At 48.3% G+C, this 111392-nt stretch carries 109 protein-coding genes, 1 riboswitch and 1 other annotated feature (1 of these 111 running past the window's edge); of the genes, 30 read left to right on the top strand and 79 right to left on the bottom strand.

Translation table 11 applies throughout. The features are described 5' to 3' along the window. Positions 1–91: 91 nt before the first annotated feature. From DW720_RS04340 to DW720_RS04305, 9 genes are all read right to left on the bottom strand, one after another. The gene (locus DW720_RS04340; RefSeq protein WP_107000974.1) at positions 92–559 is read right to left on the bottom strand and encodes a VanZ family protein; all 468 of its coding nucleotides are present in this window, start codon (positions 557–559) and stop codon (positions 92–94) included. Between the two features lie 106 nt (positions 560–665). After that, positions 666–815 carry a hypothetical protein gene (locus DW720_RS15690; RefSeq protein WP_022359365.1) on the bottom strand — a complete coding sequence of 50 codons (150 nt, stop codon included), beginning with the start codon at positions 813–815 and terminating at the stop codon, positions 666–668. Between the two features lie 74 nt (positions 816–889). Further along, entirely contained in the window at positions 890–1564 is a 675-nt protein-coding gene (gene pyrE / locus DW720_RS04335) for an orotate phosphoribosyltransferase (protein WP_107000484.1), read from the bottom strand. A gap of 14 nt (positions 1565–1578) precedes the next feature. Beyond that, the gene (locus DW720_RS04330; protein WP_022359363.1) at positions 1579–2484 is read right to left on the bottom strand and encodes a dihydroorotate dehydrogenase; all 906 of its coding nucleotides are present in this window, start codon (positions 2482–2484) and stop codon (positions 1579–1581) included. Next, the gene (locus tag DW720_RS04325; RefSeq protein ID WP_118491581.1) at positions 2481–3245 is read right to left on the bottom strand and encodes a dihydroorotate dehydrogenase electron transfer subunit; all 765 of its coding nucleotides are present in this window, start codon (positions 3243–3245) and stop codon (positions 2481–2483) included. Before DW720_RS04325 ends, DW720_RS04330 begins: the two co-directional genes overlap by 4 nt. Positions 3246–3255: 10 nt before the next feature. Next, positions 3256–4173, bottom strand: a complete 918-nt coding sequence (gene pyrF, locus DW720_RS04320; RefSeq protein WP_118491583.1) for an orotidine-5'-phosphate decarboxylase — start codon at positions 4171–4173, stop codon at positions 3256–3258. Positions 4174–4449: 276 nt separating this feature from the next. After that, a complete protein-coding gene (locus DW720_RS04315; RefSeq protein ID WP_333489839.1) occupies positions 4450–5214 on the bottom strand; it encodes a nitroreductase family protein in 765 nt (254 codons plus the stop codon). A gap of 121 nt (positions 5215–5335) precedes the next feature. After that, positions 5336–6028: an LrgB family protein gene (locus tag DW720_RS04310; RefSeq protein ID WP_107000487.1), complete on the bottom strand. Its 693-nt coding sequence runs from the start codon at positions 6026–6028 to the stop codon at positions 5336–5338. After that, positions 6025–6390 (bottom strand): CidA/LrgA family protein, encoded by a 366-nt coding sequence (locus tag DW720_RS04305; RefSeq protein ID WP_107000488.1) that lies wholly within the window; start codon positions 6388–6390, stop codon positions 6025–6027. The genes DW720_RS04310 and DW720_RS04305 overlap by 4 nt, the downstream gene beginning before the upstream one ends. Positions 6391–6670: 280 nt before the next feature. Between DW720_RS04305 and DW720_RS04300 the strand changes: the two genes are divergently transcribed. After that, positions 6671–7552 carry a GNAT family N-acetyltransferase gene (locus DW720_RS04300; protein WP_182436512.1) on the top strand — a complete coding sequence of 294 codons (882 nt, stop codon included), beginning with the start codon at positions 6671–6673 and terminating at the stop codon, positions 7550–7552. Between the two features lie 65 nt (positions 7553–7617). Here the strand turns inward: DW720_RS04300 and DW720_RS04295 are convergent, their stop codons facing one another. The 10 genes from DW720_RS04295 to DW720_RS04250 all read right to left on the bottom strand — a co-directional run bounded on the left by DW720_RS04295 (position 7618) and on the right by DW720_RS04250 (position 16645). Continuing rightward, positions 7618–8331: a GTP pyrophosphokinase family protein gene (locus tag DW720_RS04295; protein ID WP_107000490.1), complete on the bottom strand. Its 714-nt coding sequence runs from the start codon at positions 8329–8331 to the stop codon at positions 7618–7620. 37 nt (positions 8332–8368) lie between these two features. Continuing rightward, positions 8369–9196: an Mrp/NBP35 family ATP-binding protein gene (locus DW720_RS04290; protein ID WP_022359355.1), complete on the bottom strand. Its 828-nt coding sequence runs from the start codon at positions 9194–9196 to the stop codon at positions 8369–8371. Between the two features lie 312 nt (positions 9197–9508). Then, positions 9509–10093: a biotin transporter BioY gene (locus DW720_RS04285; protein WP_022359354.1), complete on the bottom strand. Its 585-nt coding sequence runs from the start codon at positions 10091–10093 to the stop codon at positions 9509–9511. A 127-nt stretch (positions 10094–10220) separates the two neighbouring features. After that, positions 10221–10784 (bottom strand): folate family ECF transporter S component, encoded by a 564-nt coding sequence (locus DW720_RS04280; RefSeq protein WP_022359353.1) that lies wholly within the window; start codon positions 10782–10784, stop codon positions 10221–10223. 63 nt (positions 10785–10847) lie between these two features. Beyond that, positions 10848–10952, bottom strand: a riboswitch (THF riboswitch). A gap of 120 nt (positions 10953–11072) precedes the next feature. After that, positions 11073–11507, bottom strand: coding sequence for an acyl-CoA thioesterase (locus tag DW720_RS04275; RefSeq protein ID WP_107000491.1), 435 nt, complete (start codon positions 11505–11507; stop codon positions 11073–11075). 128 nt (positions 11508–11635) lie between these two features. Further along, entirely contained in the window at positions 11636–11911 is a 276-nt protein-coding gene (locus DW720_RS04270) for an HPr family phosphocarrier protein (RefSeq protein ID WP_022359351.1), read from the bottom strand. Positions 11912–11985: 74 nt separating this feature from the next. Then, positions 11986–14463 carry a homocysteine S-methyltransferase family protein gene (locus DW720_RS04265; protein ID WP_118749286.1) on the bottom strand — a complete coding sequence of 826 codons (2478 nt, stop codon included), beginning with the start codon at positions 14461–14463 and terminating at the stop codon, positions 11986–11988. A gap of 31 nt (positions 14464–14494) precedes the next feature. After that, positions 14495–15148 carry a vitamin B12 dependent-methionine synthase activation domain-containing protein gene (locus DW720_RS04260; RefSeq protein WP_118749285.1) on the bottom strand — a complete coding sequence of 218 codons (654 nt, stop codon included), beginning with the start codon at positions 15146–15148 and terminating at the stop codon, positions 14495–14497. Beyond that, the gene (gene metF, locus DW720_RS04255; RefSeq protein WP_022359348.1) at positions 15148–16008 is read right to left on the bottom strand and encodes a methylenetetrahydrofolate reductase [NAD(P)H]; all 861 of its coding nucleotides are present in this window, start codon (positions 16006–16008) and stop codon (positions 15148–15150) included. The genes DW720_RS04260 and metF overlap by 1 nt, the downstream gene beginning before the upstream one ends. Before the next feature lie 166 nt (positions 16009–16174). Further along, positions 16175–16645, bottom strand: a complete 471-nt coding sequence (locus tag DW720_RS04250; protein WP_117796165.1) for a hypothetical protein — start codon at positions 16643–16645, stop codon at positions 16175–16177. A gap of 236 nt (positions 16646–16881) precedes the next feature. On the opposite strand from DW720_RS04250, the gene DW720_RS04245 reads away from it, so the two are divergent. Continuing rightward, the gene (locus DW720_RS04245) at positions 16882–17904 is read left to right on the top strand and encodes a PTS sugar transporter subunit IIC (protein WP_022359346.1); all 1023 of its coding nucleotides are present in this window, start codon (positions 16882–16884) and stop codon (positions 17902–17904) included. Between the two features lie 105 nt (positions 17905–18009). Here the strand turns inward: DW720_RS04245 and DW720_RS04240 are convergent, their stop codons facing one another. From DW720_RS04240 to DW720_RS04230, 3 genes are all read right to left on the bottom strand, one after another. Further along, positions 18010–18864 (bottom strand): RelA/SpoT domain-containing protein, encoded by an 855-nt coding sequence (locus DW720_RS04240; protein WP_347560700.1) that lies wholly within the window; start codon positions 18862–18864, stop codon positions 18010–18012. Between the two features lie 10 nt (positions 18865–18874). Next, positions 18875–20380, bottom strand: coding sequence for a UDP-glucose--hexose-1-phosphate uridylyltransferase (galT, locus tag DW720_RS04235; RefSeq protein WP_118749284.1), 1506 nt, complete (start codon positions 20378–20380; stop codon positions 18875–18877). 313 nt (positions 20381–20693) lie between these two features. Beyond that, entirely contained in the window at positions 20694–21227 is a 534-nt protein-coding gene (locus DW720_RS04230; protein ID WP_118491593.1) for a Gx transporter family protein, read from the bottom strand. Positions 21228–21514: 287 nt separating this feature from the next. On the opposite strand from DW720_RS04230, the gene DW720_RS04225 reads away from it, so the two are divergent. Further along, the gene (locus tag DW720_RS04225) at positions 21515–22540 is read left to right on the top strand and encodes an FAD:protein FMN transferase (protein ID WP_118749283.1); all 1026 of its coding nucleotides are present in this window, start codon (positions 21515–21517) and stop codon (positions 22538–22540) included. Then, the gene (locus DW720_RS04220; protein ID WP_181357182.1) at positions 22521–22865 is read left to right on the top strand and encodes a NusG domain II-containing protein; all 345 of its coding nucleotides are present in this window, start codon (positions 22521–22523) and stop codon (positions 22863–22865) included. The genes DW720_RS04225 and DW720_RS04220 overlap by 20 nt, the downstream gene beginning before the upstream one ends. Positions 22866–22934: 69 nt before the next feature. Here DW720_RS04220 and DW720_RS04215 read toward each other — a convergent pair whose 3' ends face one another. The 21 genes from DW720_RS04215 to DW720_RS04115 all read right to left on the bottom strand — a co-directional run bounded on the left by DW720_RS04215 (position 22935) and on the right by DW720_RS04115 (position 48013). After that, positions 22935–23930 (bottom strand): aldo/keto reductase, encoded by a 996-nt coding sequence (locus DW720_RS04215; RefSeq protein WP_107000500.1) that lies wholly within the window; start codon positions 23928–23930, stop codon positions 22935–22937. 15 nt (positions 23931–23945) lie between these two features. Further along, on the bottom strand, positions 23946–24806 hold the full coding sequence (locus tag DW720_RS04210) for an SseB family protein (protein WP_022359338.1): 861 nt from the start codon (positions 24804–24806) through the stop codon (positions 23946–23948). 16 nt (positions 24807–24822) lie between these two features. Continuing rightward, positions 24823–25452 carry a DUF3877 family protein gene (locus DW720_RS04205; RefSeq protein WP_182427961.1) on the bottom strand — a complete coding sequence of 210 codons (630 nt, stop codon included), beginning with the start codon at positions 25450–25452 and terminating at the stop codon, positions 24823–24825. Between the two features lie 134 nt (positions 25453–25586). After that, entirely contained in the window at positions 25587–26084 is a 498-nt protein-coding gene (locus tag DW720_RS04200; RefSeq protein WP_118742891.1) for a metallophosphoesterase, read from the bottom strand. Further along, on the bottom strand, positions 26081–26683 hold the full coding sequence (gene rdgB / locus DW720_RS04195; protein WP_107000503.1) for an RdgB/HAM1 family non-canonical purine NTP pyrophosphatase: 603 nt from the start codon (positions 26681–26683) through the stop codon (positions 26081–26083). The genes DW720_RS04200 and rdgB overlap by 4 nt, the downstream gene beginning before the upstream one ends. A gap of 109 nt (positions 26684–26792) precedes the next feature. Further along, positions 26793–28508 carry a lectin like domain-containing protein gene (locus DW720_RS04190; RefSeq protein WP_118742892.1) on the bottom strand — a complete coding sequence of 572 codons (1716 nt, stop codon included), beginning with the start codon at positions 28506–28508 and terminating at the stop codon, positions 26793–26795. Beyond that, positions 28498–29664, bottom strand: coding sequence for a class I SAM-dependent RNA methyltransferase (locus DW720_RS04185; protein ID WP_118742893.1), 1167 nt, complete (start codon positions 29662–29664; stop codon positions 28498–28500). Before DW720_RS04185 ends, DW720_RS04190 begins: the two co-directional genes overlap by 11 nt. 141 nt (positions 29665–29805) lie before the next feature. Continuing rightward, positions 29806–30117: a rhodanese-like domain-containing protein gene (locus tag DW720_RS04180; RefSeq protein ID WP_022359332.1), complete on the bottom strand. Its 312-nt coding sequence runs from the start codon at positions 30115–30117 to the stop codon at positions 29806–29808. A 217-nt stretch (positions 30118–30334) separates the two neighbouring features. Beyond that, a complete protein-coding gene (locus DW720_RS04175) occupies positions 30335–30535 on the bottom strand; it encodes a hypothetical protein (RefSeq protein ID WP_107000506.1) in 201 nt (66 codons plus the stop codon). A gap of 264 nt (positions 30536–30799) precedes the next feature. Beyond that, complete coding sequence (locus DW720_RS04170; RefSeq protein ID WP_118742894.1) at positions 30800–31519, bottom strand: C40 family peptidase; 720 nt, start codon at positions 31517–31519, stop codon at positions 30800–30802. Between the two features lie 384 nt (positions 31520–31903). Then, positions 31904–33661 carry a HAMP domain-containing sensor histidine kinase gene (locus DW720_RS04165; RefSeq protein ID WP_118749282.1) on the bottom strand — a complete coding sequence of 586 codons (1758 nt, stop codon included), beginning with the start codon at positions 33659–33661 and terminating at the stop codon, positions 31904–31906. Beyond that, entirely contained in the window at positions 33658–34335 is a 678-nt protein-coding gene (locus DW720_RS04160) for a response regulator transcription factor (protein WP_022359328.1), read from the bottom strand. The genes DW720_RS04165 and DW720_RS04160 overlap by 4 nt, the downstream gene beginning before the upstream one ends. A 358-nt stretch (positions 34336–34693) precedes the next feature. After that, positions 34694–36502 carry an aspartate--tRNA ligase gene (gene aspS, locus DW720_RS04155; protein ID WP_107000508.1) on the bottom strand — a complete coding sequence of 603 codons (1809 nt, stop codon included), beginning with the start codon at positions 36500–36502 and terminating at the stop codon, positions 34694–34696. A gap of 53 nt (positions 36503–36555) precedes the next feature. After that, entirely contained in the window at positions 36556–37818 is a 1263-nt protein-coding gene (gene hisS, locus DW720_RS04150; RefSeq protein WP_107000509.1) for a histidine--tRNA ligase, read from the bottom strand. Positions 37819–37966: 148 nt separating this feature from the next. Beyond that, the gene (hemZ, locus tag DW720_RS04145) at positions 37967–39418 is read right to left on the bottom strand and encodes a coproporphyrinogen dehydrogenase HemZ (RefSeq protein ID WP_022359325.1); all 1452 of its coding nucleotides are present in this window, start codon (positions 39416–39418) and stop codon (positions 37967–37969) included. After that, a complete protein-coding gene (locus tag DW720_RS04140) occupies positions 39415–40059 on the bottom strand; it encodes an MBL fold metallo-hydrolase (protein WP_022359324.1) in 645 nt (214 codons plus the stop codon). Before DW720_RS04140 ends, hemZ begins: the two co-directional genes overlap by 4 nt. 68 nt (positions 40060–40127) lie before the next feature. Beyond that, positions 40128–42413, bottom strand: a complete 2286-nt coding sequence (locus tag DW720_RS04135) for a bifunctional (p)ppGpp synthetase/guanosine-3',5'-bis(diphosphate) 3'-pyrophosphohydrolase (RefSeq protein WP_022359323.1) — start codon at positions 42411–42413, stop codon at positions 40128–40130. A 277-nt stretch (positions 42414–42690) separates the two neighbouring features. Further along, positions 42691–43215, bottom strand: a complete 525-nt coding sequence (locus DW720_RS04130; protein WP_107000977.1) for an adenine phosphoribosyltransferase — start codon at positions 43213–43215, stop codon at positions 42691–42693. Between the two features lie 82 nt (positions 43216–43297). Next, on the bottom strand, positions 43298–46102 hold the full coding sequence (locus DW720_RS04125; RefSeq protein ID WP_107000511.1) for a YfhO family protein: 2805 nt from the start codon (positions 46100–46102) through the stop codon (positions 43298–43300). A gap of 105 nt (positions 46103–46207) precedes the next feature. Then, on the bottom strand, positions 46208–46645 hold the full coding sequence (locus tag DW720_RS04120) for a GtrA family protein (protein ID WP_107000978.1): 438 nt from the start codon (positions 46643–46645) through the stop codon (positions 46208–46210). Positions 46646–46726: 81 nt separating this feature from the next. After that, positions 46727–48013 carry an aminotransferase class I/II-fold pyridoxal phosphate-dependent enzyme gene (locus tag DW720_RS04115; protein ID WP_107000512.1) on the bottom strand — a complete coding sequence of 429 codons (1287 nt, stop codon included), beginning with the start codon at positions 48011–48013 and terminating at the stop codon, positions 46727–46729. A 296-nt stretch (positions 48014–48309) separates the two neighbouring features. On the opposite strand from DW720_RS04115, the gene DW720_RS04110 reads away from it, so the two are divergent. Next, positions 48310–49203: a polysaccharide deacetylase family protein gene (locus DW720_RS04110; protein ID WP_243023752.1), complete on the top strand. Its 894-nt coding sequence runs from the start codon at positions 48310–48312 to the stop codon at positions 49201–49203. 2 nt (positions 49204–49205) lie between these two features. Here the strand turns inward: DW720_RS04110 and DW720_RS04105 are convergent, their stop codons facing one another. From DW720_RS04105 to DW720_RS04060, 10 genes are all read right to left on the bottom strand, one after another. Continuing rightward, positions 49206–50306, bottom strand: coding sequence for a zinc ribbon domain-containing protein (locus DW720_RS04105; RefSeq protein ID WP_107000513.1), 1101 nt, complete (start codon positions 50304–50306; stop codon positions 49206–49208). A gap of 107 nt (positions 50307–50413) precedes the next feature. Next, entirely contained in the window at positions 50414–51247 is an 834-nt protein-coding gene (locus tag DW720_RS04100; RefSeq protein ID WP_118749281.1) for an RNA methyltransferase, read from the bottom strand. A 533-nt stretch (positions 51248–51780) separates the two neighbouring features. Next, entirely contained in the window at positions 51781–52740 is a 960-nt protein-coding gene (locus DW720_RS04095) for a LysR family transcriptional regulator (protein ID WP_107000515.1), read from the bottom strand. Between the two features lie 116 nt (positions 52741–52856). Next, positions 52857–53270, bottom strand: a complete 414-nt coding sequence (gene atpC, locus DW720_RS04090; protein ID WP_118749280.1) for an ATP synthase F1 subunit epsilon — start codon at positions 53268–53270, stop codon at positions 52857–52859. Positions 53271–53276: 6 nt separating this feature from the next. Next, positions 53277–54677: a F0F1 ATP synthase subunit beta gene (gene atpD / locus DW720_RS04085; RefSeq protein ID WP_118749298.1), complete on the bottom strand. Its 1401-nt coding sequence runs from the start codon at positions 54675–54677 to the stop codon at positions 53277–53279. 41 nt (positions 54678–54718) lie between these two features. Beyond that, the gene (gene atpG, locus DW720_RS04080; protein ID WP_118742898.1) at positions 54719–55621 is read right to left on the bottom strand and encodes an ATP synthase F1 subunit gamma; all 903 of its coding nucleotides are present in this window, start codon (positions 55619–55621) and stop codon (positions 54719–54721) included. A gap of 14 nt (positions 55622–55635) precedes the next feature. Beyond that, positions 55636–57705, bottom strand: a complete 2070-nt coding sequence (atpA, locus tag DW720_RS04075; RefSeq protein WP_118742899.1) for a F0F1 ATP synthase subunit alpha — start codon at positions 57703–57705, stop codon at positions 55636–55638. Beyond that, a complete protein-coding gene (locus DW720_RS04070; RefSeq protein WP_117796183.1) occupies positions 57692–58180 on the bottom strand; it encodes an ATP synthase F0 subunit B in 489 nt (162 codons plus the stop codon). The genes atpA and DW720_RS04070 overlap by 14 nt, the downstream gene beginning before the upstream one ends. 31 nt (positions 58181–58211) lie before the next feature. Then, the gene (gene atpE, locus DW720_RS04065) at positions 58212–58436 is read right to left on the bottom strand and encodes an ATP synthase F0 subunit C (protein WP_022359062.1); all 225 of its coding nucleotides are present in this window, start codon (positions 58434–58436) and stop codon (positions 58212–58214) included. A gap of 39 nt (positions 58437–58475) precedes the next feature. Further along, the gene (locus DW720_RS04060; protein ID WP_107000520.1) at positions 58476–59153 is read right to left on the bottom strand and encodes a F0F1 ATP synthase subunit A; all 678 of its coding nucleotides are present in this window, start codon (positions 59151–59153) and stop codon (positions 58476–58478) included. Positions 59154–59536: 383 nt separating this feature from the next. Here DW720_RS04060 and DW720_RS04055 point away from each other — a divergent pair, with 383 nt between their 5' ends. After that, a complete protein-coding gene (locus DW720_RS04055; RefSeq protein ID WP_118491623.1) occupies positions 59537–60481 on the top strand; it encodes a LysR family transcriptional regulator in 945 nt (314 codons plus the stop codon). A 68-nt stretch (positions 60482–60549) separates the two neighbouring features. Here the strand turns inward: DW720_RS04055 and DW720_RS04050 are convergent, their stop codons facing one another. Further along, positions 60550–61215: a Crp/Fnr family transcriptional regulator gene (locus tag DW720_RS04050; protein ID WP_181357208.1), complete on the bottom strand. Its 666-nt coding sequence runs from the start codon at positions 61213–61215 to the stop codon at positions 60550–60552. A gap of 244 nt (positions 61216–61459) precedes the next feature. Between DW720_RS04050 and DW720_RS04045 the strand changes: the two genes are divergently transcribed. After that, positions 61460–63406: a DEAD/DEAH box helicase gene (locus DW720_RS04045; RefSeq protein WP_118742900.1), complete on the top strand. Its 1947-nt coding sequence runs from the start codon at positions 61460–61462 to the stop codon at positions 63404–63406. A 9-nt stretch (positions 63407–63415) separates the two neighbouring features. Here the strand turns inward: DW720_RS04045 and DW720_RS04040 are convergent, their stop codons facing one another. Beyond that, on the bottom strand, positions 63416–63733 hold the full coding sequence (locus DW720_RS04040) for an EamA family transporter (RefSeq protein ID WP_182427962.1): 318 nt from the start codon (positions 63731–63733) through the stop codon (positions 63416–63418). 165 nt (positions 63734–63898) lie between these two features. Here DW720_RS04040 and DW720_RS04035 point away from each other — a divergent pair, with 165 nt between their 5' ends. Beyond that, positions 63899–65266, top strand: a complete 1368-nt coding sequence (locus DW720_RS04035) for an NAD(P)/FAD-dependent oxidoreductase (RefSeq protein WP_022359067.1) — start codon at positions 63899–63901, stop codon at positions 65264–65266. 130 nt (positions 65267–65396) lie between these two features. Here the strand turns inward: DW720_RS04035 and DW720_RS04030 are convergent, their stop codons facing one another. Together DW720_RS04030 and DW720_RS04025 are read right to left on the bottom strand one after the other, a co-directional pair. Next, positions 65397–65759, bottom strand: a complete 363-nt coding sequence (locus DW720_RS04030) for an MGMT family protein (protein WP_022359068.1) — start codon at positions 65757–65759, stop codon at positions 65397–65399. A gap of 2 nt (positions 65760–65761) precedes the next feature. Continuing rightward, positions 65762–67519, bottom strand: coding sequence for a SulP family inorganic anion transporter (locus DW720_RS04025; RefSeq protein WP_117796187.1), 1758 nt, complete (start codon positions 67517–67519; stop codon positions 65762–65764). Positions 67520–67832: 313 nt separating this feature from the next. Beyond that, positions 67833–68087, top strand: a binding site (T-box leader). A 113-nt stretch (positions 68088–68200) separates the two neighbouring features. On the opposite strand from DW720_RS04025, the gene DW720_RS04020 reads away from it, so the two are divergent. Continuing rightward, positions 68201–69937 carry a carbon starvation CstA family protein gene (locus DW720_RS04020; RefSeq protein WP_118742901.1) on the top strand — a complete coding sequence of 579 codons (1737 nt, stop codon included), beginning with the start codon at positions 68201–68203 and terminating at the stop codon, positions 69935–69937. Positions 69938–70273: 336 nt separating this feature from the next. Beyond that, complete coding sequence (thrH, locus tag DW720_RS04015; RefSeq protein ID WP_022359071.1) at positions 70274–70876, top strand: bifunctional phosphoserine phosphatase/homoserine phosphotransferase ThrH; 603 nt, start codon at positions 70274–70276, stop codon at positions 70874–70876. 105 nt (positions 70877–70981) lie between these two features. Here thrH and DW720_RS04010 read toward each other — a convergent pair whose 3' ends face one another. The 5 genes from DW720_RS04010 to DW720_RS03985 form a co-directional block, all read right to left on the bottom strand. Beyond that, positions 70982–72007, bottom strand: coding sequence for an NrtA/SsuA/CpmA family ABC transporter substrate-binding protein (locus DW720_RS04010; protein ID WP_347560698.1), 1026 nt, complete (start codon positions 72005–72007; stop codon positions 70982–70984). A gap of 163 nt (positions 72008–72170) precedes the next feature. After that, positions 72171–72875 (bottom strand): ABC transporter ATP-binding protein, encoded by a 705-nt coding sequence (locus DW720_RS04005; RefSeq protein WP_118523920.1) that lies wholly within the window; start codon positions 72873–72875, stop codon positions 72171–72173. Beyond that, a complete protein-coding gene (locus tag DW720_RS04000; protein WP_118742937.1) occupies positions 72862–73650 on the bottom strand; it encodes an ABC transporter permease in 789 nt (262 codons plus the stop codon). The genes DW720_RS04005 and DW720_RS04000 overlap by 14 nt, the downstream gene beginning before the upstream one ends. A gap of 73 nt (positions 73651–73723) precedes the next feature. After that, on the bottom strand, positions 73724–74368 hold the full coding sequence (locus tag DW720_RS03995; RefSeq protein WP_118293482.1) for a hypothetical protein: 645 nt from the start codon (positions 74366–74368) through the stop codon (positions 73724–73726). A 475-nt stretch (positions 74369–74843) separates the two neighbouring features. Beyond that, positions 74844–76241 (bottom strand): sodium-dependent transporter, encoded by a 1398-nt coding sequence (locus tag DW720_RS03985; protein ID WP_118749278.1) that lies wholly within the window; start codon positions 76239–76241, stop codon positions 74844–74846. A 312-nt stretch (positions 76242–76553) separates the two neighbouring features. Here DW720_RS03985 and DW720_RS03980 point away from each other — a divergent pair, with 312 nt between their 5' ends. Together DW720_RS03980 and DW720_RS03975 are read left to right on the top strand one after the other, a co-directional pair. Then, the gene (locus tag DW720_RS03980; protein ID WP_022359077.1) at positions 76554–76823 is read left to right on the top strand and encodes a hypothetical protein; all 270 of its coding nucleotides are present in this window, start codon (positions 76554–76556) and stop codon (positions 76821–76823) included. Between the two features lie 29 nt (positions 76824–76852). Then, the gene (locus DW720_RS03975) at positions 76853–77902 is read left to right on the top strand and encodes a transglutaminase domain-containing protein (protein WP_118749277.1); all 1050 of its coding nucleotides are present in this window, start codon (positions 76853–76855) and stop codon (positions 77900–77902) included. A 234-nt stretch (positions 77903–78136) separates the two neighbouring features. Here DW720_RS03975 and yqeB read toward each other — a convergent pair whose 3' ends face one another. The 7 genes from yqeB to DW720_RS03940 form a co-directional block, all read right to left on the bottom strand. Then, positions 78137–78952, bottom strand: a complete 816-nt coding sequence (gene yqeB / locus DW720_RS03970) for a selenium-dependent molybdenum cofactor biosynthesis protein YqeB (RefSeq protein WP_118749276.1) — start codon at positions 78950–78952, stop codon at positions 78137–78139. A 113-nt stretch (positions 78953–79065) separates the two neighbouring features. Next, positions 79066–79296: a DUF3343 domain-containing protein gene (locus DW720_RS03965; protein ID WP_117796196.1), complete on the bottom strand. Its 231-nt coding sequence runs from the start codon at positions 79294–79296 to the stop codon at positions 79066–79068. A gap of 16 nt (positions 79297–79312) precedes the next feature. Continuing rightward, the gene (locus DW720_RS03960) at positions 79313–80452 is read right to left on the bottom strand and encodes an aminotransferase class V-fold PLP-dependent enzyme (protein ID WP_118749275.1); all 1140 of its coding nucleotides are present in this window, start codon (positions 80450–80452) and stop codon (positions 79313–79315) included. Next, a complete protein-coding gene (yedF, locus tag DW720_RS03955) occupies positions 80449–81066 on the bottom strand; it encodes a sulfurtransferase-like selenium metabolism protein YedF (protein ID WP_118749274.1) in 618 nt (205 codons plus the stop codon). The genes DW720_RS03960 and yedF overlap by 4 nt, the downstream gene beginning before the upstream one ends. Before the next feature lie 12 nt (positions 81067–81078). Then, positions 81079–82125: a selenide, water dikinase SelD gene (gene selD / locus DW720_RS03950; RefSeq protein WP_118749273.1), complete on the bottom strand. Its 1047-nt coding sequence runs from the start codon at positions 82123–82125 to the stop codon at positions 81079–81081. Between the two features lie 5 nt (positions 82126–82130). Next, on the bottom strand, positions 82131–82967 hold the full coding sequence (gene yqeC, locus DW720_RS03945) for a selenium cofactor biosynthesis protein YqeC (RefSeq protein ID WP_243099695.1): 837 nt from the start codon (positions 82965–82967) through the stop codon (positions 82131–82133). Then, positions 82946–83296 (bottom strand): arsenate reductase family protein, encoded by a 351-nt coding sequence (locus tag DW720_RS03940; protein ID WP_022359085.1) that lies wholly within the window; start codon positions 83294–83296, stop codon positions 82946–82948. Before DW720_RS03940 ends, yqeC begins: the two co-directional genes overlap by 22 nt. 417 nt (positions 83297–83713) lie before the next feature. Between DW720_RS03940 and DW720_RS03935 the strand changes: the two genes are divergently transcribed. Continuing rightward, positions 83714–84655, top strand: coding sequence for an ion transporter (locus tag DW720_RS03935; RefSeq protein WP_022359086.1), 942 nt, complete (start codon positions 83714–83716; stop codon positions 84653–84655). A 231-nt stretch (positions 84656–84886) separates the two neighbouring features. Here DW720_RS03935 and pheT read toward each other — a convergent pair whose 3' ends face one another. From pheT to tnpB, 10 genes are all read right to left on the bottom strand, one after another. After that, on the bottom strand, positions 84887–87307 hold the full coding sequence (gene pheT / locus DW720_RS03930) for a phenylalanine--tRNA ligase subunit beta (RefSeq protein ID WP_118742906.1): 2421 nt from the start codon (positions 87305–87307) through the stop codon (positions 84887–84889). A 20-nt stretch (positions 87308–87327) separates the two neighbouring features. Next, the gene (gene pheS / locus DW720_RS03925; protein ID WP_022359088.1) at positions 87328–88371 is read right to left on the bottom strand and encodes a phenylalanine--tRNA ligase subunit alpha; all 1044 of its coding nucleotides are present in this window, start codon (positions 88369–88371) and stop codon (positions 87328–87330) included. Between the two features lie 1155 nt (positions 88372–89526). Further along, a complete protein-coding gene (gene iadA, locus DW720_RS03915) occupies positions 89527–90675 on the bottom strand; it encodes a beta-aspartyl-peptidase (protein WP_118742907.1) in 1149 nt (382 codons plus the stop codon). Between the two features lie 86 nt (positions 90676–90761). Beyond that, the gene (gene yfcC / locus DW720_RS03910; RefSeq protein ID WP_118468203.1) at positions 90762–92282 is read right to left on the bottom strand and encodes a putative basic amino acid antiporter YfcC; all 1521 of its coding nucleotides are present in this window, start codon (positions 92280–92282) and stop codon (positions 90762–90764) included. A 167-nt stretch (positions 92283–92449) separates the two neighbouring features. After that, positions 92450–92572, bottom strand: a complete 123-nt coding sequence (locus DW720_RS16120; RefSeq protein WP_270707184.1) for a hypothetical protein — start codon at positions 92570–92572, stop codon at positions 92450–92452. A gap of 19 nt (positions 92573–92591) precedes the next feature. Beyond that, positions 92592–92855, bottom strand: coding sequence for an acylphosphatase (locus DW720_RS03905; RefSeq protein ID WP_182427964.1), 264 nt, complete (start codon positions 92853–92855; stop codon positions 92592–92594). A 3-nt stretch (positions 92856–92858) separates the two neighbouring features. Then, positions 92859–93833, bottom strand: a complete 975-nt coding sequence (locus DW720_RS03900; protein WP_118742909.1) for a Gfo/Idh/MocA family oxidoreductase — start codon at positions 93831–93833, stop codon at positions 92859–92861. Positions 93834–93858: 25 nt separating this feature from the next. Beyond that, a complete protein-coding gene (locus tag DW720_RS03895) occupies positions 93859–94893 on the bottom strand; it encodes an alcohol dehydrogenase (RefSeq protein ID WP_118673109.1) in 1035 nt (344 codons plus the stop codon). Positions 94894–94914: 21 nt separating this feature from the next. Continuing rightward, positions 94915–95271, bottom strand: coding sequence for a hypothetical protein (locus DW720_RS03890; RefSeq protein WP_118673108.1), 357 nt, complete (start codon positions 95269–95271; stop codon positions 94915–94917). A 295-nt stretch (positions 95272–95566) separates the two neighbouring features. Next, positions 95567–95830, bottom strand: a complete 264-nt coding sequence (tnpB, locus tag DW720_RS03885) for an IS66 family insertion sequence element accessory protein TnpB (RefSeq protein ID WP_279221041.1) — start codon at positions 95828–95830, stop codon at positions 95567–95569. A 944-nt stretch (positions 95831–96774) separates the two neighbouring features. Here tnpB and DW720_RS03880 point away from each other — a divergent pair. The 17 genes from DW720_RS03880 to DW720_RS03795 form a co-directional block, all read left to right on the top strand. Beyond that, positions 96775–97890: a DUF262 domain-containing protein gene (locus tag DW720_RS03880; protein WP_207665577.1), complete on the top strand. Its 1116-nt coding sequence runs from the start codon at positions 96775–96777 to the stop codon at positions 97888–97890. Then, on the top strand, positions 97890–98414 hold the full coding sequence (locus DW720_RS03875; protein ID WP_118749272.1) for a hypothetical protein: 525 nt from the start codon (positions 97890–97892) through the stop codon (positions 98412–98414). The genes DW720_RS03880 and DW720_RS03875 overlap by 1 nt, the downstream gene beginning before the upstream one ends. A 264-nt stretch (positions 98415–98678) precedes the next feature. Further along, complete coding sequence (locus tag DW720_RS03870; protein WP_117971070.1) at positions 98679–101714, top strand: SrtB-anchored collagen-binding adhesin; 3036 nt, start codon at positions 98679–98681, stop codon at positions 101712–101714. Positions 101715–101948: 234 nt separating this feature from the next. After that, positions 101949–102275: a YdcP family protein gene (locus DW720_RS03860; protein WP_005339720.1), complete on the top strand. Its 327-nt coding sequence runs from the start codon at positions 101949–101951 to the stop codon at positions 102273–102275. A 15-nt stretch (positions 102276–102290) separates the two neighbouring features. Next, positions 102291–102674 (top strand): YdcP family protein, encoded by a 384-nt coding sequence (locus tag DW720_RS03855; protein ID WP_077707058.1) that lies wholly within the window; start codon positions 102291–102293, stop codon positions 102672–102674. A gap of 86 nt (positions 102675–102760) precedes the next feature. Beyond that, a complete protein-coding gene (locus DW720_RS03850; RefSeq protein WP_004843350.1) occupies positions 102761–103246 on the top strand; it encodes a DUF6560 family protein in 486 nt (161 codons plus the stop codon). A gap of 91 nt (positions 103247–103337) precedes the next feature. Next, complete coding sequence (locus DW720_RS03845) at positions 103338–104720, top strand: FtsK/SpoIIIE domain-containing protein (RefSeq protein WP_118749271.1); 1383 nt, start codon at positions 103338–103340, stop codon at positions 104718–104720. A 3-nt stretch (positions 104721–104723) separates the two neighbouring features. After that, the gene (locus DW720_RS03840) at positions 104724–105140 is read left to right on the top strand and encodes a hypothetical protein (RefSeq protein ID WP_009290089.1); all 417 of its coding nucleotides are present in this window, start codon (positions 104724–104726) and stop codon (positions 105138–105140) included. A gap of 244 nt (positions 105141–105384) precedes the next feature. Beyond that, complete coding sequence (gene mobT, locus DW720_RS03835) at positions 105385–106581, top strand: MobT family relaxase (RefSeq protein WP_003062030.1); 1197 nt, start codon at positions 105385–105387, stop codon at positions 106579–106581. A 13-nt stretch (positions 106582–106594) separates the two neighbouring features. Beyond that, the gene (locus tag DW720_RS03830) at positions 106595–106729 is read left to right on the top strand and encodes a DUF3789 domain-containing protein (RefSeq protein ID WP_003061156.1); all 135 of its coding nucleotides are present in this window, start codon (positions 106595–106597) and stop codon (positions 106727–106729) included. Position 106730: 1 nt separating this feature from the next. Continuing rightward, positions 106731–106952: a hypothetical protein gene (locus DW720_RS03825; protein WP_003060793.1), complete on the top strand. Its 222-nt coding sequence runs from the start codon at positions 106731–106733 to the stop codon at positions 106950–106952. A gap of 67 nt (positions 106953–107019) precedes the next feature. Beyond that, the gene (locus tag DW720_RS03820; RefSeq protein WP_003060053.1) at positions 107020–107439 is read left to right on the top strand and encodes a nuclear transport factor 2 family protein; all 420 of its coding nucleotides are present in this window, start codon (positions 107020–107022) and stop codon (positions 107437–107439) included. Positions 107440–107529: 90 nt separating this feature from the next. Beyond that, positions 107530–107826, top strand: a complete 297-nt coding sequence (locus tag DW720_RS03815) for a hypothetical protein (RefSeq protein WP_008687105.1) — start codon at positions 107530–107532, stop codon at positions 107824–107826. Then, complete coding sequence (locus DW720_RS03810) at positions 107745–108248, top strand: antirestriction protein ArdA (RefSeq protein ID WP_003062492.1); 504 nt, start codon at positions 107745–107747, stop codon at positions 108246–108248. Before DW720_RS03815 ends, DW720_RS03810 begins: the two co-directional genes overlap by 82 nt. A 17-nt stretch (positions 108249–108265) precedes the next feature. Then, positions 108266–108769: an antirestriction protein ArdA gene (locus tag DW720_RS03805; protein ID WP_002323345.1), complete on the top strand. Its 504-nt coding sequence runs from the start codon at positions 108266–108268 to the stop codon at positions 108767–108769. Positions 108770–108876: 107 nt separating this feature from the next. Further along, positions 108877–109275, top strand: a complete 399-nt coding sequence (locus DW720_RS03800; RefSeq protein ID WP_003061368.1) for a conjugal transfer protein — start codon at positions 108877–108879, stop codon at positions 109273–109275. Next, positions 109253–111392: the 5' portion of an ATP-binding protein gene (locus tag DW720_RS03795; RefSeq protein WP_003060327.1), read on the top strand. Its footprint extends 311 nt past the window's final position; 2140 of the gene's 2451 nt are visible here — the first part of the coding sequence; the start codon lies at positions 109253–109255; the stop codon falls past the right edge of the window. Before DW720_RS03800 ends, DW720_RS03795 begins: the two co-directional genes overlap by 23 nt.

Raw genomic sequence — 111392 nt, 5'->3', positions numbered from 1 at the left:
CCCTGCCACGCACAGCAGCAGCCCGCCCCCCGCCAGTCCCAGACAGAGATAGCCGTGTTCTGCCATCGGCTTGCGGATATAAGAAATCCGGTTATCTGTTTGACGTCCCATGCAGACACCTCCCAATTGCACGTGTAATCCACTGGCAGAGGTAGCCAGCAATTCCACCTAACGTATTTAAAAACATATCATCCACATCAAAACTTCCCACCTTGAATACGAGCTGAATCGTCTCGATGCTCAAAGTCAGAAGGAAGCTCAGAATCAACATCAGGTACCATTTTCCAAATCTCGGACTGATGATCGGCAGGAAAAATCCAAACGGCATGAAGCACACCACGTTGCCAGCCGTATTTAACAGGAACGCTTCCGTTCCCACTATATCACGATAAATATAAAACCGTTTGATTTCCTTAAATAAAACGAGATTATAGGCATACTCCACATGCGGCGCGCGCCCGAATCCGTCCGAAAAAAACATAAAATATATAAGAAGCACCAGGTATGCGACAAAGAATATCCAGCACACCTTCTGATGCGTTTTTGTCCGTTTCCACATAATTCCCCACATAAACTGCCAGAAATGAGAAAAACCGTACACCGTCCCCGGTCATACGGTTTTTCTCTTTCGACTGGGCATATCTGCCCTGTTTCAAATCCAATTTTTAGAATGTAATATCTGATTTGCGTTTCAGTAAAAACGCACCGCTGACGATCGCCATCACACCGGCTGCCAGCCCTACCGTGATGATCACGCTTCCAATCACGATATTAATCACACCGGTTCCCTGCATCGTTTTGTAGATCTTTTCCATATCGATCCGCTCCTTCTTACACTCCGTCGCATGGCATTTCCCATTTCAAGCATGCCGCTCCGTGAACCAAATCTCTATTTTGCACCGTACTGCTCATAGTATGCGTCGATCGCTGCTTTCAGTGTATCATCGATCACGACCTTGCCCTGGCACTCCTTGTTGTACAGGCACTCTACGACATCTGACATCGATACGATCGCTGCGGTCGGGAAGCCGTACAGTTCCTTGATCTCATCCAGCGCACACTTTTCTCCCTTGCCGCGCTCCATACGGTTTAAAGATACCATCAGGCCTTTGATCTCCACATCTGCCTGGGATTTGAGGATCGGGAAGGTCTCCTCGATGGATTTACCGGAAGTGGTTACATCCTCGATGATAACGACGCGGTCGCCGTCCTTTAACTTGCTTCCCAGAAGGATGCCGGTATCGCCGTGATCCTTGACCTCTTTCCGGTTGGAGCAGTAACGTACTTCTTTGCCGTACAGCTCACTGATCGCCATCGAGGTGGCAACTGCCAGCGGGATTCCCTTGTAAGCCGGTCCAAACAGGACATCGAAATCCAGACCATAGTTGTCATGAATCGCCTTTGCGTAATACTCGCCCAGACGGCGCAGCTGCGTACCGGTTACATATGCACCCGCGTTCATGAAGAACGGAGATTTACGTCCGCTCTTTAAGGTAAATTCGCCAAACTTGAGCACTTCGCTCTCTACCATGAAATTGATAAATTCCTGCTTATACTGTTCCATCATACTCTCCTATCTTACCGAACCGCACCAATCAGTTCATGTATATCTTCAATGCCATATTTTTCCATGTAGGCGTCGATGCCCTTCACGATCTCCTCCGTCGCATACGGATTATGGAAATTCGCCGTACCGACTGCCACCGCGCTTGCGCCTGCCAGAATAAATTCGATCGCATCGTCCGCATTCATGATACCGCCCATGCCGATGATCGGAAGCTTGACCGCCTGCGCCACCTGGTAAACCATGCGGACTGCCACTGGTTTCACTGCCGGACCGGACAGACCGCCGGTACGGTTGGCTACCGCAAAGGTTCTCCGGTTAATATCGATCTTCATGCCAGTCAGTGTGTTGATCAGGGACAGCACATCCGCACCGCCTGCCTCGGCTGCCTTAGCCATCTCCGTGATGTCGGTAACATTCGGGCTGAGCTTCATGATAATCGGCTGTTTCGCATGGCGTTTTACCTCGCGGGTGATCGCCTCCACTGCTTTCGGATCCTGTCCAAATGCGATGCCGCCCTCCTTGACGTTCGGGCAGGAAATGTTGATCTCCAGCATATCGACCGGTTGGCTCGCCAGTTTTTCCACTACATCGACGTAATCTTCCGTCGTTTTTCCACATACATTGACGATAATCTTCGTATCATACTGACGTAAAAACGGGATATCCCTCGATGCAAATAAATCATACCCCGGATTCTGTAAGCCGATCGCGTTGATCATGCCGCCGTACACCTCCGCAATACGCGGGGTCGGATTGCCTGGCCACGGCACATTTGCCACACCCTTGGTCACAACCGCGCCGAGCTTGTTCAGATCGACCATCTCGCCGTACTCTGCCCCTGAACCAAAGGTTCCGGATGCCGTCATGACCGGGTTTTTAAGCTCTACACCCGCAAGATTGACTGCCATCTGTCTCATAATTCTACCTCCTCGGCTAAAAATACGGGACCATCCTTGCAGATCCGCTTGTTGTGTACATTGCTGTGGTGGTCTACATCCTTCGACTGGCAGACACATGCCAGACAGGCGCCGATTCCACATGCCATCTTCTCCTCCAGGGAAATATAGCACTTGATTCCCTTTTCTGCCGCATACTCCTTGATGGCGCGCAGCATCGGGGTCGGTCCGCAGGCGTAGATCACATCCGCCGTCAGGTTCTGCTCCCGGATCGCGTCCAGGACATTGCCCTTCGTGCCGACGCTTCCGTCCTCGGTCGCCACAAAGACTTCTCCATATGCCTCAAATTCATCCCGGAGGAAGAGATTTTCATCCCGGTATCCTAAAATGATCTGTTTTTCGCAGTTTAACTGTTTCGCCATCTCAAGCATCGGCGGAACACCGATACCGCCGCCGATCAGAAATACATTTTCGCCCTCCTGCGGGAAACCATTTCCCAGAGGTCCCATGATGTCGATCGAGTCTCCGGAAACATATTTGGAAAATTCATCTGTTCCTTTACCGGCAATCCGGTATACGATCCGCAGGCGTCCTTCATCCGGATCTGCCTCGCAGATACTGATCGGGCGCGGAAGAAGTCTGGAACCGTCCTGGCTGTAGACCGAGATAAACTGTCCCGGTCTTGCCTCGTCCGCTATGTCCGTCACGATCCACATACTGAAAATGCCAGGTGCCAGTTCTTCCTGACTATATACAACTGCTGTCTCTTTCTTCTGTGCCATGAGCTCCTCCTTACAGTACGCGTCCAATGTCCGCAATCATATCGATGACAGCCTGTCTCGATGCGTCCGCAAAATGCTCCGGACCGAATTTGGCGTATGCGTCTTTCTTGTATGCTGCGATGATACCGCGGGAAGAATTGACGATCGCGCCCAGTCCATCCTCGTTGAAGCAGTATTTTAAGTCTTCTGCCGTACCGCCCTGTGCGCCATAACCCGGAACCAGAAAGTAAGTCTTCGGCATCAGCTTACGCAGAATCTTGCTCATCTCCGGGTAAGTTGCGCCCACAACTGCACCTACATTACTGTAGTCGCCATCCATGGAAGCCTCCCCCCACTCAACGACCTTCTCCGCTACCAGCTCATAAAGCGGGCGGCCGTCCACCAGACGATCCTGGAACTCGCCGCTGGATGGGTTAGAAGTCTTTACCAGTACAAAGATACCGCGGTCGGATGCGTTGCACTCGTCCACAAATGGTTTCACGCCGTCGGTTCCCAGATACGGATTGACCGTGACATACTCGGTATTGAACGCAAAACAGGTCGTATTTCCAACCTTCACGCTGCCGAGATGACCGGTTGCGTAGGCAGCCGATGTGGAACCGATGTCGCCGCGCTTGATGTCTCCGATGACAACTAAGCCCTTCTGCTGGCAGTATTTGACAGTCCGGTCATACGCTTTCAGGCCTTCGATGCCAAACTGCTCATACATCGCAATCTGCGGTTTGACCGCCGGAATCAGATCAGCCGTCGCATCCACGATCGCACAGTTAAACTGCCAGATCGCCTCTGCCGCTCCTTCCAGGGTCTCTCCGAACTCCGCAAATGCTTTTTCCTTCACGTGCTCCGGAATATATCCAAGCATCGGATCCAGTCCTACACAGATCGGTGCCTTTGTCTTCTGAATCTTCTCAATCAATTTACTAACCATCACGTTCTCCTCCAGAGTATCTCTCATAAATAATCAACTTATTTTATCATAAGTGGAGGGCGCTTTCAAGGGCACAGAGCAAGGAAAAAAGGGTTTTTGCTTATGCCCTTTTGATTGCCCCGAAAGAAGCGCGCCAGCTGTCACGGCATCGGACGGCTGGCGCGCTTCTTTCTTGAGTGTATCGTTTCTTTGAATAATTGGTTTTAAAATTGCAAAATTAGTTTTTCTTGCTCAAATATAAACTATTTCAACATTTAATACAATGAATCAATGCATCTAATGCAGCGTCAACGTCGCCACATAATCTCCATTTTTGTAACTTTTAGCCGCAAAATGTTCCTCCGTCTCCGTCTGAAGTTCCATCCAGAGTTCTTCGGCGGCGAGCATAATGTGGGAGAGCATAATGCCGATGCTGAATTCGCGCATCGCATGGAAGCTCTTGCCCGGAAAGCGGGTTTTTAGGGCGAACACATAGATTCGGTCGGAATAGACGATGAAGCGCCACGGCTGGGTGTTCATCGCGGACGGTGCGAGACGCGCCGCACGGAGAATCGTCTTCATCTGCTCTCCGGCTTCTTCCTTGAAAATACAGAGTTCATTGAGCGGGAGGCGCTTTGCCAGCGGGCTTTCACGGTAGAGCTTGCCCTCCGGGTAGCCGAATGCGACCATCATCAGGCAGCGTTTGCCGCCGCGCACCTTCTGCGCCGGCTGCACGCTGCCCAAATAGCAGGTTCCAAGCCCTTTTGCCGTCATATAGAGCACCATCTGCTCCATCAGATAACCGGCATTGCGCTCGCAGCCTTCCTCCTGGTCCGAATAGATCGCCAGATAGTAGGGAGCATCCACCTTCCAGAGTCCGTGGACATCGGCTTTTTTCTTTGTATTGTCGAATATCACTGCCTCAACCCGGATCCGGTCATTTAACCGGGAGGTCTTATCAAAATAGGACAGGATCTGCCCACGCAGCTTCTCCGTGACCTCCCGATCGGTGTATTTTCGAACTGAATGGCGACATCCTATCGCCTCATACAAATTCATCATACCTGCTCCCCTCCTATCTTTTTGCTGCCGTTATCATGCGTATGACCCGCAGTATCTTTTTCTCTGCCTCTCTATGTGCATTCCAATTTCTATACAAATTCTGACCGTTTCAGCACCACCTTTAAATCAGTCCCGACATCAGTGGTACTACCACTACGGTCAAAAGACCAGCGACCGCAATTGACAAGCTGCTCATCGCACCCTCGATCTCGCCTAATTCCAGCGCCTTTGCCGTTCCAATCGCATGGGCTGCTGTTCCAAGTGCCAGACCCTTCGCGATTGGCTCTTCAATTTTAAATATCTGAAACAGCCAGTCGGCTATAATATTTCCCAAAATTCCTGTAATTATAATGCTGATAACCGTCAGCGTCACGATACCTCCCGCTTCCTCGCTGACGCCCATGCCAATCGCCGTCGTAATGGACTTCGGAAGCAATGTCACATAGTGCGTATGCTCCAGTTGAAAGAAACGGCACATCACATAGATACTGCCGACACTTCCCGCTACCCCTGCCACAATTGCAGAAGCAACCGCAATCAGGTGCTGGCGCAAAAGCTCCAGCTGCTTATACAGCGGAATCGCCAGACAGACCGTTGCCGGTGTCAAGAAATAGCCCAGATACACCGCACCGCGGTTATACTCCTTATATTCTATATGAAAAACAGATAAAAATGCAATCACAACTATAATTGCAACCAGCAGCGGATTTAAAATCGCCCAGCCGGTCTTCTTTTTCAGCCAGACGCCCAACATATACGCGCCAACGCTGACCAGCATTCCAAAATAAAGAGAAGAATGAATCAGTCCATTCATGCTTTCGCACCTCCTTTATTCTTTCTGCGGATGATGCTCTGCGCCACGCACCCGGTCGCAACCATAACAAATACCGTCGAAATCACGGTAATCACTGTCAGCGGCACCAGGATGGACTCCGCCTCCTGCACGCTGTCAAGCAGACCTACACCTGCCGGTATAAACATAATCGGCATCGTATCCAGGAAGAAATCTCCCACTTCCGCCACATCTTCTGTATGTAATGCACCTGTGCAAAGCAGAAGCAGAAGAATGAACAATCCGTATACGCCGGACGGAACCGGAAACGGAAGCAGATAGTTCAAAAACTCTCCCAGCATTGTGATGCCAAAAATAATTGTCACTTCTTTCAAGTACTTCATGATGTCTTTACCTTTCGTATTTAATGCCTCTATTCTATCACTCCCAAATTTATAGGACAATATGAAAATTAGCATAAATTCTGTCAATTTCCTTGAATTTTTTGCGTCTTTTTTATACGATACAGGTAAGCTTTTCCGATTCGTAAAATCCAGACATTTTCGATCCAAAAAACGTGAAGTTTTTATCCGCAAATACGTTTATCTTTATGAAAGACTTATCTTCTCAGCTGCTTTTGTAGCTGGTACACTTTGTATTGCAAGAAAGAAAGGATTAGAAGTTATGAATTTAATTCAGACAAACTCTCTCTCTGCCAGACAGGCAGAACAGATCCTGGCACTGTTGAATGAATGCCAGAAGACGCAGCCGATCCACATTTCTTTTCCATTTGAAGACGGAAATTGTTTCCTGCTTCTTCTGGATGAATCAGAGACACTTGCAGCCATCATGGGAATGATCCTTCCACCGGATGGCTCTTCGGACGAGGAACCCGTCGAATGCATCGCCTTCACCCGCCCTTCTCTGCGCCGACGCGGATATTTTGCCGCACTCTTAGAAAAAGCCTGCGACATCTCCGGTGAGCACGATATTCTATTTCCGGTTGACCCAGAATCCGCTGATACGGCTGCCACGATGAAAGCCATTCACGCTGACCGCGTCGATCAGGAATATCAGATGAAATGGGACTTTGACCCGGCGGCCGAACGCTTTGACTCTCCCATGATTGAAAAACGCCCGCTTACCTTTACCTGCACTTCTGCACCGGAAGGTGACGTCAACGAAAGTGTTGATCCCGACAGTTGCTGGGACTGCTTCCACAGCGCCGATGATCCAGATCCGGCCGTTACAATTCTGACCTATGAATTTTTAGAGACTCCGCCGGATCCGATGTGCTCTCCGGCTGCCGTGTGCATGGCGCGTATGCAGCCCGTCCCGGACGTTCCCGGCACATTTCATGCCTGTTTCTACGGCTTCCGGGTCCATGACCTCTGCCGCGGACTGGGAATCGGTGAAGCTGCTTTCTGTCTGGTCTTAAACGATCTGATCACGCGCGGCTGCACCCGAATTGTTCTTCACGTCAGCAGTGACAATTATCCGGCACTCTCGATCTATAAAAAAGCAGGGTTCCGAATTACCGAAACCCTGTCCTATTTTATGTATTAAAGATATGGCAGGCGCTTCAGCCGCCAAAAGCACCCCGATACATGAGCTATTCGTTTACATCACGACTATTCTTCCTGCGTCGGATGTTTTTCCTCAATCTTCTGACGGATGCTTAACATCTTGCAATCTGTCTCCGCGATGACATCCGCGCACTTTTTCAGCTCCGCACCGATCTCTGCGGCTTCCTGGGCATCCAGCTGCTTTTTATACTTGAGCTGGTGATCCAGACTCGCCCAGAAATCCATGGCGATCGTGCGGATCTGGACTTCCACACGGATATTTTTCTTACTGCTTGAAAAGAATACCGGTACTTCCACGATCATGTGGTAGCTGCGGTAGCCGTTTTCCTTCGGCGCCTTGATATAATCCTTGATCGCAATGATGGTCACATCATCCTGGCGTTCCAGCATCCGGCTGATCTCGTAAATATCGTCCACAAACGAACATATCACACGGACACCCGCTATATCATCCAGGTTGGACTCCATCGATTCGATCGAAAGCGGAAGTCCGCGCCGCTGCAGTTTTTCTACAATACTCTTCGGCTTCTTCACTCTCGCCTTGATCATCTCGATCGGGTTTCTTGCATTCCGCATGGAAAGCTCATCGTTGAGCACTTCCAGCTTCGTCTTAAACTCTCGAATCGCGCAGCTGTACTGCATCATCGCTTCCTGAAACTGCCTTGCCGTCTCCCGGAATGTCTCAGGAATCTCAAACACCTGAGGCGTATTGACCGCGAAATGGCTCAGCTCGCTGTTGGGATTCTGAGCAATATTCATTTGTATTCTTCCACCTCTTCTATATATCTATATTCTTTTATGCCTTCTCCACTGCGTCAGCCGCCGCATCCAGCCATGGGGATTCCACATACTCAACCAGCCCCTCGTCCACCTTGGACGCAATCGACGGATCGATCGGAATCTTCGCAAGCACCGGAATCTCATACTCGTCTGCCGTCTCCTCGATATGGCTTTCACCGAACACAGAAATCTTCTTTCCGCAGTCCGGACATTCCAGATAACTCATGTTTTCAACCAGTCCCAGAATCGGAATATCCATCTTCTTCGCCATGTTGACCGCTTTTGCCACGATCATCGAAACCAGCTCCTGCGGGGAAGTCACAATGATAATGCCTGCCAGCGGCAGGGACTGAAATACAGTCAGCGGCACATCGCCGGTTCCCGGAGGCATATCGACAAACATATAATCAATGTCCTTCCAGAGTGCCTCGCTCCAGAACTGCTTAATCACGCCGCCCACAACCGGTCCACGCCAAATTACCGGATCCGTCTCATGCTCCAGAATCAGGTTCGAAGAAAGAATCTCTATCCCCGTCGAGGTCGTGCGCGGCAACATCAGCTGATCCGCTGTCACACCTACCATGCCGTGAATGCCAAATGCCTTCGGGATCGACGGTCCTGTAATATCTGCATCAAGAATGCCAACGCGGTTGTTTCTCGCACGCATCTTACATGCCATCAGGGATGTCACCAGGGATTTTCCGACGCCGCCCTTGCCGCTGACTACACCAATTACTTTTTTAACTGAACTCTGTGGATTTAACGGCACCCGGAAACTCTCCATCGTCCGGCTGGCACACGTTTCGCCGCAGCTTGAACAATTATGACTGCAATTCTCACTCATACATACTTCTCCTTTTTATCAGGTTGGATTCTGATCGTTCGCTGGTTTTCGTTTTTGCATCCTCTTCAGACGTTTTCCAAGACCAAAAACCTGTAACGCCCAAATCCTCCCCTGTCGTAATCTCCGTACATTTTACCATATTTTCTGCAAAAATGATAGGGGGCAAACACAACTGGCAGCGTTACAAAAGAATGTGCCGTTACTGGGCACGTATGCGTGAACAGTAACGTTTTCTATGAGACAAAAACAGACAGCCCGTTTGCTGCACTGCATTCAGACTGTCTGTCTTTTTTATATCCTATTCATTTTTCTCTACAGATACGCCTGTACCATCGGGCGCAGCCGTCTTGCCATGATCGCCGCCAGAATGCAGAGAATATAATCCGCCGGCATCTCCGGCAGGCAGTAAACCAGCACAATCGCTTTCCAGCCGATCGGCTGCAGGGTTACGAGATGGGTAATCAGATAGAAATAAACCATTCCCATTCCATAATATACCACATATCCAGCCGTCGCCGCCGTCATCAGCGCTCCCATTTTCCAGGAATTCAAACATTCACAGACCTTTCCCATGACCCACGCCGCAAGGAGAAATCCCAGCAGAAAACCAAAGGTCGGGCGCAGCAGATACGCCGGACCGCCGCCGCGTGCAAAGATCGGGACGCCCGCAAGTCCAATCAGCAAATAGACACCCACACTGGTAAATGCCCGTCTGGAGCCCAGCAGAAATGCTGCCAGCATCACGAAAAACCACTGCAAGGTGAAGTTCATGGTATCTGCGCCGGTCGGAATGACAACCTTGATAAATGCCCCCACGGCGACCAGCGCCGCAAACAGACCGCAAAGCGCCACATCCTTCGAATGTTCCCGGCTCCGCGAAACTGCTTTTTCTCTCATCTGTTTTCCTCCATCATGCATGATGCATTTTTTCATAAACGGTTCCTTTCATGGCATGCAGCCACCGTGCCCGCAGACTTTCGCTGTCCATGTATGTTTCCTTTTGCTCAAAACGAATCCTCCGGCATCACTCCGCCTGGAATTTACGGATCATCCGCACAAGCCCAAGACTCTCCATCCGTTTTGCAATCAGATAAAAGAGTGCTGCATCCACCGGCCACTTGATGAGATTCTTAAGCACACGCATCGGCAGAAGCACCATCATTGCTTTTCCAGACATCATGCTAAGCCAGAGTGTGTTCAAAAATATGTTGCAGATCAGCGCCACCACCAGATCCGCCCAGAGCGCCCGGCGGAAAGTAAGCGGTTTCCGATACAGAATTGTGCCATATAGCACGCCGCCCAGCATCGCATTCAGCGTAAATCCCGGAAAAAATGCCCCCGTCGGCTTTACGACATATTTGACCAGGTCCAAGACTCCGCCATAGACCGCTCCAGCCACCGGACCGAAGAGGTAGTAGACAAACTGGTTGACCACACCGCCGAATCCGATTTTCAAATACGGACCAGCCTCAATCGTGAAGTATCCCAGAACAACGGAGACAGCCATCAGCATGGCGGCAGTCGTGAGTGTTTTCACGTGTTTCAGTTCCTGAAAAGATGCCTGATAACATACTGCAAATTTTTTCATAAAAAAATACCTCCTTTTCTGCAGATCTCTCGAACCACATCAGGAGATATATTGTATCAACGATGCAGCGGGATGCGGAATACTGACCGCGAAACCCCGGAGGGTCTCTTCGTCCGGCTGACAACTCCCTGTTCAACCAGCACTTAACGCCTGTATTCCTACTCTGCGTTTCTTTTTTTATCTTTTACATCATACCACAATTTTCCCGCTTTTCAAGCACTTTATAAGCGCATCTGTCATTTCCGCACCAGAGCGCCTCTGGCAGTCCATGTTCGAACCAGTCAGCATTTACTCTTCTTTTTGGCTCTGTTCGCTGTATTCCCTAAACGCACGATCCATCTCGATATAGTTGCGTTTCAGGGAAACCGGCTTTCCGTCGCGGGTCAGGAAACAATGGCGGCTCTCGCCCACGCAGCGGATTGCGCCCGTTTCCTTGTCAAAAACCGTGTATTCCAGCGTCATGCGGATGCCGTTGTATTCCTTCATCTGAACCAGCACCTGCACCGTCTCGCCAAACCGCGCCATGCTCTTATAATCGCAGTGAACCGACAGCACCGGGCTTATGATCCCCTGTTTTTCCATGATGTCATATCCCATTCCCATCTGCTCCATCATGTCGATCCGCGCTTCCTCAAACCAGTGTAGGTAATTTGCATGGTGAATGATTCCCATCTGGTCGGTTTCATAATACTGCGCTTTGTGTTCGTAAATTTTCAGTTCCATAAAAACCCCTCTTTTCCATCTAAAAAGGGATACCTGCACAACTGCAATTTCTGCCGTTCTGCAATATCCCCCTCTGGTTCTGATATGTGTGTCACCGTCCGCACACTGTGCAGGCAATGGCTGATACCTTACTGTTCCAGTTCTTCTCCGAGTCCGCTCTCGATCGCCTCGGTAATCGTCTTCAGCGCTTCTTCCTCATCCGGTCCGTCGCAGGCAACCGTGATCTCGGTGCCGCACTTGATACCCGCTGCCATCACGTTCAGCACGCTCTTTGCCACAATATGTTTCTCCCCGCACTCAATCAGAGTCCGGCTCTTAAATTTCATCGCGGTCTGCGAAAGCACGCCAGCCGGCCGCAGGTGAAGTCCCGATGGATTAACCACTTTCACTTTCTTCGATACCATAGCTGTCCCTCCCTCGTCAATTCTTAGTTTTTAATTACTCTAATTTTAGTCTAAGTAGGGCAGACTGTCAAGCGTTAGACCAGCACCTGCTGCGCGTAATTAACAGACGCCATCGCATCGCGGCAATACGCATCCGCTCCGATCATATCCGCGTATTCCTGAGTCAGAACCGCGCCGCCGACCATGACTTTCGCCCACGGTGCTTCCTTGCGGAGCTGCTTGATCGTCTCCTCCATGCTCGGCACGGTGGTCGTCATCAGGGCGGACAGACCGACCAGTCTTACATGGTTCTTGATCGTCTCTTCCACGATCGCCTCCGGGGCTACGTCCTTACCTAAATCCAGCACATCATAGCTGTAATTCTCCAATAATACTTTTACGATATTTTTTCCAATGTCATGAATATCGCCCTTGACGGTCGCCAGCACGATCTTGTCCTTCTTCTCTCCTGCTTCCCCGGAGGACTCCATCTGGTTTTTGATGACCTCAAACGCCGATTTTGCCGCCTCCGCACTCATCAGAAGCTGCGGCAGAAAGACGGTGCCTGCCTCAAACCCCTTTCCGACCTTATCGAGTGCCGGGATCATGCAGGAATTGATGACGGTCAGGGAATCCATGGTCTTTAAGAGTTCCCCGGCTGCCGATGCCGCCTGCTCTTTTAAACCTCTCTCCACACTGACCGTAAGCTGATGCTCCGGACCGGATGCCTGGCTGCCAGTGTCCGCACTGCCGGAAGCTCCAGCTGCACCTGCCGCCGGGGCACCCGAACCTGCGCTGCCTGCTGCACCTGCGCCGGAAGCTCCGCCCGCACCTGCCTTTGGAATCGCCAGCCGCGCTGCCTGCTCAATATAATCGCCGCAGTGTTCATCCAGTGCTGCCAGGGCCCGGTAGCTATAATAAGAACGCATCATTGCCGCCGAATTTGGATTGATGATCGCCGCGGTCAGACCGCTCTGCATCGCCATCGTAAAGAAATTGGAGTTGACAATCTCACGCTGCGGTAATCCGAAGGAAATATTTGAAACGCCGAGAATCGTATTGCAGCCAAGTTCCTGGCGGACACGGCGCACCGTCTCCAGTGTCACCAGCGCACCGGTCGGCTCGGAGCTGATCGTCATACAGAGCGCATCGATCACGATGTCTTTTTTCTGGATGCCATACTTTTCCGCCTCCGCACAGATTTTCCGCGCGATCGCCATACGTCCGTCCGCCGTCGCCGGAATGCCTTCCTCGTCGATCGTCAGCGCAACCACCGTGCCGCCGTAATGTTTTACCAGCGGAAATACAGCGTCCATGACCTCCTGTTTGCCATTGACAGAGTTAATCAGTGCCTTTCCATTATAAATACGCAGCGCCTGTTCCATCGCCTCTGTGTCAGTCGTATCAATCTGCAGCGGAAGCTCGGTCACCGCCTGCAATTCCTGTACGACCTCGCGCATCATCGCCACTTCATCGATCTCCGGTAGTCCCACGTTGACGTCAAGCACCGCAGCGCCATTCTCCTGCTGGGTGATCGCCTCGCGCAGGATATATTCCAGGTTGTGATCGCGCAGCGCCTGTTTGAATTTTGATTTTCCGGTCGGATTGATGCGCTCGCCAATAATGACCGGATCGGTTCCCATCTCAACTACCGACGCGTAGGAAGTGATGAGAGTGTCATTTTTCGGCTCGATCGGCTTTCTCGTTCTGCCCTTACACATCTCTGCCAGCAGACGGATGTGCTCCGGGGTCGTACCACAGCAGCCCCCGACTGCCGAAACGCCCATCTCCAGCATTCCTTTCATTTCCTCGACAAATTCTGGCGGATCAATATCATATACGGTCTTTCCTCCCTCGCTTCGCGGAAGTCCCGCATTTGGATTGACAACCACCGGGATCGACGCATACCGAAGCAGTTCTTCCACAATCGGCTTCATCTGAACCGGACCTAATCCACAATTGATTCCGAGCGCATCCACGCCCAGACCTTCCAAAAGTGCCACAACGGACTTCGGTGTTCCGCCGGTTAAAAGTTTGCCTTTTCCATCGAAAATTGTGGTTGCAAAGATTGGAAGATCGGAATTTTCCTTTGCCGCCAGAACCGCTGCCTTGAGTTCATACGTGTCGCTCATCGTCTCGATCAGAATCAGATCCGCGCCGCCGCGCACGCCTGCCTTTACCACCTCGGTATAGATGGAGACCGCCTCCTCAAAGTCCAGATCGCCCATTGGCTTTAAAAGGCGTCCGGTCGGTCCCAGATCCAGCGCTACATAACCACGGCCGCAGTGTTCTACCGCTGTCCGGGCATTTTTCATCGCCGCATCCACGATCTCATCCAGATTAAACTCGGCTGTCTCATTGTATTTCAGGCGGTTCGCGCCGAATGTATTCGATAAAATAATATTTGCGCCCGCGTTCAGATAATCCTCATGGATCTTTACCAGAACCTCCGGATGCTTGATATTCCAGGTTTCCGGCAGTTCGCCCGGTTTCAGCCCGGCTCCCTGCAAAAGACTTCCCATTCCTCCGTCAAATATCAGTATTTTATCGTTCCAATCTTCCCGTATACCCATGTCAGCTTCCTCTCTGTTTTTTGTTTCTTACTTATTTATCTCTCCGGTACAGGCAGTTTTTGTTTGAACAGACCTCACAGCCCTCTTTCACACAGCCCGCCGCTATCTTCGATACTCCGATGACCGCCGTCACCGACTTGGACGGCATCATCAAAAAACTTTCCGTCAATGTAATCCCCACCGTCTTTTCCGCTTCCAGTACCCGGCAGAAATCCGGCTGGCACGAAAGCGGCAGATCTCCATAACCTGGCGAAAAGCGGGGACGCAGATAGAATCCTTCTTCTGCTGCCTCCGCTTTTAATTTGTCATTGATTTCATTGCAGTAACTCTCAATCCGTGCCGCCGCGCACGCCTGCAGGACAACCGCCCGGCTCATCGAAAGACGGCTGTATCGGCGCAGAAGCAGATCCACACCAGCACCCAGCGTCGCCGCAAAAAGGATAACCTCCTGGCAGTCCTTTAAATTGCGGCTGAGCGCCCGGCTTTTTACTTTAAAACACGTAAAATCAAGTTCTGAATCTGGCAGCAGCGTCAGCGGATATCGTCTGTAAAAGCTCCGGCAGTTGACGGACCGCTCTAATTCTTCCAGACAGTCCTCCACCAGATCTTTCGTCTGCAGATCCGGCTCCTGCTGCCCTTTAATTCCTAAATACCGATATATTTCTCTTCGATTGACTTCCGCCATTACAGAATCTCCGACAGGTTGTTCTTAATCTGCGCCGCTACATCCGGTTTATTCATCGAATATACATGGATTCCATTTACATGGTTCGCAATCAGATCGATGATCTGCTCAGTTGCATAGGCGATACCTGCCTGCTTCATCGCTGCCGGGTTATCACCAAAACGATCTACGATCGCCTTGAAGCGTGCCGGAAGGTAGGTGCCGGACATGCTGCAGATGCGCTTGATCTGACTTATGTTTGTCACCGGCATGATGCCTGCGACAACCGGAACCGTGATTCCTTTTTCTCGGATACGGTACAGGTAATTATAAAGGATATTATTGTCAAAGAACATCTGGGTCGTCACAAAATCACAGCCCGCTTCCACTTTTTCTTTCAGATGCCCGATATCCACCGTCTTGTTGACCGATTCCACATGTCCCTCCGGATAACAGGCTGCGCCGATGCACAGATCCGGGCAGGTCTCACGGATCTCGCGGATCAGCTGGGATGCATACTGATAATCTTTTTCTACCTTGCCGTCTTTCGGAATATCGCCGCGAAGTGCCAGGACATTCTCAATTCCGTGTGCCTGAATCTCGCGCAGGACACTGTGCACCTTCTCACGGGTCGAGGAGACGCAGGTCAGATGTGACAGCGCCGGCACCTGGCAGGTGCTCTGGATATCCGATGCGATCTGGACCGTATACTGGCTTGTGCCGCCGCCTGCTCCGTAGGTCACGCTCATAAATGACGGATTTAACTTTGCAATCTCAAGCGCCGCTTTCTCAACGGAAGCGAAGTTGCTCTCCTCCTTCGGCGGGAACACTTCAAACGAAAGCGTCGGCTGTCCTTTGGCTAAAATATCCTTAATCTTCATCGTATTTATCTCCTGTTCTCATCATTTCGTCCGGTTCTGCCCCGGACCTCTATTGCCTATGTATTCTATATGATTTTTGCTCAGTATACCATATTTCCCCAATGAACGCCAGACTTCCGGCAGCTATCTTCTGGATTGATTTTCTATATCTTGCCATAGGTAAAATCTATAGGAACCAAATAAAATACATAAACATACGATACAGATAATTAATTCCAGACAAAGCAAACAAAATCAGCAAAATCACCAGCACAAGGCTCATTTTCCCCTTCTTTTTCTGATTTTTTCCTTGCTGCACCGCGCTTCGTCTCTGCGTTGTCTGATACGACATACTGTTCTGGTTCTGTGTCCGGACGGATGCCTGTCTGCCTGCGCCTGCTGCTTTCTGCGTCTGGGAATATACCTTCGCCCGGTCCGCAAGCGTGCGGATGGCATCTGTTCCTGCCCTTGCACTCGTTTCCCACGAGGCAGATCCCGCATTGTGATACTCACAGTCCGTCTCATGCGCCGGGTGACGCTCATTCAGATAATAAGTTGCATTGACATAGTTAGGATTCCGGATCCACTGTTTACAAAAAGAACAATAATGACCATACTTGATCGGATGGTCGCAAATCGGACAAATTCGTCTCTGCATGAAATACCTCCCCTCGAATCGAACATACTTTTTCGAAAACACCTCGTCAATTATTTTTTATTGTATCATAACTTTTTTACTTTTTTCTATATTTTCTCTTGTATTTTCTCCATTTCGTGTTAAAATACAAACGTCCATTACACCTGTCAAGACAGGTGTAAGCCATTTATTTGACCGGAATGGCTGAAACGATTCATTCCGTTCACAATTATTTTACTCTGGGAGGTTCTATCAATATGGAACGTGTGAAAGCTTTTCTGAAACGGAAGCAGGTTGTCATCTCCGTTCAGACGTATCTCATCGATGCGCTGGGCGCGATGGCATTTGGTCTGTTTGCTTCTCTTCTGATCGGTACCATTTTCGGCACGCTGGGGGAAAAAACAGGCGTTGTAATTTTTACTACGATCGCAGGCTACGCCAAGAGCGCGACCGGTGCGGCGCTCGGCGTCTCGATTGCCTACGCCTTAAAGGCACCGACGCTCGTCCTTTTCTCCGCCGCTACCGTCGGCATCGCGGGCAATGAACTCGGCGGTCCGGTCGGCGCGCTCGTTGCCACCATCATCGCAGCCGAGCTTGGAAAAATCGTCTCCAAAGAGACACCAGTTGATATTCTCGTCACCCCAGGCGTCACCATCATCTCCGGTATCCTGGCCGCACAGTTTGTCGGTCCGGGCGTCTCTGCATTCATGACCGCTTTCGGAAATCTGGTGAAGACAGCGACCGTTATGCAGCCGCTTTTCATGGGTATTCTGGTTTCTGCCCTGATCGGCATCGCCCTGACGCTTCCGATCAGCAGTGCGGCAATCTGCATCATGTTAAGCCTCGACGGTCTGGCAGGCGGTGCCGCCACCGCAGGCTGCTGCGCGCAGATGGTCGGATTTGCCGTTTTAAGCTTCTGTGAAAATAAATGGGGTGGTCTTCTGGCACAGGGACTCGGAACCTCGATGCTCCAGATGGGAAATATCGTCCGGAACCCGAAAATCTGGATTCCACCGACACTCGCCTCGATGGTCACCGGTCCGCTCTCCACGATGGTCTTTCATCTGGAAAATATTCCAGCCGGTTCCGGTATGGGAACCTGCGGTCTCGTCGGACCGATCGGCATCTACACCGCCATGCAGGGAAGTGGAAATTCGATGATGTGGCCGGGCATCCTGCTCATCTGCTTCGTGCTTCCGGCTGTTTTGACCCTGTTCTTCGGCGCACTTTGCCGGAAAGCTGGATGGATCAAGGAAGGCGATTTGAAGCTGGATCTATAATTATAGCTCCATAAAACAGGCATTGAAATGCTCTTCATCCACCACTGTGTGGATAGCAAGCATTCCAATGCCTGTTTTTTGATCCAGTTATCTTTTCCCTATTCCTTATCGTTCTTCTTTCCCCAGCAGCTCCCGCATACTTGCGAGCAGCTTCGCCTCTTTGTCTTCCTTATATTCTCCGAGCAGGACCTCTTCAAACTCCTTCTCCACCTTCATCCGGCGGAAATACGAGCTCATTTCATCCGCCATGCCGGAGAGCCGGTTTAACAGGCGGGAGAAATCGCACAGCATCACGTCGTCCTTGTGGTACGGATAAACAATGTCGTGGTCAACCTCACTCCATCCCTCCTCGAACAGCGTTCTCGCCTGAATCTCGACGTAGTAACCGCGGTATTTGATGATGTAGTGAAGGGAACGGTAGATACCGCCTGACTTGATTTCGATCACATTTTCATCGTAGATCCGGCTGTCCCCGTTTCGGCGGTATACCTTCGGACGCTCTGCAATGTAGCAGTGTGTCTCATCGTTGTCAAAATCGCGCTCACGGTCTTTTACATACTGCTCCGGGGCATTTTCAAACGCCGATGTGATGTATTCATGGAAATGACGCCAATCCTCACGGTACAGGAAGAATACACGGATACCGATAAGGTCCGTCACATATTTCCAGTAATTATCAACTCCCAGCTGGGCAAATTTCTCCGGCTGCTCTTTTTTCTTGCGGATGATCTTCTCCAGAAGATGCCCCGGTGCCTTGGTACGGTAACGGTAGGAATGGATCCCCGCTTTTTCAATATCATACAGATACTTATCTACAAAATCCTTGCCAATCTCCCGCAGCTTTCCCTCGATCGTCGCATAATGATCCGCGATCGCAGTCAATTCCTCCCAGGAAACGCCCGCCGCGTCAAAGTCTTCCTGTTCGATCCGATATTTTCTTAAAAATAAATCTCTCTCCATTATCTCCTCTTTATCGGAAGCCCACTGAGCGCAGGAACCGGGCAAATGCCTCCCTGCCTTCCGGCGTACACTTATATACGCCCGCGTCTTCCAGTACCTGCTCAAAGACAAGACCTACCTCTTTTTGCAGGATTTCGTTTATATTTTCACTTGTTATATGCTCATACTTCGGCAGGAACTCATCCACCCAGTCCGCATGCTTTTCAAGCTCCGGATTGGAACGGATATCGCCTCCGGAAAGGATCGCCTCCGCCAGATCGGCAAGCTCCTGTTTCAATCTGGACGGGAGCACCGCCAGACCCATGACCTCGATCAGACCGATATTTTCTTTCTTGATGTGATGCAGCTTCGCGTGCGGATGGTAAACACCAAGCGGATACTCATCCGTCGTGATGTTATTGCGGAGCACCAGATCCAGCTCATAGAAATCGCCATTCTTTCTGGCAATCGGCGTGATCGTGTTGTGCGGTTCTCCGTCCGTCTCGGCATAAATAAAGGCATCCTCATCCGTATAGCTGCGCCATGCACACAGCACTTTTTCGCCAAGATCAATCAGGCGGTCCGGATTCTTGGAACGGGTCCGCAGAACTGACATCGGCCATTTAACGATTCCGGCTTCCACATCCTCGAAGCCTTCCATCTCAAATTTCTGTTCAATCGGCGCTTTTGCCATCGCAAACGTGTAATGTCCGCCCTGGAAATGGTCGTGACTTAAAATCGAACCGCCGACGATCGGCAGATCCGCATTGGACCCCAGGAAATAGTGCGGGAACAATTTCACAAAATCAAACAATTTGACAAACGTTGCCCGTTCGATCTTCATCGGTGTGTGCACACCGTTGAACACGATACAGTGCTCATTGTAATACACATACGGCGAATACTGGAAACCCCACTGGCTGTCATTGACCGTGATCGGGATAATGCGGTGGTTATTGCGCGCCGGATGGTTGACACGTCCGGCATAGCCTTCATTTTCCTTGCATAAGAGGCATTTCGGATAACCGCTCTGCTTTGCCAGTTTGGCTGCCGCGATTGCCTTCGGATCTTTCTCCGGCTTGGATAAATTAACCGTGATGTCCAGCTCCCCGTATTTTGTATCCGTTTTCCATTTCATATCCTTGGAAACACGGTAACGGCGGATGTAATTGGAATCCTGGCTCAATTTGTAATAATAATTGGTTGCCGCCTCCGGCGATTCCTCATACAATTTCCAGAAATGTCCAATCACCTCGCTCGGGCGCGGCATCAGGCAGTTCATCAGCTTCGTGTCGAACAGATCGCGGTACACCACGCCGTCCTCCTTCAAAACGCCCGTCTCATGTGCATAATCAAGCAGGGCATCCAACGTCTCTTCCAGTGAAATCTCCCTGCATGCGCCCTGTGGTTCTTCATATTCATCCAGTCCCAGAACCTTGAGAATCTGGTTCGTCGCGTAAATGCGATCCGACTCCTGAAGAAGCCCCGTATTGACTCCGTACTGTACTAAATTTCTGATTGCTTCATATACTGCCATACCCTATCCTCCTGACTGAAAAACAACCTTGCTGTTTCATTCTTATCCTTTTATCATTATAACTTTATCGTTACTGTTCACGCATACGTGCCCAGTAACGGAATTTGCCGTGGCTTCGCATTTAAATACGGCAAATTCCTGCTGCCACCACGTTTTCTTACGGCACTTTCGGTTCCAAAAGTGCCTACCTGTGAACAGTAACACTTTATCTGCCCATCTACCATTGCGCCACCTTATCTCATGGCATTTTCGGTTCCAAAAATGCCCGCATATGAACAGTCACTGTACATCCTCTTACTCTTGTGGCTTCCATTTACATAAATTTTGTCAAATCCAGACATTTTAAGCGGTTTACCAGGATTCCTCCGAGAAGCCCAATCAGCGCCCCCGCTGCCGTTCCGGCTGCCAGAAGCACCGGAAGATAGTAGAACAGACTCGCATTTTCCACCACCAGCGCCGCCACGATAAGCTGCCCGATGTTGTGTCCCGCACCACCCAGGATGCTGACACCGGTCACGCCGAACCAGTCCAACCGGCGGAACACCACCATCAGAAGAAGGCTGACCGCAGCACCTGCCAGACTATACAGCATCATCGACAGGTTTCCAAACGTAAATCCTACCAGCACGATACGCACCAATGCAATCGCCGCTGCCGCACCGGCTCCCAGCAGATACAGGCTCACGATCGACGCCAGATTCGCCAATCCCAGCTTGACCCCCGGAACGCCCAGGTTGAGCGGTATCAGGGTCTCGACATAGCTCAGCAGAAATGCCAGCGCTGTCATCATTCCATATAAAGCGATTTTTCCGGCTCTGGATGTGCCTGCTCGTCCTTTTTTCTGCATTTCTTCCTCCTCTGTATACCTCTATGAATATATTAGTAAAAATTTTTAGTTTTGTAAAGCGCGTAACTGTTCACAGATAGGAATTTTCTGAACTAAAAATTCCGTACGATACAGTTCTGGCGTTACTGTTCACGCATACGTGCCCAGTAACGTTCTGGCTGCCGATGCGTTTAGTTTCTGGGCCGTAATCTTGACTTTCCTATCAACCTTTGTTAGAGTAGTTGCAGACATTTTTGCAAACATAGTTTCAAACCGAATTTTCGATATTTTTAAGAATGGAGCTCTTTATGAAAAAAAAGGATTTATCCGCGCTTCTGACACTTCTTGCCGTCGTATTTTTTGGCTGCGGCGCGGCGCTTCTTTTCAGCAAATCCCGCCGGGAGCCGATCAGCCGTTCCGCGTTTCTGCTGAATACATTTGTCAACATCACACTCTATGATTCGCAGGATGAAGCGATCCTTGACCACTGTGTGGACATGTGCCAGGAGTACGAAAACCGTTTCAGCAAGACGATCGAGGGCAGCGAGCTTTACAAGTTAAACCACCGCAGCGCCGACGAGACGACTTTTACCGTCTCCGACGATATGGCGGCGATGATTTCTGAAGGACTGCATTACAGTGAGGTTTCCCATGGTGCCTACGACCTGACGATCGAACCGCTCAGTTCTCTCTGGAATTTTACCAGCGACGAGCACGTGATCCCAGCGGAGGATGACATAACAGCGGCGGCAGAACGCGTCAACTGGAAAAATGTGAAACTTGACGGAAATACTTTAACCTTCCTCTCCCCGGACACGACGATTGACCTCGGCTCCATCGCCAAGGGCTACATTGCCGACCGCATGAAAGACTATCTGACCGAATCCGGCGTCGAAGGCGCCATCATCAACCTGGGCGGCAACGTACTCTGTGTCGGTGAGCGCACAAACCACCAGCCGTTCCGCATCGGGCTGCAGAAACCGTTTGCCGACTATGCAACGGTTTTTGCCGATCTGAATATTGATGACATGTCCGTTGTCTCCTCCGGCGTCTATGAGCGCCATTTTGAGAAAAACGGTGTCAATTACCATCACCTGTTAAACCCGAAAACAGGCTATCCGTACCAGAACGGACTGGTTTCCGTGACGATCGTCTCCCCGCGTTCGGTGGATGGCGATGTACTCAGCACGACCTGTTTCTCGATGGGACTGGATAAGGGCCTGGAACTCATCAATTCAATGGATGGCATTTATGCTTATTTTATCACGGATGATTATAAACTGATTTACTCGGATGGAGCGGAGGCATTTATTGATGAAATCAAAGAAAAATAGAAATGATTTTGTTTTGATTCTGGTTCTTCTTGCCGTCATACTCATCGGTTTTCTGGTTGTGCGCTTGCAGCGCCAGAAGGATGCTTTTACCGTTGATGTCAGTGTCAATGGAACAACCGTCGCCACCTACCGGCTGGATGAGGAGATAGACACCTGGATCGACGGGTATCAGGGGGGACAAAATCATCTGGTGATTCAAGATGGATGTGCCCGGATCGAAGAGGCAGACTGCCCGGACAAGCTCTGTGTGAAGCAGGGAACCGTTTCAGAGAGTGGGGAATCGCTGGTTTGCCTGCCGAATAGGGTGGTTGTGGCGGTTAAATAGATATGGTTTGCCAACACGGACGGAAACGCCCAGCGGGTACGCATAATTGCGCCGCTGGGCGTTTTCTGTTTATTTTATTCCACAAATTTGATCGATTTTAAGCAGCTCTTCCTCGCTCAACGGTGCCCCATCCAACATTTTCAGATTATCTAATATCTGCTCCGGTTTGGACGCACCGATGAGAACGCTGGTTACCACAGGATCCTTCATGACCCATTTGAGCGCCATCTGGGAGAGTTTTTCGCCTCTCTGTCCGGCCATCTCGTTGAGGGCGCGGATCTGGCTGATTTTTTCTTCGGTGAGCTGGTCTTTTTTGAGAAATCTGCCGTCGGTCATGACGCGGCTGTCGGCTGGGATGCCGTACAGATAACGGTCGGTTAAGGTTCCCTGTGCAAGCGGGCTGAATGCAATCAGACCTTTCTTTTCTTTGACAGCAGCTTCTTTTAAGCCGTTGTTTTCGATCGTGCGGTCAAAGATGCTGTAGCGGTTCTGATTGATGACGAACGGGCATTTCAGATCACGCAGGATCGCAGCGGCTTCCTGCATTTTTTGTCCATTGTAGTTGGAAAGTCCTGCATAGAGAGCTTTTCCGCTCTTAACTGCCTGATCGAGTGCTCCCATCGTCTCCTCAAGCGGCGTCTCCGGGTCCATCCGGTGATGGTAGAAAATGTCTACATACGGAAGTCCCAGGCGTGTAAGGCTCTGATCGAGGCTTGCAAGCAGGTATTTACGGCTGCCCCAGTTTCCATAAGGGCCGTTCCACATCTCGTATCCGGCTTTCGTGCTGATGATCAGCTCGTCTCGATATGGCATGAAATTTTCCTTTACAATCCGTCCCAGATTTTCCTCAGCACTTCCCGGCTCCGGTCCATAATTGTTGGCAAGGTCAAAGTGCGTGACGCCATTGTCAAAAGCGGTAAAACACAGCTTCCGCATTGTCTCATAGACGCCAGTGCTGCCAAAATTATGCCAGAATCCCAGCGAAACTGCCGGGAGTCTGAGTCCGCTGCTGCCGCAGCGGTTGTAGGTCATTCCATCATATCTTGCGTCTGCTGCCTGATACATATACTCTTTCCTTTCCTACTCCCGTCCAGCCTCTGCCTGAACCTCGCGGATAGCTGCGTCGATCTGTGCCTCTACGGATACCGGCTTCTGGACCGGTGCTTCCGGCTGCTTCTTTACTTTCTGTACGGTCAGCGGCATATTAACGCCCAGCGGATTGAGAACGATGCCCTTTGCCTCCTCCGGGAGTACCTGAGCCAGCTTGAGCGCATCTACGACAACCGGGCGGAATTTCTTCTCACGGTTGAAACGCTGGAACTCGATCACATCCGTAAAGATCGGCTGGAAAATATCTCCGCTCTTTAATTTAACCAGCGGAATGCCATTTCCTTCCTCTGGAAGCGGCACGATATAGCGGCCCTTCGTGAAGTGCGCGCCGATCTCCTCCTGTAAATCGTTTAATTCCGGCGTAATCTCCTGATTTGGCTGACGGCGCAGATCCTGCATATAGTAAAGCATCGTCAGGTGCAGCTCCGGGTTCTCCACCCAGACTTTTCCATTCTTACTCTCCTCCGGGTCTTTGCGTCTTACAAACTCGGTCAGCTGAATCATCTTCTGCTCCTCGCCCACGTGTACCTGGATAGCATTGACACCCATCGTGTAAAGGCTGGTATAGAAAAGCAGAAGGCTCTTTCTGTCTACCTTCGCGATTCCTACCGGAATCTGCTGCTCTGCCAGCTTCTGTGCGCCTGCCTTTGCGCCCTCTTCGTCCGTAAACAGCAGGATGGCATCATCCATTGTTTCCGGATCACAGTATACATACGGCTCTTTCGTACATCCGGAAAGAATGGCATATAAGGAATCTGCCTCTCTTAACTTCTGTGCGAAGATATCCGGCTCCTGTTCATTCGTATTTGTCTGCTTTGTCTCGTTTTCCATCCGTCTAATCTCCTTTTTATTGAATCGTCATCAATGCCTCAAAATCAGCCCGTGCAAATCGGTGGTAAATCGTGTGCCCCATCTCCTCACGGATGCAGTAATCATATGCATCGATGCTGCTGTCTGTAAAATAAATGACATAATCAAAATCCATGCCGTCCGGCATCTGCCGACACTCATACGCACCGAATTTTTCAAACACAGCGGTAATCTCTTCCTTTGTGCAGGCGTGCTTTTCCCGAAACAACTGGATCAGCTCCTTTAAAAACGGCGGTTCCGGAACCTGCTCATGGACATACTCCACAAAATCCGGCGGGATCGTAAAGACGATCCGATCGGCGTGGATCCGAATCTGGGTATCTCCCATTTTCTCCTTCTTCGCCTCCAGCTCATGCCGTATCTTCTTCGCCAGCTCCCGGATATCCGTCTCCTGCATCTCCAGCATCGCATTCAGGGAAGAAAGCGGATAATAAAGGCGCATCGTCTCCCTGGCATAACCAAGTTTTAGCTGCGCCTCTTTGATCTGATCCGTCATATTTTGAATTAAAGCTTCCAGTTTCATGTCATACTCCTGCCTCGGAAACGAAACCTCCGTCCCCGGCATCTTTATTGGGTCGATTGAATCATTGATAAGTACCTTTTTCACAATCTCTCTCATTATAACAATTTACCGAAAATGCGTCAATATGCGGATATTTGCTTTTTCGGTTTCTGTACACGCATAGTTACTGGGCACGTATGCGTGTACAGTGACACACATATGTGCCCAGTAACAGACCTCTACAAATAGCAGGTCGTAAAATGCGCCTCGCCCTCGTCATCCAGATCCATGAGCATGTAGCTCGGGCGTCTGCCCTCCTGGCGCGGAAACGAAAGACTGCCCGGATTCAACACAGTCAGATCCCCGCGCAGCTCCAGATACGGCTTGTGGGTATGTCCAAACATCGCAATCTGCACGCCGCGATCCTGTGCCTCATCGATCAGGCGCTCCGTCCCAACCGATACGCTATAAAAATGACCGTGGGTTAGAAATGTGCGGTATTTTCCAATCGAAATCTCCTTCTCACGGTCCAGATGGGAGAAAAAATCATTATTTCCCAGCACCATATAGACCTCGCAGTCCGGGTTCTGCTCCTTACACCACGATGTAATCATGTCCTCACTTCCCTCGGCGTCACCCAGATGAATGAACATGTCAAACGGTGCTTCATTCTGGATGACTTCCAGCAGATTACCATCCCGACGGTGGGTGTCGCTTGTAATTAATATCTTTTTCATCTCTCGCCAAGCGCCTCCTTCAGCGCATCTTTCATCCGCTCCAGCGCCTTGCCCCGGTGGCTGATACGGTTTTTCTCCTCCATCGTGAGCTCTGCTGACGTTTTGCCGTACTCCGGCAGCCAGAGAATCGGATCATATCCAAATCCGCCGTTTCCAGCCGCTTCCTTTGCAATCTCGCCCTCCATCGCCGCTTCTGTGTGAAGCACTCTGCCATCCGGCAGCACTGCCGCGATATTGCACATAAAACGGGCGCTCCGCTCTTTTCCTTTTGCATCCTTCACGCGCTCAATCAAAATCCGGTTCTTTTCCTCATACGGTGTGTCCCCTAAATACCGCGCTGAATAAACGCCCGGCTCGCCGTTTAAATAATCTATCACCAGTCCGGAATCATCTGCCAGCACGATGCCGCCCGTCTTCTCCCAGACTGCCTTCGCCTTGATCTCTGCATTCTCGCGGAAGGTGGTTCCATTTTCCTCGATCTCGCCTTCAAATCCAGCCTCGCGCATCGTAACAATCTCACGGTTTAAATCCTTTAAAATCTCACGGATCTCTTTCAGCTTTCCCGCATTCCCCGTCGCAAATATAATTTTCTCGCTCACTTTTCCTCGCTCCTTTATCCTCAAACAGCATGGCTTTTCATATCCCGACATTCCGAATCACCGTTCTTCAAAAACAGCTTCCGCCATACCTTCACATCCGTACCAGCAATCAATTCCAGGAATCCACATTCCTCGTATACGCTTTCAAACACACATTGCAGTTTTGCTCCGTCTCCACGCGCTCCCAGGAGGAACCGCGGTAACTGATATAGCCTTCACCGTCGCTTAAATCGACCGTCAGTCCCTTATCCGGCGAACTGTACTCGATCGCCACCGGATGAATCGCTCCCGGCGTCGTGATCTCGACAATCACGGCAAACCGTTCGCCTGCCTCCAGCGTCACCGTCTTATCCAGCAAAACCGTATAATATCCGGCGTTCGCAACCTCCCCGGAAGCCACCTTTCTGCGCCGCCCGAACTGGGAGCTGCCCTCGGCGTCCGTCACGGTATATACCTGATACGATGTATTTTCCCCGGTTGCATAGAAGCCGACTGCCTCCAGCTCTTCTTTCTCCTCTGCCGTATAAATATTGGCAAAAAATGCCGATTCTTTTCCGTAACCGAGCTGCCCGACCCAGCCGCACAGATCTGTCTGGTAAATGTGGTCGTAATTATCTGCCGACTCGATTCCGGAATAGAGAATGTTGTGGATCCCAATATTTGTATCATAGTAGGACACGTAAAAATACCCATCGTCCCCAAATTCGCCGCCCCAGCTGTTGGCGCAGATAAACGCGCCATCCCCCTCCGGCGGCTGATTAAAATTGTCTCTCGAATAGTGGTCATCCCAGCCGATGATCACAACGTCATGATTTGGCTTCTCATCGCCATTATACCAGTACGCCCCTGTCTCTTTCCGGTAATAATGCGTGTCGTCGCGGTCACTGACCATCGCCGTATACAGGGAGCTCTGAACGCCTCCGTACAGATAAACCGCCCGTTTAACCGCCTCATAATCCTTCTCCGGCAACACCTGTATCTCCTGCACATGACAAGCAGGGCTTAAACCGTCAGGCGAATAGCCGTCGCCGTATGGATCCTCTTCTTCCAGCACCGGCCCCTGCCACGCCAGCAGATACGCCATCGACATCGTATACTCGCCCCCGGCATTCTGTGAAAAATGGAAGCTGTTCCGGAGGGACATATGATCCTCCGAAAAGCTGACATTCCACTCCGGCCGGACACGACTTTCCAGCGCCATCACCGATGCAAACGCCCAGCACGTTCCGAGACTCCCCTGGTTTTTAACCGCCGGTGCCCGGCCAGCCTTCCGGTAATCATAGGATTCCGGCAAAAACGTGGCTGGATCCTCTGACCCGGTCAGTTCCATTTTCCGGTTCTCTGCATCCCAATTTTCTTCATAGGAAAATACCTCCGTCACCGCCTCAAGCGGCACATACAGGATTCCATTTTCCCACTCTGGGGGTGCTGCAATCGTCTGGCTCTCCTCCCCAAGCAAAAGTTCCGGGCTTCCGACCGTCATCTCCGCATGAGTATTGCCGCGCTCCATCACAAGCCGGTTTCCATCGTAGAGAAGCGCCGCACAGGAAAGCGCGTCCGGCAGCATCCCATACGGTATCATAAACTGCCCGTCCTGCGACATTCTCAAGCTTCCAAGCTGCGGATCGACCATTGTTCCATCGACTTCCAGCGTGATCGGGCTGTCATTAATCTCCTCGGCCATCTGCTCATACCACTCCGGCTGCCACTCGGCGCTCTCCTCCGTCTTTTCCACCTGCTTCGGAATATGAATCAGACGGTTCTCGCGTACCAGAAATCCCAGCAGAAGCACCAGAAGCGCCCCATAGAAAACATTACGCTTCAACCTGATCCCCCGTTTTTCTTCTCGGCGGCTTCGGACCCATAAACTGATAATAATACGTCTTCATCATACCATTGTAGATTTTCCGGTTCTTGTCCGCTTTCCTGCCAATATAGCGCTCTGCGTCCTCATACGCGGTAATCAGGTACATCGACCAGGAATCCAGCGCCTTAAACCGTTCACCGATCGTCTTATAGAGCGCTGGAAGGTTCTTTTTCTCCTCGATACGCTCGCCGTAAGGCGGGTTTGTGATAATAAAGCCATATTTCTTCGGATGGCTCAGCTGCGCCACCGGGCGCTCCTGGAAATGAATCATGTGATCCACTCCGGCTCTCTCCGCATTTTCCCGCGCCGCCTTGATTACCTCTCCGTCAATATCGTAGCCCTGAATGTCTACCTTTACGGTATCATCCACCATCTCGGTCGCTTCATCGATCGCGTCGTACCAGCATTTCTTCGGAATCAGGTTTGTCCAGCTCTCCGACAGGAAGGAACGGTTCATGCCCGGTGCCATATTTGCCGCGATCATCGCCGCCTCGATTGGGAAAGTACCGCTTCCGCAGAACGGATCGACCAGAATCCGGTCCGCTTTCCACGGAGTCAGAAGAATCAGCGCCGCTGCCAGTGTTTCCGTGATCGGCGCCTTACTCGTCATCTGACGGTAACCGCGCTTGTGCAGCGACTCGCCGCTCGTATCGATACCGACTGTCACCTGATCCTTATAGAAAAAGACGCGCAGCGGATATTCATTGCCCGTCTCCGGCATCCGGTCCAGATCGTAATATTCCTGCATATGACGGGCAATCGCCTTTTTCATAATTCTCTGGATATCTGACGGGCTGAACAGCTTACTCGAAATAGACGACGCCTTTTTAACCCAGCATTTACCGTCCTTCGGAAGATATTTCTCCCACGGAATCGCACGGGTCGCCTCAAACAGCTCGTCAAAGGTCACTGCCTTGAAGCTTCCCACTTTTAAAAGGACGCGCTCCGCCGTCCGCAGAAAAATATTCGCACGGCAGATCGCCTCCGCATCGCCGATAAAGGTTACGCGACCATTTTCCACCTCGGTAACCTCATAGCCCAGATCCACTACCTCTTTTTTTAACACTGCTTCCAGTCCAAAATGGCAGGAAGCAATCAGTTCATATCGTTTCAATCTTTTTTCCTCTTATCTCTCTGTGGATTCATTGCCAAATCATTTCATGCAAAGAATCCTTTTATTTTCATTACAGTCTTCACCATTTTTATTCTAGTTGACTGGTCTGCATCTGTCAATGAAAAGCCGCGGCAAAAGTGTCTATCTCAGGCTGCACTGATACTTCCCCTGATAAAAGCGGTAACCGCCGCCCAGATTATAAACCTCATATCCCATCCGGTCATACCAGCCGCACACCAGAAGGCTTTCACTCCCCCGCGCACAGTAAAACAGAAGCGGACGTTCACCTGTAAGTGTCTGCCGGTTATCCTGAAGCCATAAAAATGGAATATTTTCCGCCTCGCAGAGGTGAGATACATTATATTCTTCCGGCGTCCGAAGGTCAATCAGCCGTCCCGTGTACCCTTGCTCCAGCCACGCGTCCAGATACCGCACCGGTATGGTCTGATACATCCGTCATCCCTCCTCATTTTATACAAAAACGGTTTCTGACAGAACCCGATTTCTTTTTTAACTCTATGTAATATTAATATATGCTTTGTCCGTCGGACAGGTGTCGGAGGAGATGCGGCAGCCTCTTCCATTGGCTAGAAAACGAACAAATGCCGGGAAACGGTGGATATTCCGCATTCCCGGCATTCACTATTTTTTCTCTTATCTGCCTGTCTCATCAGTCACAATCGCTGTAATCATCCTCTGTCTTGTCCTGATACTGGTTTTTAGAGCTATTCCTGGAACGGTTCTGGCTCTGGTTCTGCATGCGGTTCTGGCTCTGGTTGGAACCATAATTAGAGCTGTTCTTGGATGCATTTTTGGTGCTGTTTTTCTCAGCACTGTTATCATAGTTGCTGTAACTGTTTTTGCTTGACATAAGTCATTCCTCCTAAATTCCTGCCCTGTCAGGTTTTCTACGTGTCGGTTCCGGCTTCCTGTGAACAGCCGCTTAACCGTCACTTTCTTGTTACAGGTCTTAGTATGGAATTTTACTGCGAAAGTATGCAGGGTAATTCTTACTTTTTATGCCAGTAATATTTTTTTGTTTCATCGGACGCAATTTCCTATGAAATCAAAAAACATCTGCATCCAACCCTTTTTTCATGAAAAGGTTCAATGCAGATGTTTCGTAAATTCATTCTTAACCCAGCACGTTCACAATCTTAACCGGTGTGCGGTAGTTCCATGGGGAAGTCTTGATGCCGGTCCTTTCAGTTGAAGCATGTACCACTTTGCCGTCGCCGATATACATCGCTACATGGTTGATACCTCTTCCGCTTCCGTAGAAAATCAGGTCGCCCGGCTGCATCTGGTCAGCGCTGATTGCTGTACCCTGCCTGGACTGGGAAGTTGAAGAACGGTTCAGGCTCACACCGGCACCGTGCTGCATCACATATTTCGTAAAACCAGAACAGTCAACCCCTGTGTGCGGGTCGCTGCCGCCAAATTTATAACGTCCACCTACAAACTGCAGTGCATAATTGACTAACTGCTCTCTGGTCGAGAGATTGCTCTGCTCTGCGACAAATGCATCTGCGACTGCAGCTGCTTCCTCTGCCTTGCTGAGCATAACGCTACTCTGAACCTTCAAATAGCCTTCCATCTCACCGGCTGCTACCTTGATCCAGCTGTCGTCTGCCTTTCCAACTACGTCATAGGACTCGCCCTTTTCAGCCATCGCTACTACTTCTGAGTTTTCATCCTCATCCGCATAGATCGAAAGGTCTGCTGCCACGGTTGCCACCATGTCGCTCTCATAACCTGTAGACGGCCCCGCAAAAGCTGCCTGCGCGCTGCCAATGGTCAGCATTGAGCACACGCATACCATACTGAAAAGTTTCTTTGTTCTATTTAAATTCATGCTTCAAAACTCCTTAATTAGATTTTGTGATTCCCGCAGATATTGCTGAAACAAAAGAATCGAGTCCCAATCGCTGTGGTGTTATCTATCGTTCGAAATGTTACATAATTATTAAATCTTGTTACATTGTTATTATATTTTCTTTTCTTTTCGTTGTCAAGGAAATGACGGATCTTTTATATTTATTTAAGATTTTAATTTCCGACAAAAAAGCGCAAAAATACAGGGAATTTCAACCATATTGGGACAAAATATTTTTGCCCCAGGCTGCCGAAATGCCCTGTATTTTCAAGTGTTTTTTATATCATCTCATATATAATGCAAATCACGATTCTGAAACATATTTCATAATTCTAAGATTCTGTCTCTGGCAAAATTTTATTTTCATTTTTCACCAGCCGTGTCCAGCGTAAACCAGAACTCCACACCGTTCTCATGGTTCTTCACACCGCACGCCTTATGGTGCATCTCCATGATCGCCTTGACGATCGAAAGCCCGATGCCGCTGCCGCCATATTCCCGCGTTCTCGCTTTATCTACCTTGTAAAACTTCGTCCAGAGGTTCGGAAGCGCTTCGTCCGGGATCGGATTTCCCGTGTTAAACACTTCCACGCAGACCTCTTTTCCATCGCGCCGGTGGTCAATCCGGATCTGAATCTTCTTCTCCCCGCCGCCCACATGATGAATCGCGTTCGTCAGATAATTGGTGATGACTTCCTCTATTTTAAATTCATCGCCCATGACGTAGACCGGTTCCTTCCCGTCAAAATCCACAGTCAGCTCATTCTGCTTAAGCAGCACACCGGAAGAAGAAATCACACTGGCAATCAGCTCCGTCAGGTCAAACCGCTCCACAGACAGCCGTTCTCCGCCAAATTCCAGCGCCGTCAAGGTCAGAAGCTGGCGCACCATCCGATTCATTTTCCCAGCCTCGTCCATGATAACGCCGCAGTAATAATCGCGGTTCTCCTTGTCCTCCGCCATGCCCTCGACGAGTCCTTCCGCATAGCCCTGAATCAGCGCGATCGGCGTCTTTAACTCATGCGACACATTCGCGATGAACTCCTTACGCATCTCATCGATCTGCACTTTCTCGTCAATATCCTTTTTAAGCTGTGCATTCGCCTCTTTCAGTTCCCCGATCGTTGTCTTGAGGCGCTCCGAAAGCACATTCATGCTGTTTCCAAGCGTATCAATTTCCTCCGTCGAGCGGCAGCTTGTCTCATAACGGGCATCAAAATCCAGGTTCGACATCTTTTCCGACAGCTCCGACAGCCGTTTGATCGGCATCGTAATGTGCCGGGTAATAAAATAAATCAGAATACTTCCCGCCAGAATTACCACGATTCCAACAAACATCAGAAACCGGTTTGAGATAGCCGCGCTCTCATGGATGCTCTCCATCGGCATCGTCATGATGAAAATGGTCGCATTATCCGAGAAAAACCCCCAGCTTTCCAGATAAAACTTCTTGCTGAGCGGGTCAAACGTCTTCTGAATCATGTAGTTGTCATATTCCCGCAATACATCCCGCTTCGCCCCCGCATGACCGACGATATAGCGCCGCACCCGCTCACGCATGACTTCCACATCCCGCGCCGAGGAGACGAGTGTCTGGTCACTCTCGCTGTCATATAAAAGCAGGGAAATATTCGACCGGTCACGCAGCTCGCGGATCACATTTGCCAGCCGGACACCGCCGCTCGAAGCTTCCTCCCCATCCAGTGCATCCGCCGATGCATCCTCCGAGTCATCCTCCAGCACCACCGTGTCACCTTCCGCATATTCACCCAGCGCATCCTGTGTCTCAGCGCCAGCCCTATCACCAGTTCCATTTTTACCAAACTGAGCCGAACCGCCATCCGCACTGTCCACATCAGAACTTCCATCTTTCGATTTCTGGTACTCTTTCCAGCCCGAATTCAGCTCCGCCTGTGCGTCCTCCAGCGAACTCTCGCCATTCCGGACCTCATTCTGGATAATCGCGTCAATCGCCCGATATCCCTTTTCCAGCGTATGAATCTTATAATTCTGGTAATATCCGGACAGAAACCAGTTATTGATACACCAGATAAGCGCGATTGCAACCGTCATCAACCCGGCAAATATGATTGTAAATTTCCATCGGACCGAACGTTTCATTCGCTTACCTCAAATTTGTAGCCCATGCCCCAGATCGTCTTGATGTACTCGCCTTTCTCGCCCAGCTTACTCCGAAGCTTCTTCACATGCGTATCGATCGTCCGCGCATCGCCGAAATAATCATAATTCCATACATTATTCAGAATTTTTTCTCTCGAAAGCGCAATTCCCTGATTCTCTGCAAAATACGTCATCAGCTCAAATTCCTTGTAGCTTAAATCCACCGGTTTTCCATCCACGCTGACCTGATGTGCCGTCTTATCAATGTGGATGCCGCCCACATCGATCACATCCTGGCTGCCGCCGTTACTGCGGCGCAGGATCGCCTCCACACGTGCGACCAGGATCTTCGGACTGAACGGTTTGGAAATATACTCATCCACGCCCAGATTAAAGCCCTGCAGCTCGTCGCTCTCCTCGCCTCTCGCCGTCAGCATGATGATCGGCACCTGCGAATACTTGCGGATCGTCTTCACAACCTCCCAGCCGTCCATCTTCGGCATCATCACATCCAGAAGAATCAGCGCAATGTCCTTCTGCTGGAAAAACAGATCCACCGCCTCCTCGCCGTCCCCGGCTTCCAGCACCTGATACCCTTTAATCGAAAGGAAGTCCTTCACCAGCTTCCGCATCCTCGCCTCATCGTCCACGACCAGTATTTTAATCTTATCCATAAAATCTTCACCTCATTTATTTTACTCTGCCGTGTATGACAGAACCTTTTTCCACGCTGTCATATCCTGATTACATTCTCAATCTGTCTGTATTTTAGCAGATTCGGGTGGGAGATTCCATAGGTTCACAAAAGATTCATAGTTTCTGCCACATATAGAAAAGAGAGTCCTTTTCCATCCTCCTGAGTTCCCCAATGCAAGCAATTTATATATTCAGTTGCCAAGGACAAATGGAACTTTTTCATCTCACACGCAAAACAGGACTGTCCGACAAAATCCAGTATTTCTCTGCATTTCTCATCCAGCCCTGTTTGCTTTCTATTTCACAGTCTTCCCAGGCTGTTCCATATCTTATATTTTATTCTTCGGTCTTCTCCGCTTCATCGCTCTCGACCACACCAATGGAAAGATCTTCAAGCTGTTTCGGATCAACCTGAGACGGTGCTTCCATCATCAGGCAGGAAGCATCTTTTACCTTCGGGAATGCGATGACGTCGCGGATGCTGTCTGCGCCGACCATCAGCATAACCATACGGTCCATACCGTAAGCCAGACCAGCGTGCGGCGGTACTCCGTATTTGAATGCGTCTAACAGGAAGCCGAACTGCTCCTGTGCTTTCTCCTTCGTGAATCCAAGAACCTCAAACATCTTCTCCTGGATGTCTGCCTGATGGATACGGACAGAACCGCCGCCCATCTCGGTACCGTTCAGGACGATATCGTATGCTTTTGCACGTACCTTGCCCGGATCAGTATCGATCAGCGGAAGATCCTCTTCCATCGGCATGGTAAATGGATGGTGCATAGCTACGTAGCGATCCTCTTCCTCTGAATATTCAAGCAGCGGGAACTCGGTTACCCACAGGAACTTGAAATCATCCTTCTTTAAGAGGTCAAGCTGTCTAGCGATCTCCAGACGTAAGTTTCCAAGTACATCAAATACAACTTTATCCTTGTCAGCTGCGAACAGAAGCAGATCGCCCGGCTTACCGCCCATAGCAGCCACCAGTGCATCCAGCTCTTCCGGCTTCATGAACTTGGAGAAGGAGCACTTGTAGGTACCGTCCTCATGGATTGCCAGATATGCAAGACCTTTTGCACCAAAGCCTTTTGCGTACTCAACCAGCGCATCGATCTTCTTTCTCGGCATAGCGCCCTGTCCTTCTGCGTTGATACCGCGGACAGAGCCGCCATTTTCCAGTGCACTCTTAAATACAACGAACTCGCAGTCTTTTACTACATCCGATACGTTTTTCAACTCCATGCCGAAACGCAGATCCGGCTTATCGGAACCGAAACGATCCATTGCCTCGCGCCAGGTCATACGCTGGATCGGAAGCTGCAGATCGTAATTGCAGATCTCCTTGAAGAGCTTCTTTAACAGACGCTCATTGACATCCAGAACGTCCTCAACGTCAACGAAGGAAAGCTCCATATCGATCTGGGTAAACTCAGGCTGACGATCGGCTCTTAAGTCCTCGTCACGATAGCAGCGTGCCAGCTGGAAGTAGCGGTCATATCCAGAACACATCAGAAGCTGTTTTAACAGCTGCGGAGACTGCGGCAGTGCATAGAAGCTGCCCGGATGTACACGGCTCGGTACCAGGTAGTCTCTCGCGCCCTCCGGAGTACTTTTAATCAGAGTCGGAGTCTCAATCTCAAGGAAGCCTTCCTCTGCTAAGAATGCACGGGTCAGGATAGCCACGCGGCTTCTTGTCATCAGGTTTCTCTGGATATCCGGACGTCTCAGATCCAGGTAACGGTATTTCAGGCGAAGATCCTCTTTGGTTTTGGAGTTCTCCTCGATCGGGAACGGCGGTGTCTCAGACTCTGCCAAAATGCGGAGGTAATCCGCGCGGATCTCAATCGCACCTGTCTTTAAGTTTTCATTTACTGCACCGGAACGTGCCTCTACGCGTCCGGTTACAGCGATAACGAACTCGCTTCTCAGCTTTTCTGCCTTTGCAAAGCTCTCAGCGCCGCAGTCAGCTTCCTCGAAGATCAGCTGCAGGATACCGGAACGATCCCGCAGATCCACGAAAATAATGCCGCCTTTATTTCTGCTCTTCTGAACCCAGCCCATAACGGTTACTTTCTCACCGATATTGGCAGTTCCCAGCTCGGTACAGCGATGGGAACGTTTCAGTCCTGCCATAGATTCTGCCATGATAGTATTTCCTCCGTTTATTATAGTTTTATCTGAAAAATTCAAAAACTGAATCACTTCAAACTGTCTTTGTAAAATTCCACGATCTCCTCGTAGCCGTCCTTCGCCAGCTGCTCCTTCTGGAATTTCTTGTTCTTGTTCATCTGTGCGACTGCCACGCGGGTGCCGTTAGCGCGCTCTTCCTGTGCTTTCTTTAAGACGGCACGGAACTGCTCGCCGCTTAAACCTTTCTCATACAGGAATGCTTTCTTGCCGGCTGCCTCCGGTACTTTGAAACCGGAATCCATCAGGATCGTGATGATACGCTCAAAACCGATGGAAAATCCGCACGCCGGTGTATCGACGCCGGTAAATTTGCCGATCAGCTTGTCGTAACGTCCGCCGCCTGCAACGGAGCCGCCGAAGCCTTCCATGGAAACCTCAAAAATCGTTCCGGTATAGTAGCCCATGCCGCGCACCAGCGTCGGGTCAAATTCAAGACCGAATTCGATGTCTGCAACCGCTTTAACAGTCTCCATGATCGTTGCCAGATTCTCTGCCTTTGCCGGATCCATCACGCCGGAGAGCTTCTCGCCCAGCGCGCGGACGCCTGCCGCATCGTTCTGAATCTCTGCCAGAAGTCCGGTGTATTTCTCAACCGCCTCTGGCGCATAACCTTCTGCAAGCAGCTCTTCGCGGACACCGTCCAGACCGATCTTATCCATCTTATCGAGAATGATAAATACCTTATCGGTCTCATTTTCCGGAAATCCGCTGTAATCTGCCATGCCCTTTAAGATCGCACGGTCATTGACGCGGACAGTGTATGCCTTGTCCGGGCAGATGCGCTTCAGCGCCTTGGTAAGCGCCAGAATCTCCTCGATCTCAGCCAGGTTTGTCGCATCACCTAAAATATCGATATCACACTGTACAAACTGACGGAAACGCCCCTTCTGCGGACGATCGGCACGCCATACGCTTCCGACCTGCAGCGCCTTGAACGGCGCTGATAAATTAGCAGAATTGTTTGCATAATAACGGCTGAGCGGCAGAGTTAAGTCATAGCGGAGACCACCGTCTACGACATCTGCCTCTGTCTGTGCTGCCTCGACGTTCAGCTTCTCGCCTCTCTTTAAAATCTTGAAGATCAGCTTCTCATTGTCGCCGCCCTGCTTGCTGGTCAGGTTCTCAATGTGCTCCACGCACGGAGTCTCGATCGCTGAGAAGCCGTATCCGCGGTAGGTATCTTTGATGATATTCAGCACATAATCCCGGATCTCCATCTCGCCCGGAAGAATGTCCTTCATGCCTGTAACTGGTTTTTTCTTTAAAGCCATGTGTCAAACTCCTTCTATGTCTTTCTGCGACCATATTTCCCGCGCAAAGAAAACTTCACTTTTCCATGCTGGAAACTGGATTTTTATGTTTCTCTGTTACAAAGTGTTTTTCTGCATCTGACACCCTGTATCTGTGAATTTTTCGTTTTTACTCTCTTCGTCCAAGCAGCTTCTCTTTCCGCCCGATCATCTCATCGATCCGGTCGATATACTGCTCAACTTCCTTGACGTTCTCCGCCCTCTCAATCCGGTTTTCTGCCGGGAAATAAACCTTGGTAGTCGTTCCCGCACCGCAGGCGGCGATCGTCTGTTTTTCTTCCATAATCAATATATTATAGAGACATTCCTTGCCCGGAACCGCATAACCGACATTTTCAAAATTGCCCGCCATATTTTTCTGGCGGTAGAGATAGTACGGTTTCAGTCCCATCTCCTCGGCATACTGCGCGGTCAGGTCAATCATCTCCTGTGTATTGACAATCTTCAGATTTCCGTAGCGCTCCTTATAGATATTCAGGCGCGCCGCGCGCTTGATCGCCAGCGAATGCACCGTCACGCTGTCCGGTCTGAGTGCCTTGATCTCCTCCATTGTCTGGCGGACATCGTCGATCGTCTCCTCCGGCAGACCCACGATCAGGTCCATATTGATATTGTCAAATCCCAACTCCCGCGCCAGCAGGAATTTTTCCTTCACATCCTCCACCGTATGACGGCGTCCGATGAGGTCAAGCGTCGCCTGCTTCATCGTCTGCGGATTGATGGAAATACGGGAAATGCCGTGATTCCGGAGCACCTGCAGCTTTTCGCGCGTGATGCTGTCCGGACGTCCCGACTCAACGGTAAATTCAACTGCCTGTTCCACCGGGAATAATTCTTCCACCTTTGTCAGGATCTCATCCAGATCCTGCGGATTTAACGAGGTCGGTGTGCCGCCTCCAAAATAGATGGTCGAAAGCGGGCGATCCTTCATCTGCTCCGCCACATATTCCATTTCCTTAAAAAGCGCCTCTTTGTAGAGGTCCATCCGTTTTTCCCATTTCACAATCGGAAACGACGTAAACGAACAGTACAGGCAGGTCGTCGGACAGAACGGGATTCCCACATACAGGCTGTACCCATTCTCATAATCGATCGTGGACAGCAGGCGTCTCTCGCGCTCCGCCACGTCGATGCTCAGATCGATCTTTTCCTTGCTGGTGAAATACGTCTCGCGCATATAGGTCTCGATCTGCTCGTCCGTCCAGCCATCATACAGCTTCGTGAGCGCAATCTTCGTCGGACGGATGCCGGTAAGCGTCCCCCACGGAAGCTCTCTGCCGGTCTGGGCACTCAAAAGACGGTATAACGTCTGTTTGATCTCATTTTTCGTCTCAAAACGGTTGGAAAAATCCGGATAAATCAAAGCAAAGTGAACAGCTTCTTTCTTCACCGGCGTCACATCCAGTGAAAACGAGTTTCCGTCCCGGACTCCCCGTACAATCAGCTCCGCCTCCCCGGCTTCCTCTTCCTTGTGCGTAAATGTCTCGCCCGGATAAAATGCCATCAGGAGCTCACGGATATCCTGTTCAAAGGACGCGTCATTTAACAAAATCGCTATCATGCTTCGCGCCCCCTGTATCCCGCCAGCGGATTGTACTGTTTTTCGTCGGCGATCGTCGTATATCCCATATGTCCCGGATATACATTCGTATCATCCGGCAGGTTCAGAAGGATATCTGCCACCGAATGAATCATCTGACGTCCGCTTCCAGTCGGGAAATCGATGCGTCCGTAAGAACCTTCAAATAAGGTATCTCCCGAAAACAGCACCTTCTCTGATTTTACATAATAACAACAGGAACCTTCCGTATGTCCCGGTGTATGAAGCATCTGGAACGTGTAGCCCGCTGCCTCGAACGTCTCTCCATCCTTCAAAAGCATATCCGCTTTCAGATGCAGACCGCCGCCCTGAAACTGGACGGACAGGTTCTTATCCGGATCCGCCAAGACCGCCTGCTCCTGCTCACAGGCATAGACCGGCACGCCCAGATCCCGTCTCAGCTCTTCCATCGCCGTCACATGGTCAAAATGTCCATGAGTCAGCAGAATCGCCTTTGCCTTCGCTCCGGTCTGCGCCAGTGCATCCTCGATCCGCGCCGCCTCATCGCCCGGATCGACAATCACAGCTTCTTTCGTCTCCGGATGCACCGCAATATAACAGTTCGTCTGGACCATTCCCACGATCAGCCGTTTTATCTCCATCTTTTCCTCCTAATAATATGTGAAACTTTCACAGGGTGTAAGTACCTGTGAAATATAGAGAGAACCGCTTATCCGGCAGTTCTCTCTATATCTAATACTCCTTCAATCTGTCTGAGTTTATCAGATAATTTATTTAATTCCTCAATTCCGTGAATATCGAACGTCATGACGATCGTCGCCTTGCCCTGCTTGCTTGTACGCACATTCATCGAGGTAATGTCGATCTGGCGCTCGGTAAATACCTTGGAAATATCCACAAACATGCCGATACGGTTGTTCGCATAGATCTTGATTTCGGTGGAGTATTTTTCCGTGCCCGTCTGTGCTTCCGGCTGCTGCCACTCGGCTTCAATCAGGCGCTCACGCTCTTCCTGCGGCAGATTCATCACATTGATGCAGTCCGTCCGGTGGATCGAGATACCGCGTCCCCTTGTGACAAATCCGACGATCTCATCGCCCGGAACCGGGCTGCAGCACTTCGAAAAACGAACCGCCAGATCGTGGATTCCCTTGACAACGATACCGCTCTTCGACTTCCCGGCTGCGATCACCGGAACCTTGTTTCCATCCGACGCCATGTTATCGAGGATCGTCGTGTCGGTTACTTCTTTCTTTAATTTCTTGTTGCGCTCATCCAGCATCTTGTTGATGACCTGTCCCTCTTTGAGGGCGCCATGTCCGATCGATGCCAGAACAGAATCCCAGTCACGGTACGCATAGCGCTTCATGACCTTTTCCATATATTCCGGTTTATTTAACTCTGAATAATTGATGTCCTTCGCCTTACAATATTTATCCAGAAGCGCACGGCCGCGCAGAATATTGTCCTCTTTCAGCTCGCTCTTGAACCACTGGTTGATCTTATTCTTCGCCTGTGTGCTCTTAACCAGTTTCAGCCAGTCGCGGCTCGGTCCCTTGGAATTCTGGGAGGTAATAATCTCGACACGGTCACCATTTTTAATGACATAATCGATGTTGACCAGTTTTCCGTTGACACGGGCACCAACCATCTTGTTGCCGACCGCACTGTGGATCGAATACGCAAAATCGATCGGGGTGGAACCGCTCGGCAGGTTCTTGACATCGCCCGTCGGGGTAAAGCAGTATACATCATCCGTAAAGAGGTCCAAGTCGCTCTTTAAGAGACTTAAGAACTCTTTATTATCGGACATATCCCGCTGCCATTCCAGGATCTCACGCAGCCAGGAAAGCTTTGCCTCGGCGCTGTCGATCGCCGCCTTGCTGCTGCCGCTCTCCTTATATTTCCAGTGTGCCGCGATACCATACTCAGCGGTACGGTGCATCTCATAGGTGCGGATCTGAATCTCAAACGGCTGTCCGCTGCTGCCAATCAGAGTCGTATGCAGCGACTGGTACATATTCGGTTTCGGCATGGCAATATAATCTTTAAAACGTCCCGGAATCGGTTTGTACATCTCATGGATGACACCAAGCGCCGCATAACAGTCTTTCACACTCTCCACGATAATCCGGACCGCAAAAATATCATAGATCTGATCCAGCGTCTTGTCCTGGTTTACCATCTTTTTATAGATGCTGAAGAAATGTTTCACACGGCCGTCTACCTTGGCTTCGATGCCCGCATCGTCCATATGTTTCTTGACTTCATCCATAATCTTATGGATAAACGCCTCCCTGGTGTCCTTACGGAGCGCCAGTTTTTCGGACAATTCTTTGTAAACCTCCGGCTGGAGATATTTGAGAGACAAATCATCCAGCTCGGTCTTGATCTTGGAAATACCGAGACGATCAGCAATAGGCGCGTAGATATCCATCGTTTCACGCGCCTTTTCTTTCTGTTTTTCCGGCTTCATATATTGAAGCGTCCGCATATTGTGCAGACGGTCTGCCAGCTTAATCAGAATAACCCGGATGTCCTTCGCCATCGCTAAGAACATCTTACGCAGGTTTTCCGCCTGAATCTCTACTTTATCGATCGTCCACGAGATCTGGGTCAGCTTGGTAACACCGTCTACTAAAAGCGCTACCTCCTCGCCAAAGATCGCCGTGATCTCCTCCTCTGTCATGACCGTATCTTCCACGACATCGTGCAGGATACCCGCCACCAGAGTCTCTTTATCCAGCTCCAGATCCGCCAGAATGATCGCCACACAAAGCGGATGAATGATATACGGTTCACCTGATTTACGCCTCTGGTCCTTGTGTGCGTCATACGCGATCTGGTACGCTTTCTCAATCATGCTGATGTCATCCGACGGATGGTACTTGCGAATGGCGGCAATCAACTCATTATACAGTACCTCCGGACTCGTAAAATCCGCCGGCGCTTCAATTTCCTGATCCAGCTTTTTTATTTTATCCAAATTTCCCATATATGCCTCCTGACCCTTCCGTAGATAACTGAAACGCCTGCCGTTCGGAATCCGGAAAGCGGTTCACGCAAATGAAATAAAATATTATATAGAATATCCCTATTATACGAATATTTGACAAAAAATGCAACGGCAAACTATTTTGTTACTGTTCACGCATACGTACCCAGTAACGGAATTTGCCGTGGCTTCGCATTTTAATACGGCAAATTCCTGCTGCCACCACGTTTTCTTACGGCACTTTCGGTTCCAAAAGTGCCTGCCCGTGAACAGTTACCTATTTTCCCTCATAGGTAATCAGGGCATCTACCGCATATCCGTTCAGTTTTTCGCGTCCCTTTAAGCCTGCCAGCTCCATCACGCAGCAGATTTTTACAACCTCGCCGCCCAGCTTCTCGATGAGCTTGATAATCGCCTCGGTCGTTCCGCCGGTTGCGATCAGGTCGTCAACAATGACTACCTTCTGCCCCGGTTTAATGGCATCCTCATGCATCTCCAGCACCGCGCTGCCATACTCCAGATCATAACTTACAGATACCGTCTTGCACGGCAGTTTGCCTTTCTTGCGGATCGGCACGAATCCCTTGTGCATCGCATATGCAACCGGCACACCGAAAATAAACCCGCGGGACTCCGGACCAACCACGATATCATAATCCACGCCCTCTAAGGATTTCTGGATTCCGTCGATCGCAAGCTGCAGTCCGTCTGCATCCTGTAAAATCGTAGTAATATCGCGGAAAATAATACCCGGCTCCGGGAAGTCCGGAATGCTTCTTACATATTCTTCCAGCTTTTTCATGATTTTAACCTCTTTTCTATAAATTTTGTATCTCAATTTCTCAGTTTTAAATCGCCATCCGGCTCTTTTTCCACCGTTCTTCTCATTTTGCAGAAGTTTTCCCATGCTTCTTCTTCCTTATATACATAGAAGCCACAATCACCACCAGCACAAACAGCGCACCTCCGCTGATCAGCAGTCCCTCATGCAGTCCCTGCGGATAATACCTGAGTTCCACCGTATGGGTTCCCGCCGTCAGTTCCACGCCGGTAAATGCCTTCCAGACCGGACGCGTGATAGCTTCTTTTCCATCCACCGTAACCGTCCAGCCCTCGTCATACGGGATCGTGAGGAACAGCGTTCCGCCCTCGCCCGCGTCGATCGTGCCCTTCATCGCCTCCTCGCCCAATGTTTCCAGTTCAAATGGATGCTGGTTGAGGCGCTCATAGAGCGCACGCAGCCCGGCTTCGTCAAAGCGGTACGCGCTCGCGTCCATGCTTCCGGCACTGTCATTGCTCTCCAGCAGAATCAATGTGCCTGCCTTCACATATCCGGTTTCCACCAGATACCCGCGTTTCAACGTATCAATGCTGCGGCTCTCCCCGCCGACATCCAGTTTAACCGAATCAATCTGACGGTTTGCGACACTTATATAATACTCCCCATCCTCCGGTGCTGTAAAGGAAAAACGATTCCCCTGCTCCTCCCCGTCCGTGAAAATCAGGCACTCCGGCACGCCCAGCACATCCGATAAATCATTCTGGACATCCGCTGGCGAAGAAAGATCGCGCTTCCAGCCCGTTTCCACTATATCTGGAAGGATAAAGCCGAGCGGCAGCGTCCACGGATTCTCATAGAGGTACGTGTCACCTGAAAATGCATAGAGCGACAGGCGCGGATTGTCCTGCTTGCCCTCATAGAGTGCATATTTGATTGAAAATAACGAATCCACCAGCGGCGTACTTCCCACGATGCTGTATGCGTTCGTCGAACCTTCGCAGCCCATCTGTTTGAAGAAATCCGTCACCCCGGCATTTGCCACCGATGAAAACAGAGATACGGATGGAAAATGCATCCACGCGCCATCATTTTTCGTGCGCGCATTCGTTTTATCAATCCGGTAAAATTCCGTCTTTTTGAGCGGCTCTGTCACCGCTGCAACATCCTGATTGTCTGCCACATAATCAGTCCGGCTCGTCGTCGGAATACTCGTTGCCGCCATATTGGCAAGCGCCTCCACACTTACCAGCGCCATCGCCAGAAGCGCCGCCGTGAACGCGAAATGTTCTTTATTTTGATAGAAATAAAAGACGCCCAGATACAGCAGCAGAAGCACCACTGCCACATACCAGACAACTGGCTCAAACGCATCGTCCGTCACCAGCTTTTCTGCCAGAATCACGTAGCCAATCGCGGCGGATGTCACCCCGGCAAACTGCCGTTTGGATATTTCATCCAGATATAGATACGCCCGGAAACACATCGTCAGCACCAGCACGATATAGATAAACGACTGGCGGCACGGCAGGCTGTTCGGGTAATGGAAGCCATGCCAGATAAAATTCAGCACGTTGAACGAAAAGCTGGCATAGAAAAAGAGCAGCAGCACACCGTACACAACCTTTTCCCGGATCGCAATCCGGCGGTTCAGAAAATACAACCCCATGAAAATGTAGACTGCCACGCCGCAGTAGAGGTTCGGCCAATGGTCGAGTCCCGTCTCCACCTGTACATTTCCGATGTGCCGCGCGATCATGTCAAAGATCGGGAAGTAGATTTCCAGTGTGGTCGGAAAATTAAAATCGCCAGACGCCGTACTCTGCAGCGCCGCAATCTCCGGAAGAAGCACCGCAGCCGCCAGCGCACCCGCCAGAAGCGAATACACACCAAACAGGAAAAAGCTGTGCAGACAATCTTTCCATCCCGGCCGTTTCTCCAGAAACAAGAGCGCCACATAGTAAATCACCATGAAGAGACATATCATAATTGATATATAGTAGTTGGACAGGATTGAAAGTCCCAGCATCAGGCAGTAAAAAAGCCCTTTTTTTTCGCGCACCAGCCGCTCCAGGCCGTGCAGGATCAGCGGCAGCAGCACGATGCAGTCCAGCCACATGATATTCCAGCTATACGCCGCCATATAGCCGGACAGCGCATAGAATACGCCGAAATAGCACGCTCCAAACTTCTGCGAACCCGTGTGCTTTTTCAGATACCACGCCATCGAAAGACCCGCCAGACCGCTCTTGAACACGATCATGTAGGTCATAAATTCGATAATCAGGGACGACGGGCATAACAGCAGCAGCCAGTTGAACGGGCTCGCCAGATAGTACGCATAGAGCGCGGCAAAGTTTACGCCCATGCCGACATCCCAGCTGTAAAGCAGGCTCTCGCCACTTAAAAGCTTATGCCGGAATTCCGAGAAAAATGGCGCATACTGGTGGTACATATCCGTCCGCAGGAAGCTTTCCTGCCCAAAAGGGAAAATACCGCGGTATGCAAAAATCAGGATCAAAATCACCACCGGCAGGAAAAATGCCGCCAGGAGATCATCCGACGGACGGAAAACCGCAGCCAGGCGGCCCATTCCGCGGGGTGATTTCGCTGGTTCATCCCACTCATCTAATTCATCTAATTCTTCCTGCTCCCAGTCATCATCATTCAACTCATTAACGACATCTGCTCTGGACTCTGAAAGTTTAGATTTTCTGGCATCTTCTTCCTGTCTCCAGGCCGGCATTCGTTCAGCGCGTCTCATATCTGTACAGGCGGTCTCCGAATCCACGTCCGCACCTTCCCGCTCGTTCTCATACTCCTCTATTTTCCCCGTTGTCTCCGCTCCCGTAAGCTCCCTGAGTGCTTCTTCCAGTTTACTGGAACTTTCGTCTCGTTCTCTTTGCTCCATCTTCCCTCCATCCAGAATCCTGTTCAGGCGGCGTTTTCTCTACTCTTTCCGGCTTTTCCGGTCTGTCTTCAGCATCCATTTCCGCTGTCATTTCCCCACACAGCCCTATTTCGAGGATTCTTTCTTTTTGAAAATAAATAATTTACTGCAAATATAATTCAGCACCAGCGAGATCGCTGATACCACAATCTTACAGATCATATCCTGTTTGATTCCCATGCCGTCTACCATCACGATCATTGCCACATACGTGAACACCGATGTGAGAATACGGCAGGAGAAAAACGAAGCCATTTCCTTAAGAAGATATACAGGGCGGAAATTGTAGCTTCGGAATACCCAGATCTTGTTTGTCACATATGCAAACAGGATCGCCGCCGCCTGACAACAAATCGTCGCCATACGGTAGTTCATGCCGTTGTGGCGGAAAACCGCATAGGAAATCCAGTCCACCAGCGTCGTCAGAACGCCGAATATCAGATACGATATCGTCTCCCTGTTTACAAACTTTCCCCAGATCAGGGATAACTTTTCCTTTATCATCTCTTTTTCTCCGAAAAAAGAATTGTATGGGCAGCGGTCCTTCGACATACCCATACAATTCCTGTACTTCTTGGTTTAATATTACATTTCCTCTAACAGCTTGTTGACACTGACCAGCTTAACGCAGAGTGCAAACAGCTCGGTTGCCGTGATCAGATCCTGCAGCGGCGGATAAGACGGCGCAATACGGATATTGCGGTCTTCCGGATCTTTTCCATATGGATAGGTCGCACCGGCTCCGGTCATGACAACGCCTGCTTTCTTGCACTTCGCAACGATCTCCTTCGCACAGCCGTTCAGTGAATCAAAGGAAATGAAGTAGCCGCCGTGCGGTTTTGTCCAAGTACCGATCTCCAGTCCGCCCAGCTCGCGGTCGAGAATGTTCTCAACTGCCTCGAATTTCGGGCGCAGGATGTTGGCATGCTTTCTCATGTGCTCTACCATGCCGTGGATATCCTTGAAGAAACGCACGTGGCGGAGCTGATTCACTTTATCATGACCGATAGTCTGAATCTTTAACTGTTTCTTGATATCGTCCAGGTTGTTGTGGGAAGTTGCGATTGCCGCAATACCAGAACCCGGGAAGGTAATCTTGGAAGTTGAAGAGAATTTGTAAACCATATCCGGGTTACCGGCTTTCTTACATTCTGCCAGAATCTCCAGCACATGATCCTGCTCATCGTCATATAAATGATGGATACCGTATGCATTGTCCCAGTAGATACGGAAATCCGGAGCAGCCGGATGCATGCGTGCCAGACGGCGTACCGTCTGATCGGAGTAGGAATTGCCGGTCGGGTTAGAGTACTTCGGAACGCACCAGATTCCCTTTACGGTCGGGTCGGTTGTCACATACTGCTCTACCAGATCCATATCCGGACCATCTGCGGTCATCGGAATGTTGATCATCTCGATGCCAAAATATTCAGTAATGGAGAAATGTCTGTCATATCCCGGTACCGGACACAGGAATTTAACCTTGTCAAGCTTGCACCACGGGGTATTTCCCATAACGCCATGAGTCACAGAACGGGAGATGGTGTCGTACATTACGTTCAGGCTGGAGTTTCCATAGATAATGATATTGTCAGCCGGAACCTCGATCATATCCGCTAACAGCTCCTTCGCCTCGCTGATACCGTCCAGACCGCCGTAATTGCGGCAGTCTGTCCCATCTTCGCAGGTCAGATCACTGTCGCTGCTCAGTACGTCCATCATTCCCATCGATAAATCAAGCTGCTCTGCACTTGGCTTACCGCGTGACATATCCAGCGTCAGATTCTTGCCCTGAAACTCCCGGTACTGATCGCTCAGATCACGCTTAAGTTCCAGAAGTTCTTCTTTCGTCATCTCGCTATAAGGCTTCATCCTTCAACATCCTCCTTGTTTCTCTTATTTATTTCATCATAATTTCATGGTCTGCTTTTCATCCAGCTCCCCTTGTTCAAGGGTTCGGAGCATCTCATCTAAGCATCGTTATAATAATAACATAGGTACAAAGGGCATGACAAGCATTAATTTGTTATGTCAGCACATAAAATTTGTTATATGGTACCGCTTGGTTTTTCCGATTCGGTGCATTTCACGGACAGCAAATTATAATAAAAACATGATGTTCCCCCTTCTTTCATATATTTATGAAAATATATCTTTCAGGTCACATCATGTTCATTCATTTTCCCATGCATTTTGTTCCATCACGTTTCCGGCACATCATTTCCCCGCTGCTGGTTCCCGCCCTGTTTGCCATCGCTTTCTTCGCCGGGCAGACTGCCGCACATTTCCTGCGCCGTCCATCCGGGCACACGGTTTCAGCGCCTGTTATCGCCTGTGGCTCGCTCCCGCCTGCCTTTGATTCCGGTTCGATTCCGGTTTCCGCAGATGGAAACTGGGGACTTGGATTTCCCAGTCCAGGGCAGACACCGGTCGGCAATGCCTCCGCCGACACTTTAAAAAATTTTGATGCTTTCTATGTAGGCGATACCTCCAAGCCCGTCATCTATCTGACCTTCGACGCCGGATATGAAAACGGCTGCACACCTGCCATTCTGGAAGCACTGAAAAAACACCATGTCCCGGCAACCTTTTTCGTCGTCGGCAACTATCTCGAAACCAGTCCTGAACTGGTAAAACAGATGATCGCAGAGGGTCACACCGTCGCCAACCACACGTATCACCATCCCGATATGTCCCGCATTTCCGACAAAGCAGCATTTGAAAAGGAGCTGACTGCCCTGGAAACACTCTACCAGTCCGTCACCGGGCAGACAATGAAAAAATATTACCGTCCGCCGCAGGGCAAATACAGTGAATCGAACCTGCAGATGGCAAAGGAGCTCGGCTACAAGACCTTTTTCTGGAGTCTCGCCTATGTGGACTGGATGCAGGATCAGCAGCCATCCAAAGAAGAAGCATTTTCCAAGCTTCTGACGCGCATCCACCCCGGCGCGATCGTCCTTCTGCACAGCACTTCGCAGACCAACGCTCAGATTCTCGATGAACTTCTGGCAAAATGGGAGGAAATGGGGTATCAGTTCGGGCGATTAGATGAATTATAAAATTATACCAGCAGCATTTTCCGGATAAACGAAAGGATCGCGCCTCCGATGCTGCAGAACAGCAGAAATCCGTGGTTCGCATTGATCGCCTCCAGCGCCGCATAGCCGCCGTCTACAATCGGCTGTAAGCTGCCCGCATTCTTCGGCATCAGGTACGCTGCCGGACCGGCTACTAATACCAGAACAAGGATGATTATAAACGGGATAAATCCGCGCCCCGTATCGTATTTTTGCAGCCGTACTTTACCACCCGCGTGCTTGCCTGACAGAATCCACAGGCACCAGATCGCGCCCATCAATACCAGAAATACGCCAATCCCTACATACAGCCCCAGACCATAATTTTCCTCGGTAATCATAGTTCCGATATAGCCCAGATCGTCGCCGCCATACCGAAATGCCTTCGCATTCGCCCAGGTGATTCCCGCCATCAGAAGAAAACTGGCTGCCTGCATCACGCGCGCCATCAGCACAACCACGCCGGTTACTCCGGCTGCCGTCACATCCAGCACGGACGGACCGTCATTTGAGTCACTCTGCGTATGCGCCTCACTGCGCTCCGCCGCCCGTCTGGTGCGCTCTGCCTCCCGGGACTGGCGTTCCAGTTCCCGCTGGTGGCTGCGCTCCATCCGATTTTTCTGACGCTCTGAGCGCTCCCGCTCCGACTCCAGAGCATGAAGGCGTTTTTCCATCTGCTTCTGCTGTTTTGCATCCCGCTTATCCTCTTTCGCGCTGGAAGAAGAACGTCTCGCGTCCTGTCGTCTGCGCGATGCCGCTTCACGGTCGCGGCGGGCATCCTCCTGTGCCTGGGATTGGCAGCGTTCATTGTCGCGGCGCTCTTCCTCACGCTTCTGTGCGTCCTGACTCTGGCTGCTCCGCTTTTCCTGACTGTTTCGTTTCGATCCAGAGCCGGATTCCGCCTTTTTCTCATCCGATTCCATCCGAGCTGGATTCCGCTGTTCTGAATCACCGTCGTCATAGCTATTTTCCGGCTTTCTTCCCACCGTTTCCTGTTCTCGGCGTACTGTATCATTTACAAGCGGAGTTCCGCAGTTACTGCAAAAATTTCCAACTGCTTCCTGTCCGCATTTTGGACACTTCATTCTATTTTCTCCTTCCTCCAAACGATTCTTTCCATCCATTTCCGCACTCATTTCTGGCATTTGAAACGCATTTAACCAATGTACATTTTTTTTACACAGCCAGAACTTTATTTCCTGTTTCCCATGCCCAGCTGCCAGAACGCCACTGCACTCGCTGCTGCCACGTTGAGCGAATCCACGCCGTGTGACATCGGGATTTTCACGGTGTAATCGCACGCCGCGATCGTCGATGCCGCCAACCTGTCACCCTCGGTTCCGAGAATGATTGCTAATTTTTCTTCCTGCGAAAGCGCCGGATCCGCGATACTCACGGAACGGTCACTGAGCGCCATCGCCGCCGTGAGAAATCCCAGCTTCTTAAGCGTTTCCATACTGTTCTCCGCCCAGTCGCCCTTCGGAATGTACGTCCACGGCACCTGAAACACTGTTCCCATACTGACACGGCTTGCGCGGCGGTACAGCGGGTCACTGCATCCCGGTGTCAGAAGCACCGCATCCATAAAGAGCGCCGCCGCTGACCGGAAAATCGCCCCCACATTCGTAGGATTTTCTACATTCTCAAGAATCGCGATCCGTCTGGCACCTGCACAGATTTCCTCGATCCCCGGCATTTTCTTCCGTTTCACCGCACACAGCATCCCGCGCGTCAGTTTAAAGCCGGTCAGGCGCGTCAGCACATCAAATGGTGCCGTAAACACAGGCACTCCCGCACACACCGGGCGTTCCAGAATCTCCCGCCCTTCTGTCTCGATATGGCGTTCTTCCATCAGAAAAGAAACCGGCTCATATCCCGCGTCGAGCGCCCGCCCGATGACCTTAGGGCTTTCCACAATGAAAAGACCTTCCTTTGGTTCATTATAATGAAATAACTGCCCCTCGCTCAGCCGGGCGTAGATATCCAGCTCCGGCGCTTCCAGGGTTGTAATTGAAATATGATTCATTCTGCTTTTCACCTTTTTTAATATGGTTTTCATGTTCTATCGAGTATACCACATTTCTTACAAAAAGGAAGTGCTGATTATGGACGCTGACATGAAATCATTTCTCTATTCTGCCGCATTCTATCATCCTCTTTCCGATTCCGTTCCTATTTCCATACAAATCTATCTTCGGCAAAAGATTTCGATTTGTCACGTTAAAAATGGCAGCAAATAAAACGGTTTCAACAATAAATTTTCCTCTTTCCCCACATCTTTCTGTGACAGCAAATATAGGTTATGCACATTCCTTGAATATTTTCTGTAAAACTCTCAGATTGACTCATGTTTTCCCGTTCCGGAAGACTTTATTTCAAAAGCATTTATTTTGCAACACACTTTTTAATGGCATTTTTATGAAATTTCATAAAAAATGCACCTTGGCACATTCTTTATGAAATAATAAAAAAAGAGCAGCAAAAGTTGGATTTACACTCGTTTGCTACTCGTTTCGGTATTATTATATTTCCTGTTTTAAAAAAAGTCAAACCAAAAAATCACCTGTCGGAAACAGGAATTCTGGTTATTGGTTCACGGGTAGACACTTTGGGAACCGGCACTCCCACTCTCCGCTTCAACGCCTCAATATACAGTCCCGCAAACCGTCCCGGTGTCACGCGATTGTGGGTAATGTAACCGATCTCCATATAATCGTCCACATCAAGTGGAATCGCTACAATATTCGGTCCGTTCAGTTCCTCATTGATGACACCGCTGCAGATCGTATACCCATTCAGCCCAATCAGAAGATTAAACAGGGTCGCGCGGTCGGACACCAGGATGTCCTTGCGGCTGTCCAGCGTGCTGAGGATCTCCTCGGAGAAATAAAAGGAATTGTGCTCGCCCTGCTCATAGGACAGACGCGGATAAGGTTCCAAATCCGACAGGGTGATAGAACTGCGGCTTGCAAGCGGATTGGCCGCACCGATAAATACATGCGGTTTTGCCATAAAAAGCCGCGTAAATTTGAGGTCGTGTTCCCGCAGCGTCTTGCGGATCACCGTCTCGTTAAAACGGTTCAGATACAGCACGCCAACCTCGCTCCTAAGCTTCGCCACATCCTCAATCAGCTCATACGTCTGCGTCTCGCGGATACGGAAATCGTACTCTTCTCCGCCGTACTCGCGGATCAGATCGACAAACGCCTCAACGGCAAAGGAATAGTGCTGGGTGGAGACACAGAACTGACGTTTCTGCGGCACAGCGCCAAAATAGCGCTCCTCAATCAGGTTTGCCTGCTCGATCACCTGTCTCGCATACCCCAGAAATTCTTCCCCGTCCGGGGAAATCACCACGCCCTTGTTCGTGCGGGTAAACAGGGAAAATCCAATCTCATGCTCCAGTTCCTTGATGGCCGCCGTGAGGCTCGGCTGTGCAATATAAAGTTTTTTTGCCGCCCCGCTGATGGTTCCGGCTGCCGCCACCTCCACCACGTATTTTAACTGAAGTAATGTCATGCCCTGTTCTCCATTCTTACTGATTATCTGTCATTTCTTCCTAAACCGCATCTGCCACAGAATCACATTTTTTCATTCACAGGCATAAAACAGACTCAAATCTGTCTCTGAACTACCTAGTTTACGAATTTTTCCGTCTCTTTCAGACGAACCAGCGCTCTCGCCATCGCCGCGCGGGTGCTGTAATACTCGGAAATGCTCTGTTTCTGGCGCAGCCGCTCTTTCGCACGCTCTAATGCCTCCTGCGCCCGGAGCCGGTCGATCTCCTCCGGTTTCTCGATCGTATCTGCCAGCAGCATAACACGGTTGTTGGCGATCTCGCAAAAGCCCTGTCCGACGACTGCTGCCTCCCACGGACCGTCCTCTGTCGTCTGGAAACGCATTTCTCCCGCTTTGACTGCCACGATCTCGCTCTCATGGTGCGCCATGACAGCCATCTCACCGTCCACCGCCGGAAGGATCAGACAGTGGCAGACTCCCTCATAGAATGTCCGGTTGCTGGATATGATTTTTACATGAAAATCTGCCATCCGTTCCTACGCCTCCTGTTTCTCTAAATTCTTCGCCTTTGCCACTACATCTTCGATCGTTCCGACATTGAAGAATGCTGCCTCCGGGTACGCATCCATCTCACCATCCAGAATTGCCTTAAAGCCCTTGACGGTATCCTTTAACGGCACATACTTGCCCGGTACACCGGTAAAGTTCTCCGCCACATGGAACGGCTGGGATAAGAAACGCTGTATCTTTCTTGCGCGGCCGACGGTCAGCTTATCTTCCTCAGACAACTCGTCCATACCCAGAATTGCAATGATATCCTGCAATTCCTTGTATTTCTGCAAAATCTCCTGCACCCGTCTGGCCGTCTCATAGTGTTCTTCTCCGACCACATCCGGTTCCAGAATACGGGACGAGGATTCCAGCGGATCGACCGCCGGGTAGATACCCTGTTCTACAATCTTTCTGGAAAGAACCGTAGTCGCATCCAGATGGGTAAAGGTAGTCGCCGGTGCCGGATCGGTTAAATCATCCGCCGGTACATAAACTGCCTGGATTGAAGTGACCGAACCATCTTTCGTCGAGGCAATCCGCTCCTGCAGCTCGCCCATCTCATTCGCTAACGTTGGCTGATAACCAACCGCCGACGGCATACGCCCAAGCAGCGCTGAAACCTCCGAACCTGCCTGTACATAACGGAAAATATTATCGATAAATAGTAACACATTCCGGTGCATTTTGTCACGGAAATATTCTGCCATCGTAAGCCCGGTCTCTGCAACTCTCATACGAGCTCCCGGCGGCTCGTTCATCTGTCCAAACACGAGCGCTGTCTTTTCCAGAACACCGGATGCCTTCATCTCACTCCAGAGGTCATTGCCCTCACGTGAACGCTCACCGACACCCGTAAAGATAGAATAACCGCCTTGCTCCATCGCAATATTCCGGATCAGCTCCTGAATCAGGACTGTTTTTCCGACGCCCGCGCCGCCAAACAGACCGACTTTTCCGCCCTTGGAATACGGCGCCAGAAGATCAATAACCTTGATGCCCGTCTCCAGAATCTCCGCGACTGGGCTCTGATCCTCAAATGGCGGCGGATCCCGGTGAATACACCAGTGCTCCTCACCATCCAGCTTTTCTCCTCCATCTACCGTCTCACCTAAAACATTAAACAAACGTCCAAGCGTCTTTTCGCCAACCGGAACGGAAATGCCTTCTCCCGTCGGTGTTACCTTCATGTCACGGCTCAAGCCCTCGCTTGCCGACAGCATGATGCAGCGGACGATATTATTTCCCATGTGCTTGGCAGCTTCCATCACACACGTTTTTCCCTGATTTTCTACTGTGAGCGCGTCCCGGATCTCCGGAAGGGGACCGCTCTCAAATTTCACATCGACAACCGGACCGGAAACCTGGACAATCTTGCCTTCCGGCAGGCTGGTTTCGGTCTTTTTTGTCTCTGCCGCCTGTTCTCCCATCACACTCTCATCTCCTCTTCTCGTTCTCGTCTCTGTGCAGCCGCGCCGCCGCATACTTCGGTGATCTCCTGTGTGATCGCCGCCTGCCGCGCCCGGTTGTACATCGTATTCAAATCTTTTAAAAGTGCATCCGCATTATCCGTCGCCGCATCCATCGCCATCATACGGGCATTCTGCTCGCTGCAGAACGACTCAACCAGCGCGCCGTAGATAAATCCGGCTACATAGTTCGGAACGATCGCATTCATTGCTTCCTCCGGCGTTGGCCGGAGGGAAAACTCCTCCAGCCGCACATCGACCGGAATCGTCATTCCGTGCATATCCGGCTTGGTAATCGGAAGCACCCTTTTATCCTTCGCCACACTCTGCATCACATTTTCCATTCTTGTATACAGGACATGGATCTCATCCAAATCACCCGACAAATATCGTTCCAGAAGCATTCCAGCAATCCACCTTGCCCGGTTAAACGTCGGATCCTGCGCCGTATACTGGAAATTTTCTTCAATCGGGATGTGCTGGGAGGCAAAAAACTGCCGCCCCGTCTCACCGATGACAAACAGATGTACCTCGCGGGAAGGATCCTTTAAAAATGTATCCGCCATCTTCATGATATTATGGTTATAAGCACCCGCCAGCCCTTTATCACCGGAAATAACCAGCAGCCCCGTTTTTTTCGACTGGTGTCCTTCTTTTTCAAAATAGGGGCTTTCCATGTTTGGCAGATGCCTCTGGATACGCCGGATGACATTTTGCAATGCATAGAAATACGGCTCCGTCTCTGCCAGTTCTTTTCTGGCTTTCTTTAATTTCGTCGAAGATATCAGGTACATCGCGTTCGTGATCTTGCGTGTATCCTGAATACTCCGGATCCGGTTCTGGATCTCTCTGAGTCCTGCCATCTTCCATCACCGCCTTACTGCTTATCCGGTTTTGCATCCGCTGCTGCCTCCGGCGCATTTCCCTGTGCTTTCAGGAATTTTGCCTTGTACTCGCCCACCGCCTTCGCAATCTCGCGCTGAATATCCTCGCTGAGTGTCTTCGTCGTGCGGAGTGCATCGCCCACCTGCGGGTAGGAGCTTCTCATATATTCGTAAAGACCGCCCTGAAATGTCTTCAGCTTTTCCTTCGGAATATCTACCAGCAGATGGCTCGTCGCCGCATACAGAATCACAACCTGTTCTTCCATCGAGAGCGGATGCTCAAGCGGCTGTTTTAACAGCTCCATCAGACCGCTGCCGTAGGTAAGCTGTGCCTTAGTTGCCGGATCCAGATCGGAGCTAAACTGTGTAAATACTTCCATCTCGCGGTACTGTGCCAGGTCGATACGTACGCTTCCGGCTGCCTTCTTCATCGCCTTGGTCTGTGCTGCGCCGCCGACACGCGATACCGAAAGCCCTACATTGACCGCCGGGCGCATGCCCTCGAAGAACAGCGAACTTTCCAGGAAAATCTGTCCATCTGTGATGGAAATAACGTTGGTCGGGATATACGCCGACACATCGCCCGCCTGTGTCTCGACAATCGGCAGCGCTGTGATTGAACCACCGCCCAGCTCATCCGAAAGCCGCGCCGAGCGCTCCAGCAGACGGGAATGCAGATAGAATACATCGCCCGGATATGCCTCACGTCCCGGGGAACGTTCCATCAGAAGAGACAGTGCACGGTACGCAACCGCGTGTTTCGATAAATCGTCATAGACAATCAGAACATCTTTTCCCTGATGCATGAAATATTCTGCCAGCGCCGTTCCTGCATACGGCGCGATATACTGTAAGGACGCCGGATCACTCGCCGTCGCTGCCAGCACGATGCTGTACTCCATCGCCCCGTGTTTTTCCAGTGTATGAACCAGTCTCGATACCGTTGAAGCCTTCTGACCGATCGCCACATAGATGCAGATCACGTCTTTTCCCTTTTGGTTCAGCATCGTATCCACCGCGATTGAAGTCTTACCGGTCTGGCGGTCGCCAATGATCAGCTCACGCTGTCCGCGTCCGATCGGGAACATCGAATCAATTGAGAGGATACCGGTCTCCATCGGGGTATCAACCGACTGACGTTCGATGATACCCGGCGCCGGGGACTCCACCGGACGGTATCCGGCAGCCTCAATCTTACCTTTATTATCGATCGGATTGCCCAGCGCATCTACAACACGCCCTAAAAATCCCTCGCCAACCGGTATACCTGCCATCTTGCCGGTCCGCATCGCGCGGCTTCCTTCTCCGATGGTGTTCGCATGTCCAAAGAGGATGCAGCCGATCTCCTTCGACCGGATATCCTGTACCATGCCTCTCACATCACCGTCAAACGCCACGATCTCGCCATACATTGCGTGGTCGATTCCATCCACATAGGCGATGCCGTCGCCCACCCGGCTGACCGTACCGATCTCACGGGCTGAAATGTCGATTCCATCCAGATTTCCTTTCAGAATCCCGATGATTCCCTTCTGGGTAAGGAAATCACCCGAATCCGGCTCTTTTACCAGATTCTTTAATTTATCTGCCAGTGCCCGTTTTCTTCCCTCCGTGCTCCAGTCATATTCCTCACTTCCGACCCGGAGGATAAAACCACTTCCAAGCTCCGGCTTTTCTTCCTTCACAATCCGGAGTTCCCGTCCCGGATATTTCTCCGAGAGAAATTTCCGGATTCCGGCTGCCTGTTTTTCATCCGGCTCTTTGACATATTCCAGCACACAGCGCAGATATTTATCCGGCTTTTCAAACGTCTCCGCTTCCTTAATCAGATCCGGCATCATTTTCATTGTCTGATCCTGTGCCAGCACCTCGATGATTCCCCGGACTGCCAGCGGAAACAGGCTACGAACCAGATCTTCCCGCTTCTCACGGGTCAAATCCGGATTTTCAAGCTCTGCCGGAAGCTGCGGTGTCGCAGCCAGTATCTCAGCCGCATGCTGCAGATCATCGACAGAAATCTTCTGCCTCTTTATTTCTTGTAAATAGACATCAAGTTTCTTCATTCTCCGTCGTACCCGCTTTCTTCAAAAACTCATCATAAAGAGCGCTGTCATCCGACTTCTTGTTCATCGAACCAGCCGCCGCGTCCAGAACCAGCGACAAAATTTCATGCTTCGCCTGTTCGAGCATCTTGTCCTTCTCCCGGCGTGCATCCTCGCCCGCCTTACGGATGACTTTATCTGCCTCTTTCTGGGCGTTTTCAATCAGCTGGCGTCCTTCCTCACGTGCACTCGCACGCGCCGCATCCAGCACCTTGTTTTTCTCTGCTTCTATTTCATCCTGGCAGGCTGCGTATTTCTCTTTCTCCGCCTGCGCTTCTTCCTGCATCTTTTTTGCCTCATCATACTTTTCCTGAATGGCTGTATTCCGTTTATCGATCACTTTGTTGATCGGCTTAAAGAGGAAAATACGGATAATTGCATACCAGATTAAAAGGTTGATGATCGTAAAAACCAGGTTGATGTCCAACCGTAACATAGCCTTGCCCCACCTTTCGTTTTCTATCGTATCAGCTTAAAAGAATAATAATCAAAAGGGCAATAACGAAACCATAAATAGCAGTTGCCTCGGCAAGTGCCGCACCTAACAATAGAATCTTTGTGATTTTTCCCTCTGCCTCCGGCTGTCTTGCGACTGCCTCAGTCGCCTTAGATGTGGCGATTCCGATACCAATTCCGGCTCCTGCGCCTGCAAGAACTGCCAGACCTGCTCCGATTGCAATGATTGTACCCATAATAAAGTCTCCTTTTTGTAATTTTCTATTTCTCTTCTATTACTCGATTGATTCCTTGATAAAAAGCCCTGTCAGGAAGACAAATACATACGCCTGAATCAGACCGTCAAAGATATCAAAGTAAGCGCTGAACAATACCGGAAGCCCTACCGGAAGGATGTATTCAATCAATTTCATGATGACGAACGCGCCCAGCACGTTTCCGAACAGTCGCATACACAGCGACAACGGTTTGATAAATACCTCCATGATATTGATCGGTGTCACGATGGCGATCGGCTCTGTAAAGCTCTTTAACCATCCTTTTAAACCTTTGACCCGAATCCCTGCTGTCTCAATCAGCACAATACTCATCAGCGCCAGTGCTGCCGTGACGTTCAAATCCTTGGTTGGCGGCTTGAATCCCAGTATACCAAGCAGGTTCGCCACGCCCAGATACATCAGCACGGATGTCAGATACGGCGCATAGCCTTTTCCTTCCTCTCCGAGGATTCCCTCGCCGATGCCCTGCAGCCACGTAACAGCGTTCTCCAGAAGGAGCTGTCCGCGTCCGGGATGTTCAACTTTCAGACCGTGCGTCACAATCAGTGAAACCACGAGCACCACTGCCATCATGATCCATGTAACCACAACGGATTCTGATATGCCGATCCCGCCAATTGTAAAGGCTGTCTCACAGTTCAATTCCTTGATCAGGGTCGCACCCAGATCTCCCATACTGTCACTTCCTCTCTCCGGGTTGTTCTCCCGCGGCTGCCCCGGCTATTTTTCTTTCATTTCCCGATGCCGCCACGTGTTCTAGTTACTGTTCACGCATATGTGCCCAGTAACGTTTTCTCCTGTGTCTCCACATTCTTCCCGTCTGTTCCCGATCTTACTCCCGGAAATACAAATGGTAAAATTATATTTTTTTCCTATATCCATAGATAAAATGAATGGTGATAATTATTGGTAATCGTTATTGTGGCTGGACATTTCTGGAAAAATACGATAAAGTGTGACTATATTTGGTAAATACACGTACAGATATAAAATCAGATAAACACTGTTTCAATCAGGCAGAAACAGTCCGACATACAGAAAGGATTTCAACTACATACATGGACATCAGTTTCGACTACTACAAGGTTTTCTATGAGGTGGCTCGATGCCAGAATATTACCCAGGCGGCTTTGAATCTCTGCCTCACGCAGCCAACCGTAACAAAATACATTCATAATTTAGAAGATATGCTTCAGTGCAAACTTTTCAACCGCTCCCAAAAAGGCGTGACCCTGACCGATGAAGGGCGGATCCTGTTCCGCCAGATCAACCGTCCCTGCCAGCAGATGGGACGAGCGGAAGAGCTTTTAAAAGAATACACGAACAGTCAGAGCGGCAAGGTTTCGATCGGTGCGAGCGAGCTGACAATGCGCTTCTTTCTGCTTCCTTATATTGAACAATTCCAGCAGCGTTTTCCGAATGTGACCGTGCAGATTCATTCCAACTCTGCGCCGATCACCGCTTCTTCCTTAAAGGCCGGGGAAAATGACTTTGCCGTCATCATTTCTCCGATCCACGAGATCATGAAGGATCTGGATCTGGTTCACGTGATGCCGGTTGCCGAGTTCCAGGACATCGTCATTGCCGGAAACCGTTTTTCCGAGCTGCAGAACCGCACACTCTCCCTTGAAGAGCTCTGTATGCACCCACTTGTCAGCATGGAGTCCGGCACAACGACGCGGCTTTTTTGGGACAATCTCTTTGAGGAACAGGGGCTGGATCTGCGCCCGAGCATCGAAGTTTCTTCCAACGACCTGATCGCCCCGACCGTCTCCCACAATCTGGGAATCGGCTTTGTTCCCTCGGAATTTGCCCGGAACTACCTGCTCAACTACCGCGTGTTCCAGCTTCACCTAAATATCCCTATCCCGAAGCGCCAGATCCTCGTCTTGCAAAACCCGATGCGCCCGCTGACGCCGGCGGCACAGGCATTTCTGGATATGCTGAAACAGCCGGTGCAGGAAAGTATAGGGAATGGACAGCCGGTCTTGTTACACCCATAGGGATTTTCACTAAAAATACCCTGTCGGTCGGATTTTAATGCTCCTGACAGGGTATTTTTGTTTGTAATCTACAAGCTTCTAACCTCTTCATATAAATGAAAGTGATTTTTTCTAAATTCCAGAAGCCCTTCCCGCTGCATTTTCCCCAGCTCTGCCGACAGCGCCGACCGGTCCACACCCAGATAGTCGGCGAGCTGCTGGCGATTGAATGGGATATCAAATCTCTCGCTCTCATTTTTTACCGCCTGATCGGAGAGATACGACAGAAGCCGTCCCCGGATGGATTTCGACGATGTATTGAAGATCCGACGGGACAGCTGCAAGTTTTTCTGCGCCGAGATTGCAAGCAGATTGCGGATAAGCTGCGTGTGATGTCCGCAAGAATTGGGACACTGCGACAGCATTTTTCCAACATTTAAAAACAGCACTTCCGTCACCTCCGCTGCAAACACATCGACCAGCAGCTTTTCCCCCGGCACGCACGCATATGTCTCCGCAAAAATCTGTCCCGGTTCTACCCGGTCTAGAATGCTGCGGTTGCCCCACAGATCATCGTTGACAATCATCACACTTCCGTGCATCACCACACCCAAAGATGTGACCGTATTCCCCGCACGATAAATCATTTCTTCTTTTTCATAACTGCGTTCCTCCGCCCCCAGACAGGACAGCATCTCCCCGATTCCGGATTCGCCCGCGCCTCGAAACAGGGGGCTGCGGCTTAGAAGTTGCATTTCGAAGGGAGTTAAATTCAGGCTGGCGCCCGTTTTATAGTTTGATGCCATATAGATGTTGACCTTTCTGTTTTAACTAAGTGTTCTTATTATATCAAATATTTTTATATTTTTCTGCAATCTGATTTCCCGTTCTTGCACATCCATACAACTTCTGCGATAATAGAAACATTCCTATATCAAATGAAGCTTTAAACCAGAAGATTTATCGGACAGGATATTTACATAAAGAGGAGACTTTCAAATGATCGAGCCAAACCAGCTTCTTCAGACATATATCCGCCAGTATCAGGCGGCAAGCAAGAAAAAAAGAAAGACCAGTTCCCGCCCCCGCGATCTGAACGAGCGGACCAACCGGCTGTTTAAAACACTGAAACGCACCAAACCGACACAGGTCACCAGCCTCTCGCTGGAGGAATGGCACCGCCAGATCAAAAATCTGGCTTATTTTGCGTACCGTTCGCACAACGATGCTGTCACAAAGCTCATTGAAACCAGCCTGCTGCCACAACTCATCCGCCTGGATGAGGCAATGTTTCTGCCCGCCCAGCGCGATGATATTTCCGTGGATTTTCTGAATTATCTGGAAACAGAATTGGATGGTCAGCTCTGCACGCAGACACTTCTGGAGCTTTACCAGATCTATAAGCGCTACGTCATCCAGTATAAAATCATGGATCTCGTCCCATCCCGTCCAGAGCTGGAATTTCCGGAAACTATGGCGATGAACCGCCGTTTCATTCTCCACATCGGACCGACCAACAGCGGCAAGACATTTCACGCGCTGGAACGCTTAAAAACAGCAAAAACGGGCACTTACCTCGGTCCGCTGCGCCTTCTGGCGCTTGAGGTATATGAAAAAATGCACGACTGCGGCGTCCCCAGCACCATGCTGACCGGTCAGGAGTGTATCGCCGACGATGACAGCCGGATCACAGCTTCGACGATCGAGATGGCAGATTTCTCCGAGGAATACGATATTGCCGTGATTGATGAGGCGCAGCTGACCGCCGATCCAGACCGCGGGCATTGCTGGACAAAGGCGATTCTGGGACTGAAAGCCCACGAAATCCATGTCTGCATGAGTCCCGCCGCTGAATCTGCTGTCACACACCTGATCCATCTATGCGGCGACAGCCTTGCCATCTGCCGTTATCAGCGCAAAACTGCACTCATCTGTGAGGACACGCCATTTTCCTTCCCGGAAAGTGTTCTTCCCGGCGATGCACTCGTCGTATTTTCAAAAAAATCCGTGCTGGATGTGGCGGGACGTCTGGAAGAAGAAGGTATCAAGGCAAGTGTTATATACGGAAGCCTGCCGCCGGAGATCCGCCGCCGCCAGATGCAGCTTTTTACCAGCGGCAAAACCAAGGTGGTCGTCGCCACCGACGCGATCGGCATGGGACTCAACCTGCCTGTCCGGCGTATCGTATTTGTCCAGACCCAGAAATTTGACGGTACCACCCGACGCGGTCTGTCCGTACCGGAGATCAAGCAGATCGCCGGACGCGCCGGACGCTTCGGACTCTTTGACACCGGCTACGTCAATGCGATGGGGCAGGAATCCCTCGATTATATCCGGGAACAGCTTACTCAGGAGGAGGAACCGATCGAAAAAGTCAGCCTCGGTTTCCCGCAGATTCTCCTCGATCTGGACGAGCCGCTGGACGTTATCATCAAAGTCTGGAAATCCGTTGAGCCGACACCTCCGTTTGAAAAGGTCAGCGTCGATGAGATTTTAAGCCTTTATGCGCAGGCAGAACGCCACAGAGACGATATCTACGGATTCGATGACAAACGGATTCTCTACCGCATGATCAGCTGTCCCATCGATATCAAGGATCATCAGGTTGTCCTGCAATGGCTGCGCTACTGCAAGGATTACCCGGCGGACAAACGCCTGAAACACCCGGACAAAGGCGCCGGTTCCAAGCTGGGACTGCAGAAATACGAAACGTATTACCGCAAGCTCGATCTCTACTACCAGTTCTCCCACCGTTTTGACAAGATCATCGACGAGGACTGGCTCGAACAGGAACGCAGCCGCACTGAGGGTACGATCATGCGGTATTTGTCCAAGGGCAAAAAAAGCTACATCGCCCGCTGCCAGCGCTGCGGACGGATACTGCCGGTTGGATATCCGTTTAAGATTTGTGAGCCGTGTTTTCATCACAGTTCCATTATCGATTAGCCCCTGATTTTACCGTTTTATTTTCCGGCTGTTCAACACCACCAATGCTGTAAAAATCAAAAGAATGCCCAGCACATTTTCAACCCGCAGCATTTCTCCAAATACCACAATCCCAGCCACAGCTGCCACCATCGGCTCAGCAAACGCCAGAACCGAGGCTTTTCCTGCCTCCATCTGGCGGAGTCCCAGTGTGTAGCTTACAAACGGAAAAAAGGTAGATACAAGTCCCAACGCCAGCCCTTTGCCAAGAAGCGCCGGAGAGGTCATCAAGCTCGAAAACACCTCTGGTAATTTTACAAAGGGAATCAGGCTGATGGTTACAGCCATAAAAAAAGCTTTATTCTGAGGTGATGATATGATAACGGAAGATGCCATGACGACATGGGGGATACTGTTTCGGGGCAGCGCATGACGCGCTGCCTATTTTTTCGAATTTATGCTATAATACAGAAAGAGGGAATCAAATTTCAGGAAAATAAGGAGAAGTTCAATATGTATGATGTGTTAATTATCGGCGCCGGTCCCGGCGGTATCTTTTCTGCCTATGAGCTGATGGAACGTAAACCGGATTTAAAGATCGCTGTTTTTGAGGTAGGACATCCGCTGGAGCACCGTAAATGTCCCATTGATGGTGATAAGATCAAGTCCTGTATTCACTGCAAATGCTGCTCCATCATGAGTGGATTCGGCGGAGCCGGTGCATTTTCTGATGGAAAATACAACATTACCAATGATTTCGGCGGCACTCTCTATGAGTATATCGGAAAAAAGACAGCCATTGAACTGATGGAATATGTGGATGGAATCAACCTTCGTTTTGGCGGGGAGGGCACGAAGCTGTATTCCACTGCGGGAACAAAATTTAAGAAAACCTGTATGCAGCACGGCCTGCATCTTCTGGATGCTTCGGTCCGCCATCTGGGTACGGATATTAATTATATTGTTCTGGAGCACCTCTATGATCATCTGAAGAATAAGGTGGATTTCTATTTTGACTGTGCCATCGAAACCGTGGAGAAAACGGAGAAGGGTTACAAGGTTTACAGCGATGATACAACCTTTGAGGGTACGAAATGTATCATTTCCGCCGGACGAAGCGGCAGTAAGTGGATGCAGAAGGTATGCAAGGATCTGGATATCCATACGAATTCCAACCGCGTGGATCTGGGGGTCCGGGTTGAGCTGCCGGCTGAGATCTTTTCGGATCTTACGGATGAACTCTATGAGAGCAAGATCGTGTATCGCACGGAAAAATACGAGGATTACGTGCGCACCTTCTGTATGAATCCCAAGGGAGCTGTGGTAAATGAGAATACCAACGGCATCGTAACGGTAAATGGTCACAGCTACGAGGATCCTGCAAAGCAGACCCATAACACGAACTTTGCCCTTCTGGTAGCGAAACATTTTTCAGAGCCCTTCAAGAATTCCAATGAATATGGAGAGAGTATTGCAAAACTCAGCAACATGCTGGGCGGTGGCGTAATTGTGCAGCGTTTTGGAGACCTGATCCGCGGAAAAAGAAGCACGCAGCAGCGAATCAATGAATCTTTTACGGTTCCAACCCTCAATGCGGCTGCCGGTGATCTGAGCCTGGTTCTCCCAAAACGGATTCTGGACGGTATTATCGAGATGATTTATGCCCTGGATAAGGTGGCACCGGGTACGGCGAATGATGACACGCTTCTCTATGGAGTGGAGGTAAAATTCTACAACATGGAGGTGGAAGTGGATCACAACCTGATGACCTGTCATGATGGACTCTACGTCATCGGTGACGGCAGCGGTATTACCCATTCCCTTTCCCATGCATCTGCCAGCGGTGTCTATGTGGCACGGCAAATCGCGGAGGCAATTTAATAATAAACGGTCAGAAATGTCTATTAAAAATGGATAAGATGCAGCCCCTATCGTCTGCCATCTTATCCATCTCATTTCACTTCTTTAGCTTACCAACATCTCATTCAGATGCATTTTCCTTGATTCCCACTCAGATCCCCAACTTCCGAAACAACGCATACAATTCTTCTGCCTCGTCCATCGAAGGTTTCCATCCATATTGTTTCAAATCGACGCGGTCGCCGTCCTCGGTGGAGTCCACCCGTATTCCATCCTGTTCCAGCAGTTTTTTCTGCTGTCCCGGATAGTCGAACGCCGCTGCGCCGCTTAGAAAGCCCTTGGAATTAATCACCCTGAATGCCGGGACATCGCCCAGGCGGTTGGTGCGGAGTGCATATCCCACCTGGCGGGAATGGCGCGGCGCACCGCACAGGAGCGCGACCTGACCGTAAGTCGTCACGCAGCCGTCCGGAATGCGCCTAAATACTTCTTCCATTCTCCGATAGATGTCCATAATTATTTCCCCAGCACCTCGTCCGCATGATCAAGTGCTGCCTCGATATTCGGGCAGAAATGATCGCGTCCGATCATATCCACAAATCCTGCCTTCTCCATCACGTGCATCGGCTGCTCGTTGACATGGGACAAAATCAATGTAACGCCGTTCTTCTGGCAGCGCTCATAGAGGGCAACCATCGAATTCATCGCTGTACTGTCAACTGCCGGAACGGCACGCATACGAAGAACCAGGCATTTCGTCTCCTCGCGGGTTTCAATCTGGTTGATGCGGTCTGCTGCACCGAAGAACAGCGGTCCTGTAATCTCATAAACAGCCAGTTCTCTCGGAATCTCCCGCAAACGTGCCTGTTCTTTCATGGCTGCTTCTTCATCTTCTGCAGCTGCCGCTAAGAGCTGTGCCTCTTCCACTGAAAGCTCTTTTCCGGCTTTTTTCGCTTTTCTTACTTCCTGCTCTTTGCGCTTCTGCTCCTCTACTTCTTCGACATAGAGCCAGCTTCTGACGCCCGTCTCATCGCTCATCCGCTTCATAAACAGCAGGCAGGATAACAGCATACCGATCTCGATCGCTACAACCAGATCGAAGATAACGGTTAAGAAGAAGGTCATCACCAGAACCGCAATATCACTCTTCGGAGCCGTCTTGGTCAGACGGACGAAGGTTCTCCACTGACACATATTGTAGGCAACCATAAACAAGATTGCCGCGATGGTCGGCATCGGGATCCAGCTTGCACACGGCATCAGAACTACCAGAATCAGAAGCAGGACAACCGCATGAACCATGCCTGCAACCGGGGTACGGCCGCCATTTTTGACATTGGCTGCGGTACGCGCGATCGCGCCCGTCGCCGGAATACCGCCAAACAGGGCGGAAATAATATTACCCGCGCCCTGTGCCACCAGCTCCGTGTTGGAACGGTGTTTTCCGCCGATCATGCCGTCCGCTACCACGCAGGAAAGCAGAGACTCAATCGCCGCCAGAACTGCAATCGTAAACGCATCCGACAGGGAACCCTGAATCACATCGTAGCTGAACACCGGCAGACGGAACGCCGGAAGCTTGTTGCTGACCGTGTAAAGGTCGCCGATCGTATTCACATGCAGCGGCAGGAATTTTACCATTAAAATACCTGCAATAACCGCTACCAGCGATCCCGGAATTTTTTCCGTGATCATCGGCATCACGATCAGAATCGCCAGACACACCACGCCGACGATGATCGCGTGCAGGTTGACACTTCCGAATCCAGCCGCGAACGCTTTCAGCTTCTGCATCGTCTCGATCGTCTCCATGCCTGCCGGATAGGTTACGCCAAAGAAATCCTTCAACTGACCGATGACGATCGTCACCGCGATACCGGAGGTAAAGCCGGTCGTGATTGTAAACGGAATAAACTTAATCAGTGAACCAAAATGGCAGAATCCCATGATAACCAGGATAATACCTGCCATGATCGTCGCAACTGCCAGTCCTTCCACGCCGCTCTTCGCCACGATACCTGCCACGATCGTTGCAAATGCCGCCGTTGGACCTGCAATCTGTACCTGGCTGCCGCCTAAAAATGAGATCACAAATCCGGCTGCAATCGCCGTGTAGATACCCTGTTCCGGACCTACACCCGAAGCCAGCGCCAGCGCGATCGAAAGCGGCAGCGCGATGATCGCCACGATGATACCCGCTACCACATCTGACATCAGCTGTGCGCCGGAATACTTCTTCAATGTTGTAAACAACATTGGACGTATTTTTTCCATACCTCAAACTCTCCCTTTTTCTTCCCAATTTAAACAAAAAGTAATTGTCAGCCCTAAAAAGAACCGACAATTACCTATTATACAGCAAAATAAGGGGGTGTCCAGTTTTTTCGAAGTTTTAACACAGGAATGCTTCCGACTTGTTACTGGGCACGTATGCGTAAACAGTAACTCAGACTTCTAGATAAGCAGTTGTTAAATTTCTTAGTTGTGATTTTTTTGTCAAAATGACGGATTTGTAAAATTTCTGTCACAAACTTCCGGCTATTTTTTCGATTGACTTTCCTTTAAAAAAGTCTATAATTCGTACTTATAAAAAGCATTGAGCAGGACACGATTTCCAATTCTCCACGTTTTCAGAGAGCTGCCGGGCGATGAAAGACAGTAACGCCGATGGAAATTATCCCCTGTGAGCTGATCGGACAAACGCATGCAGGATACCAGTAGTCCGGTTCGGATTCCTACCGTTAAAGAGGAACATATTCAGAATGATGGATATGGCTGAGAGATCGGCTTTACAGCCGGTAAAAGAAGTGGTACCGCGGATGCTTATGCCTCCGTCTTCTTGAACTTTTAAAAGTTTCAGGAGGACGGAGGCTTTTTTGTTTCCCCGCTCCCGAAACTCCGGCAAACTGCCGGGACACTAAAAACCATTTGACCTATGGGAATGGAGGTATCTTTATGAACACATTAGTTATCGTAGTTATCGCAGCCTGTTGTCTGGCGGCTGGTTATCTGCTCTACGGCAGATGGCTCGCCCATAAATGGGGCATTGATCCAAACGCCAAAACACCGGCCGTCACAAAAGAAGATGGTCAGGACTATGTTCCGACCGATGGCTGGGTTGTATTTGCCCACCAGTTTTCATCCATCGCCGGTGCCGGTCCTGTCACCGGTGCTATTCAGGCGGCTGTCTTTGGATGGGTTCCGGTCTTTCTCTGGATCATCCTCGGCGGCATCTTTTTCGGCGCTGTTACCGATTTTGGTGCCCTGTACGCCAGCGTTAAAAATGAAGGCAAATCGATGGGACTTCTGATTGAACAGTACATCGGCAAAACCGGTAAAAAGCTGTTCCTTCTGTTCTGCTGGCTCTTTACTTTAATTGTAACCGCCGCTTTTGCCGACATGGTTGCTGGTACATTCAATGCATATGAGACGATAGACGGCGTGACCAGCTTATCCGCCGCCGCAACTGTCAACGGCGCAGCCGGAAGCATTTCCCTTCTGTTCATTGCCTTTGCCGTTGTATTTGGACTGATTCAGAAAAAGGCTCAGTTCCATGGCTGGAAACAGACCTTGCTCGGACTTGTCTGCACGGTAGCTGCTTTCGTCATCGGCATGAACTGCCCACTCATTACCACCAAGGCGAACTGGTCCTACATGGTATTCGCTTACATTTTCCTCGCAGCCGTTCTTCCTATGTGGCTTTTGATGGAACCGCGTGACCTGATGACAACCTTTATGTTTGCCGGTATGATTATCGGTGCCGTCGTTGGACTGCTTGTCGCACATCCGGCAATGAACCTGGCGCCTTACACTGGTTTCCACAATGAGAAATCCGGTGACCTGTTCCCGATTTTGTTTGTAACCGTTGCCTGCGGCGCCGTATCCGGTTTCCACAGCCTGGTTTCCTCGGGTACTTCCTCCAAGGCAATCACCAATGAAAAGGATATGCCGAAAGTTGGCTTCGGCGCTATGCTTTTGGAAAGTTTACTGGCTGTCCTGGCTCTGTGCGTTGCCGGTGCTGCCGCTTCCGCTGATGGCACGCCTGCAACCGGTACTCCGTTTGCTATCTTCTCCTCCGGTGTTGCCGGATTCCTGGAGATGTTCGGAATCCCAGTTTACGCTGCCCAGTGCTTTATGACGATGTGCGTCTCCGCACTTGCCCTGACAAGCCTGGATTCCGTTGCACGTATCGGACGTATGTCCTTCCAGGAGCTGTTCAGTGTCGATGACATGGAACACGCCGAAGGATGGAGAAAGCTTCTCTGCAACAAATATTTTGCAACGGTTATCACCTTGGTATGCGGCTACATTTTAACCCAGATTGGCTATTCCAACATCTGGCCGCTGTTTGGCAGCGCCAACCAGCTGTTAAGCGCCCTGGTTCTCATCACCCTGTGCGTCTTCTTACGCGTCACCGGCCGTGAAAACCGCACGCTGCTGGTTCCACTGGTTGTTATGCTGTGCGTTACCTTCACCGCACTCGTTGAGCGCTGCATCGCACTGGTAAAGGCTTACAATGCCGGAACCGCTGTCTTTATGGTAGAAGGACTGCAGCTTATCATCGCGGTTCTGCTGATGGTTCTGGGTGTCATTATTGTGGTTCATTCCGGTAAAGTACTGTTTTCGAAATCGACTGCTTCGAAGACAGAAAACGATAAAAGATCTGAAATGAATAAACCGGCGCATTGCTAATGATTTCATCAAAATCAAATTATAACCCGACTATAGGTACCAAAAAGGGAGTCTCTCGCTCACGAAAAGAGACTCCCTTTTTTGGTATTTTTTAATTCTATTGATAACCACTCTGCTGCTATATGATGCCAACTCTTCACTTCTGAATCTTTCTCACCGCGAATAATTGGCACTTTTGTTACTGTTCACGCATACGTGCCCAGTAACGCACTTTTTTCTATTCTTTCATCTTTTCTCAAATTTCTCTGGTATTTCCCCTGCATTTCGTCTATAATAGAAAGCAAATTTTTCAACCGAACACAGCGCTGACAGGCGTTGTATCAGACAGGAGGAGACATGGATATTGTATGTTTAGATCTAGAAGGTGTATTAGTGCCGGAAATCTGGATCGCATTTGCTGAAGAAACCGGAATCCCGGAGTTAAAACGCACCACCCGCGATGAGCCGGATTATAACAAACTGATGAATTACCGTTTAAACATCCTGCGCGAGCACGGACTGGGACTCAAGGAAATTCAGGAAACGATCTCTAAAATTGATCCGCTTCCGGGCGCAAGGGAGTTTTTAGACAAATTAAAAGAAATCACTCAGGTAATCATCATCAGCGATACCTTCTCCCAGTTTGCCGGACCTCTGATGAAGAAACTTGGCTATCCGACCATCTTCTGCAACTCTCTGGTTGTCAGCGAAAATGGTGAGATTACCGATTTTAAGATGCGCTGTGAGAAATCCAAATATACAACCGTCAAAGCACTCCAGTCCTGCGGCTTCGAGACGATCGCCAGCGGCGACAGCCACAACGACCTCGCCATGATTGAGGCAAGCAAGGCGGGCTTCCTCTTCCGCACGACGGAGGAGATCAAGGCAGAATATCCGCAGATTCCGGCCTATGAGACGTATGATGAGCTGTTAGAAGCGATTAAAAAGGTATTAGCGTAAACATTCCGTATTTTCATAATTGCATATGCAATCGTAAAAGCAGCCCCCGGAATCCACACTCCGGGAGCTGCTTTTCAATCGTTTATCCTCTCAAATGTTCACTGATTATTTTTCAATAAATAACTGTTTTACATCAAATGCCTCGTCGATCATGCCGGATTCATACATGAAATCAGCGGTCTTCTGGAAGCCTTCTTTGTCATCATCTGTGATCTCGGTAGAGAAATCATAGAGATCGTACATACTCTTCACCGCATCGACATCCAGATCCAGCTCATCGGCTACGATCTGCATCGTCTCATCCGGTTTTTCTTCCATGAAATCAGCAATCTCGGTCTGTGCTTCTTCCAGCTTCTCGATGATCTCCGGGTGCTCGTCATAGAATTTCTGTGTCACTGCCACTGCAATGATCGCCTTAATCAGGCCTTCGCCGTCGGCTACCAGGTGGTAACCCTGCTGCCCTGCATTGTAAGCAGTTGCGCCAGCAACCAGAGCCACGTCTACACTGCCGCCGTCCAGACCTGCTTTTGCATCCGGGATCGACATATTGACATAGTTGACGTCGTCGATCGTCATGCCAGCCGTTGCCAGATAGGAAACGAGAAGCTCATGCAGGTTGGTTCCGGTCGGTCCTGCGATTGTCTTTCCTCTCAGGCTTTCCGGCGTCGTCAGGGACTCATCCTTAGAATACATACAGAATGCCTTCGGAGAACGGCTGTACATATTTAATACCTTGATATCCGCTCCATTTGCTGCAGACAGAATCACCGAAGTACCGCCAACCGCATACAAAACCTGCACATCGCCGGAAGCCAGCGCCTGTGTCTGATCTGCCCCGGAGGTCAGCTCCGCATAATCAACCTCAATCCCCATATCGCCAAATGTTTTTTCAAAAATACCCTGATTTTTCTCGATGATCGTCGGCACATTGAGCGGAGAAGTTACATACGTAAAGGTCAGCTTATCCAGATCAGATTCTTTCGCTGTCTCCTCCTCGGCTGCCGCCTCCTCTGCGCTGGTTTCTGCCTCTGCCTGCGTGCTCTCAGCCGCATCTTTTGTACCGGAGCAGCCTGCCAAGGAAGCTGCGGTAAGGCAGAGTGCCATTCCCATTGCCATCCATCGTTTCATCATAATCGTTCCTCCTCTAAATAAAATGTAAATTATTGTAACTGTTCAGTAGGTCTGCGCATTTACTGCGCTGACTGTACGAAAACATGGGCCAGCAGGCAAAAATCCCATTGCCGTAGGCAATTTTTAATGGATTTTTGCGCGTGACTGTGAAGGCACTGAACAGTTATAAATTATTTATAATATCCCTTTTCAGGGTTATCATCTCATCCTCCAAAAGATTCCTCTCTTCCTGCGGCGCCTTGACCTCATAGAGCGCTTTGACCATGCCCTTTTCAATGACCGCAATCTGGCTTCCCAGAATCAGTGCCTCATCGATGCTGTGCGTCACAAACAGAATGCTCGCACTGCGCTCCTGCTGGACGCGCAGAAGCTCTTTCTGCATCTGTTCCCTTGTAAAATAGTCAAGCGCGGCAAACGGCTCATCCATCATGATAAAGGTCGGCTCATACGCCAGCGCCCGCGCGATCGCCGCCCGCTGCTGCATTCCGCCGGAGAGCTGTGCCGGATATGCTTTTTCAAATCCAGATAATCCGACCGTGCGGATAACCGCCTCTATTTTCCCCGGATCTGTCTCCTTTTTTGAAAGCCCGAACACCACATTTTCCCAAACGGTCAGCCACGGCATGAGGCGCGGTTCCTGAAAGACAAATGCCGTCTTATGGGCGCTCTCCCAGCGGATCTCTCCGCTGTCCGCCGTCTCCAGTCCTCCGGTCAGCCGCAGAAGCGTCGTTTTCCCGCATCCGCTCTGCCCCAGAATCACGGTGATTCTCCCCGCCGGAAGCGACAGGTTGATCCCGTTTAAAACGGGAATCTCCCGGTTATCCACCCGGTATGTTTTATGAATATCAATCAGTTCAATTCCAGCCATTTTCCCCGGATCCTTTCAGCACAAATCCTATCATCCATCCAAACAGGCGGTCCGTCACATATCCGACTGCCCCGATCACCAGAATCCCCACGATCACCTTGTCGGTCCGCGACATCTGCTGTGCAAATAAAATCATATGTCCAAGCCCGGTGGACGCCGCCACCATCTCCGCACCGATAATGGCGCGCCAGCTATAGCCAAGCCCGATCCGCATTCCGACCAGAATATCTGCCATCGCATAGGGCAGAATGATGCGGAAAAATTTGCGGCGCTTCGAGTAGCCAAACATATCGCCCACTTCCAGAAGTTTCGAATCGCACCCGGTAAATCCCTTCACGATATTTAAGTACATCGGGAAAAAGGACGCCAGCACAATAATCACCGTCTTCGTCGTCTCTCCGATTCCGCACCAGAGAATCAGCAGCGGAATCATGCTGAGCGGCGGGACATTGCGGAAAAACTGCACAATATACTCATAGTAAACGCTGCTGCCCGGAAACAGCGCCCTGAACATTCCCAGCACAAAGGCACACAGGAACGCAATCGCAAATCCCTTCATGACACGCAGGAAACTGATTGAAATATCCCGCCACAGTTCCCCGATTTTCACCATTTTTAAAAAGCTCGTCCACACCCGCGCCGGGGACGGCAGCACATACGCACTGACCATCTCCATGCGGCAGACCAAATACCAGATCAGAAATACCGCTCCGATTCCCAGCGCCGGACCGAAGTATTTCTGCCAATTATCCTTGAATTTCTTCGTTTCTTTCATTCTTCCCATTCTTTTGCCGCAATTCATGCATTTTCCGCTTCTTCAAGCGTTTTCCATGAACCGCAGCTTTCTCTCACTCTGTCTGCACGCCATCCCCGTGATGGCATCCATCCTTACAATACAAAAGTTCCAGCAGATCCGCCTGCTTCCAGCTTCCGCTCTCCACATATGCCCGGATTTTCTCCGGACTGCTGACACTCTCTACCTTCGCCGCCTGTCCATCTTTCCGGCAGATTCCCGCAAAATACCCCGGCGGAATCGGGCTGTCTTCGATCGCCCGGACGCGCACCTCACCGCCCGCCAGACGATTCCATGCGATAAACCGCGTATTCTCAAGTCCCAGCGAATTTCCAAGCACCGCAAGACTCTGGCATGGCGTCGTGATGATCTTCTCCCCATCCGCCAGATCCGGACGCGTGCTTAATTCCCGCGCACAGTGAAGTAAAATCGGCTCGATCGGGGCAACTTTCAGGTTTTCAATTCCAGATTCGTTTTCCGGCTCCTTCTGTATCTCTTCAAGCAGCCGAACCGCCTCCGGACAGCGCGCATCCGCAAGCGTCACGCCCGCCCGCAGACTAGCTTCATATCTTTCCCGGACGATCCGTCCCCAATCGCCCCGGCACTCGACCCGCGTCAGACCATGCCGTTCTAAAAAACGCTTCAGCGAATCTTCCTCACACATCCCGGCAGAAACCGGATTTATCCACAAATACTGCATTGTTTCTCCACTCTATCCAATCAGGCTGCCTAGCTTTCACACCTATGCACCTAGTTTACTTCGTTTTCACGTTCCCTGCAAGTTAGTTTTTTCTAACTAGCTTATCATAGCAAAAAATCGATATATTGTCCAGTTTTGATTGTAAACTTTTACAATTTTATAAGTTGACACTAGCCGGTAAAAATGATAAAATCGGTTTTAATGATTCCTATTTTCATACATCTTTAATGGGTTTTGTTCCGAACGGATTCCTGTTTTTATTGAATCCTATAAAAAAAGCAGGCGGACAGGGCATCAAAGATACAATTCAGGCGATCGAAAATGCCGGATATACCTATAAGATCGAGTCGGATGACCGTGAGGAATAATGAGACACTTTCAAACAGAGCGTCTTTTCATGGGACGCTCTTTCTATGAAAAAAGTTTTTAACCAGTTCACATATTTACCGTGAAAACCAGCTAAAACCATTTTTCATTACAGCATATTAATAAACCCGGTCGATACCAGGAAAAGAACCAGCATGACAGCCGGCACAATATACCGGATTAAGAAGCTGTACATACCTGCTCTTGAAAAATGTTCCCCATTTTTCTCGACTTCTTCCACGATCCACTTCGGTCCGACCACCCATCCGATCAGGATGCTGGTTAAGAAGGATATGATCGGCATAAGGAAGCTGTTGCTGATATAATCCATCACATCAAGCAGCTGTCCGGTGGAATCGTTCGGCAGCTTCAACTCAAAATACAGAATATTGTAGCCCAGACAAATGAGAACTGCCGTGATCAGGGAATAGATTCCGACCATCACACACATCTGTTTTCTCGTCTTTCCAAACACTTCCATGCAGTTGGCAACCAGCGTTTCCATGACAGAAACGCAGGATGTCAGCGCCGCAAAGCCAAGCATCAGGAAAAATGCAAGTCCCACGATATGACCGGCGCCGCCCATCGCCTGAAATACCTTTGGAAGCGAAATAAAGGTCAGACTCGGACCGGACGCCATGCCGTCGCGTCCTAAAAATACAAAGACCGCCGGAATAATCATCATACCGGACAGAAGCGCCACACCTGTATCAAAAAATTCAATCTGGTTGGTCGCCTTGTTCAAATCGATCTCATCTTTGACATAAGAACCATATGTTACCATAATTCCCATCGACACACTCAGTGAGAAAAAGAGCTGGCTCATCGCATCCAGCAGTACTTCCAGAAATCCTTTTACCGTCAGTCCCGTAAAATCCGGGCGCACGTAGACGAGGAATCCCTGTATTCCCGTCCGGACCGTCCCATCCGCGTCCGTGTAGGAAAGCGTCAGTGAAAAAATCGCGATTCCGATGACTAACAGGATCAGTCCCGGCATGATAAAACAGGAAAATTTCTCAATTCCCTTCTCCACACCTCTGTATACAACCCAGATTGTGAGCGCCAGAAAGATTCCCGTGAAAATCAGCGGCGCATTCTTTTCCGTGATAAACGATGTAAAATATCCGTCCTCGGCCACATCCCTGCCGGATGTCGTCAAATACTCAAAGAAATATTTCGTGATCCATCCGCCGATGACCGAATAATACGTCATAATTAACATCGGAACCAGAAACGTCAGGTATCCAACAAACTTCCACTTCGGATGCAGCGTTCCAAACGCCCGCAGCGCATTCTCCTTCGTTCTTCTGCCGATCGCCACATCCGTCGTCAGAAGTACAAATCCAAATGTCGCCACCAGCACCAGATACACCAGCAGGAACAGTCCGCCTCCGTCTTTCGCACATAAATACGGAAAACGCCAGATATTTCCTACACCGACGGCACTTCCGGCTGCTGCCAGCACAAACCCCAGCGAACCGCTGAAGCTGTTTTTCTTTTTTGCCATTTACTTATAACCCCCGTGATTGTAACTTTTATGTCCGTCTCCCGCGGACATAGACAGCTTCTATTCTACCTGTTTTTATTAGAATTACAAGTATCTGCCAGCAATTTTCCCCTCAAATTTCCCCCCCTCCCGCTTTTCTTCCCAGCCGTCCCATCGTTACTGTTCACGCATCATGCCCAGTAACGGAATTTGCCGTGGCTTCGCATTTAATTTATTTCCTCCCTTTCTTCTCTACTTGCCTGCCTTATCATCTTCTGCTAAAATTAAAAAGATAAAAACAGAAATTTTCTCATGGAATGAGGCATATACACAATGAACAACAATCAAACATTCCCGCGTCTTTGCCGGGTTTTAGAAATATACGAAGCCGATTTTGGCTGTGAAGAACGCCCGGACGGACAGGAAACGATGGTCTGTGTCCGTCTGCTGGACACAACTGAAAATGCAAACCTCTCAGAGCATCCAGAATATACGATACGCACCGCGGATCAGGCACTCTATGATGCCGGAATCGATGAGGGCGATCGCGTCTGGTTTGACCCGGAATCCGGGCAGATTGAGAAAGCGGCTGAATCACACTAAAATATAAAGAGTTACAAAGGAATATCAAAATGGAACCATTTTACTATAATCACATGAACAAGAATCAGCAAGCCGCCTACCGCGCCATGCAGCAGGGGCTTACCAATCTCTCCGACGAATTTCAGATTCCGCGCCTGGAGGGAAAGGATTTAAGCAATGTATTTTTTGAACTGCGGCTCGATCACCCGGAGATTTTCTGGGCTTCCGGCTTTAAATATAAGTATTACCCAGATTCCCCGAACCTGATCCTGATACCGGAATACCTCTTTGACAAGGGCAAGATCCGCGAACATCAGAAAGCGATGGGCGCCCGCGTCGAAAAACTTGCCCGCCCGGCAATGAAGCTGACTGAACTGGAAAAAGAACGCTATATCCACGATTTTATCTGCGAACACGTTCACTATGACAAATTAAAAAAGCCCTACTCCCATGAGATCATCGGACCTCTGGGACAGGGCGTCGGCGTCTGCGAGGGCATCGCCAAATCGGTCAAAATTCTTTGTGATACGCTCGGCATCTGGTGCATGATCGCGCTCTGCGGCAATAACCCTGAAAAGGGCATCAAATACCGCCATACCTGGAACATCGTCAAGATCGGGAAAACGTACTACCATCTGGACGCTACCTTCGACAACAGTCTCGGCAAATGCAGCCAGACAGGGGAGGAAATCCGCTACGATTACTTCAATCTCGACGACAAGGCGATCTTCCGCGACCACGAACCGCTCATCGCCCCGGCGCCTGCCTGCACGGACAGCGATCATTTCTACTACAAAGAAAAGAAACTCTCCTTTACCAAACAAGAGGATGTATACAAACGTTCTCTCCAGGCTGCCAAGAAAGGAAAAACTCTTACCTTCCACTGGCGGGGCGGCTATCTGACCAAAGAAGTCTTACGGGAACTCCTGGATCTTATCGAAAAAGCCGGAAGCGAACGCCAGAAAACAGCCCTAATTAAGCTTAACTGGCCCCAGGCAGTTCTGCGCGTCCGCTACACCGATGAGGCCATCCAGCCGATTGTCACCATGGAGGAAGCAAATGAAGGGGAAGAAACCCCGGAAGGCACAGCGTCTTTATAGTTCGCTGTGCTTTTCCGCGGAGCATTTTTGTGTCATAGGACGAAGTTTCCTATGACATGAAGATTCTAACAATCATAGGGATCATCTTCCAAAACCAGAGCCTGAAGTTTATCAAAGCTGCCTGCCAAAGGAGCTTATCCAGAAAGTTTTACGCTGTTTTTTTGCTATACGTCAATGATTAGGATGAAATTTCTTAGAATTTTTCTCAAAGGAACTATTGCTATAGTCTCTCTTTTACTTCCATAACTGGGCACACACCAACTCCAGTACACTTCCCGCGATACATCTCGCCTTGTCCGAGATCAGAAAACAGTTGGAAAGTTCCTCTTTTCTCGGATCGACATCTGCTACCTTGAAATGTTCCGTCACCAGATAACCATCCCGCAAAAGACCTCGCAGAATGCCCGTGATCTGTGTCTGAACCAGAAGTTTCGTTCCGTCCTCCTGCCAAATCTCCGCGATCGTGTCCCCGGCTTCAACGCTATCACCGATCACACGCACATTTTTGAAAATCCCCGCTGCCTGCGCGTGAATCACCCGCTCTGCACCGTATCCACCGATCACGCCCGGAATCCCCGTATTCGGGATTGCCGCACCCTCGCGGATAATTCGCCCAAGCCGGTGACCGCGCTTTGTCTCCACCACAACATCCACATCCTCACCTGCCGTAAAGCCCGGACCAAGTGCAATCGTGAGCGGTGCCATATCCCGGCGAGTTCCAAGATTTCGCTTTGCCAGAATCGCATCGATCACAACAGCCGGTTTCAGCGCTCCAATCGACACGCCTTTCGGATCAATCAAAATCGGCACGCTATTTTCCTGCCAGACCGCTTCTGCCTCCTCATATCGATCAATCCGGACAGCACGAAGCCCCTCGACCTCAGTTGTTTTTGTATAAACCGCCTCACACAGAGCTACCTGTCGCCGGATCGCCGCCGGATTTTCAATCTCCAGCACCAGCACACGAAGCCCTGCCGCCCAGAGCCGATGAATCGTCCCAGTTGCCAGGTCACCGCCGCCGCGCACAATAATTAAATCATCTCGTTTCATGAGGATGCCTTCTCCTATCTCACTTTTGCTACTATTATTTCCATTACCTGTTTATGCAGCTTCTTCTTCAAATAATTTTTTGATTGTGTTTTCTGCTTTTAGAGTAATTCTTTTTACTGCCACACACACGACACCTTATCATAAACAGAAGTGTCTATCCGTCCGCTCCACTGCTCCCACTCTTCCGGACGCATCCGCCACGCAAGACCACAGCCGGCAGAAATCTCCCTCGGAAGTGGAATTAAACGTCCCGGAATGCCCGTTTCCATACATCGTTTTTCCCATTTCATCGCCGCCACAGTTGTCTGAAAGGACAGTACGATAAATGGATGTTTTTCTCTCATACTACCAATTTCTCCCCTACGCTTCCTCTGCCAGTGCCCGAACTGCTTCTGCTGCCCTCTCAATCTCCTCTTCCGTATTAAAATGCGAAAAACTGAACCGCACCACTCCCTGACCGACCGTTCCAATCGCCCGGTGCATGAGCGGCGCACAGTGTGCCCCCGCGCGGACGCAGATGCCGTATTCTTCCCAGAGTGCATCCGCCACACGTGCCGAATCTTCCCCGGCAAAGTTGAGGGAGACGATCGGCGCATGACATTTTTCTGCCGGAGCTCCATACACAATGATGCCCGGAATTTCCTTCACCTGTTCGTAAAAACGGCGTGTTAAATCCCGCTCCCGTTTCTGCAATTTCTCGATCCCCTGATCCATCCGGTAACGGATGCCTGCCGCCAGCCCCGCCAGACCATGGACATTGAGCGTCCCGGCTTCGAGTGCCGTTGGCATTTCCTTCGGATGGTGTTCATCATAACTGTGAATGCCGCTGCCGCCAACCAGAAGCGGTTCCACCGAAAGTCCCGGCTTCACATACAGCCCGCCGGTTCCCTGTGGTCCCAGAAGCGCCTTATGCCCGGTAAAACAGAGCACATCGATTCCGAGCTTCTGCACGGAAAACAGTTCTTCCCCTGCAGTCTGCGACGCATCCACAATCAGAAGCAGTCCATTCTGTTTAACAAACGAAGAAATATAGGAAAGATCCGTCACATTTCCTGTCACGTTGGACGCGCCGGTAATTACCACCGCACGCGTCTCTGGGCGCAGAAATGCTTCCAACTCTTCATATTTTAGATTTCCACGCGCATCCACACCCACAAAACTAAGCGTCGCTCCCTGATCACGCAGACGGTAAAGAGGGCGCAGCACCGAATTATGCTCACAGACCGTCGTGATCACGTGATCGCCCGGACGAATCAGCCCGGAAATGGCTATGTTCAGCGCCTCCGTTGCGTTTGCCGTAAAGGCAATCCGCGACGCATCTTCCGCATCGAACAATTCTGCTGCTGCCGCACGTGCCCCGTACACCAGTCTTGAAGCATGTAAGGTTGCCTCATGCGCGCCGCGCCCCGGATTTCCTGCGGTGCGAAGCGCCTCAAGGACTGCCTGTTCCACCTGCAGCGGCTTTTGAAGCGAAGTCGCCGCATTGTCCATATAAATCATGGTTTTACCACATTTCCAGCGCCCAGCATTTTTTCAGCGATGACATACATGTTGGTTACACCGCCGACTGCCAGCTTCTCGGTCAGGCCATAGAAATTCAGGCAGGTGCCGCAGGTCAGGATCTCCACACCTTCTGCCTCCAGTGTCTTCAGATCCTCCAGCATCGGAGATCCTTCACAGGTCAGACTGGCTCCGCCGTTATAGAAAAGAATGGTTTTCGGCAAGTTGTCCTGCTGGGTCAGGGCAAATGTAAATGCCTTCAAAAGCGTCTTTCCAAGTTCCTCACTGCCCTCGCCCATCTTATCATTGGCAATCACAACCACGGTATCGGTACGGCTGTCCGGAATACAGGCTTCGCCTTCGGCTCCTGCCTGCGCTTTTTCCTCTTCTGTCTGTTCACCCACCGTAAAGATAACCTGATATTCCTGATCCGCCAGCTTCTTTGCACTGCTCTGATAGCCCTTCTGCTCTGCCATTTTCGTCAGATTCTGAACTGCAATCTCATTATCCACCAGCACTTCCACCTGTCCGGCACCCGAAAGTTCCTCTATCGCGTGTTTTGCCTTTACGACCGGAATTGGGCATGCGTCTCCTCTTGCATCTACTTTCTTCATTTCTGTTTCCTCCTATCCTCGTACAAAAATTTCAACCTCTCCCGATTCCGTGATCGGTTCCGTGATCGTTCCCACGATCCGCGCCGGAAGCCCGGCGTTCTGCAGCTCCTGTTCCAGTTTCTCCGCCTCATCCGGGGCAGCTGCCATCAGAAGTCCGCCGGAGGTCTGCGGGTCAAACAAGACCTCTTCCATTGAAAACGGTACATTTTCAAACTGCACCGCCGCCCCGACATGGTTGCGGTTTCTCTGTCCTGCCGCCGTGTATAAAAACGCATCTGCCGACTCACGTGCGCCCGGAAGCACCGGGATATGGTTCACATCAATCTCGCACGACAGCCCGCGCCCCATCATTTCATGCAGATGTCCCAGAAAACCGAACCCAGTCACATCTGTGCACGCGTGAACCGTGTACTTCCGGCTGATTTCCGCCGCTGTTTTATTGAGCGTCGTCATCGACTGTACCGCCCCGTCCATCTGCTCTTTTGTCACTTCTCCGACGCGGTTTGCCGAACAAATCAGCCCAACACCCAATGCCTTTGTCAAAATCAGGCGGTCGCCCGGCTGTCCGGCATCATTGGCGTACAGCTTTTTCGGATTTACCAGTCCCGTCACGGACAAACCGTATTTCACGCCCGTGTCCGCAATCGAGTGACCGCCCGCGAGAATGCCGCCTGCTTCTGCCACCTTCTCCGCGCCGCCCTGTAAAATCTGTCCCAGAACATTCAAATCCATTGATTCCGGAAAACACACCAGATTCAGCGCCGTCTTGACCTCACCGCCCATCGCGTACACATCGCTCAACGCATTTGCCGCTGCAACCTGTCCAAAAATATATGGATCGTCCACCATCGGCGGGAAGAAATCAACCGTCTGCACCAGCGCCAGATCCTCCGTGACCTGATACACTGCCGCATCGTCCCGGCTGTCATATCCGACTAAAAGATTCGGATCCTTCTCGCCGCGCGGTAGTTTTTCCAAAATGCGGCTTAAAACACCGGCTCCCAGCTTTGCCGTACAGCCTCCGCCCGTACAAAATACGATATCCTTTTTCTCACCCATCTCTCTCACTCCTGATTTCGTTCTGTTCCTGAAAAGGAAGTTAAAATTCCCTGAATTCCGTAGCTATGTTTCAGGATATCCAGTACCTTTCTGCCATCCTCCCGGCGCTCTGACGTGTCCGCCTGGTTCAGAACCACAAAAAACGAACGCCCCAATATATCTTTTCTGGCACCGTTTTCGCTACCAAGAAGCCATGCCAGAAGTTCTGGAGTCAAAGACGTATCTTTCGAAATAGGCACTTCTTTGAGCAGTCTTTTTCCTTCTTTGGGATAAGCTGCGTCCCCATACTCGCACACATCCCTGTTCCACGCCTCAATCGCCAGCTCCGCCCGGAAGCACACCTCCCCCAGCGGACGATACAGGGCACTCAGCCCCGCGACCGCCAGCACGATATCGCTCTGCGGCAGTATCACCGGCTCATGAGCCGCCGGAAATTTACACGGAAGACATTTCGCGCCATCCGCCTCCAGAAATGTGATATCTGCATCCGAAATCCACTTGCTTCGAATCGCTTCTGGCAGAATTGCCAATTTTTCGTGTGGGGCTGGGGTTCCGGCTACGACGTAGGTTCCCTGCTGCCAGAGACGATCGCGCTCTTTTCTGGCATTCTCCCACGCGGTATTTTCTTCCTCATTTACCGCAATCCACGGCACATTTACCGGCTTCCGAATATGCGTCGTCGTCGTCGTCAGCACCCGCCATCCCTTCGCCGTGCAGTACGCCGACAGCGCATACAGAAGCGTCGTCTTTCCGCCTCCGCCAATCAGCGAAACCACGTGTCCTTTTTCACGTAAGAAAGGAAACTTCTGCTCCCAGTCCATCACCGCAGCTTCTCTTCCCATTCCTTCTCCCGAAATCCCGTTAAAACAGTATCTCCATCCACAATGACAGGGCGTTTTACCAACATCCCATTGGTGGCAAGCAGCTTCAACTGTTCGTCCTCGCTCATCTGCGGCAGCTTATCCTTTAACTGCATTTCCTTATATAGCATCCCGCTCGTATTGAAAAATTTCTTGATCGGCAGCCCGCTTCTCGCCTGCCACTTCTTCAATTCCTCATACGTCGGATTTTCCTCCACGATATGGCGCTCTGTATATGAAATTTCCTGTGCATCCAGCCATTTTTTCGCTTTCTGGCAGGTACTGCATTTTGGATAATAAATAAACAGCATCGTATTCCTCCTTTGTGAGCATGCTTGCTATTATACGGCACCTTCTATTTTAAATACGGCCGTTCTAAACAAAGCATTTTACCTTTTTAAATTACCTACAGAAATTATACCCAGACACCAGAAAGATTGCAAGGGATGCCTGAAAATGATACAATAATAATATCTGCAACTATATTCAAGTCGAACGTCCGTGAGACTTGGTGCGTGATTCTGGTCAGCGAAGCTGACATATTCCTATCAGAATCACTGCGCATCCTCGCGGAGCGTTTATCTCAGTCGGAGACAAAGCTTCCACTGAGACAAATTTGCTATTACTCACCACCTGAAGAGGTGGGAGTCTTCTCGACTGAGATCCCCCCCCTCTTTTATACCAACAGGGAAACACATTTACCCAAAATTATTATAAAAATATCCACTATGAAAGAAAAAATATTTAACATCATCCAGATCGGCGACAAGAGCAACCGTATCAGCCGTGCATTCGATATTTTCATCACCTTCACGATCATCTGCAATATCATTGTCACGTTTCTGGAAACATTCGATCAATTAACATCCTTCGGTGGTCTGTTTACCATGCTGGAACATGCCAGTGTCCTGATTTTCTGTATTGAATACGCGCTGCGCATCTGGACTGCCGACTATCTCTATCCAGAAAAAACGCCGGGACGCGCCCGGTTCTGCTTTCTCATTTCCTTTGATGGAGTGGTGGATCTGCTGACGATCATCCCGGTCTTTTTTCTGTCGGGCTTCATCATTTTCCGTATGCTGCGCGTGGCGCGGATTTTCCATCTGTTCCGGCTCAATGCGAAATACGACTCGTTCAACATCATTACCACCGTACTCTATGAAAAACGGAACCAGATCATTTCCTCTGTGTTCATCGTCATGGTGCTGATGCTGGCGAGCAGCATGTGCATGTATAGTGTCGAGCACAACGCTCAGCCGGACATTTTCCGCAATGCATTCAGCGGCATCTGGTGGAGTATGTCCACGCTGCTGACCGTCGGTTACGGCGATATTTACCCGGTCACAACGCTTGGGCGCGTGATGGCGATCTGCATCGCCTACCTCGGAGTCGGTGCCGTCGCGATCCCAACCGGTATCATCAGCGCCGGTTTCGTCGAACAGTACCAGCGCAAGAGCAGCCTGTCCAGCATGAAGGACGCGGATATTCAGGAAATTGCCGAGGTTTTCGTCGATAAACGATATGCCGGAAAAACCATTGAAGAGATGGAAGAAGAGCAGAATATCAAGATATTTCTGGTGCTGCGCGATGATCTGTCGGTGCTTCCGCAGAAAAATATGGTTTTGAAATTAAATGATATTGTGATTATACGAATAGAAAATGAAGCGTAATCAAACTTATCATCAAACATTTTTTTATGAACGTGAAAAAGAATGTGCCTTGGCACATTCTCGCGCCGAGCGCGGTCGCTTGCGACATGTTTCTGCTTCGCGCGAGTGCGCATCATTGGCACGTTAGTGCCTTTTTGTGTAATAGGGAATTCCAAGGAATTTCCTATTACACAAAAAGACTGCCGTCCAAAGTTTCTCTCTCTGGACAGCAGCCTTTTCTTTCCTTCAAAATCAGCTTCTCAGCTCAATTCCATACGTCTTATTCAGCTGTTTCAGCACTTTCTTGACATATCCGTCAACGGTATCTGCCTTGAACGCCTCTTCCTTCGGAGTGAAGAGAACGGTAAATGCCATCGATTTCTTATCGGCTGCGATCTGTCTGCCCTCGTATACGTCGAACAGACTAACATCCTTGACGTAAGCACAAGCCTCGCGGATACAGCCCTCAACCTGTCCGCAGGTGATGTCTTTGTCCATAACCAGCGCCAGATCACGTTTTTCCTCCGGGAATTTTGGAAGCGGCTCAAATACTTTGGCTTTTCCATACCATTTCTCCAGCGCTTTCATGCTGATCTCCAACACATACGCATCTTCGCGCATTGCCTCTTCCTTCATGATCTCATATTTTACCTTACCGAGGTAACCAATCTCCTCGCCCTCGCAGAAGATCGCTGCGGTCTGATACGGATGCAGGAACGGTTTCTCTGCTTTTTCATAGTTAAAAGTAATATTTAAAACATCGGCAACTGCCTCTGCCATTCCCTTTAAGGTAAAGAAGGACTCTTCCTTGCCAAATGCACCGATGCACAGCGTCTCTCGCTCTTCCGGATATTCCGTCAGAGGCAGGGACTTCGGAATAAATGCATTTCCAATCTCGAAGATACGTCCCTCGAAGATGCCTCTCTTTTGGTTGCGTCCCATCGCATGAATCATCTGCGGTGCCAGTGTTGTTCTCATCAGGGACAGATCCTCGTTGATCGGATTCATGATGCGGATCGCCCTGCGCTCTGGCGCGTCCTCTGCAAATCCCATTTCATCCAGATCCGACGGGGAGAAGAAGGAATAGTGGATTCCCTCAAATGCGCCAACACTGCACAGCGTTCTCTTTACTTTCAGAATTGTTCTCTGACGCAGGTTGCTTCCACCGATCGTCACCTTAGCACTCGGCAGGAAGGTCGATGTGATGTGATCGTAGCCGTACATACGGATCACTTCCTCGGCAACATCCGGATAATCTTCCATATCCTCGCGGTATGCCGGGAAATGCATGGTCAGTTCGTCGCCGTTGATCTCCGGCTGGAAGTTTAAGCCAGCCAGGATGCGTAAAATATCCTCGTCCGGAACGGTAATACCCAGAACAGCGTTTACCTTCTTAACACTTGTCTTGAAGGTGGTCGGCTCTAAGGAGTTTCCGGTATTTACATTTTTATGGGTCTTGGAAATCTTACCAGCTCCCAGCTCCTCAACCAGGTGCAGGGCACGTTTCATCGCCATCTCGGTTGTGTACTCATCGACGCCCTTAGAATATCGCTGGCTCGCGTCGGATCCCTGTCCTAATGCACGGGAGCTTCTGCGGATGTTGTCACGGGCAAATTTAGCTGCCTCGAACATCACTTCCGTCGTGGTATCACGGACCTCAGAATTTAAACCACCCATGATTCCGGCAAGTGCTACCGGCTTTTTGCCGTCGCAGATAACCAGATTGTTCGGATTTAAGGTAAATTCTTTCTCATCCAGCGTCACGATCTTCTCGCCCTCGGCCGCGCGTCTTACGTTGATCGCATTGCCCTCCAGATAATCGCAGTCAAACGCATGAAGCGGCTGACCTAACTCACGCATGATATAGTTTGTAATATCAACAATATTGGAAATGGAATTATTTCCTACCAAAGCCAGACGTCGTCTCATCCATGCCGGGGACTGACCCAGTTTTACGTCATATACATAGTGTGCAATGTAACGCGGGCAAAGATCCTGTGCCTCTACCGTTACGTTGAAGCCTTCTTTCTCAACTTCTGTCTCAGTGTAATCCAGTGCCGGTGTCTTGAGCGGCTCGCCCAGTGCGGCGGCAACCTCTCTTGCCAGACCGAAAATACTCTGGCAGTCCGGACGGTTTGCCGTGATAGAAACATCGAAGATCCAGTCATTTAAGCCGGTCAGCTCTTTGACATCCGAACCAATTTCCGCATCCTCCGGCAGAACCAGCAATCCGTTGTAACCAGCACCCGGATACAGATCCTCGTTTAAGCCAAGCTCGGTACCGGAACACAGCATACCCTGGGACTCATAACCTCTCAATTTACCCTTTTTAATGGTGGCCACGCCCTCGATCGTCACATGATCTTTTGCAGTTGCATATACTTTCGCGCCAATCATGGCAACTGGGAATTTTCCGCCAGCTTTTACATTGTCAGCGCCACAGCAGATCTGTAAGAGTTCCGGACCACCTATATTGACCTGGCACACATGAAGATGTGTTTCCGGAATCGGCTCACAGGAGTCAACATAACCAACGACGATGCCGCTGATATCCTTGCCAACCTGCCATTTTTCTTCTACCTCAAATCCACAGTCAAAAAGCTTCTTCTCCAGCTCATCTGCGGAAATATTAATATCTACATAATCTTTTAACCAGCTTAACGGTACAAGCATTTCTAATCCTCCTGTCCTGATCAGTCATCGATCTGATCCAGCACACGCAGATCAGACTCAAAAAGCATCTTGATGTTGTTGATGCCGTATTTCAGCATTGCGATACGCTCCAGACCCAATCCGAATGCGAATCCACTGTATTTATTGGAATCAATGCCGCAGTTTTCCAGTACCTTCTTATTTACCACACCAGCGCCGAGGACCTCGATCCAGCCTGTTTCCTTGCACAGACGGCAGCCCTTGCCGCCGCACTGGAAGCAGCTTACATCGACCTCAACAGACGGCTCCGTGAACGGGAAATAGGACGGACGAAGTCTCGTTTTTGTCTGCTCACCGAAAATTCTCTGAACAAACATATCCAGCATACCCTTTAAATCACACAGGGTGATGCCCTCATCAACAACCAGACCTTCCATCTGGCTGAACATCGGAGAATGGGTCGCATCATCGTCAGAACGGAATACTTTACCCGGGGAAACAACCTTGATCGGCGGTTTTTTCGCTTCCATGACATGAACTTGTCCAGCCGATGTCTGGGTACGGAGCAAGAATTCCGGAGACAGATAGAATGTATCCTGCATATCGCGCGCCGGATGATCCTGCGGTGTATTTAAAGCTGTAAAGTTATAATAATCGGTCTCGATCTCGGTTCCCTCATATACCTCAAATCCCATAGAGGTGAAGATATCCGTCAGCTGATTGCGGACCGTCGTAACTGGATGCAGATTACCGTAACGGATTTTAACCGGCGGCATCGTGATATCAATCTTCTCCGATTCATAGCGCTGCTGCTGCTCTTTCTCTTTTAATTTCTGATCCAGCTCGTCAAAGAAATTGTTTGCCCACTCCTTGGCGCCGTTGATAGTCTTACCAAATTCCGCTTTCTGGTCATTGGCAACATTGCGCATTTCTTTCATCAGCAGACCAATTCTGCCCTGCTTATTATCCAGAAAGGTCTTCTTAAACTCATAGACACTCTTGGAAGTCGTCAGAGCATCCGCACCCTGGCGGATTTCCTCTTTGATCGCAGTGATCACTTCATTCAGTTCTTTTAAATCCTGCATGATTTCTCTCCTTCTATTACTTTTGTTGCTTTTTATCTTGATATTGCTTTAACTTGTGGACACGAATTTGTGCATAAAGGATGTTCTCTGGCACATTCGGGCGTCTCGCGCGGTCGCTTGCGACATGACATAAAAAAATCCCTTCGCACAAAACGTGCAAAGGGACGATCATATCTATACCGCGGTACCACCCAGCTTCCTGTCGGCAGGTCATTTTTTCGTCTGCCACAGACACTTTCCGGTATGTAACGTACACCAGACGGCAATGCCTACTCTAAATTTCAGCAATGCAGCTCCCGTGGGAAATTCGGATATCTGTCTGAACGGAAAAAGGCTCACAGCCGCTGACCTCTTCTCTCTGACCGGAAACAGTATCTTATAAAACACGATCATAGCTTTTGGTTTGTTTGGTTTGATTGATTTCATGTATGCAATCTGTTTATTATTTTAGGCATGTTGGTGGGAAATGTCAAGGGATTTCTTTCCTTGATATTTTCATTGATATTTTCATCTTGGTATTTTCAAATTATAAGAAATTTTACTTACTGCAAGCATTTTGCAAGCACAAAGCCCAGAAACCTCTAAAAAAGCAGATGTTTCAGTTTGAAAACTTCCGTGTAAGGAAGCTCACTGCAATCAATGCCCTAAATTTTTATATTACCCTGTGCATGGCATTTCTGGCACATATATCCATGAAATCAGAAACGCATGCCCTGAAGGTTGCAATCATACAGAAAGCAGACCCTATAAAAGAAAAAATCCATTTCAGCTATTATCGGCTGGCTAAAGGTATCTCAGGCATACTGTCGTATATAAAAGAAGGGATCAGGCTATGATTTCGGACAAAACGTCCGATATACCGTCAACTTTGCCTTAAGCCGGTCGCTTAAATAGATAAAAGAATAACTCTCCCAAGTAGTGAAAGGAATCATCCATTTATTATTTATCTCCTTCTTCTATCATATAGAATAATTATAATTCAAACATTTAGAATTGTTATTATATTTGTGGTGTATGTCAACAACTTTTTTTCTTTTTAATTCTACCAGCAGACGGCATCTCTTTTTATGAAAGGTTATCATTTTATCAACTGTATAAGCACGCAAAAAAGCACCAGCCAACTAAGTGACTGATGCTTCTCACATCTGATATCCTTTATTTTTTATAAACTGTATTCCCTTTTGCAATCACTTCAACAAGCTGAAGTTCCTGGTCGAGAATACAAAGATCCGCATCATAGCCTTCTTCAACCTTACCTTTTCCCTTAAGACAAAGAATATCTGCTGGATTCGATGTAATTGTAGAAATTGCTATTTCTAAAGGAATTTCTGTTTTAAATACACATTCCTTTACTTCCTTCAGAAGGCAGCTGGACTGTCCAACGCCCATTCCAAGGAATTTTCCATCACTACTGTACATCGGAAGGCTTCCCTGCCCGTCAGAAGAAATTGTTATGCGGTCAGGATTTACTCCTGCATCTAACATCCGTTTGATACCATTACATACACGTACCTCATCACAGATAGTTTCCCAATAGTCAATATCTTCATTTCCAGTAAAGTCTACTGCTCCGCCTTTCAGTGCATACTCAATCGACTTGCCAAAAAGCATCTCATTTCGATTGATATGTGTTGGCAGTATTTGAGTTGCCGGTATCTCTGTCTCATCGACTACTCGTTCAATCAGATCTAAGCATCTCGGACTATCGCCCAGATGAACATTTACAATGCCAGCTTTCCCGGAAAGAACACCACCAAGCCTTGTATCCGCAATGACACGTGCAAATTCCTCGAAAGTCGGCTGTGAAGAACGATGATCAGAGATCGCGATTTCTCCCGTTCCAATGATTTCCTGAATCATCATAATATCTTTCACAATACTGTCAGTCAACGTGCGGACCGGAATCTGATAACTTCCGGTATAACAGTATGCAGACATTCCCTGCTCATTCAATCCTTTTGTCTTTGCAACCAGTGCACACATATCACGACCGATTCCATCTGTTCCAAGGCAGCCAACAACGGTTGTCACTCCAAACTTCGTAAGTCCTTCCATGGTTGCTTCCGGAGTACGATTGGCGAATCCGCCTTCGCCACCGCCTCCGAGTACATGAACATGACTATCAATGAATCCCGGAGTTAAAAGTAGCCCCTCTCCATTGATCCTTTCTGTCTCAGAAAGAAATCCGTCTGCGGATATAGAACCCGCATCTTTAATCTTAACAATCTTATCATTGATTATAAGTACATCTTTTTTCCCCAGATGCTGTGGAGCATAAACATCAATATTCTGAATTAATTTCATCACAAATCACTCCCACTGAGACAAATTTGCTATTACTCGCCACCAAAAGAGGTGGGAATCTTCTCGACTGAGATAAAATACATATTTTAGAATCCAATTCCAACTGCAACAAGAACTGTAATGATTGCACCAATCATTAAGACACCAAGGAATTTCCACATGAATTTAATCCAGTTAGACCACTCAATCTTTGCAATTGCAAGAGATCCAATCAAGCATCCGGATGTAGGAACAATCAGGTTTGTAAATGCATCACCAAGCTGGAATGCAACTACAGCTGTCTGACGCGAAACACCTAACAGGTCTGACAGCGGAGCCATGATCGGCATTGTGATGGCAGCCTGTCCTGTTCCGGATACAACGAAGAAGTTAAATACGGACTGGAACAGATACATAAGTACGGCTGCAACTGCTCCGGAAACTCCAGACAATGCATTTGAAATATTATACATAATTGTATTAATAACTGTAGGTGTTGTCGGATCAGAACCACCAAGAACCTGCATGATTCCCTGTGCCATAGCAACGACAAGGGCAGCACCGATCAGGTCTTTTGCTCCATCTTTGAAAGATGTTGCAATATCATTCAGTTTCATATCATTCAGTTTAAAGATAACTCCAAACACACCGGAAACAATTCCCATAATAAAGAACTGTGTTGCAATCTCCGGCATGTAGTATCCCTGAGTCATAACTCCCCAAACTACCCATACTACTGTAACAGCCAGTGTCAGAAGGACTAAAATGTGTCCAAGACCAAATGAATGTCCTTCGTCAATTCCTGTTGTTTCATTCTGCTCACGGAAATATGAATCCGTCTTATATGCGATTGAGATTGTCGGATTCTTTTTAATCTTTGATGCATAGAACATAGTCATTCCACAGCCGAGTGCTGTAAATACGACCCACATTACCATACGGAATCCTGCACCGGAGAATACGTCAATACCTGCAATACCCTGTGCAATGCCTACAGAGAACGGATTCATCCAAGATGAACCGAAGCCAATCTGTGTGGCAACATAAGTAACAAGAACTGCGATAACTGAATCATATCCAACTGCTACAAACAACGGACAAAGAATCATAGTAAACGGAAGCGCTTCTTCTCCCATTCCGAAAACTGCTCCACCAAGAGAAAACAGTACGAAAAGTATCGGAATCAGTAGTTTTTCTGCTCCCTTGGCCTTACGGATCAATCCGATCAATCCAGATTCAATCGCACCTGTACGGATCATGATACCAAATGCACCACCTACTACCATAAGGAATGCGATAATCTCGATTGCAGAACTATTTACGATTCCGTTATACATATAGTTGAAGAATCCTGTTCCACCATCTCCGCTAAAGAGTGCTACTCCTTCTGTTACTACATTTCCTGCATCATCTGTCAGATACTGGAAACTTCCGTCCTTGATTACTGTACGGGTTTTCTCAACACCATTGATCATATATGAAATATCCTGTGTTTCGTAAAATCCCTTTGGTACAAGAAATGTCAGAAGTGCTGCGATAACGACTACTAAAAAGATGATAATGTAGGTATCTGGCACTTGGAATCCCTTGTTAAAGGACTTTAGCCCTTTTTCTTCTTTTTTGCTCATTTTTGAGTCTTCCTCCCATTTTTTGATATACCATATTAGTGTACCATAGAATGCGTAAAATCCAAGTGAAAATTTACATATTTTATGTCATTCTTCTGTATTTTTATACATCAAAAAACGGAATTAGCTCTGGTAATGCAAATCATGACCACTGGCTTAGCCAGTGATTAGACTGCGCCTTCCGGAACCTGCGGAAAGGCCAGATCCTCAATCGTGCCATACTGAAGAGCCGCATTTCTCTCTTCCTCTGCCCAAAGTTTGCTTGGATGATTGGAAAAATTGATAAACATAGTAACATTCCCCTCGTTTTTATCTTATCTTAAATCCCCGTTCTTCTTCACAGGGAATCTCTGTGATCTCCATATCCGCCACGTTGATCCATCTCTGTTGCTGAATCCTAGCTAACATTTCCCGAATGGAAGCTTCGCTTCCCTGCACTTCCATCTCCACTCTTCCGTCCCACAGGTTCTCCACCCAGCCGGCCAGGCCAAGGGACTGGGCGATATAAAAGGAGCGGTAGCGGAAGCCGACGCCCTGGACATCACCTGAAAAAAAGATGTGTTTTCGTACCATAATTTACATCTCCTCCGGATACTGAAATCCCCATTCTTTTCTGAATTCCGTCATCATATCCATCACATCTTTTGTATAATCCAAATGCATGCATTCTGCATCCCCACGGATGGCTTTCTCCATATCCGCCAGCTCATAGACCAGCGCATCTGCATGCTCACCGGTCTGAATCACTTCCGTTTCTCCGGAATCTGTATAGGTGATTCTCGCTTCCCAGGCTCTCGGATATTCCATGATTTCTATATATCCCTTTTCACAGGATACCATGCCTCTTTTCGGCTGCTTGGAATGCAGCGACAACATGACAGATGCCATCTGGCCTTCCTGATTCATCAGCAGCAATCCTGCCTGTTCATCCACTCCGGTAGGTGCCGGTTTTACCTGAGATAAAAGCTGATCCGGCTTGGAATCCATAAACCACCGAATAAAGGAAAGCGCGTACACCCCGATATCCAGCATGGCACCTCCTGCCAGGTTTTTATTAAAAAAGCGGTTGTTCATATCATATTCTTTGAAGCTTCCAAAATTCATAGTGATCAGATTCACCTTTCCAAGTTTCCCTGACTCAAGAATCTCTTTAAGCTTTTTATAAATCGGCATATGATAAATCGTCATGGCCTCACCTATGACAACACCCTTTTTATCCGCCAGAGCAATTGCCTCATCCAGTTCCCGGCTGTTTAAGGTGATAGATTTTTCGACCAGAATGTGCTTTCCATTCTCAATTGCCCTGCGCATAAAATTAATATGGGTATTATGGGGAGTTGTGATATAGATTACATCAATATCCGGGTCTGTAAACATGTCATTATAATTATCATATACCTTTTTTATCCCATATTTTTCTGCAAATGCAACCGCTTTCTCATGGGTTCTGTTTCCCACCGCATCGATGTTTCGCCCGTTTTTCTTTAAGGCCACGGCCATTTCATTTGCAATCACTCCGGTTCCAAGAACTGCCCATCTGATGTTCTGCATGTATCTCTTACCTTTCTTTATCCAACTAGCACTCCACCGCTACCTTAATCACTCCATCTTTCTTGTTCTCAAAAAGCTCGTATGCGTCTTCGATCCGGCTAAGCGGATAGGTATGAGTAATAAGCGGTTCCGTATCGATCTTGCCCTCTGCAATGAGGCGAAGCGTCTCCTCACAGTCGCATCCATCTACACCGCCGGTTTTAAAGGTAAGATTCTTGCCATACATATCCGGAAGCGGCAGCGTCTGGGCTTCGTCATAGAGCGCTACCACTGTGACGATTGCATTAGGCCTTGCACATTCCCAGGCTAACCGGAAAGTAGAGGGGGCTCCTGCCACCTCAAGGACTACATCGGCTCCGCCATGATCACTGTTTTTCTGAACATATTCCAGACATTCCTCCGGTAAAACGGTGTATACATCCGGATAGTGCTCCTTTATAAAGCGGACGCGGTTTTCATCTTTCTCGCAGACAATAATTCGTTTCGGTTTCTTTAACATTACGCATAGAAGGGTACAAATACCCGTCGGACCGGCACCGATGATCAAAACCGTATCTTCCTCCGTGATCTCAGAGATTCTCGCCGCCCAATAGCCGGTCGCCAGCACATCTCCCACAAACAGTGCCTGCCGGTCCGTCACTCCATCCGGAATCTTATTTAATCCCTGATCTGCAAATGGAACCCGCACATATTCGGCCTGCCCGCCGTCGATACGGCATCCCAGGGCCCAGCCGCCATTCTCGTCCGTACAGTTATTTACATATCCATTTTTACAGAAAAAGCATTCACCACAGAAGGTCTCTACGTTTACAGTGACTCTGTCCCCCGGCTTCACATGGGTCACCGCTGACCCAACTTCTTCCACAATTCCTACCATCTCATGACCGACTGTAATTCCAGGGACCGCCCGCGGCACACTTCCGTGTTTGATATGCAGATCACTGGAACAGATGCTGGCCAGTGTTACCTTTACAATCGCATCCCGTTCGTGCATAAGCACCGGTTTTGGTTTTTCCACTAATTCAAACTTTCCCTTAGAAATATATGTATATGCCTGCATTGCTTAACCCCCTTCTTTCTATTATTCATACTGAATCCTATTATAGGCGAAACCTGGGGTTATTAGCAAGATTTGCCGTAAAAAACATGCTTCTGCTTCATTGAAACATTCCGCGTACATGATGGCTAGTTCCAACTGCTGGCAGGCTCCGGTATCATATGTCATTTTTTCAGAAAAACGTCCAAAGCGAGTTGCCTGCGCAAGGTTCCATTTTTCAAGGATCACCTGCATCTGCTGGTTTGTCCGTTTCAACTCATCCGTAAGAACAGCCAGCTGGCTACGTAATTCTTTTTCCTGCTCCATGCTTTCAAGCAAGAGCTGCAGGATATCTTTTTTATTCAGTTTTGCCAGCTGTTCTTTTGATAACGCAAGTGCCATACGGACGATCAGTTTCCTTCGCTTTTATGGATCCAGTATAACAGAAGAAGCGAAAAAACACAAAAATCAGACCGATATCTTTTCGGTATTTTGACGGTGGAAAACTCCTGCTCCAAAAGCAGTTCTTTCTGTAGAGAATACCTTCCAGGCTGCCTGAAAACAGGTGGATCCGGCTTACTTTTCATGTGGCAGAGAAGACTGTCCACAATTCATGTTAAGCGGATAAAAAACAGAACTTTTTATCCCCATACAGGCTTTCGAATCAAACAGAAAACTTCTCTGTTTTGTACAAAAGTCACACTGGATGTTTTGGATCGATCTTATGGACAGATGGATCTATGGAGTATCCGCTCATGAGCAGATGATACTGCTCCGAAGTGATGTTCCGGGCTTCCGCTTCCGATCGGGGCCATTGAAAAGTTCCCACCTCCAGCCGCTTATAAATAAGCAGGAAGCCGTCTTCCTCCCAGGCCAGCCCTTTGATCTTCCGGTTACTGGAACCACAGAAGAATTTGAGCGTTAACATTTCATTTGGATCAGCTGTTACAGACCTCTGCACAGGGAACTGCTTTGGCTGCGTTACTTCAACAAAGCCGCTTTCTACAAGCAGGGCCTCTTTCACTTTGCGGAGCCAGTAATAATAAGAGTCTCATGAAAGCTGATGCTGTGCACAATAATCTTTGACAGACAGACCAGATTCGTTGCGCTCCTGAATAATAGCAGCCCAGTTTTTTACACGGATCTGTGCTGTGGCAAGTTTGGTGTTCATAATTAACCTCCTAGTGTGAAAAATGGGAAAAGTGTATTGTACAACTTTTCCAACATTATCTCAAACTTGGAGGTGTAGTTCTAGAGATGTGTGGTTTACCATTTACGGTCGAAATGTTCCAAGACAAACTCAAACCAGATAAATAAGCACGACAAAAGCCCTTAGCTATGAGTTTTATACCCACAGCTAAGGGCTTTTTAGATAAATATGGATTTATTTGTTGCACAACCACCTGTCATCATTCTCTAACCCTAAAACCACTGGATTACAAGAATAATGGCTCTCATGCAACCGTTATCAAATTGTTATCAAAAGACTTTTGCCTACTTTATGTATACAAATTAGTAGTATCCGATAAGGTGAGGCATCATAGAATAAAAGAACTGAAATATTTGTTCTTCAATCGAATGCCAGAGAAAAAAAGTTTCTTTAAAAGTAATGAATTAATCAAAAGCAATTACGAATTTGCATGCAAAGTTATTTCTGCGTTCTTTTGAAAAAATGCTATAATTTGTCAAGACATTTTGGCCAGGAAATATTGACAAATCGGAGCAACACGCATATAATATTTTCAGAATCATAAAAACCTATGTGTTTTTGTAAGGACGGCGTTGCGACGGCGTTCTATTTTTTTGTCTAATATTTCTTTTTTTCATAAAATCGTATATAATATATGTATTATCTCTTCATAGGATTACATACTATTCTATATCCTTAAATGAGGAGGTAAAATCATGAAAATCAATGGGGTCATAGCTATGCTCAAAAAAAAAGCACCTAAAATAATTCAAATCAATGATATTTTACAGTGGTATGACAATGGGGAATTAGAATTATCTCCGAAATATCAGCGCAATAGCGTTTGGAACGAAAAGGCAAAATCATACTTAATTGATACTATTCTTCGAGGTTTGCCTATTCCTCCAATCTTTATGCGACAAGCAATAGATGTTGCCACAAAAAAAACTTATAGAGAAATCATTGACGGCCAACAACGATTACGTGCTATTACGGAATTCGTTGATAATAAATTTTCAATTTCAAAATCTCACAATGAAGAATTTGGCGGAATGTATTATAAAGATTTAGATGAAGATGTCCAAGAGCAATTTTTAGATTATGATTTGTTTGTAGAAGTAATTAGTGAAAAAGATGATACCGTTATTTATGATATGTTTGCACGTTTAAACACGAACAATTGCGTATTAAATCGCCAAGAAATCCGAAACTCAAAATTCTGGGGCGAATTTAAAGTCGCTGCATACAATACGGCTGCAGAATATCGTGATATTTTTTACAATAACAAAATTTTTACCGACAAACAGTTTTCTAGAATGGATGATGTTGAATTAGTTTCAATGTTATTGAATATTTTTATTAATGGTATTGATTCCGATACTCCTACAAGCATAGACAGGCTTTACGGCAAATTTGATAAATCTTTTGATGATTATGAAACCATTAAGCCCAAATTTGATTTAACAATGAAGGTAATAAATTCTATCTATGAATACCTTAATGGCAACATTCATTGTTTTTCTGGAAAACAATATTTTTATACCCTTTTTGCTGCATTAGTCCATCAATTATATGGATTGCCAGTCTTAGATGCACCTCGCAAATCCGAATATTCAAGTGAACACATAAGCGAACATATGCCTTGTTTATTAGATAGACTTGCACAGTTTGAAAATCATTTTGAACGCTGTATCATAGACAAAGCTTCATGGTACGATATGTATGTTGAATTTACTGAATTTGAGAAGTTACATCGTACTAGAACAACAAATAAAACAGAAAGATTTGAACGAGTCAAGTTCTTAAGCAACTATATTGCAGGGGATTTATAATGGAAAATGACGCTTTAAAAACCTATATCCAACAATGTAATGCTTCCTTGCAACCTAATATAGCCTTATTATATGAAGCCAGTTTTTTTAAAATATATGTAAAGTTCGAACAATATCTCTCAAAAATTTTTGAAAGTTATTGTATTGGTGTTCCAAGCAGTAAGGGATACTGCCCTCAAAGGAAATTAGCTTTTACCGATGAGGAACATTTACGTGCAATTCTACGAGGTGACAAGCAATACATTGATTATATCAAAAAAATCGAAACATTAGCACCTCACATTTTTGTAAACAGCCCCTTTAACATTATTTTCAATGTAGCTGATAATAATACTCTTTTTAACCAAATGATTACCTTACGCAATTACATAGCACATGAAAGTAACGAATCAAGAACAAAATATATCAAAACGTGTTTAGGAAATGGAACATTTATTGAACCAGATAGTTATTTAACAAAAATAAATCGTAGAACCTCTAGTAGCTATTATACCATTTCTGTGAAAAACACAATAAAAATCTGATTATCCGCTAAAACACAGTATCTATCAGCATTTTCAAGGAAACAAACACATCAATTTACTACTTATTTACTACTAACGAATGAGCCTTGATACGCAAGTTTTCCTAGATATGCAAAGATATGGTACAGCACATCAGTATTGAAACAAGAAAAAATTGAATAACTTATAGACTATGGAACGCCTAACATGACGTTCCTTTTCTATTTTCAGCCGTTCTTATGGGACGGCTATTTTATTACCCAAAATGAAAGGAGCATTAGATTTATGAAAAAGACATTGAAACGATTGTGTACGGGCTTCTTAGCTCTTGCAACTGTCGTTACTGCTTTACCGACGACACCCGTTCATGCAGAAAGCAAGCAATACTGGACGGAGTCAAAAGAGCGTGTCGGTATCGTTGAAAAAGTAATGAATGACGGTTCGATTGGTTCTACCTTTAACGAGGGACATTTGACCGTTGAGGGCGAGGACGCTTACTGTATCGACATTAACACAGATTTTAGGAACGGCTACAAGACCAGAGCTGACGCAAGCACCCGTATGAGTGCCGACCAGATAAGCGACGTTGCCTTATCCATCGAATATGTGAAACAGTACACAGACAGCCACAGCGGAATAAGCAACAATCATGCCTACCTTTTAAGACAGCTTGTTGTCTGGCAGAGATTGAGCGTACATCTAGGCTGGCAATGCGACAACGTGCGAGCTTCTTATGATGAAATTCCAAAGGCAACGCAGGACGAAGTTTTCTCTGGTGCAAGAGCCTTTATCAAAGAAAATAAGGGACGCTATGAATGTGGCGGTTATATCTACTCTGGCGAGGGGCAGGAATTGGGGCAATTCTGGGCGAAATTAAATGTCGGAAATGCGAAACTTAAAAAGACTTCCAGTAACACCAGCATTACAGACGGTAACGGAAATTACTCTATCGCTGGTGCAACATACGGTGTCTTTGCTGATAAGGACTGCACGAAACAGCTTGCCACCCTTACGACTGATAAAAACGGAAACACAGATGTTGCAGAGGTAAAGGCAGGCACAGTCTATATCAAGGAACTTTCTGCACCAGCAGGATATAAAGTAGATAAAAGAGTCTATCCATTGACAATCAAAGCTGGCGAAACAGCGACCTTGAACGTATCAGATACACCAAAGATAACAGACACTTTGATTGAGATTTTCAAGATTGATATGGAAACACAGAAAGACAATCCGCAGGGTAACGCTTCTCTAGCAGGTGCGGAATTTACATGGAAGTATTATGCAGGCTTCTATAACAAAGACAATCTCCCTGCCGAAGCTACTCGTACATGGGTTACAAAGATAATCGCTGAAACAGACAGCGACGGGACAACCCACTACCTCACAAAATTAGCGGACGCATACAAGGTATCTGGCGACAGTTTCTATATGCAGGACGGAAAAGCCGTTCTTCCACTTGGGACACTTACTGTTGAGGAAACAAAAGCTCCAAACGGCTACTTGTTAGACGGTGCATATATGCAAGCTGGCGATAAGTCTGAACAGATTAAGGGCTTATATGTAACACAGATTACCGAGGACGGCGACCTTGCCGTATTATCTGGAAGTAACCAGTTTTCCGTATCAGACAAGGTTATCCGTGGCGGTGTCAAAATTCAGAAACGAGATTTAGAAACGGGCGATACAAAGCCACAAGGAAGTGCCACTTTGAAAGATACAGCTTTTGACATCATTTCCTTAAATGAAAATGCGGTATTGGTTGATGGCAAGCTCTATAAGAAAAATGAAGTGGTAAAGACAATTCGTACAGATATTGAGGGTATCGCTTCTACTTCTGCTGACCTTTTACCTTATGGAAAATTCCGTATCGTTGAAAGTGAAGCTCCAAACGGATATTTGACAGACGGTGCAAAACCGATTGATTTTGCAATCACAGAAAATGGAACAATCGTGGACTTAACCGACGAAGCCCATTCTATCTATAATCAGATTAAGCGTGGCGATATTGAGGGCGTGAAAATCGGTGCAGGCACACACAAGCGTCTTGCTGATGTTCCCTTTAGGATCACAAGCAAGACGACGGGCGAAAATCATGTTGTGGTAACTGATGATAACGGGCAATTCTCCACTTCTGCTGACTGGGCTTCCCATAAGCACAATACCAACGCAGGCAAGACCAGCGAGGACGGTGTGTGGTTTGGGACTTCTGAACCAGACGACAGCAAAGGTGCGTTACCTTACGATACCTACATCATTGAAGAATTACGCTCTGATAGTAACAAAGGCTTTGAGCTTATCCCACCTTTTGAAATCGTGGTATCAAGAAATAATCTTGTGATTGATTTAGGGACGCTGACTGATGAATACGAAAAAGAAATCTCTATCCATACCACAGCGACCAGCAAGGACGGCGAAAAGACTATCCTTGCAGGAAAAGAGGTTACAATCGTTGATACTGTCAAATTAGACGGACTTACAAAAGGCACAAAGTATCAGTTGAAAGGCTGGCAGATGCTAAAGGAAGAAAACGCCGAGCTTATCATTGACGGGAAACGTGTAGAAAACGATTATACCTTTGTCGCTGATGATGAAGAAATGAAAGTGGAGATTTCCTATATATTCAATGCGTCTGCTTTAGGTGGCAAGAACCTTGTTACCTTTGAAGAATTGTATGATTTCAGCAATCCAGACGAACCCGTGAAAGTTGCGGAGCATAAAGACATTGAGGACGACGGGCAGACCGTTTTAATCACAGAGCGTATCATCAAAATTCATACGACTGCTACCGATAAGGACGGCAACAAAGAGCTTGAAGCTGGAAAAGAGGTAACAATCATTGATACCGTAACCTTAGAGGGCTTAGAAGTCGGTACACAGTACAAACTTGTGGGCTGGCAGATGTTGAAAGAAGAAAATGCAGAGCTTCTTATCAATGGAAAACGTGTGGAAAGTGATTACACTTTTACTGCTGATAGCGAAACTATGAAAGTGGAAGTTTCCTTTACCTTTGACGCTACTTCTCTTGACGGAAAACAGCTTGTAACTTTTGAAGAATTGTACGACTTGAGCAATCCAGACGAGCCGAAGAAAGTTACCGAGCATAAAGACATTGAGGATAAGGGACAGACGATTACCTTTAAGGAAAAACCCGAGAAACCCGAAACACCACAGACACCAGAAAAGCCTAGCAGACCTAGCGACAGTCCCAAAACGGGCGATAACACAAACCTTTACGGACTGCTTGCACTTCTTTTGACCTCTGGTGCTGGACTGGCAGGTATCTTCTTCTACAAACGCCGTAAAATGAAAAAATCATAAGGCGGTAACGGTATGATGAAAGAAAAATCACGCTCTCCGCCGAAGCTGTCAAACGGCAGACTTTTGCTTATTCTGGCTTGTCTGCTACTTACTTGCAAGAACACGGATAGTCAAGGGTGCGTAAGCATTGATTTTACCCTTTACTATCTGGGGGATTGCTGGTACTTCCCAAACCGCCAGAATAAGAAATCACAATCAATTTATCAAAAATAGAAAGAAACGAGGTAAAACAATATGGAAATGAAATATGTCGTGCCAGATATGGCACAGTCTTTTGGAACTCTTGAATTTGCAGGCGAAAGCGAGCCAGTCTTTGAAAGAGATAAAAATAACCGCAGGGTCTTAGCCAGACGAAGCTATAACCTTTATTCTGACGTACAGAAAGGCGAAAATGTTGTGGTGGAAATTCCCGTGCAGGCTGGCGAAAAGAAGTTCAAGTATGAGCAGAAAGTAAAACTTGTCAATCCGAAGTTATACGGCAGAGGTTACGCAATCGGAGATATGGGACATACCGATTATGTGTTAGTTGCTGATGATATTGTAGCAGTTGAAGAAAAGTAAAGGAGTGAAGAATTTATGAGATTATCAAACGGGTTTGTTATTGACAGAGAGAAAACATTTGGAGAATTAAAATTTACAGCGGTGCGTGATGTGTTCTTACAGAATGAGGACGGGACACCGAGTACCCAGCTAAAAAAACGTATCTATGATTTGAAGTGCAGTCTGCATGGTGGAATTATCCCCGTGTCTGTACCGCCAGAAGTACCGTTAAGGGAATTTCCGTACAATGCAGTCGTGGAACTTGTCAATCCCGTAGCCGATACTGTATCACGAAAAACCTATATGGGTGCAGATGTGGACTGGTATGTAAAGGCAGAGGATATTGTGTTGAAGAATAAAGGTAATCAGAACGCAGGCAATCCACAGAACCCTACACCACAGGGACAGCCGAAGAAATAGGATTGTTGGATAGATTTTCGTTGTAGCGGATATATAAAACTGTTATAATATGGGTATGAAAAATTTAATTATAAGGAGTGCTGTTTATGATAAGAGCTATTATATTTGCTGTATTCGTTGTCCCTATTATATCTCTCGTATTAGATAAGACACAAAAAGCAACTAAAAAAGAAAAATTCACAAATACTGTTTTTGTATCACACGCCTATCAAACAGTATGTCATATTTGTTCATTGATAATGGTAGGAATTGCAATAGCTTTAGGATTGTTCATGGGATTTGATAATACGGTGGGACACTCTGTTGTTTTTGCTATTTTTGTTCTATTGATTGAATTTTGTGCGTGGGCATTAAAAAGACATAAGGTAGTAATTGACGGAAATAATTTGCGTATTACTCCTGCTGTTGGAAGAACAAGAGAAATTTCATTTAATGATATTTCCCGTTGCACAGAAAAAGAGCAAATAGGATTGAAAATATTTGTAGGAAACAAAAAAATTTGTACAGTTTCTTGCGACTGTGTTGGATATAAAGAATTTCTTGAAATGTTAAAAGAGAAAAATTTACTCTAATACGTTTCGCCCAAATAAACAGTTATATTATTTTAGCAGTTAGTCTTAGGATTGACTGCTTTTTTCATACCCAGAAAGGAGTGATTGATTTATGCGTAAGATTTGGAACAAAGGACACCGTATCAGAGCCAGCGACAAGCACCTTGTCTACCACTTTTCCATAGGGACGCTTCTGTTTGTATTCGTGGCGGTTCTCCTGCTACTCAATATCAAACAGCTCATGCGTACCGATTGGGAGCATTTCGGCTTGTTTGAGAACGGCTTGACGCTCTCCCCATACAACTTCATAACTATACTGATAGCGACTGGTGTTTGTGCATTGGTCGCTTTTCTGTATTACCGCTTCAGTTACGATAGTTTCAAGAAGCTCCTGCACCGTCAAAAGCTGGCAAGAATGATACTGGAAAATAAGTGGTATGAAGCCGATACCGTACAAGACAGCGGTTTTTTTACTGACCTGCAAAGCAGATCAAGGGAAAAAATTGTCTGGTTTCCAAAGATTTATTATCAAATGGAAAAAGGCTTGCTTCATATCCGTTGTGAAATTACGCTGGGGAAATATCAAGACCAGCTTTTACGGTTAGAGGATAAATTGGAAAGTGGCTTGTATTGTGAGCTGACCGACAAGACCTTACATGACGGTTATATCGAATATACCCTGCTTTATGATATGATAGCGAACCGCATTACCATTGATGAAGTACGGGCAGAAAACGGCAGTCTGAAACTGATGAACAATCTTGTCTGGGAATATGACGCACTCCCTCACGCTCTGATTGCTGGTGGAACTGGTGGCGGTAAAACGTATTTTCTTCTGACGCTCATTGAAGCCTTACTGCATACCAACGCTGTCCTTTATATCTTAGACCCGAAGAACGCTGACCTTGCAGACTTAGGGACTGTTATGGGAAATGTGTATCACACCAAAGAAGAAATGATAGATTGCGTCAATGCCTTTTATGAGGGCATGGTACAGCGAAGTGAGGAAATGAAGCGACACCCAAACTATAAGACGGGCGAAAACTACGCCTATCTGGGACTGCCACCCTGCTTTCTTATCTTTGATGAATATGTAGCATTTTTTGAAATGCTGGGGACGAAAGAAAGCGTGGGCTTACTTAGCCAGTTAAAGAAAATCGTTATGTTGGGACGACAAGCAGGATATTTCCTTATCGTTGCCTGCCAGCGTCCAGACGCAAAGTATTTCTCGGACGGTATCAGAGATAATTTCAATTTCCGTGTGGGATTGGGGCGTATCAGCGAATTAGGTTATGGTATGCTGTTCGGTTCAGATGTGAAAAAGCAGTTTTTCCAGAAGCGTATCAAGGGGCGTGGCTATTGTGATGTGGGAACAAGCGTTATCAGTGAGTTTTACACGCCTTTAGTCCCGAAAGGACATGACTTTTTACAAACAATCGGCAGGCTTGCACAAGAAAGACAAGTCATGCCAGAACAACAAGGAAAGGAGAACTAACTCATGGAAATAAAAGAAATCAATAAAATAATACAATCAGATGATAAAGACGAGAAAGCTAAGAGCGTAAAATGTATCTGTATCAATTATGGAGATTTTCTAGCCGATTGCGAGGGATTTGTGCAGAAACGTTATCACGATTTTAAATGTAATCCAAAACATCAGTTTGAGAAAAAAGCTGATACTATTCTTGAAAATGCAATTCACGAAAAAAACTTCATGCCCGATTTGTTCTTGATACGCTTAAATAGAAAACAGTCGGCTTGCAACAGCCAGATTGATTTTGTTTTTGAATTGCTTGATAAGTCTTTTCTGGAAACAGACCCTATCCGTAAAAGTGAAATATCAGAAGAAACATTAAATTTATGTTTATCCGCTGATGTTTCATTCATCATGGTTTACATTGGTATGAACAGGTAGGATAAGTTCTGCCTGCACAACGGCAGGAACGGTCGGCGGAGCAAATACGACCGTGGAAGCCGTTTTGCAGAGCAGGGCTTGTCCCTGCTCTGCTGATGAACCCCTCGGTATCTAACAGAGGGGTACGTTTGCAAATAGACAATAGACAAAAAACATAGGAAACATAAGGCTTCTGGCATGGTTTTCTAGCAAAAATCGGCTGTGAAGTCGCCTTAAAAAACTTCACACTTTACAGATTGGGGGTATGGTTCTGAATGAAGAACAACGGATAAAAGAATTACGGGAGAAACGGATTGCTTACGGTATCTCACAAGGCAGGCTGGCGGTGGCTTCTGGTATCACAAGGGAATATTTCAACAAGATAGAAAGTGGAAAAATGAAGCCGTCAAAGGAACTTCTGGAAACTCTGCATAAGGAACTGGCAAGGTTCAATCCAGAAGTACCGCTTACCATGCTGTTTGATTATGTGAAAATTCGTTTTCCCACGCTGGATATACAGCACATCATCAAAGATATATTAAAACTGAATATCAATTATATGCTCCATGAAGATTACGGACATTACAGTTATACGGAGCATTATTCTTTAGGGGACATCTTTATCTATACGTCGGCTGACGAAGAAAAAGGTGTCCTTTTAGAGTTAAAGGGGCGTGGTTGCCGACAGTTTGAAAGTTACCTGCTGGCACAACAAAGAAGTTGGTATGACTTTCTCATGGACGCACTCATAGACGGTGGCGTGATGAAGCGTATCGACCTTGCTATCAACGACCATACGGGTATTTTGGATATTCCAGAGCTTGCGGAAAAATGCAGGAAACGGGAATATATCGGAAAGTCCAGAAGTTATAAGTTTTATCAGTCGGGCGAGCTTATCAAGCATAGAGAGGACGACAGAGAATATATGGGACGCACCCTTTATCTTGGTTCGCTAAAATCAGATGTGTATTTCTGTATCTATGAAAAGGACTATGAGCAGTACGTCAAGTTAGGGACACCGCTGGAAGAAGCCGACATTATCAACCGTTTTGAGATACGGCTTAGAAATGAACGTGCCTATTATGCAGTACGAGATTTGCTGACCTATTATGACGCAGAGCAGACTGCCTTTTCTATCATCAACCAGTATGTGCGGTTTGTTGATGAAGAAGCAGACAAGCGAAAAAATGACTGGAAACTCAATGACCGCTGGGCGTGGTTTATCGGCGATAACAGACAGAGCTTGAAGCTGACGACAAAGCCAGAGCCTTACACCTTAGACCGTACATTGCGGTGGGTACAACGGCAGGTAGCACCGACCTTGAAAATGCTGAAAAGGATTGATAAGGGAAACGGAACAGACTACATGAAAACTATCGAACAGCAGGCAAAGCTCACAGAAAAGCATGAAATGATAATCAAACAGCAGACGACCCCTGCAAAAGATTTAGTAGAAAGTTAGGAGTGATGAAAAAATGTGGGAATTATTGAAAGACTTCCTGCTGGTATCTGTTGGAACGGGTATCGGCGTAGCCTTGATGTGTATTTTAAGTGTTGGCAAAGGAGCTGACTATGAAATGAAGAAATTAAAAGAAAGCGAGGACAAATAACATGAATTTCGGGCAAAATTTGTATCAATGGTTTTTAAGCAACGCACAGAGCTTAGTGCTTATGTCGATTGTGGTTATCGGTATCTACTTAGGGTTCAAGCGTGAGTTTTCAAAACTTATCGGTTTCTTGGTAGTTGCCTTGATTGCTGTCGGCTTGGTATTCAATGCTGGCGGTGTGAAAGATGTACTGTTAGAGCTGTTCAATAAGATTATCGGTGCATAAAATTTTATTGTGGGGCTGATGTATGGGTGCTATAATGTGAAAAAAGAAGTAATCGAGGTGTTCTATTTTGAATGAGAGAGAAAAAATTATTCGTTTATGGTTTGATATGTGGTTGAAACAGCAAGACTTAGGAATAGATAAAATTTTTACAGAAGATGTTGTTTATACGGAAAGCTGGTGTCCTAAATATGAAAATCTTAAAACAGTAAAACATTGGTTTAATGAATGGAATACTCGTGGTAAAGTCATTATTTGGGATATTAAACAGTTCTTTCATAAAGAAAATCAAACTGTCGTAGAATGGTATTTTAAAAATGAAATGAATACGGGAAGCGTTGAAGAATTTGACGGTATTTCCTTAATTGAATGGACAGAAGATAACAAAATCAAATCATTAAAAGAATATGGTTGCAATCTGAATAACTATAATCCATATCAACACAGCGATAACCCTCAATTTAGAGATGAAAAAACAAACTGGTTTTAAAACTTAATCAAATTATATCCATATACATAAAGCAGTTAGTCTTAGGATTGACTGCTTTTTTCTTACCTAAAATCAGATTGGAGTGATGAAATGAGCGATATTTTTAAGGATATGCAGGCAAACGTCGGCTGTGATTATATTTCTAACCTGCCCTCTTACAAGCGTAAAGTGTGGCATGAAATGAAGCGATTACCGCTTACGAATTATGATATAAAACAGTTAGAAGATTTTTCAAAGTATGTGTTTGGTATGTCGTACCAGAGCTTAAAAGATGTGATGAAGCAACAGAAAGGACGTGAGGAACAATGCAGGAAACAAGGGTGCTGGTGGAAACGAGAGGAACAACTGGCGAAGAAACAATATCATACTGGTTCGACCTGCCGATAGATGTTGCCGAGTTTGAAGAAAAGTTAGGTATCGGTGCAGAAAGTGGGGATTATCGTATTATCGAAAAGGTGTTGCCTTATGCTGATGAAGTCCACGAACACACCAGCGTGTACCAGCTCAACGAATTAGATTTTATGTACCGCCAGCTTTCAAGTGATATGCAGGAAGAATATGTATCACTACTTACGGTGTTTGAAAATTTAGAAGCACTTTATATTTGCAGGAACGTGATTATTGTTTATCCCGACTGTAAAAGCATGATAGATGTTGCAAGGCAAAAGCTGATGAACGACCCGATGTTCAAGCATTTATCCGAGGACTGTCAAGAATACTACTTTGACTTTGAAGCCTACGCTTCTCACTTGCAGGAACACGGGAAATTTTTAGTAACAGAACACGGTATCTTTGAACTGCCAGAGTAGGAAATGAGGTGGTGCTTATGATTGATGATATGGCGGTTTATATTGCTAATCTTGGCAAATACAATGAGGGCTATTTAGTCGGTGCTTGGTTCACGTTCCCCATTGACGAGGAAGATGTGAAAGAAAAAATCGGCTTGAATGAACAGTATGAGGAATACGCTATCCATGATACCGACAACTTTCCCATTGCGATTGGCGAGTATGTTTCCATTGAAGAACTCAATGAGATGTATGAAATGATAGAGGAACTTCCCGACTATATTGTAGAGTGTCTGGACGAATTTATCAGCCACTATGGGACGCTGGAAGAAGTCGTGGAACATAAGGACGATATTTACTATTATCCCGACTGTGAAACCATGACAGATGTTGCCTACTACTACATAGACGAATTGCAGGCACTTGGGGACATTCCACCCAGCTTACAGAATTACATTGACTATGAAGCCTACGGGCGAGATTTGGATATGGGCGGTTGCTTTATTGAAACAAGCCGAGGTATGTGCGAGATACCATATTAACGCTGGAAGATCAGCGACAAGCATTGTTGCTACTGACAGCGTATTTCTCTTTAAGGGACAGTCTGAAAATGGCTGTCCTTTTCTATTTTGAAAGGAGCTGAAAGAACTTGAAAAAGATTAAAAGCTACACGGGTATCTGGAACGTGGAAAAAGTCTTGTATGCAATCAATGACTTTAACTTACCCTTTCCCGTTACTTTTACACAGATTACATGGTTTGTGATTACGGAATTTATCATCATTCTGTTTGGGGATATTCCCCCACTTTCCATGATTGAGGGAGCATTTCTCAAATACTTTGGTATTCCCGTTGCTCTCACTTGGTTCATGTCGCAGAAAACCTTTGACGGAAAGAAGCCGTACAGCTTTTTGAAATCACAGATAACCTATGCCCTGCGACCAAAAATCACTTATGCAGGAAAAGCCGTAAAACTGCATAAGCAGATATTGAATGAAACAATCACGGCAGTAAGGAGTGTGAACTATGTTCCCGATAAAATATATTGACAATAACCTTGTCTGGAACAAGGACAATGAGGTGTTCGCCTACTATGAGCTGATACCATACAACTATTCTTTTCTATCCGCAGAGCAGAAATTTATCGTGCATGACAGTTTCCGACAGCTTATCGCACAGTCCCGTGAGGGTAAAATTCATGCGTTGCAGATTGCCACAGAAAGCTCAATCCGCAGTATGCAGGAACAGTCAAAGAAGCTGGTAACTGGAAAATTAAAGGAAGTTGCCTGCCAGAAGATAGACGAACAGACCGAAGCGTTAGTATCTATGATTGGGGACAATCAAGTGGACTACCGCTTTTTTCTTGGCTTTAAGCTCATGGTTACGGAAGAACAGCTCAATCTGAAGAACATCAAAAAATCGGTGTGGCTGACGTTCACAGAATTTCTCCATGAAGTGAACCACACGCTGATGAATGATTTTGTTTCCATGCCGAATGATGAAATCAACCGTTACATAAAAATGGAAAAGTTACTGGAAAATAAAATCTCCCGTCGCTTTAAGGTGCGTCGCTTGGAAATCCATGATTTTGGGTATCTCATGGAACATCTTTACGGCAGGGACGGTATCGCTTATGAAGATTATGAGTACCAGCTACCAAAGAAAAAATTGAACAAAGAGACGCTGATAAAATACTACGACCTTATCCGTCCGACAAGGTGTGTGATTGAGGAAAGCCAGCGGTATTTACGATTGGAACATGAGGACAAGGAAAGCTATGTGTCCTATTTTACCGTCAATGCGATTGTAGGAGAGCTTGATTTTCCGTCGTCTGAAATCTTCTATTTCCAGCAACAGCAATTCACATTCCCCGTTGATACGAGCATGAATGTAGAAATCGTGGAAAATCGGAAAGCATTAACGACCGTCCGCAACAAGAAAAAGGAACTGAAAGACCTTGATAATCACGCCTATCAAGCAGGAAGTGAAACCAGCTCAAATGTGGTGGACGCTTTAGACAGCGTGGACGAGCTGGAAACTGATTTAGACCAGACAAAAGAAAGTATGTATAAGTTAAGCTACGTCATACGGGTGTCTGCACCCGATCTTGACGAGCTGAAACGCCGTTGTGATGAAGTCAAGGACTTTTACGACGACCTCAATGTAAAGCTGGTGCGTCCTGCTGGGGATATGCTGGGGCTTCATTCTGAATTTTTACCAGCCAGCAAGCGATATATCAATGACTATGTGCAGTATGTAAAATCAGATTTTTTAGCTGGGCTTGGCTTTGGTGCGACACAGCAGTTAGGAGAAACTACGGGTATCTATATGGGCTATTCTGTTGATACGGGAAGAAATGTGTACCTGCAACCGTCCCTTGCCAGTCAAGGTGTAAAAGGTACAGTTACCAACGCTTTAGCGTCTGCTTTTGTCGGTTCGCTTGGCGGTGGGAAATCGTTCTGTAACAATCTTCTGGTATATTATGCGGTGCTGTTTGGCGGTCAAGCACTTCTGTTAGACCCTAAAAGTGAGCGTGGTAACTGGAAAGAAACGCTCCCAGAGATTGCACATGAAATCAATATCGTAAATCTTACCAGCGATAAGGACAATGCAGGGCTTCTTGACCCGTTTGTGATTATGAAGAATGTAAAAGACGCTGAAAGTCTGGCAATCGACATCTTAACATTCCTTACGGGTATTTCTTCAAGGGACGGCGAAAAATTCCCCGTACTTCGTAAGGCAGTACGCTCCGTTACCCAGAGCGACAGTCGGGGCTTGCTCCATGTGATAGACGAGCTACGCCGTGAAGATACGCCCATATCAAGAAATATCGCAGACCATATCGACAGCTTCACGGACTACGACTTTGCACACCTGCTGTTTTCAGACGGTACGGTAGAAAATGCTATCAGTCTGGATAATCAGCTCAATATCATTCAAGTAGCCGACCTTGTACTGCCAGATAAAGATACCACTTTTGAAGAATACACGACCATTGAATTGTTGTCTGTGTCTATGCTGATTGTGATTAGTACCTTTGCCCTTGATTTTATCCATTCGGACAGAAGCATTTTTAAGATTGTCGATTTAGACGAAGCGTGGGCGTTCTTAAATGTGGCACAAGGAGAAACCTTATCAAATAAGCTGGTTCGTGCTGGGCGAGCTA

Source organism: Clostridium sp. AM27-28, assembly GCF_003480955.1.
GTDB classification, from domain to species: domain Bacteria; phylum Bacillota; class Clostridia; order Lachnospirales; family Lachnospiraceae; genus Otoolea; species Otoolea fessa.
This window is presented reverse-complemented; position numbering and strand designations above follow the sequence as displayed.

Excerpts from the sequence above, each read along its gene's own strand:
- DW720_RS04340 (WP_107000974.1), bottom strand. The coding sequence starts at position 559 with ATGTGGAAACGGACAAAAACGCATCAGAAGGTGTGCTGGATATTCTTT.
- DW720_RS15690 (WP_022359365.1), bottom strand. The coding sequence starts at position 815 with ATGGAAAAGATCTACAAAACGATGCAGGGAACCGGTGTGATTAATATC.
- pyrE (WP_107000484.1), bottom strand. The coding sequence starts at position 1,564 with ATGGAACAGTATAAGCAGGAATTTATCAATTTCATGGTAGAGAGCGAA.
- DW720_RS04330 (WP_022359363.1), bottom strand. The coding sequence starts at position 2,484 with ATGAGACAGATGGCAGTCAATCTTGCGGGTGTAGAGCTTAAAAACCCG.
- DW720_RS04325 (WP_118491581.1), bottom strand. The coding sequence starts at position 3,245 with ATGGCACAGAAGAAAGAGACAGCAGTTGTATATAGTCAGGAAGAACTG.
- pyrF (WP_118491583.1), bottom strand. The coding sequence starts at position 4,173 with ATGGTTAGTAAATTGATTGAGAAGATTCAGAAGACAAAGGCACCGATC.
- DW720_RS04315 (WP_333489839.1), bottom strand. The coding sequence starts at position 5,214 with ATGATGAATTTGTATGAGGCGATAGGATGTCGCCATTCAGTTCGAAAA.
- DW720_RS04310 (WP_107000487.1), bottom strand. The coding sequence starts at position 6,028 with ATGAATGGACTGATTCATTCTTCTCTTTATTTTGGAATGCTGGTCAGC.
- DW720_RS04305 (WP_107000488.1), bottom strand. The coding sequence starts at position 6,390 with ATGAAGTACTTGAAAGAAGTGACAATTATTTTTGGCATCACAATGCTG.
- DW720_RS04300 (WP_182436512.1), top strand. The coding sequence starts at position 6,671 with ATGAATTTAATTCAGACAAACTCTCTCTCTGCCAGACAGGCAGAACAG.
- DW720_RS04295 (WP_107000490.1), bottom strand. The coding sequence starts at position 8,331 with ATGAATATTGCTCAGAATCCCAACAGCGAGCTGAGCCATTTCGCGGTC.
- DW720_RS04290 (WP_022359355.1), bottom strand. The coding sequence starts at position 9,196 with ATGAGTGAGAATTGCAGTCATAATTGTTCAAGCTGCGGCGAAACGTGT.
- DW720_RS04285 (WP_022359354.1), bottom strand. The coding sequence starts at position 10,093 with ATGAGAGAAAAAGCAGTTTCGCGGAGCCGGGAACATTCGAAGGATGTG.
- DW720_RS04280 (WP_022359353.1), bottom strand. The coding sequence starts at position 10,784 with ATGAAAAAATTTGCAGTATGTTATCAGGCATCTTTTCAGGAACTGAAA.
- DW720_RS04275 (WP_107000491.1), bottom strand. The coding sequence starts at position 11,507 with ATGGAACTGAAAATTTACGAACACAAAGCGCAGTATTATGAAACCGAC.
- DW720_RS04270 (WP_022359351.1), bottom strand. The coding sequence starts at position 11,911 with ATGGTATCGAAGAAAGTGAAAGTGGTTAATCCATCGGGACTTCACCTG.
- DW720_RS04265 (WP_118749286.1), bottom strand. The coding sequence starts at position 14,463 with ATGGGTATACGGGAAGATTGGAACGATAAAATACTGATATTTGACGGA.
- DW720_RS04260 (WP_118749285.1), bottom strand. The coding sequence starts at position 15,148 with ATGGCGGAAGTCAATCGAAGAGAAATATATCGGTATTTAGGAATTAAA.
- metF (WP_022359348.1), bottom strand. The coding sequence starts at position 16,008 with ATGAAGATTAAGGATATTTTAGCCAAAGGACAGCCGACGCTTTCGTTT.
- DW720_RS04250 (WP_117796165.1), bottom strand. The coding sequence starts at position 16,645 with ATGCAGAGACGAATTTGTCCGATTTGCGACCATCCGATCAAGTATGGT.
- DW720_RS04245 (WP_022359346.1), top strand. The coding sequence starts at position 16,882 with ATGGAACGTGTGAAAGCTTTTCTGAAACGGAAGCAGGTTGTCATCTCC.
- DW720_RS04240 (WP_347560700.1), bottom strand. The coding sequence starts at position 18,864 with ATGGAGAGAGATTTATTTTTAAGAAAATATCGGATCGAACAGGAAGAC.
- galT (WP_118749284.1), bottom strand. The coding sequence starts at position 20,380 with ATGGCAGTATATGAAGCAATCAGAAATTTAGTACAGTACGGAGTCAAT.
- DW720_RS04230 (WP_118491593.1), bottom strand. The coding sequence starts at position 21,227 with ATGCAGAAAAAAGGACGAGCAGGCACATCCAGAGCCGGAAAAATCGCT.
- DW720_RS04225 (WP_118749283.1), top strand. The coding sequence starts at position 21,515 with ATGAAAAAAAAGGATTTATCCGCGCTTCTGACACTTCTTGCCGTCGTA.
- DW720_RS04220 (WP_181357182.1), top strand. The coding sequence starts at position 22,521 with ATGAAATCAAAGAAAAATAGAAATGATTTTGTTTTGATTCTGGTTCTT.
- DW720_RS04215 (WP_107000500.1), bottom strand. The coding sequence starts at position 23,930 with ATGTATCAGGCAGCAGACGCAAGATATGATGGAATGACCTACAACCGC.
- DW720_RS04210 (WP_022359338.1), bottom strand. The coding sequence starts at position 24,806 with ATGGAAAACGAGACAAAGCAGACAAATACGAATGAACAGGAGCCGGAT.
- DW720_RS04200 (WP_118742891.1), bottom strand. The coding sequence starts at position 26,084 with ATGAAAAAGATATTAATTACAAGCGACACCCACCGTCGGGATGGTAAT.
- DW720_RS04180 (WP_022359332.1), bottom strand. The coding sequence starts at position 30,117 with ATGTATCAGACCATACCGGTGCGGTATCTGGACGCGTGGCTGGAGCAA.
- DW720_RS04175 (WP_107000506.1), bottom strand. The coding sequence starts at position 30,535 with ATGTCAAGCAAAAACAGTTACAGCAACTATGATAACAGTGCTGAGAAA.
- DW720_RS04170 (WP_118742894.1), bottom strand. The coding sequence starts at position 31,519 with ATGAATTTAAATAGAACAAAGAAACTTTTCAGTATGGTATGCGTGTGC.
- DW720_RS04165 (WP_118749282.1), bottom strand. The coding sequence starts at position 33,661 with ATGAAACGTTCGGTCCGATGGAAATTTACAATCATATTTGCCGGGTTG.
- DW720_RS04160 (WP_022359328.1), bottom strand. The coding sequence starts at position 34,335 with ATGGATAAGATTAAAATACTGGTCGTGGACGATGAGGCGAGGATGCGG.
- aspS (WP_107000508.1), bottom strand. The coding sequence starts at position 36,502 with ATGGCAGAATCTATGGCAGGACTGAAACGTTCCCATCGCTGTACCGAG.
- hisS (WP_107000509.1), bottom strand. The coding sequence starts at position 37,818 with ATGGCTTTAAAGAAAAAACCAGTTACAGGCATGAAGGACATTCTTCCG.
- hemZ (WP_022359325.1), bottom strand. The coding sequence starts at position 39,418 with ATGATAGCGATTTTGTTAAATGACGCGTCCTTTGAACAGGATATCCGT.
- DW720_RS04140 (WP_022359324.1), bottom strand. The coding sequence starts at position 40,059 with ATGGAGATAAAACGGCTGATCGTGGGAATGGTCCAGACGAACTGTTAT.
- DW720_RS04135 (WP_022359323.1), bottom strand. The coding sequence starts at position 42,413 with ATGGGAAATTTGGATAAAATAAAAAAGCTGGATCAGGAAATTGAAGCG.
- DW720_RS04130 (WP_107000977.1), bottom strand. The coding sequence starts at position 43,215 with ATGAAAAAGCTGGAAGAATATGTAAGAAGCATTCCGGACTTCCCGGAG.
- DW720_RS04125 (WP_107000511.1), bottom strand. The coding sequence starts at position 46,102 with ATGGAGCAAAGAGAACGAGACGAAAGTTCCAGTAAACTGGAAGAAGCA.
- DW720_RS04120 (WP_107000978.1), bottom strand. The coding sequence starts at position 46,645 with ATGATAAAGGAAAAGTTATCCCTGATCTGGGGAAAGTTTGTAAACAGG.
- DW720_RS04115 (WP_107000512.1), bottom strand. The coding sequence starts at position 48,013 with ATGAAGCCTTATAGCGAGATGACGAAAGAAGAACTTCTGGAACTTAAG.
- DW720_RS04110 (WP_243023752.1), top strand. The coding sequence starts at position 48,310 with ATGTTCATTCATTTTCCCATGCATTTTGTTCCATCACGTTTCCGGCAC.
- DW720_RS04105 (WP_107000513.1), bottom strand. The coding sequence starts at position 50,306 with ATGAAGTGTCCAAAATGCGGACAGGAAGCAGTTGGAAATTTTTGCAGT.
- DW720_RS04100 (WP_118749281.1), bottom strand. The coding sequence starts at position 51,247 with ATGAATCATATTTCAATTACAACCCTGGAAGCGCCGGAGCTGGATATC.
- DW720_RS04095 (WP_107000515.1), bottom strand. The coding sequence starts at position 52,740 with ATGACATTACTTCAGTTAAAATACGTGGTGGAGGTGGCGGCAGCCGGA.
- atpC (WP_118749280.1), bottom strand. The coding sequence starts at position 53,270 with ATGGCAGATTTTCATGTAAAAATCATATCCAGCAACCGGACATTCTAT.
- atpG (WP_118742898.1), bottom strand. The coding sequence starts at position 55,621 with ATGGCAGGACTCAGAGAGATCCAGAACCGGATCCGGAGTATTCAGGAT.
- atpA (WP_118742899.1), bottom strand. The coding sequence starts at position 57,705 with ATGAAGAAACTTGATGTCTATTTACAAGAAATAAAGAGGCAGAAGATT.
- DW720_RS04070 (WP_117796183.1), bottom strand. The coding sequence starts at position 58,180 with ATGTTACGGTTGGACATCAACCTGGTTTTTACGATCATCAACCTTTTA.
- atpE (WP_022359062.1), bottom strand. The coding sequence starts at position 58,436 with ATGGGTACAATCATTGCAATCGGAGCAGGTCTGGCAGTTCTTGCAGGC.
- DW720_RS04060 (WP_107000520.1), bottom strand. The coding sequence starts at position 59,153 with ATGGGAGATCTGGGTGCGACCCTGATCAAGGAATTGAACTGTGAGACA.
- DW720_RS04055 (WP_118491623.1), top strand. The coding sequence starts at position 59,537 with ATGGACATCAGTTTCGACTACTACAAGGTTTTCTATGAGGTGGCTCGA.
- DW720_RS04050 (WP_181357208.1), bottom strand. The coding sequence starts at position 61,215 with ATGCAACTTCTAAGCCGCAGCCCCCTGTTTCGAGGCGCGGGCGAATCC.
- DW720_RS04045 (WP_118742900.1), top strand. The coding sequence starts at position 61,460 with ATGATCGAGCCAAACCAGCTTCTTCAGACATATATCCGCCAGTATCAG.
- DW720_RS04040 (WP_182427962.1), bottom strand. The coding sequence starts at position 63,733 with ATGGCTGTAACCATCAGCCTGATTCCCTTTGTAAAATTACCAGAGGTG.
- DW720_RS04035 (WP_022359067.1), top strand. The coding sequence starts at position 63,899 with ATGTATGATGTGTTAATTATCGGCGCCGGTCCCGGCGGTATCTTTTCT.
- DW720_RS04030 (WP_022359068.1), bottom strand. The coding sequence starts at position 65,759 with ATGGACATCTATCGGAGAATGGAAGAAGTATTTAGGCGCATTCCGGAC.
- DW720_RS04025 (WP_117796187.1), bottom strand. The coding sequence starts at position 67,519 with ATGGAAAAAATACGTCCAATGTTGTTTACAACATTGAAGAAGTATTCC.
- DW720_RS04020 (WP_118742901.1), top strand. The coding sequence starts at position 68,201 with ATGAACACATTAGTTATCGTAGTTATCGCAGCCTGTTGTCTGGCGGCT.
- thrH (WP_022359071.1), top strand. The coding sequence starts at position 70,274 with ATGGATATTGTATGTTTAGATCTAGAAGGTGTATTAGTGCCGGAAATC.
- DW720_RS04010 (WP_347560698.1), bottom strand. The coding sequence starts at position 72,007 with ATGATGAAACGATGGATGGCAATGGGAATGGCACTCTGCCTTACCGCA.
- DW720_RS04005 (WP_118523920.1), bottom strand. The coding sequence starts at position 72,875 with ATGGCTGGAATTGAACTGATTGATATTCATAAAACATACCGGGTGGAT.
- DW720_RS04000 (WP_118742937.1), bottom strand. The coding sequence starts at position 73,650 with ATGAAAGAAACGAAGAAATTCAAGGATAATTGGCAGAAATACTTCGGT.
- DW720_RS03995 (WP_118293482.1), bottom strand. The coding sequence starts at position 74,368 with ATGCAGTATTTGTGGATAAATCCGGTTTCTGCCGGGATGTGTGAGGAA.
- DW720_RS03985 (WP_118749278.1), bottom strand. The coding sequence starts at position 76,241 with ATGGCAAAAAAGAAAAACAGCTTCAGCGGTTCGCTGGGGTTTGTGCTG.
- DW720_RS03980 (WP_022359077.1), top strand. The coding sequence starts at position 76,554 with ATGAACAACAATCAAACATTCCCGCGTCTTTGCCGGGTTTTAGAAATA.
- DW720_RS03975 (WP_118749277.1), top strand. The coding sequence starts at position 76,853 with ATGGAACCATTTTACTATAATCACATGAACAAGAATCAGCAAGCCGCC.
- yqeB (WP_118749276.1), bottom strand. The coding sequence starts at position 78,952 with ATGAAACGAGATGATTTAATTATTGTGCGCGGCGGCGGTGACCTGGCA.
- DW720_RS03965 (WP_117796196.1), bottom strand. The coding sequence starts at position 79,296 with ATGAGAGAAAAACATCCATTTATCGTACTGTCCTTTCAGACAACTGTG.
- DW720_RS03960 (WP_118749275.1), bottom strand. The coding sequence starts at position 80,452 with ATGATTTATATGGACAATGCGGCGACTTCGCTTCAAAAGCCGCTGCAG.
- yedF (WP_118749274.1), bottom strand. The coding sequence starts at position 81,066 with ATGAAGAAAGTAGATGCAAGAGGAGACGCATGCCCAATTCCGGTCGTA.
- selD (WP_118749273.1), bottom strand. The coding sequence starts at position 82,125 with ATGGGTGAGAAAAAGGATATCGTATTTTGTACGGGCGGAGGCTGTACG.
- yqeC (WP_243099695.1), bottom strand. The coding sequence starts at position 82,967 with ATGGGAAGAGAAGCTGCGGTGATGGACTGGGAGCAGAAGTTTCCTTTC.
- DW720_RS03940 (WP_022359085.1), bottom strand. The coding sequence starts at position 83,296 with ATGCTGTTTATTTATTATCCAAAATGCAGTACCTGCCAGAAAGCGAAA.
- DW720_RS03935 (WP_022359086.1), top strand. The coding sequence starts at position 83,714 with ATGAAAGAAAAAATATTTAACATCATCCAGATCGGCGACAAGAGCAAC.
- pheT (WP_118742906.1), bottom strand. The coding sequence starts at position 87,307 with ATGCTTGTACCGTTAAGCTGGTTAAAAGATTATGTAGATATTAATATT.
- pheS (WP_022359088.1), bottom strand. The coding sequence starts at position 88,371 with ATGCAGGATTTAAAAGAACTGAATGAAGTGATCACTGCGATCAAAGAG.
- iadA (WP_118742907.1), bottom strand. The coding sequence starts at position 90,675 with ATGAAATTAATTCAGAATATTGATGTTTATGCTCCACAGCATCTGGGG.
- yfcC (WP_118468203.1), bottom strand. The coding sequence starts at position 92,282 with ATGAGCAAAAAAGAAGAAAAAGGGCTAAAGTCCTTTAACAAGGGATTC.
- DW720_RS16120 (WP_270707184.1), bottom strand. The coding sequence starts at position 92,572 with ATGTTTATCAATTTTTCCAATCATCCAAGCAAACTTTGGGCAGAGGAA.
- DW720_RS03905 (WP_182427964.1), bottom strand. The coding sequence starts at position 92,855 with ATGGTACGAAAACACATCTTTTTTTCAGGTGATGTCCAGGGCGTCGGC.
- DW720_RS03900 (WP_118742909.1), bottom strand. The coding sequence starts at position 93,833 with ATGCAGAACATCAGATGGGCAGTTCTTGGAACCGGAGTGATTGCAAAT.
- DW720_RS03895 (WP_118673109.1), bottom strand. The coding sequence starts at position 94,893 with ATGCAGGCATATACATATATTTCTAAGGGAAAGTTTGAATTAGTGGAA.
- DW720_RS03890 (WP_118673108.1), bottom strand. The coding sequence starts at position 95,271 with ATGGCACTTGCGTTATCAAAAGAACAGCTGGCAAAACTGAATAAAAAA.
- DW720_RS03880 (WP_207665577.1), top strand. The coding sequence starts at position 96,775 with ATGAAAATCAATGGGGTCATAGCTATGCTCAAAAAAAAAGCACCTAAA.
- DW720_RS03875 (WP_118749272.1), top strand. The coding sequence starts at position 97,890 with ATGGAAAATGACGCTTTAAAAACCTATATCCAACAATGTAATGCTTCC.
- DW720_RS03870 (WP_117971070.1), top strand. The coding sequence starts at position 98,679 with ATGAAAAAGACATTGAAACGATTGTGTACGGGCTTCTTAGCTCTTGCA.
- DW720_RS03860 (WP_005339720.1), top strand. The coding sequence starts at position 101,949 with ATGGAAATGAAATATGTCGTGCCAGATATGGCACAGTCTTTTGGAACT.
- DW720_RS03855 (WP_077707058.1), top strand. The coding sequence starts at position 102,291 with ATGAGATTATCAAACGGGTTTGTTATTGACAGAGAGAAAACATTTGGA.
- DW720_RS03850 (WP_004843350.1), top strand. The coding sequence starts at position 102,761 with ATGATAAGAGCTATTATATTTGCTGTATTCGTTGTCCCTATTATATCT.
- DW720_RS03845 (WP_118749271.1), top strand. The coding sequence starts at position 103,338 with ATGCGTAAGATTTGGAACAAAGGACACCGTATCAGAGCCAGCGACAAG.
- DW720_RS03840 (WP_009290089.1), top strand. The coding sequence starts at position 104,724 with ATGGAAATAAAAGAAATCAATAAAATAATACAATCAGATGATAAAGAC.
- mobT (WP_003062030.1), top strand. The coding sequence starts at position 105,385 with ATGGTTCTGAATGAAGAACAACGGATAAAAGAATTACGGGAGAAACGG.
- DW720_RS03830 (WP_003061156.1), top strand. The coding sequence starts at position 106,595 with ATGTGGGAATTATTGAAAGACTTCCTGCTGGTATCTGTTGGAACGGGT.
- DW720_RS03825 (WP_003060793.1), top strand. The coding sequence starts at position 106,731 with ATGAATTTCGGGCAAAATTTGTATCAATGGTTTTTAAGCAACGCACAG.
- DW720_RS03815 (WP_008687105.1), top strand. The coding sequence starts at position 107,530 with ATGAGCGATATTTTTAAGGATATGCAGGCAAACGTCGGCTGTGATTAT.
- DW720_RS03810 (WP_003062492.1), top strand. The coding sequence starts at position 107,745 with ATGCAGGAAACAAGGGTGCTGGTGGAAACGAGAGGAACAACTGGCGAA.
- DW720_RS03805 (WP_002323345.1), top strand. The coding sequence starts at position 108,266 with ATGATTGATGATATGGCGGTTTATATTGCTAATCTTGGCAAATACAAT.